The sequence below is a fragment of the Aurantimonas marianensis genome (assembly GCF_024195285.1).
Taxonomy (GTDB): domain Bacteria; phylum Pseudomonadota; class Alphaproteobacteria; order Rhizobiales; family Rhizobiaceae; genus Aurantimonas; species Aurantimonas marianensis.
In genome coordinates this window covers 1-81,635 of sequence record NZ_JALHBS010000053.1, presented here as the reverse complement: position 1 = coordinate 81,635, position 81,635 = coordinate 1, and the positions used below count along the sequence as shown (strand labels likewise).

At 65.4% G+C, this 81,635-nt stretch carries 75 protein-coding genes, 1 tRNA gene, 1 other RNA gene and 2 pseudogenes; 35 read left to right on the top strand and 44 right to left on the bottom strand.

What is annotated here, in order from left to right; genetic code table 11:
* The 4 genes from MJ956_RS10115 to MJ956_RS10100 form a co-directional block, all read right to left on the bottom strand.
* On the bottom strand, positions 1–303 hold a 303-nt coding region (locus MJ956_RS10115), incomplete at its 3' end, for a GntR family transcriptional regulator (RefSeq protein WP_423724830.1).
* Positions 304–365: 62 nt separating this feature from the next.
* Positions 366–1,916 (bottom strand): tripartite tricarboxylate transporter permease, encoded by a 1,551-nt coding sequence (locus tag MJ956_RS10110; protein ID WP_253964346.1) that lies wholly within the window; start codon positions 1,914–1,916, stop codon positions 366–368.
* A 10-nt stretch (positions 1,917–1,926) separates the two neighbouring features.
* Positions 1,927–2,373 (bottom strand): tripartite tricarboxylate transporter TctB family protein, encoded by a 447-nt coding sequence (locus MJ956_RS10105; RefSeq protein ID WP_253964345.1) that lies wholly within the window; start codon positions 2,371–2,373, stop codon positions 1,927–1,929.
* 55 nt (positions 2,374–2,428) lie between these two features.
* Complete coding sequence (locus MJ956_RS10100; RefSeq protein ID WP_253964344.1) at positions 2,429–3,403, bottom strand: tripartite tricarboxylate transporter substrate binding protein; 975 nt, start codon at positions 3,401–3,403, stop codon at positions 2,429–2,431.
* Between the two features lie 149 nt (positions 3,404–3,552).
* Here MJ956_RS10100 and MJ956_RS10095 point away from each other — a divergent pair, with 149 nt between their 5' ends.
* Together MJ956_RS10095 and MJ956_RS10090 are read left to right on the top strand one after the other, a co-directional pair.
* Positions 3,553–5,286: an IlvD/Edd family dehydratase gene (locus MJ956_RS10095; protein WP_253964343.1), complete on the top strand. Its 1,734-nt coding sequence runs from the start codon at positions 3,553–3,555 to the stop codon at positions 5,284–5,286.
* Positions 5,283–6,326 (top strand): Ldh family oxidoreductase, encoded by a 1,044-nt coding sequence (locus MJ956_RS10090; RefSeq protein ID WP_253964342.1) that lies wholly within the window; start codon positions 5,283–5,285, stop codon positions 6,324–6,326. Before MJ956_RS10095 ends, MJ956_RS10090 begins: the two co-directional genes overlap by 4 nt.
* 395 nt (positions 6,327–6,721) lie before the next feature.
* Here MJ956_RS10090 and MJ956_RS10085 read toward each other — a convergent pair whose 3' ends face one another.
* From MJ956_RS10085 to MJ956_RS10060, 6 genes are all read right to left on the bottom strand, one after another.
* Positions 6,722–7,348, bottom strand: coding sequence for a hypothetical protein (locus MJ956_RS10085; protein ID WP_253964341.1), 627 nt, complete (start codon positions 7,346–7,348; stop codon positions 6,722–6,724).
* Positions 7,349–7,878: 530 nt separating this feature from the next.
* Positions 7,879–7,953, bottom strand: a tRNA-Gly gene (locus tag MJ956_RS10080).
* 393 nt (positions 7,954–8,346) lie between these two features.
* Entirely contained in the window at positions 8,347–9,387 is a 1,041-nt protein-coding gene (gene choV / locus MJ956_RS10075) for a choline ABC transporter ATP-binding protein (protein WP_253964340.1), read from the bottom strand.
* Positions 9,384–10,226 carry a choline ABC transporter permease subunit gene (gene choW / locus MJ956_RS10070; RefSeq protein WP_253964339.1) on the bottom strand — a complete coding sequence of 281 codons (843 nt, stop codon included), beginning with the start codon at positions 10,224–10,226 and terminating at the stop codon, positions 9,384–9,386. Before choW ends, choV begins: the two co-directional genes overlap by 4 nt.
* Positions 10,227–10,322: 96 nt before the next feature.
* Positions 10,323–11,270: a choline ABC transporter substrate-binding protein gene (locus MJ956_RS10065; RefSeq protein WP_253964338.1), complete on the bottom strand. Its 948-nt coding sequence runs from the start codon at positions 11,268–11,270 to the stop codon at positions 10,323–10,325.
* Positions 11,271–11,429: 159 nt separating this feature from the next.
* A complete protein-coding gene (locus tag MJ956_RS10060) occupies positions 11,430–11,891 on the bottom strand; it encodes an Lrp/AsnC ligand binding domain-containing protein (RefSeq protein WP_253964337.1) in 462 nt (153 codons plus the stop codon).
* Between the two features lie 129 nt (positions 11,892–12,020).
* Between MJ956_RS10060 and putA the strand changes: the two genes are divergently transcribed.
* Complete coding sequence (putA, locus tag MJ956_RS10055) at positions 12,021–15,056, top strand: bifunctional proline dehydrogenase/L-glutamate gamma-semialdehyde dehydrogenase PutA (protein ID WP_423724831.1); 3,036 nt, start codon at positions 12,021–12,023, stop codon at positions 15,054–15,056.
* 224 nt (positions 15,057–15,280) lie between these two features.
* On the opposite strand, the gene MJ956_RS10050 is transcribed toward putA, so the two are convergent.
* Positions 15,281–16,885, bottom strand: a complete 1,605-nt coding sequence (locus MJ956_RS10050; RefSeq protein WP_253964335.1) for a GMC family oxidoreductase — start codon at positions 16,883–16,885, stop codon at positions 15,281–15,283.
* Positions 16,886–17,193: 308 nt separating this feature from the next.
* Between MJ956_RS10050 and MJ956_RS10045 the strand changes: the two are divergent.
* From MJ956_RS10045 to MJ956_RS10015, 7 genes and pseudogenes are all read left to right on the top strand, one after another.
* Positions 17,194–19,330: pseudogene (locus tag MJ956_RS10045) on the top strand (anthranilate synthase).
* Positions 19,331–19,480: 150 nt separating this feature from the next.
* Complete coding sequence (locus MJ956_RS10040) at positions 19,481–20,359, top strand: cation diffusion facilitator family transporter (RefSeq protein WP_479768637.1); 879 nt, start codon at positions 19,481–19,483, stop codon at positions 20,357–20,359.
* Positions 20,310–21,653, top strand: a complete 1,344-nt coding sequence (locus tag MJ956_RS10035; protein WP_256477816.1) for a sensor histidine kinase — start codon at positions 20,310–20,312, stop codon at positions 21,651–21,653. The genes MJ956_RS10040 and MJ956_RS10035 overlap by 50 nt, the downstream gene beginning before the upstream one ends.
* Positions 21,654–22,000: 347 nt before the next feature.
* On the top strand, positions 22,001–23,722 hold the full coding sequence (gene leuA, locus MJ956_RS10030; protein WP_253964332.1) for a 2-isopropylmalate synthase: 1,722 nt from the start codon (positions 22,001–22,003) through the stop codon (positions 23,720–23,722).
* Positions 23,719–25,386, top strand: coding sequence for a thiamine pyrophosphate-binding protein (locus MJ956_RS10025; RefSeq protein ID WP_253964331.1), 1,668 nt, complete (start codon positions 23,719–23,721; stop codon positions 25,384–25,386). The genes leuA and MJ956_RS10025 overlap by 4 nt, the downstream gene beginning before the upstream one ends.
* On the top strand, positions 25,386–26,180 hold the full coding sequence (locus MJ956_RS10020) for an alpha/beta fold hydrolase (protein WP_253964330.1): 795 nt from the start codon (positions 25,386–25,388) through the stop codon (positions 26,178–26,180). Before MJ956_RS10025 ends, MJ956_RS10020 begins: the two co-directional genes overlap by 1 nt.
* Positions 26,181–26,273: 93 nt before the next feature.
* Complete coding sequence (locus MJ956_RS10015; RefSeq protein WP_253964329.1) at positions 26,274–26,888, top strand: hypothetical protein; 615 nt, start codon at positions 26,274–26,276, stop codon at positions 26,886–26,888.
* A 42-nt stretch (positions 26,889–26,930) separates the two neighbouring features.
* Here MJ956_RS10015 and MJ956_RS10010 read toward each other — a convergent pair whose 3' ends face one another.
* Positions 26,931–27,881, bottom strand: coding sequence for a metallophosphoesterase family protein (locus MJ956_RS10010; protein WP_253964328.1), 951 nt, complete (start codon positions 27,879–27,881; stop codon positions 26,931–26,933).
* Between the two features lie 58 nt (positions 27,882–27,939).
* Between MJ956_RS10010 and MJ956_RS10005 the strand changes: the two genes are divergently transcribed.
* A complete protein-coding gene (locus MJ956_RS10005) occupies positions 27,940–28,401 on the top strand; it encodes an NUDIX domain-containing protein (RefSeq protein WP_253964327.1) in 462 nt (153 codons plus the stop codon).
* On the opposite strand, the gene MJ956_RS10000 is transcribed toward MJ956_RS10005, so the two are convergent.
* Positions 28,392–29,384, bottom strand: a complete 993-nt coding sequence (locus MJ956_RS10000) for a glutathione S-transferase family protein (RefSeq protein WP_253964326.1) — start codon at positions 29,382–29,384, stop codon at positions 28,392–28,394. The genes MJ956_RS10005 and MJ956_RS10000 overlap by 10 nt on opposite strands.
* A gap of 278 nt (positions 29,385–29,662) precedes the next feature.
* On the opposite strand from MJ956_RS10000, the gene MJ956_RS09995 reads away from it, so the two are divergent.
* On the top strand, positions 29,663–30,169 hold the full coding sequence (locus MJ956_RS09995; protein ID WP_253964325.1) for a GNAT family N-acetyltransferase: 507 nt from the start codon (positions 29,663–29,665) through the stop codon (positions 30,167–30,169).
* 40 nt (positions 30,170–30,209) lie between these two features.
* On the opposite strand, the gene MJ956_RS09990 is transcribed toward MJ956_RS09995, so the two are convergent.
* From MJ956_RS09990 to MJ956_RS09975, 4 genes are read right to left on the bottom strand one after another with little or no spacing between them, the layout of a single operon-like run.
* On the bottom strand, positions 30,210–32,291 hold the full coding sequence (locus tag MJ956_RS09990) for a hypothetical protein (RefSeq protein ID WP_253964324.1): 2,082 nt from the start codon (positions 32,289–32,291) through the stop codon (positions 30,210–30,212).
* On the bottom strand, positions 32,288–35,155 hold the full coding sequence (locus MJ956_RS09985) for a DUF4159 domain-containing protein (RefSeq protein WP_253964323.1): 2,868 nt from the start codon (positions 35,153–35,155) through the stop codon (positions 32,288–32,290). Before MJ956_RS09985 ends, MJ956_RS09990 begins: the two co-directional genes overlap by 4 nt.
* The gene (locus MJ956_RS09980; RefSeq protein WP_253964322.1) at positions 35,152–36,078 is read right to left on the bottom strand and encodes a DUF58 domain-containing protein; all 927 of its coding nucleotides are present in this window, start codon (positions 36,076–36,078) and stop codon (positions 35,152–35,154) included. The genes MJ956_RS09985 and MJ956_RS09980 overlap by 4 nt, the downstream gene beginning before the upstream one ends.
* A gap of 13 nt (positions 36,079–36,091) precedes the next feature.
* Positions 36,092–37,102 (bottom strand): AAA family ATPase, encoded by a 1,011-nt coding sequence (locus MJ956_RS09975; RefSeq protein WP_253964348.1) that lies wholly within the window; start codon positions 37,100–37,102, stop codon positions 36,092–36,094.
* A 194-nt stretch (positions 37,103–37,296) separates the two neighbouring features.
* Here MJ956_RS09975 and MJ956_RS09970 point away from each other — a divergent pair, with 194 nt between their 5' ends.
* Genes MJ956_RS09970 through MJ956_RS09960 form a run of 3 tightly spaced genes read left to right on the top strand, consistent with a single transcriptional unit; the run spans position 37,297 to position 39,766 of the window.
* On the top strand, positions 37,297–37,884 hold the full coding sequence (locus tag MJ956_RS09970; protein WP_253964321.1) for a DUF1285 domain-containing protein: 588 nt from the start codon (positions 37,297–37,299) through the stop codon (positions 37,882–37,884).
* An 8-nt stretch (positions 37,885–37,892) separates the two neighbouring features.
* Entirely contained in the window at positions 37,893–38,528 is a 636-nt protein-coding gene (locus tag MJ956_RS09965) for a CoA pyrophosphatase (RefSeq protein ID WP_253964320.1), read from the top strand.
* Entirely contained in the window at positions 38,525–39,766 is a 1,242-nt protein-coding gene (locus MJ956_RS09960) for a CCA tRNA nucleotidyltransferase (RefSeq protein WP_253964319.1), read from the top strand. The genes MJ956_RS09965 and MJ956_RS09960 overlap by 4 nt, the downstream gene beginning before the upstream one ends.
* Positions 39,767–39,858: 92 nt before the next feature.
* Here the strand turns inward: MJ956_RS09960 and MJ956_RS09955 are convergent, their stop codons facing one another.
* Together MJ956_RS09955 and hemF are read right to left on the bottom strand one after the other, a co-directional pair.
* Positions 39,859–40,035 (bottom strand): DUF1059 domain-containing protein, encoded by a 177-nt coding sequence (locus tag MJ956_RS09955; RefSeq protein ID WP_253964318.1) that lies wholly within the window; start codon positions 40,033–40,035, stop codon positions 39,859–39,861.
* A gap of 87 nt (positions 40,036–40,122) precedes the next feature.
* Positions 40,123–41,031 (bottom strand): oxygen-dependent coproporphyrinogen oxidase, encoded by a 909-nt coding sequence (hemF, locus tag MJ956_RS09950; RefSeq protein WP_253964317.1) that lies wholly within the window; start codon positions 41,029–41,031, stop codon positions 40,123–40,125.
* A 288-nt stretch (positions 41,032–41,319) separates the two neighbouring features.
* On the opposite strand from hemF, the gene MJ956_RS09945 reads away from it, so the two are divergent.
* Positions 41,320–41,592, top strand: a complete 273-nt coding sequence (locus MJ956_RS09945; protein WP_253964316.1) for a hypothetical protein — start codon at positions 41,320–41,322, stop codon at positions 41,590–41,592.
* Positions 41,593–41,615: 23 nt separating this feature from the next.
* Here MJ956_RS09945 and MJ956_RS09940 read toward each other — a convergent pair whose 3' ends face one another.
* Entirely contained in the window at positions 41,616–43,406 is a 1,791-nt protein-coding gene (locus MJ956_RS09940) for a mechanosensitive ion channel family protein (protein WP_253964315.1), read from the bottom strand.
* Between the two features lie 973 nt (positions 43,407–44,379).
* Between MJ956_RS09940 and MJ956_RS09935 the strand changes: the two are divergent.
* Positions 44,380–44,577, top strand: a pseudogene (locus tag MJ956_RS09935) (HNH endonuclease); the annotation flags it as partial.
* Between the two features lie 26 nt (positions 44,578–44,603).
* Here MJ956_RS09935 and MJ956_RS09930 read toward each other — a convergent pair.
* The 3 genes from MJ956_RS09930 to MJ956_RS09920 all read right to left on the bottom strand — a co-directional run bounded on the left by MJ956_RS09930 (position 44,604) and on the right by MJ956_RS09920 (position 45,708).
* Positions 44,604–44,864: a DUF2442 domain-containing protein gene (locus MJ956_RS09930; RefSeq protein WP_253964314.1), complete on the bottom strand. Its 261-nt coding sequence runs from the start codon at positions 44,862–44,864 to the stop codon at positions 44,604–44,606.
* Entirely contained in the window at positions 44,839–45,081 is a 243-nt protein-coding gene (locus tag MJ956_RS09925) for a DUF4160 domain-containing protein (protein ID WP_253964313.1), read from the bottom strand. Before MJ956_RS09925 ends, MJ956_RS09930 begins: the two co-directional genes overlap by 26 nt.
* Before the next feature lie 108 nt (positions 45,082–45,189).
* A complete protein-coding gene (locus MJ956_RS09920; RefSeq protein ID WP_253964312.1) occupies positions 45,190–45,708 on the bottom strand; it encodes a tRNA (cytidine(34)-2'-O)-methyltransferase in 519 nt (172 codons plus the stop codon).
* A 179-nt stretch (positions 45,709–45,887) separates the two neighbouring features.
* Between MJ956_RS09920 and MJ956_RS09915 the strand changes: the two genes are divergently transcribed.
* From MJ956_RS09915 to MJ956_RS09875, 9 genes are all read left to right on the top strand, one after another.
* Positions 45,888–47,765, top strand: coding sequence for an ABC transporter ATP-binding protein (locus MJ956_RS09915; RefSeq protein WP_253964311.1), 1,878 nt, complete (start codon positions 45,888–45,890; stop codon positions 47,763–47,765).
* Positions 47,762–49,639 (top strand): ABC transporter ATP-binding protein, encoded by a 1,878-nt coding sequence (locus MJ956_RS09910; RefSeq protein WP_253964310.1) that lies wholly within the window; start codon positions 47,762–47,764, stop codon positions 49,637–49,639. The genes MJ956_RS09915 and MJ956_RS09910 overlap by 4 nt, the downstream gene beginning before the upstream one ends.
* 81 nt (positions 49,640–49,720) lie before the next feature.
* On the top strand, positions 49,721–49,996 hold the full coding sequence (locus MJ956_RS09905; protein WP_253964309.1) for a ribbon-helix-helix domain-containing protein: 276 nt from the start codon (positions 49,721–49,723) through the stop codon (positions 49,994–49,996).
* Between the two features lie 87 nt (positions 49,997–50,083).
* Entirely contained in the window at positions 50,084–50,272 is a 189-nt protein-coding gene (locus MJ956_RS09900; protein WP_253964308.1) for a type II toxin-antitoxin system RelE/ParE family toxin, read from the top strand.
* Positions 50,273–50,540: 268 nt separating this feature from the next.
* On the top strand, positions 50,541–51,122 hold the full coding sequence (petA, locus tag MJ956_RS09895) for a ubiquinol-cytochrome c reductase iron-sulfur subunit (RefSeq protein ID WP_253964307.1): 582 nt from the start codon (positions 50,541–50,543) through the stop codon (positions 51,120–51,122).
* 19 nt (positions 51,123–51,141) lie between these two features.
* Complete coding sequence (locus MJ956_RS09890) at positions 51,142–52,458, top strand: cytochrome b (RefSeq protein WP_253964306.1); 1,317 nt, start codon at positions 51,142–51,144, stop codon at positions 52,456–52,458.
* 249 nt (positions 52,459–52,707) lie between these two features.
* A complete protein-coding gene (locus MJ956_RS09885) occupies positions 52,708–53,499 on the top strand; it encodes a cytochrome c1 (protein ID WP_253964347.1) in 792 nt (263 codons plus the stop codon).
* Positions 53,500–53,639: 140 nt separating this feature from the next.
* Positions 53,640–53,960, top strand: a complete 321-nt coding sequence (gene hmuQ / locus MJ956_RS09880; protein ID WP_253964305.1) for a heme-degrading protein HmuQ — start codon at positions 53,640–53,642, stop codon at positions 53,958–53,960.
* A 44-nt stretch (positions 53,961–54,004) separates the two neighbouring features.
* A complete protein-coding gene (locus tag MJ956_RS09875) occupies positions 54,005–54,535 on the top strand; it encodes an adenine phosphoribosyltransferase (RefSeq protein WP_253964304.1) in 531 nt (176 codons plus the stop codon).
* A gap of 147 nt (positions 54,536–54,682) precedes the next feature.
* On the opposite strand, the gene MJ956_RS09870 is transcribed toward MJ956_RS09875, so the two are convergent.
* From MJ956_RS09870 to lgt, 15 genes are all read right to left on the bottom strand, one after another.
* Positions 54,683–57,016 carry a putative bifunctional diguanylate cyclase/phosphodiesterase gene (locus tag MJ956_RS09870; RefSeq protein WP_253964303.1) on the bottom strand — a complete coding sequence of 778 codons (2,334 nt, stop codon included), beginning with the start codon at positions 57,014–57,016 and terminating at the stop codon, positions 54,683–54,685.
* A 318-nt stretch (positions 57,017–57,334) separates the two neighbouring features.
* A complete protein-coding gene (locus tag MJ956_RS09865; protein WP_253964302.1) occupies positions 57,335–57,805 on the bottom strand; it encodes a MaoC family dehydratase in 471 nt (156 codons plus the stop codon).
* Complete coding sequence (locus MJ956_RS09860) at positions 57,802–58,251, bottom strand: MaoC family dehydratase (protein WP_253964301.1); 450 nt, start codon at positions 58,249–58,251, stop codon at positions 57,802–57,804. Before MJ956_RS09860 ends, MJ956_RS09865 begins: the two co-directional genes overlap by 4 nt.
* Before the next feature lie 73 nt (positions 58,252–58,324).
* Entirely contained in the window at positions 58,325–59,428 is a 1,104-nt protein-coding gene (gene ychF, locus MJ956_RS09855) for a redox-regulated ATPase YchF (RefSeq protein ID WP_253964300.1), read from the bottom strand.
* A gap of 54 nt (positions 59,429–59,482) precedes the next feature.
* Positions 59,483–60,220, bottom strand: coding sequence for an aminoacyl-tRNA hydrolase (gene pth / locus MJ956_RS09850; RefSeq protein WP_253964299.1), 738 nt, complete (start codon positions 60,218–60,220; stop codon positions 59,483–59,485).
* 47 nt (positions 60,221–60,267) lie between these two features.
* Positions 60,268–60,942 carry a 50S ribosomal protein L25/general stress protein Ctc gene (locus tag MJ956_RS09845; protein WP_253964298.1) on the bottom strand — a complete coding sequence of 225 codons (675 nt, stop codon included), beginning with the start codon at positions 60,940–60,942 and terminating at the stop codon, positions 60,268–60,270.
* A 203-nt stretch (positions 60,943–61,145) separates the two neighbouring features.
* Positions 61,146–61,427: a CopG family antitoxin gene (locus tag MJ956_RS09840; RefSeq protein ID WP_253964297.1), complete on the bottom strand. Its 282-nt coding sequence runs from the start codon at positions 61,425–61,427 to the stop codon at positions 61,146–61,148.
* On the bottom strand, positions 61,424–61,744 hold the full coding sequence (locus tag MJ956_RS09835) for a BrnT family toxin (RefSeq protein ID WP_253964296.1): 321 nt from the start codon (positions 61,742–61,744) through the stop codon (positions 61,424–61,426). The genes MJ956_RS09840 and MJ956_RS09835 overlap by 4 nt, the downstream gene beginning before the upstream one ends.
* Before the next feature lie 48 nt (positions 61,745–61,792).
* Positions 61,793–62,326 (bottom strand): hypothetical protein, encoded by a 534-nt coding sequence (locus MJ956_RS09830; protein WP_253964295.1) that lies wholly within the window; start codon positions 62,324–62,326, stop codon positions 61,793–61,795.
* A 107-nt stretch (positions 62,327–62,433) separates the two neighbouring features.
* Positions 62,434–63,366: a ribose-phosphate pyrophosphokinase gene (locus MJ956_RS09825; RefSeq protein ID WP_253964294.1), complete on the bottom strand. Its 933-nt coding sequence runs from the start codon at positions 63,364–63,366 to the stop codon at positions 62,434–62,436.
* A 206-nt stretch (positions 63,367–63,572) separates the two neighbouring features.
* Positions 63,573–64,340: a hypothetical protein gene (locus MJ956_RS09820; protein ID WP_253964293.1), complete on the bottom strand. Its 768-nt coding sequence runs from the start codon at positions 64,338–64,340 to the stop codon at positions 63,573–63,575.
* Positions 64,341–64,448: 108 nt separating this feature from the next.
* The gene (locus MJ956_RS09815; RefSeq protein ID WP_253964292.1) at positions 64,449–65,597 is read right to left on the bottom strand and encodes a M24 family metallopeptidase; all 1,149 of its coding nucleotides are present in this window, start codon (positions 65,595–65,597) and stop codon (positions 64,449–64,451) included.
* A 3-nt stretch (positions 65,598–65,600) separates the two neighbouring features.
* Positions 65,601–66,410 (bottom strand): peptidoglycan editing factor PgeF, encoded by an 810-nt coding sequence (pgeF, locus tag MJ956_RS09810; RefSeq protein ID WP_253964291.1) that lies wholly within the window; start codon positions 66,408–66,410, stop codon positions 65,601–65,603.
* A gap of 44 nt (positions 66,411–66,454) precedes the next feature.
* Positions 66,455–67,564 carry a class I SAM-dependent methyltransferase gene (locus MJ956_RS09805; protein WP_253964290.1) on the bottom strand — a complete coding sequence of 370 codons (1,110 nt, stop codon included), beginning with the start codon at positions 67,562–67,564 and terminating at the stop codon, positions 66,455–66,457.
* Positions 67,561–68,442, bottom strand: a complete 882-nt coding sequence (gene lgt, locus MJ956_RS09800) for a prolipoprotein diacylglyceryl transferase (RefSeq protein ID WP_253964289.1) — start codon at positions 68,440–68,442, stop codon at positions 67,561–67,563. Before lgt ends, MJ956_RS09805 begins: the two co-directional genes overlap by 4 nt.
* A 286-nt stretch (positions 68,443–68,728) precedes the next feature.
* Between lgt and MJ956_RS09795 the strand changes: the two genes are divergently transcribed.
* On the top strand, positions 68,729–69,247 hold the full coding sequence (locus tag MJ956_RS09795) for an EF-hand domain-containing protein (protein ID WP_253964288.1): 519 nt from the start codon (positions 68,729–68,731) through the stop codon (positions 69,245–69,247).
* A 94-nt stretch (positions 69,248–69,341) separates the two neighbouring features.
* On the opposite strand, the gene MJ956_RS09790 is transcribed toward MJ956_RS09795, so the two are convergent.
* From MJ956_RS09790 to MJ956_RS09765, 6 genes are all read right to left on the bottom strand, one after another.
* The gene (locus MJ956_RS09790; RefSeq protein ID WP_253964287.1) at positions 69,342–70,571 is read right to left on the bottom strand and encodes an extracellular catalytic domain type 1 short-chain-length polyhydroxyalkanoate depolymerase; all 1,230 of its coding nucleotides are present in this window, start codon (positions 70,569–70,571) and stop codon (positions 69,342–69,344) included.
* A gap of 233 nt (positions 70,572–70,804) precedes the next feature.
* The gene (locus MJ956_RS09785) at positions 70,805–71,482 is read right to left on the bottom strand and encodes a type 1 glutamine amidotransferase domain-containing protein (protein WP_253964286.1); all 678 of its coding nucleotides are present in this window, start codon (positions 71,480–71,482) and stop codon (positions 70,805–70,807) included.
* A 20-nt stretch (positions 71,483–71,502) separates the two neighbouring features.
* Positions 71,503–72,513, bottom strand: coding sequence for an NADP-dependent oxidoreductase (locus MJ956_RS09780; protein ID WP_253964285.1), 1,011 nt, complete (start codon positions 72,511–72,513; stop codon positions 71,503–71,505).
* Positions 72,514–72,581: 68 nt separating this feature from the next.
* On the bottom strand, positions 72,582–73,160 hold the full coding sequence (locus MJ956_RS09775; RefSeq protein ID WP_253964284.1) for a TetR/AcrR family transcriptional regulator: 579 nt from the start codon (positions 73,158–73,160) through the stop codon (positions 72,582–72,584).
* A 129-nt stretch (positions 73,161–73,289) separates the two neighbouring features.
* A complete protein-coding gene (locus MJ956_RS09770; protein WP_253964283.1) occupies positions 73,290–74,477 on the bottom strand; it encodes a lytic murein transglycosylase in 1,188 nt (395 codons plus the stop codon).
* Between the two features lie 74 nt (positions 74,478–74,551).
* Complete coding sequence (locus MJ956_RS09765; protein ID WP_253964282.1) at positions 74,552–75,364, bottom strand: glycoside hydrolase family 25 protein; 813 nt, start codon at positions 75,362–75,364, stop codon at positions 74,552–74,554.
* Positions 75,365–75,687: 323 nt separating this feature from the next.
* Between MJ956_RS09765 and MJ956_RS09760 the strand changes: the two genes are divergently transcribed.
* From MJ956_RS09760 to MJ956_RS09725, 8 genes are all read left to right on the top strand, one after another.
* Positions 75,688–76,401, top strand: coding sequence for a J domain-containing protein (locus tag MJ956_RS09760; RefSeq protein WP_253964281.1), 714 nt, complete (start codon positions 75,688–75,690; stop codon positions 76,399–76,401).
* Positions 76,398–77,186: a peptidoglycan recognition protein family protein gene (locus MJ956_RS09755; protein ID WP_253964280.1), complete on the top strand. Its 789-nt coding sequence runs from the start codon at positions 76,398–76,400 to the stop codon at positions 77,184–77,186. Before MJ956_RS09760 ends, MJ956_RS09755 begins: the two co-directional genes overlap by 4 nt.
* 169 nt (positions 77,187–77,355) lie before the next feature.
* On the top strand, positions 77,356–77,865 hold the full coding sequence (locus MJ956_RS09750; protein ID WP_253964279.1) for a lytic transglycosylase domain-containing protein: 510 nt from the start codon (positions 77,356–77,358) through the stop codon (positions 77,863–77,865).
* A 174-nt stretch (positions 77,866–78,039) separates the two neighbouring features.
* An RNA gene (gene rnpB / locus MJ956_RS09745) (RNase P RNA component class A) lies at positions 78,040–78,486 on the top strand.
* Positions 78,487–78,994: 508 nt separating this feature from the next.
* Positions 78,995–79,456, top strand: a complete 462-nt coding sequence (gene mraZ, locus MJ956_RS09740) for a division/cell wall cluster transcriptional repressor MraZ (RefSeq protein WP_253964278.1) — start codon at positions 78,995–78,997, stop codon at positions 79,454–79,456.
* Positions 79,453–80,487, top strand: a complete 1,035-nt coding sequence (gene rsmH, locus MJ956_RS09735; protein ID WP_253964277.1) for a 16S rRNA (cytosine(1402)-N(4))-methyltransferase RsmH — start codon at positions 79,453–79,455, stop codon at positions 80,485–80,487. The genes mraZ and rsmH overlap by 4 nt, the downstream gene beginning before the upstream one ends.
* A 5-nt stretch (positions 80,488–80,492) precedes the next feature.
* On the top strand, positions 80,493–80,849 hold the full coding sequence (gene ftsL / locus MJ956_RS09730) for a cell division protein FtsL (protein ID WP_253964276.1): 357 nt from the start codon (positions 80,493–80,495) through the stop codon (positions 80,847–80,849).
* A partial coding sequence (locus tag MJ956_RS09725; RefSeq protein ID WP_479768636.1) for a penicillin-binding protein 2 occupies positions 80,849–81,635 on the top strand: 787 nt, incomplete at its 3' end. The genes ftsL and MJ956_RS09725, both read left to right, overlap by 1 nt.

Below are 81,635 nucleotides of genomic sequence, written 5' to 3'. Positions count from 1 at the left end.
GGTGAGGGGAATTTCGGCGCTGTAGAGGCGGACCACGGCACCGCGATTTCGGACCCGTTCGACCAGGCCGAGCCGCTCGAGCTCGACCAGCGCCTGGCGCACGATATGGCGCTTGGCTTCGAAACGGCTTGCGAGTTCCTCCTCGATCAGGCGTTCGCGCGGATGCAGCCTTCCGAAGACGATCTCCTCCTCGAGCGCGGCAGCGATCTCCATGGAGATGTCCTCACCGTTCAGGCGGCCGCTCCCGGTCGGCACGGACGCCGCCTCGCCTCGACGACTTTCGGAATCGGCAATACTGGACATGACTGCGGGCCTCATTTCGGGTCGTGGCCGACATTTCGACGCGGGATCGTTGCCCGGTGCTTCTACTCGCGACTTCCCGCCATGTCGCCCCCTGCGGATTCAGCGCCCTCGGCCCTGGGCTTGCGGAAGACCCGTGCGAGCGAACCGAAAAACGGGGTTGCCTGGAGCACGGAAAGGGCCGCGACGGCGAGAAGCGTAGCCGAGATCGGGTTTTCGAGGAAAATCCACCAGCTGCCCGCGCCAATCAACAGGGATTGCTGCAGCGTGGTGTCGAGAATCGGGCCGAGGATGAGCCCGATCACCAGCGGTGGCGTCGGAATCCGGAACTGGTCGAAGGCGAGACCGACAATGCCGAAGGCGATCATCAGACCGATGTCGAAAACCGAATTGTTGATCGCGAACGCCCCGATCACCGAAAGAACGACGATGACCGGCCCGACCACCCTGTTGGGAATCTTCGTGACCGCGACGCAGGCGCGCGTGAAGAGCAATCCCACCAGGAACAGCGCGATGTTGGCGAACATGACCGCCCACAACAGCGTGTAGGTGACATCGCCATATTCGGTCATGAGTGTCGGCCCGGGAAGAATGCCATGCACCATCAGGCCGCCAAGTAGCACGGCCGTCGCCGACGATCCGGGAATGCCCAGCGCGATCGTGGGGATCAGGGCCCCGCCCACGACGGCATTGTTGGCGGCCTCAGGAGCGACGATTCCGGCTGGGTAACCGGTTCCGAACTGCGCCTTGTGCCTGGAGAAGCGTTTGGCCTCGTTATAGGCGAACCAGGACGCCGTATCGCCTCCGGTTCCGGGGATCAGGCCGGTGAAGACTCCGATGACGCTGGAGCGCAGACTGTTCGGAAGCATCCGAAGAAACTGGCGACCTGTGGGCAGCATCCGGTCGCGAACGTTGGAGATGCGATCACCGGCGTTCGCCTGACCCATAACGATCAGCCGGACGGCCTGCGGGATCGAGAACAGCCCAATCAGAGCGACGGTGAAATTGACGCCGCCGAAAAGATCCAGAACCCCGAAGGTGAAACGCGGTGTGCCGGTCGTCAGGTCCATCCCGACCATGGAAATCAGAAGGCCGATCGCGCCGGACATCAGGCCGAGGATCGCCGAACCCTGCGAGAGCGAGCCGATGATCGTAATTCCGAGAACCGCGACCGCGAAAATCTCCACCGGCCCGAAGTTGAGGACGATGCGCCCGAGCAGCGGCGCGACGGTGAGAAGAACGACCGAGGAGATGACGCCGCCGATCAGCGAGGCCGTCAATGACAGGCCCAGGGCTCGTCCGGCTTCGCCTTTTTGCGCCATCGGATAACCGTCAAGCACGGTCGCGGCCGCCGCCGGCGTGCCGGGCGTACGAAGCAAAATTGCGGCGATCGAGCCGCCGTACATGGCCGCGAGATAGAGCGAAGCCAGCATCGCAAGGCCGGTCTCGGGTCGAAGCGAATAGGTGAGCGGAAGCAGAAGCGCGATCGCCATCGTCGCCGAAAGACCCGGCATCGCCCCGATGAACATGCCGATAAGCGTCCCGGCCAGGATCGCCAGAAGATTGATTGGCTCGATGACGTTGGCGAGCCCGACCCAGAGCAAAGGTTCGGTCATCACGGGGCTTTCAGATCGCCGGGGTGAGGGGAATGGACAAATTCAGGAAGTAGACGAAGACGCCCCAGATCGCGCCGGTGACAAGCACTGTCGTCAGCAATATCGCGATCCATCCGACTGGCCGCAGAGCCAGCAATGGAATCAGCAGGAAGGCCGGGGTTGCGATGAGGTAGCCGACATAGGCGATACTCCACGCATACACGATGATCAGACCCAGAAACCCGGCACCGATGGCAAGTTCCCGCCAGTTCGGTGCCGGCAACAGAACCAGCGTCCCCGCAAGCTTTTGCTTTCGCCAGTCCGCCGCAACCTGGATGATGGCGAGGACGGCCAGCGAAATGACCACCCAGCCCAGAAGGACGGGCAACCGCGCCGCCTGGCTTGGATAGCCGGAGGCCTCGTTCCAGAAGAACAGGACGAGCGCGATCGCGGAGAGGGCGACGAGAATGCGGCCCATGACGGGTTTCCGGCTGTTGGAGGAAGCGGGGCCGCGGCCCCGCGCCCGGGGGTTCTTATTTGGCCTGAACTTCGTCCTTGATGTCGTTCCAGATCACTTCGTATTCGCTTTCCTGCTTCTTCAGGTAGTCGCGATATGCGTCGCCGGGAATGAAATCGATGTTCATCGCCTGTGCCGCGGCCGCTTTCTGGAACTCCGGATTGTCGACGACCCTTTGCAGCCCGTCGATCAACTGCTGGCGAGCCGCCTCGGGGAATTCGCCGGGACCGCTGTAGCCGCGGGACGAACCTGCGACCAAATTGTAGCCCAGTTCCGTCGCGGTGGGTACGTCCGGCAACTCCGGCAAGCGCTCCTCGGTGAAGACCGCCAGCGCGCGCAGATTGCCTTCCTTGATCTGGGGATAGGAGACGCCGACATTGGTGAAGCTTGCATCGATCTTGCCACCCATCGCGGCCGTCCACGACGGACCGTCGCCCTGGAAGGGCACCTTCTGCAACTTGACGCCAGCCTCCTTCTCGAAAATCAGCGAGGTAAAGAAATCGTCGCCGCCGACTCCCGAGTTGCCAACCGTCACCGTCGACGGCTTCTCCTTCGCCGCGTTGACGAGATCCTCGAACGTCTTGAAGGGGCTATCCTTGGCGACCACGGCGATGCCCGGATCCGTGACGATGTTCGCGATCGGTGTGATCTCGTCGACGTTGTAGGTGATCGACGGATTCATGATGTAGTTGGTCGTCAGCATCGGAGTGTTGGTAATGCTGATGACCGAGCCGTCATTCGGCGCCTGTTTGGCCAGGCGGGTCCACGCGATGGCACCGGTCGCACCGGGAATGTATTCGTTGACGAAATTCACGCCGAGTTCCTTGGCGAGGAAGGGCTGCACCAGCTGGGCAAGCGCGTCGGAGCCTCCGCCCGCCTTGAACCCTTGCATGACGTTGATCTCATCGGACGCTTCGTAGGCCTGCTGGGCGTGGACGGAGCTGACGAATGCGGTGGTCGCGGCGAGGGCTGCGACAAGGGTCATTTTCATTTGGACGATCTCCCGGTTTGTGGCGCACTCCTCCAAGCGCGTGGCGGAACCATAACGACGGTCTCTCGAAGTTGTCAAATATATTGTTGACAATATAGCCGGTCTCTGGCTGCTTGCCCCGGCGAACCATGAAAACAGAAGGGCTCGGCATGTCTGAGGGCAACGGACGCGGACTGAAGAAAGGCTTGACGAGCTACGGGGACGCGGGATTCTCACTGTTCCTTCGCAAGGCTTTCATCAAGGGGATGGGTTACTCCGACGATGCCCTGGATCGCCCCATCGTCGGGATTATCGATACGTCGAGCGGCTACAACGCGTGCCACGCCAACGTTCCCGACCTGGTAAGGGCAGTCGAGCGCGGCGTCATGCTCGCGGGCGCGCTTCCGATTTCCTTTCCCACGATCTCGATCCACGAATCCTTCGCCTATCCGACCAGCATGTTCCTTCGCAATTTGATGTCGATGGATACCGAGGAGATGATCCGCGCGCAGCCCATGGACGCGGTGGTGATGGTCGGCGGGTGCGACAAGACCGTGCCGGCGCAACTCATGGGCGCGGCCAGCGCGGGGATTCCCGCCGTGCAACTGGTGACCGGCCCGATGTTGACCGGCAGTCATCGCGGCGCGCGAGTGGGGGCGTGTACCGACTGCCGCAGGTTCTGGGCACGGTATCGCGCCGGCGAAATCGAGGCGGATGAAATCGCCGAGGTCAATTCGCGGCTCGTCCCCGGGGCCGGCACCTGTGGCGTCATGGGTACGGCCTCGACGATGGCCCTGGTCGTCGAGGCGCTTGGCATGATGGTTCCCGGCGGCGCCACGGCGCCGGCTGTGTCCGCCGACCGCCGGCGGATCGCGGAAAGCACCGGTGCTGTCGCCGTCAAGCTGGCGGCGGATGGCCTGGTGCCGGAGAAGATCATGACAGCGAAGGCATTCGAGAATGCCTTGACGGTGCTTCTGGCCACGGGCGGCTCGACGAATGGAATCGTCCATCTCGCCGCTATGGCCGGGAGGACCGGTCTCCGCCTCGATCTCGACGCGTTCGACAGGATCGGTCGTGATGTTCCCGTCCTCGTCGACTTGAAGCCCTCCGGCCAACACTACATGGAGGACCTTCATGCCGCGGGAGGTCTGGCGACGATCCTGCGGGAACTGAAACCGCATCTTCATCTCGACTGCCTGACGGTGACAGGGCGCACGCTCGGCGAGGAGATCGATGCCGCGGGGGGAGGCTGGCCGCAGACGATCGTCGCGCCGTTATCCACGCCGCTTTATCCGGAAGGCGGGATGGCCGTTCTGAGGGGCAATCTGGCGCCCGGCGGCGCCATCGTGAAGCAATCCGCCGCGACCCCAGCCTTGATGTCGCACCGTGGCAGGGCAGTGGTCTTCTCATCGATCGCCGACATGGCCGAGCGGGTGGACAACCCGGATCTCGACGTGACTGCCGACGATATCCTTGTCCTGCAAAACGCTGGTCCGAAGGGCGCGCCCGGAATGCCGGAGGCGGGATATATGCCGATTCCACGCAAGCTCGCGAAGGCGGGCGTGAAGGACATGGTCCGGATATCCGACGCGCGAATGAGCGGGACGGCGTCCGGCACGATCGTGCTCCACGTGACACCGGAAGCCGCCGAAGGAGGCCCCTTGGCGCTGGTGCGCAGCGGCGACATGATCGAATTGGACGTGCCGACGCGGCGCCTCATGCTCCACGTCTCCGAGGTCGAAATCGAGAAGCGGCGAAAGGCATTCCAGATGCCCAGTCACCCCGGCTCGGGCAGGGGGTACAAGCGGCTGTTTCTGGAAACGGTGCAGCAGGCCGACAAGGGTTGCGATTTCGCCTTCCTGATTCCTCCCGCCAAAGGCGACGTTCCCGAGGGACGCAATTGAGCGGCCGCTACGATCACACGGGGCTCATCCGCTTCTGTCGCGACGCGCTCACTGCGGCAGGTCTCGACCCGAACCATGCCGGCGTTGTCGCCGAAACGCTCGTGGAGGGCGATCTCCTCGGCCATTCCACGCATGGCCTGGCGCTGCTGCCCCGCTATTTGGAGGAAATCGTCGCCGGCGGGATGACGAGAGCCGGCGAGCCGACGGTGATCAACGACAACGGGATATCGGTGGCATGGGACGGGCGTTACCTGCCGGGACCAGTGCTCGTCCGGCGGGCGCTCGAACTTTGCGCCGAACGCGCGCGCGAGCACGGTGTCGCCACCGCGGCGATCGGCCGGAGCCACCACGTGGCCTGTCTGGCCGCATATTTGATGGCCGCCACCGATCGGGGACTTGCCGCGATCGTTGCGTCCTCCTCGCCGAACAATGCGTCGGTTGCGCCCTTTGGCGCGGTCGAAGGAGCCTACTCTCCCAATCCCTTGGCGGCCGGCTGGCCGACCGGGGGCGACCCGGTGCTCATCGATGTGTCGACATCGATCACCACCAGCAGTCTCACCAGCGAGGTTGCGGCGGCGGGCGGCAGGCTTCCGGGGGCATGGGTGATCGGCGCTGATGGCGAACCGGTCGACGATCCCGCCGTTCTCACCGCCAGCCCACCTGGCGCTCTTCTCCCGCTCGGCGGCACCGATCATGGCCATAAGGGCTTTGCGCTCGGAATGCTGGTCGAGATGCTCACATCCGGCCTCGCCGGCCATGGTCGGGCCGAGCGGCCGAGCAGATGGGGCGCATCGGTCTTCATCATGGTCATCGATCCCGAGCATCACGGCGGCAAGGAAGCCTTTGAGCGACAGACGGGTAACTTGGCCGCCGCATGTCGGGCCGCGCGGCCATTGCCGGGAGGCCCGCCGGTGCGCTTGCCGGGGCAGCGGGCGCTGGAACTCCGACGGACGGCGTTGGTGGAGGGAGTCGCCCTGCCGCGCCCCTTGGTCGATCGCTTGCGCGAAAGGTCCACGGTCGTGTTTCCCGACCCACAATGAGGGGGACGCGGCTCGCAGGGCAAATGGGTCGTCGAGAACGTCAGAAGGGCGACGGCATCACGTCGAGCTCAAGTCGGCGAAACTTCCCTCCAGCGAAGGCGATGACCGCAAGTTCATCGTCGACGTCATCGCCACCACCTTCAAACCGACGGCCGCGCGGGACGCGGCCTGAAGCCAACAACCAGTGAGCGGCCCGTTCGAGATGCAAGACATTATCTGACCTGCGCGGTGGCGGACGCTGCTGAACCGCTTGAACCGGCCTGAAAACGTGTGCTTGTCACTGACGTGTAACCGCGACGCAGGCGGCAAGCGAAGTGGGCTGCGCGTCAAAGAACACGCCGTCCCTTTTAGGGCTCACCTCTATGCCGGGCGGATCCGTGGCGGCACGCCTCGTGTTATTCTGTTGCGAAACAATAAAAGAGCCCATCACCGCCGGTCCCTTGCAGGGCTTCTTGGCCGCAACCCCGCGACGGGTGGGACGAGTTCCACGATTTCGCCTCGGCTGTGTCGTTGAGTCCCGTTCGGTCATGATGGCCGACCATAGCGCTGCCCTCGCCACTTGAGGTCCAGTTCTCACAGGTCGCATCGTGAGCCGTGCCGTCCGGCAAGGATCCGGTGAGGATATCGTGACGGTTTGGCTCGTCACCTCTACCATTGACCAATTCGCCGTTCTCGTTGAGGGCGGTCTCCTTGTTCAAAGCGTTCTGATCGCTGTGCAACTCAGCGACACTCTCCGCGATGGTATCGCCCTTTGCATTGACCCAGGGCCCGGTCCCGATGCGGTCACGTGCATCGGTGTCGCTCGTGCTCAAATAAGCTGCCCAGGTCTTGCCGGAGACGCCGGCTGCTTCGGCGAGACTGGTGCAATGGGCATCGGCTCCTTCCAAACCACCGAGATTGGCGCCGTCCCCGAGACCCTGACTGGTGACGAAAAAGCTCATCGAATTCTCCTGAGCGGTGACCGGAAAAATTCCGACGCACGCAAGGAGAGAAGACACAAGCAGAACGGGAAAGCATTTCATCGTTTTCCTCCGTCGATCAAGCCATCGTCCCTCACCTTACGCTCGAGAGGGAAAGCGTGGGATCAAGTTGCGGTGTTCGCCCGCGTCACAGTCGGGATGTGCTGCCGGTCCAAGCCGTGGAAGGGTTCGTCGACGAGTGTTGGGAGGCGGTGGGTTCGGCCGATCTACTGGACACTGCCGATCGACCTCATGGGAAGAGCACGCATCACGACCGTGCCGCCCGCATACGAGAGCCGACTCGCAAGGCTTCCCGTGCACGCCGCCGCAACGCACAACTCCGCGAGGAAATCCGCTGCTTCGAGTGGAGGAAATCCGCCGCTTCGAGGCGAGCTTTGGGTCTATCGCGTTAGCAAGTTCCGGCGCTCATGGACGACGACATTTGGCTCGTCAGCTTCATGCGCCACGATCTGGGATACATCGACCTGGAGCAGAAACCTTGCGAACCATCGACGACCCGTTCGGCACGAGCTTGTCACCCATGTCTCAGGTACGATCTGTCACCCACGTCTCCGGGCTGTACCGAAGAAAATTGGAGCGGGCGATGGGATTCGAACCCACGACCCCAACCTTGGCAAGGTTGTGCTCTACCCCTGAGCTACGCCCGCCCGCTCCAGGCGGCCCCTCGGTGCCGCAGACGGGCGGTATATGGCGGAAAGCGCGATCGATTGCAACAGGGAATTGACGGGTCGCGCCGGATCGCGTGGAGCGTTCGCAGATGAGCCGGGCGCGAGGATCTTCGGCCCCCCGAACGACCTCCGGGAACGCGGCAATCGGCATTGGCGCCTCTTGCGACGGAATGCATGCAGGTGGCCAGACGCGCGCTGCTTGGATTGGCCTTGAACGGCGCACTGGCCCGGGCCGCCGGATGGCATTCGAGCCCGGCGCGCCGACGGTGTCGGCTTTTCGGTAAAGCGCGGAAAGACCGTGGCAATCGTTGGCAAGACCGGCTGCGGCATGCTCGCTGCAATAGGCTTTCGGCCGATGCTGCTGCCCGGATCTCAGTGACGCATCAGCGCATCGACGATCTCCTGCGGACCGATCTGTCCCACCACCCGTCCGTTGCGGGAGACGACCACCGCGCCATTGCCCCCGGAAATCGATTCCATCACCCGTCGCAAAGGTGTGTCGGGCTCGGCCATCGCCGCGACCCGCGCCGGAGCGGAGCCGCTGTCAGCGTCCACTGGCTTCATCACGTTCTCCGCGGTCAGAACGTTGAGCGGATTCATATGCGCGACGAAGTCGGCGACATAGGCGTCCGCCGGCCGTAGCACGATGTTCTGCGCGGTGCCGACCTGGACGATGCGGCCGCCCTCCATGATGGCGATGCGGTTGCCGATCTTGAAGGCCTCGTCGAGATCGTGGCTGACGAAGATGATGGTTTTCTTCAGCCGCTGCTGGATTTCCAGCAGCTCGTCCTGCAGCCGCGCCCGGATCAGCGGGTCGAGCGCCGAGAACGGCTCGTCCATCAACAGGATCGGCGCGTCGGTGGCGAAGGCGCGGGCGAGACCGACACGCTGCTGCATGCCGCCGGACAATTCGCCGACACGGCTGTCTGCCCAATCACCGAGCCCCACCAGCTCGAGCTGGGCCATGACCCGCTCGCGGCGCTTGGCCCGGGGCTCGCCAGCCAGTTCGAGACCGAGACCGACGTTCTCCGCGACGCTGCGCCAGGGCAGCAGCGCGAATTGCTGGAACACCATCGCCACTTCGTGACGGCGCAGTTCGCGCAGGCGTTTGGTCCCGCAATCCTTCGGATCGACCGTCCCATTGCCGGTATCGATCACCACGCGGCCGCGGGTGATCGGCGCGAGGCCGTTGACGGCGCGCAGCAGGGTCGATTTGCCCGACCCGGACAGACCCATCAGGACGGCGATCTCGCCTGAATTGATGTCGAGCGAGGCGTCGGCGACGCCCAGCGTCACGCCCGTCGCCTCGCGGATTTCGCTGCGGCTCTTGCCCGCGTCGACAAGCGGCAGCGCCTGTTCCGGCTTCCGCCCGAAGACGATCGAGACGTTCTGGAAGGAGACGATCGGACTCATCGGCGTCCCTTTTCGTCGATCCGGAAGAACCGGTCGAGGATGATGGCAAGGAGCACGATCGCCAGACCGGCCTCGAATCCCTGGCCGATATTGATCGTATTGAGCGCGCGCAGAACCGGCACGCCGAGACCGGGCGCGCCGACGAGGGCGGCGATGACCACCATCGACAGCGACAGCATGATGGTCTGGGTCAACCCGGCCATGATCTGCGGCAAGGCGTAGGGAATCTCGATCTTGATCAGCCTCTGCATCGGCGTGGCGCCGAAGGCGTCGCCGGCTTCCAGCAATTGCCGCGGCGTCGAGGCGATGCCAAGTCGGGTCAACCGGATCGGCGAAGGCAGGGCGAAGATGACGGTGGCGACGAGACCCGGTACCAGGCCGAGGCCGAAAAGGATCAGCGCGGGGATCAGATAGACGAAGGTCGGGATCGTCTGCATCAGGTCGAGGATCGGCCGAAGCCCCGCATAGAGCCAGTCGCGGCGGGCGGCCGCGACCCCCAGCGGCACCCCGATGATCATGCAGACCGCGGTCGAGGCAAGGACGAGACCGAGCGTTTCGGTGGTTTCTTCCCAGAAGCCCAGATTGATGATCAGCAGCAGCCCGAGAACCGTGAAGACGACGATCGGAATCGAGCGGCGGGCGGCATAGGCGATCGCCGCGAAGATCGCGACGACGACGAGCGGGTGCGGATATTGCAGCAGGAACAGGATGGCGTCGATGAAGGCACCCAGCCCGTCGCGGATGGCGTCGAAGAGAAACGTGAAATTGGCGGTCAGCCAATCGACGAAGGCTTCGGCATAGTCGCCGATCGGAAGCGGATTGTCTTCGAGCCACTGCACGGGCGGGATCGTCCTTCCGGGGTCAGGTCATGAAGGGAACTGTCAAAGAAGAGGGCCGGTCGATGCCGGCCCTCAAAAACTTGGCGCGAGGCCTTATCAGGACAGGCCGAGATAGGATTTGACCGCCGGCAATCCATCCTCGTCGTCCTTGGTCTTGACGCCCTCGAGCCATGTCGACAACGCATCCGGGTTGGCCTTGAGCCATTCCTTCGCCGCGGCCTCCGGCTTTTCGCCGTCGTCGAGGATCGCACCCATGATGGCGTTCTCCATGTCGAGCGAGAAGGTAAGGTTCTTCAGGAGTTTGCCGACGTTCGGGCACTCTTCGGTGTAGCCCTTTCGTACGGTGGTATGCACCGTGGCGCCGCCGAAATTCGGGCCGAAATACTCGTCGCCGCCGTCGAGATAGGCGAGCTCGAAGTTCTTGTTCATCGGATGCGGCGCCCATCCCAGGAACACGATCGGCTTGTCGGAGCGGGTTTCGCGGGCGACCTGGCTGAGCATGCCTTGCTCGGAAGATTCGACTAGTTCGAAGTCCTTCAGCCCGAACGCGTCCTTCTCGATCATGTCGAGGATCAGGCGGTTGCCGTCATTGCCCGGTTCGATGCCGTAGATCTTGCCGTCGAGCTGGTCGGAAAACTTGGCGATATCGTCGAAGGTCTTGAGACCCTCGTCGAAGGCGGTCTGCGGCACCGCCAGCGTGTATTTCGCGCCGGTCAGATTGGTGTTGATGTCCTCCACCGATCCGTCGGCCAGATATTTCTCGATATCGCCCTGCATCGACGGCATCCAGTTGCCGAGAAAGACGTCGATATCGCCATTCTTCATCGACGCGAAGGTCACCGGCACCGACAGCACCTTGGTATCGGTCTCGTAGCCGAGCCCTTGCAGGATCTCAGTCGTCGCGGCCGTCGTCGCCGTAATGTCCGTCCAGCCGACATCGGAAAAGCGCACCGTCGAGCAGCTTGCGGCCTCCTGGGCGAAAACCGGAGAGGCGATCAGCACGGTGCCGAGGGCTGCGCCCGCAAGCAGTCTGGAAAGGGTCATGTACTATCTCCTGTTGTCGCCCGTTCGAACGTCTGGACTTTGACCGGGCGGAAGCGTGTTTGGGTCGATCGCGCGACTATTGCGCATTGGAGGCGATCAACGCAACAAGCCGGCTTCCCCGCCCGGGCGCAGTGCTGCGAATGGCCGACGCATGAGGCTTCAGAACGCGATCGACGTGGTGTTCTTCACTTCCTCCATGACCGCATAGGTGTGTGTTTCGCGAACGCCGGGAAGGGCCAGCAGCGCATCGGACAGAAACGCTCGATAGGCGGTCATGTCCTTCACCCGCGCCTTGATGAGATAGTCGAAGCCGCCGGCCACCATGTGGCACTCCATGATGTCCGGCGTGGCTTCCGCGACGCGCTTGAATTCACTGAAGATCGCGTCGCTTGTCCGGTCCATCTTGACCTCGACGAAGACGATCATCCCGCGGCCGAGCTTATCCGGCGACAGTTTCGCCGCATATCCGAGGATATAACCGTCGCGGGTGAGGCGCTTCACCCGTTCGGCCGTCGCGGTCGGCGACAGGTGGACCCGCTCGGCGAGTTCCAGATTGGTGAGACGGCCATCACGCTGGAGCTCGCGGAGAATTTTCCGGTCTTTTTGGTCGAGATCGGTCATCTGAGCCAGGATACGGCAATTGTTTGAAGCATTCCACTGCAATCAGGCCACTCTTTGGCGAGAAACACGGACGCTGAATCTGTTAAATAGCGTCGTCGTCGATCGATCGCGGAGTGAACCATGTCGGCCATGCCAGAACCCTTTTCGGCTCCGTTCGCGCCGGACGATACGGCGGCGGTCGCCGCGCTGTTCGAGACCTCCGCGCGGTGGGCCCACGACGAGGAGGCGGTCGATCGGCGGGCGCGCCACCTGATCGAGGAGATTCGCGGCGCGGCCGGCGGCATCGGCGGGGTCGAGGACTTCCTGCGCGAGTTCGGCTTGTCGAGCCGCGAGGGGCTGGCGCTGATGATCCTGGCTGAGGCGCTGCTCAGGGTGCCCGACGCCAAGACGCAGGACCGGCTGATCGAAGACAAGATCGGCGCCGGCGACTGGGCCCATCACGATGGCGACGAGGACCGGATGCTGACCGCCGCCTCGGCCTGGGCGCTCGGCGTCTCGGCGCGGATCATCCGGCCGGGCGAAACGCCGCAAGGCGTCATCTCCTCTCTCGTCAAGCGCGTCGGCGGGCCGGCGGTCCGCACCGCGACGCGCCAGGCGATGCGCTTCCTAGGTCGCCATTTCGTTCTCGGCGAGACGATCGCGGACGCGCTCGATCGTGCCCGCGCCTTCGAGAAGAAAGGCTATCGCCATTCCTACGACATGCTGGGGGAGGGCGCGCGCACCAGGGCCGACGCGGAGCGCTACTTCCGCTCCTATGCCGACGCGATCGAGGCGATCGGCCGCAAAGCCGGCAACAAGCCATTGCCCGACCGCCCGGGGATTTCGGTGAAGCTCTCGGCGCTGCATCCGCGCTATCAGCCGACCCACCGCGACACCGTGCTGAAGGATCTGGTGCCCCGCGTCAACGAGCTGGCGCGTCGGGCGCAAAGCTACGATCTGAACCTGACGATCGACGCCGAGGAAGCCTCACGGCTGGAACTGTCGCTCGACGTCGTCGACGCCGTCGTCAAGGATTTCGACTTTGACGGCTGGAACGGCTTCGGCCTCGCCATCCAGGCCTATCAGAAGCGGACCCTGGCCGTGATCGAGCATGTCGACGCGCTCGCCAGGGCGGCGGGCGTCAAGATGATGGTCCGCCTCGTCAAGGGAGCGTACTGGGATACCGAGATCAAGCAGGCACAGGAAAAGGGCCTTTCCGGCTATCCGGTCTATTCGCGCAAGCCGGCGACGGATCTGTCCTATCTGGTCGCGGCGAAGGCGCTTCTGGATCGGCGCGAGCGGCTCTACCCGCAATTTGCGACCCACAATGCTCTGACCGTCGCGACCATCGTTGAAATGGCCGGCGCCGATGTCTCGGGGTTCGAGTTCCAGCGCCTGCATGGCATGGGCGAAGCGCTTTATGAGACCATGCGCCGCGACTCTGCGTCGGCAATTCCCTGCCGCATCTACGCGCCGGTCGGCGGTTATCGCGACCTGCTCGCTTATCTGGTGCGCCGTCTTCTGGAGAACGGCGCCAATTCGTCCTTCGTCGCGCAGGTCGGCGATGAGGACGTGCCGATCGACTCTTTGATCGAACGTCCGCGCGACGTCTTGAAGAACGGTCCCGCCCGCCATCCAAAAATTGGCTTGCCATCGGAGATTTTCGCGCCGCGCAAGAACTCCGCCGGTATCGAGTTCGGCGACCGGCGCGCGCTGGACCATTTCCTCGCCGCGCGCGACCGGACCGGGCGCGAACCGATCGCGGCCACCTGCGGCTTCAAGGGCGCCGACGCCAAAGGGCCGGTCGACATCCGCTCTCCCGTCGATGGAGTGCTCGTCGGGCGCAGCCATCATCTGAGCGCCAGCGGCGCGAAGGCCCTCGTCACCGAGGCGGCGCGCCATGTGCGGGCGGCCGAGGCGGTGCCGGCCGCGAGCCGCGCCACCTGGCTGCGCAAGACCGCTGATCTGATGGAGAGGCGGCAGGGCGCGTTCATGGGGCTTCTGGCCCGTGAGGCCGGCAAGACGGTCGACGACGGCATCGCGGAAATTCGCGAGGCGGTGGATTTCCTGCGCTTCTACGCCGCCGAGGCCGAACGGCTGTTCGCCGAGCCCACCCTGCTGCCCGGTCCGACCGGCGAGGAAAATCGCCTTCGCTATCGCTCGCGCGGCGTCGCCATCTGCATCTCGCCGTGGAATTTCCCGCTGGCGATCTTCACCGGCCAGGTCGCGGCGGCGCTGGCGGCCGGCAACGTCGTCATCGCCAAGCCGGCCGAGCAGACGCCGCTTGTCGCCTCGCTGGCGGTCGATCTCCTGCACGAGGCCGGGTTTCCGGCGCACGGTCTTTTCCTTGCGCCGGGCGACGGGGAGGCGGGCGCCGCGCTGGTCTCCCACGATGCCACGGCAGTCGTCGCCTTCACCGGCTCGACCGAGACCGCCTTTGCGATCAATCGCGCGCTGGCCGCCCGCAACGCGCCGATCGCGCCGCTGATTGCCGAAACCGGCGGCATCAACGGCCTGGTGGTCGACGCGACGGCGCTGCCGGAACAGGTCGCCGACGACGTCGTGATGTCGGCGTTCCGGTCCGCCGGCCAGCGCTGTTCGGCCTTGCGCGTCCTCTACGTCCAGGAGGATGTCGCCGATCGCATGATCGAGATGATCGCGGGCGCCGCGGCGGAACTGGTGGTCGGCGACCCGCATGACCTGTCGACCGACGTTGGCCCGGTGATCGATGCCGAACAGCATGCCATGCTGACATCCCACATCGAGCGCATGGAGCAGTCGCAGACGGTCCGATTCAGGGGCCGCCTCGGCGACGATCTGCCCTCAAAGGGGCACTGGTTCGCACCGCACATCGTCGAGCTCGACAAGCCCGAGGCGCTCGAACTCGACGAGGTTTGCGATTCGATCGAGCGGACCGGCTTCGGCCTGACGCTCGGCGTCCACAGCCGCATCGACGAGACCGTCAAGACGGTCGCCGAGCGGCTGACCGTCGGCAACATCTACGTCAATCGCAACATCATCGGGGCGATCGTCGGCTCCCAGCCCTTCGGCGGCTCGGGCCTGTCCGGCACCGGGCCGAAGGCGGGCGGGCCGAATTACGTGGCGCGGTTCGCCCGCGAACAGGTGACGTCGGTGAATACTGCGGCGGCCGGCGGCAATGCCAGCCTGATTGCCATGGAATCGTAGCAAACGGGTGACAGTCTATTGCCGCGACTTGATGTACAGTCATGTTGTTGCGGCAATGGACGATCGGAAAGCCCGCCGACCTCCTCCCAAGCGAACGGGCTTTCGCAGTCACCGCGCATGGGTCGTTTGGCGGCATTCCTCCTCCCGATGCCGCGAGCCGGCCATTCACAACGAAGAGCCCGGGGCGCGTGTCCTCCGGGCTCTTTCGTTGTCGCTTCTCCGCTCTAGGAGTTTGCGTCCGCCAGCATCATCCGCGCCGCCTTTTCCGCGATCATGATCGTCGGCGAGGTGGTGTTGCCCGAGGTGATCGACGGCATCACCGACGCGTCGGCGACGCGCAGCCCCCTGACGCCGCGCACGCGCAGCCGCTCGTCGAGCACCGCCATCGGATCGCCTTCGATTCCCATCTTGGCCGTTCCGACCGGGTGGAAGATCGTCGTGCCGAGATCGCCGGCGGCGACCAGCATGTCCGCGTCGGACGTCACATGCGCACCGGGCTTGTATTCCTCCGGCCGATACGGTGCGAGGGGCGACTGTTCCACGATCCGCCGGGCCCATTTCAGGCTGTCTATGGCGACTTGGCGATCCTCGTCGGTGGAAAGATAGTTCGGCGCGATGTCCGGCGCATCCTCCGGCCGCGCGCCGGTCAGGTGGATGCTGCCGCGGCTGGTCGGCCTGAGATTGCAGACGCTCGCCGTGAAGGCGGAGAAGGAATGCAGCCCCGCGCCCCAATCGTCGAGCGACAGCGGCTGGAAATGGAATTCCAGATTGGCCGTCGCCTGATCCGGCGAAGACTTGACGAAGGCGCCGACCTGGCTCGGCGCCATGGTCAACGGTCCCCGCCGTCTGAGCGCGTAATCGACGCCCATCATCGCCCGGCGGAACAGGTTCTTGTATTCGCTGTTCAGCGTCTTGATTCCGTCGACCTTGTAGATCGGGCGGATTTGCAAGTGGTCCTGCAAATTCTCGCCGACCCCCGGCAGGTGATGGAGGGGCGTAATGCCGTGGTCTTTCAGCCGGTCGGCGTCGCCGATGCCGGAGCGCTCCAGGATCACCGGCGAGCCGACGGCGCCGGCCGACAGCACGATCTCGCGCGCCGCCAACGCCTCGAAGCCCTTGCCGTCCTTGCGGTAGTCGAGCGACACCGCCCGCCCATCACGAAAGCGCACCCGGTCGACCATGACGCCAGTGACCACCTTCAGATTCGGCCGACCGAGCGCGGGTTTCAGAAAACCGCGCGCCGCGCTCCAGCGCCGGCCGCCCTTCTGGTTGACCTGGAAATAGGCAGAGCCTTCGTTGTCACCGGTGTTGAAATCGTCGATCTTGGCGACGCCCGCCGCCTCGGCCGCGTCGCGAACCCGGTCGAGAACGTCCCAACGGATGCGCGGGTGTTCCACCCGCCATTCGCCGCCGGTTCCGTGGAATTCGTTGGGTCCGTCGACGTGATCCTCGACCGCCTTGAACGCCTCCAGCACATCGTCCCATCCCCAGCCGGAAAGGCCGAGCTGGCGCCAGTGGTCGTAATCCGCCGCCTGGCCGCGCATGTAGATCATCGCGTTGATCGCCGACGAGCCGCCGAGCGTCTTGCCGCGCGGATAGTTCAGCGCCCGGCCATTGAGCCCCGCCTGGCTGGTGGTCTTGAACATCCAGTCGGCGCGCGGATTGCCGATGGCGAAGAGATAGCCGACCGGAATGTGGAACCAGATCCAGTTGTCCTTGCCGCCGCCTTCGAGCAGCAGCACCCTGTTCTTGGGGTCGGCGGACAGCCGGTTCGCGAGGACGCAACCTGCCGAGCCCGCGCCGGCGACGATGTAGTCGAACTCTTCCATGCCTTCGATCTAGCCGAATGCGCGCCGCTGGCAAATGGCTTTGAGCGCCATGGGATCGCGCCCGCCGTCGCGGCTCGGACCCGGTACCGGTGGCGCGGTATCCAGCATGACGGGTGACTTGCTCTCGTCGCCCGGCTCGGTTATCGGTTGCCCATGATGATGACGATCCTTTCGAAGAACTGGTGGTGGGCGCGCTGACAGCGGCCGGACCGTCACGCTTGTGATCGAACCCAAAGGCCGCCACGGATCATCCGGCGGCCTTTTTGCTATGTCGTCGGGGGTCCGGGCTCGAGACCCGGAGAGAGTTCATGGTGACCGAACAGACCGACGACGGCCGCGAGCGCCACGTCACGGCGGGCGGGGTGACGATAACGCGCAGCCGGCGGGCCGTCGCTTATGACGGCGCGATCGAGCCCTATTTCGATCGCCTGGACACCCGCCGCGGCGCCGTCCTGTTTTCCAATTACGAGTATCCGGGCCGCTACACGCGCCAGGATGTGGCATTCGTCGATCCGCCGCTGGTGATCTCGTCGACTGGGCGGGCCATGCGGATCGCGGCGCTCAATCCGCGCGGCGAAGTGCTGCTCGGCTTCATCGCGGATACGCTTGCCGGTCACGACGACATCGCCTCGCTCGATCGCGCGGTCAGCGCCATCGATCTCGTCATCAAGCAGCCGGCCGGCACGGTTACCGAGGAGGAGCGCTCGCGCATGCCGAGCGTCTTTTCGGTGCTGCGCGCGATCGTCTCGCTGTTCCGCTCCGAGGAGGATCGCGATCTCGGTCTCTACGGTGCCTTCGGCTACGATCTCGCTTATCAGTTCGATCCGGTCGAGGAAGTGCTGGAGCGCGATCCGGACCGCCGCGACCTCTTGCTCTATCTGCCGGACGACTTGCTCGAGGTCGATCACTACTCCGCCGCGGCCTTCCTGACCCGCTACGATTTCGCTAGGAACGGCGTTTCGACCGAGGGGCTCGCGGGCGGCGGCCCGGACGCGCCCTTTGCGCCCTCCGAACGCATCCCGCCGCGCGGCGATCACAAGCCCGGCGAATATGCCGAACTGGTGCGCGCCGCCAAGGCGAAGTTCATGCGCGGCGACCTCTTCGAGGTGGTTCCCGGCCAGGTGTTCTACGAGCGCGCCGAGCACAAGCCTTCGGAAATCTCGCGGCGGCTGAAGGCGGTGAATCCCTCGCCCTATTCGTTTCTGATCAATCTCGGCGAGAATGAATTTCTGATCGGCGCCTCGCCGGAGATGTTCGTGCGCGTCAACGGCCGGCGGGTCGAGACATGTCCGATTTCCGGCACCATCAAGCGCGGCGAGGACGCCATTTCCGATTCCGAGCAGATCCTGAAGCTGCTCAATTCCAAGAAGGACGAATCGGAGCTGACGATGTGCTCCGATGTCGACCGCAACGACAAGAGCCGGGTCTGCGATCCGGGCTCCGTGCGCGTCATCGGCCGGCGGCAGATCGAGATGTATTCGCGGCTGATCCATACGGTCGACCACATCGAGGGCCGGCTGCGCGACGGCATGGACGCCTTCGACGCCTTCCTGTCCCATGCCTGGGCGGTGACGGTGACCGGCGCGCCGAAGCTGTGGGCCATGCGCTTCATCGAGAACAGCGAGAAGAGCCCGCGCGCCTGGTATGGCGGCGCCGTCGGCATGGTGCATTTCAACGGCGACATGAACACCGGTCTGACGCTGCGCACGATCCGGCTGAAGGACGGCATCGCCGAGGTGCGGGCCGGCGCGACGCTGCTGTACGATTCCAATCCGGAGGAGGAAGAGGCCGAGACCGAGTTGAAGGCCTCGGCGCTGATCGGCGCGATCCGTGAGGCCGGCGCGTCCAATGCTGCTGGCGCCGAGCGCGACGCGGCCAGGGTGGGCGAGGGGTTGCGTGTCCTTTTGGTCGATCACGAGGATTCCTTCGTCCACACGCTGGCCAATTACTTCCGCCAGACCGGCGCGACCGTCTCGACCGTCCGCACGCCGGTTCCGGCCGAGATCTTCGACCGCGTCGATCCCGATCTCGTGGTGTTGTCGCCGGGGCCGGGCAATCCGTCCGACTTCGACTGCAAGGGCACGATCGCCGCCGCCCGTCAGCGCGGCTGCGCGATCTTCGGCGTCTGCCTCGGGCTGCAGGCGCTCGCCGAGGCCTATGGCGGAAGCTTGCGCACCCTGCATGTGCCGGTCCATGGCAAGCCGTCGCGCATTCGCGTCACCACGCCCGGCATCATCTTTTCCGGCCTGCCCGGCGAAGGAGTTCGAGGTGACGGCGGAGACCGACGACGGCATCGTCATGGCCTTCGAGCACCGGACCGAGCCGGTCGCGGCGGTGCAGTTCCATCCCGAAAGCATCATGAGCCTCGGCGGCGAGGCGGGCATGCGCATGATCGAGAATATCGTCGCGCACCTGCCCCGCCGCGCCCGCGAAAAGGCAGCTTGACATGCCTCACCTTCGTCGCACGCTCGTGATGGTATTCTGCCGCAGGAATCCAGCTTTGGGCTGCGCGGCTGAAGGCGTGTCCATGCGTAGTGATACCTCGCGGCCTCTGACCAGAGTCCGCTAGGTATGGCGCGAGTCTCTCCGGTATTGATGCAGCGGATCGCGGCAGCATCCATCGGCCTCGCCCTGGTGGTGATGGCGCTGAAATATGCGGCCTACTCTGTCACCGGGTCGGTTGCCTTTCTGTCGGACGCGCTGGAATCGATCGTCAATCTGATCACTGCTTTCATCGCCTGGTGGGCGATCCGCCTCAGCTTCAAGCCGGCGGACAAGGACCATCCCTTCGGGCACCATAAGGCGGAGTATTTCTCGGCCGTTTTCGAGGGGGTGCTGATTGTCGTCGCGGCCCTGTTGATCTTTCAAGAGGCCTGGCAGGCCTGGCAGGCTCCACGGGTTCTGGAGGAGCCTAGCCTTGGCATCGCGATCAACGCGGCGGCGACCTTCATCAACCTTGGCTGGGCCCTGTTCCTGATCCGGGTTGGTCGTCGGAATCGCTCGCCCGCGCTTGCCGCTGACGGTCGGCACATCATGTCGGACGTCGTCACTTCGGTGGGTGTCATCGTCGGGCTAGCGCTGGCGACCGCGACCGGCTGGCTGTTCCTTGATCCACTGATGGCGGCGTTGGTGGCATTGAACATCCTGCGCGAGGGCTACAAGGTTGTCACCAACTCGCTCTCCGGCCTGATGGATCAGGCGATCGACCCGGTCGAGGAAGCCAGGGTTCGCGACCTGATCTCGGCCCATGCCGACGGCGCTCTCGAGGTCCACGATTTGAAGACCCGGTTGGCCGGCCGGGCGATGTTCATCGAGTTCCACATGGTCGTGCCCGAGGCGATGACGGTCGGCGTCGCCCACGACATTTGCGACCGGATCGAGGACGCGCTTCTGGAGGCCTTCGAGGGCGCCCGCGTGTTGATCCATGTGGAGCCGGAAGGCGAGGCTAAACAGACGGGGGTGCCGGTTCTGTAGAGCGGGTGGTCGCGAAGCCGCCGGGCGTCGCGCCCTCCCGCGACCAGCGTGCTTTCTCGTGTCGCCGCGGCAACGCCCGACGCGAATCCCGCCATCGACCGGGCCTCCGCCCTTGATCTGCCACACTTATCGTTTGCGTCAGCATTCGTTGCGACATCCGACCGTCCGATTCGATCGAGCGGTGGGTTCCCCCGAACCGCGAGGGCCGATCATTGATGGTGGAGGGTTTCGCCGAACGACCGATGAGTTCCCCCTTGGTCAATCTGCGCGGCGTCCAGGCGCTCTTGTCGAATCGCTGCGGGATCAGCCGGTAACGCGTTGGCTGTTTGCCGCCGCCTTGCTCGCTCTGTCCTTCGCCGTTCGCTATCTCCTCGATGACCGGTTGCCCGTCGGCTTTCCCTATCTGACTTTCTTTCCCGCCGTCATTATCACGTCCTTCTTCGCGGGCGTCCTTCCCGGTATAGCGGTGGCGTTCGTGGCGGGTCTGTTCTCCTGGTACTTCTTCATTCCGCCGTTCGACTCCTTCGCCCTGACCGGTGGCTCGACATTGGCGCTGTCGTTCTACGTCTTTATCGTCGCGGTCGACATCCTATTGATTCACTGGATGCAGCTCGCGCTCGACCGGCTTGAAATCGAAAAGGAATCCGCCGCGCGCCATGCCGACGAACGCGACCTTTTGTTTCGCGAATTGCAACACCGGGTATCGAACAATCTGGCTGTTGTATCGTCGCTGTTGAACGCCCAGTCACGGGGAACCGACAGCTCGGAAGCATCGTCGGTTCTGCAACAGGCGTCGGCCCGCATCGCCTTGATCTCGAAGATCCAGCGGGAGCTCCACGATCCCGGCCGGCAGAGCCTCGACCTGGGGCCGTATCTGACCCAGCTCGGCCCGGACCTCCTCGAGGCGTCGGGTATGACCGACATCCGTTACGAGGTCGACGCGGAAGCGGTGGAAGTCTCGGCGGAGCTCGCCGTGCCGCTGGGCCTGATCGCCACGGAGCTGATTTCGAATTCGATCGAGCATGGCTGCGCGGACGGTCGGGCAGGGCGGATCGTCGTCGAACTCAGGCGCGAGTCTGGTGGGGCGGAAAAGCGGGAAACGCCGCTCTGCTTGACAGTGTCAGACGATGGCCCCGGCTGGCCCGAGGGTTTTTCGGTGTCCTCCTCGCGCAACCTCGGCATGCGCATTGTCGCGTCGCTCGCCGAACAGATCGGCGGCGTTTTCGAAATATCCAATGCCGGTGGTGCGGTCTCGACGCTGCGTTTTGTCACGCGCGGCGATTTGGCGGACTGAGCCTTGGGCGTCCTGGCGCGAAAATCGGCTTGCAATCGACCGCGTTCGCAATAGTGTGGCGGGCATGATCGCGACGCCATTCAGCATGTCGACACCTGTGCCCGCTCGGCGGCCGCATGCGCTGGCGCGTCCGGGTCTTCTCCTCGGTCTACTTAGCCGCGGCCGTCGGACCCGTTGATCGAAGGGGCGTCCGGCGGTCGAGCCGGCGCGCCAGAGGCCTGATGGCCTCCCCCGTTCTGCCCCTTTCGCTTTACAATCCGGTTTCAATTTCGGATGACCCGGTCAGATGCGCGCGCGTTGCCAGCGCCGCCCCCGGCATCCGCCCGAGCGATCAAGGTGCAACAGCCATGTCCGTCACGCCCGCAGTCCGTCCCGCCGCCGAGGCCGAGCCATACCGCACGATGCCCCTGGCCTCGGTAAAGTATCAGCCCTACGCTCAGATCGACCTGCCCGACAGGACGTGGCCGGGCAAGACCATCACCACGCCGCCGATCTGGTGCTCCGTCGATCTTCGCGACGGCAACCAGGCGCTGGTCGACCCGATGGGCCACGACCGCAAGGCCCGGTTTTTCGCGCTCCTGAAGGCCATGAATTTCAAGGAGATCGAGATCGGCTTTCCGTCGGCCTCGCAGACCGATTTCGACTTCACGCGTTGGTGCATCGAAGAAGGCGAGGTGGCCGACGACGTCTCCCTGCAGGTGCTGGTCCAATGCCGGCCGGAGCTGATCGCGCGAACCTTCGAGTCGCTCGAGGGCGCAAGGCGGCCGATCGTCCATTTCTATAACTCGACCAGCGAATTGCAGCGCCGCGTCGTCTTCCAGAAAGACCGCGCCGGCATCAGGGAGATCGCCACCGATGCCGCCAAGATGGTGGCCGACATGGCGGCCAAGGCGGGCGGCGGCTATCGGTTCCAATATTCACCCGAGAGCTTTACCGGCACCGAGCTCGATTTCGCGGCCGAGATCTGCAACGCGGTCGCCGAGATCATCCGGCCAACGCCGGACAACAAGCTGATCCTCAATCTGCCCGCGACCGTGGAGATGTCGACGCCGAACATCCATGCCGACCAGATCGAATGGATGTGCCGCAATCTCGACAACCGCGACAACGTCATCGTCTCGCTGCATCCGCACAATGATCGTGGCACGGCGGTCGCGGCGACCGAGCTCGGCCTGATGGCCGGCGCCGACCGGGTCGAGGGAACGCTGTTCGGCAATGGCGAGCGCACCGGCAATGTCGACCTGGTGACGTTGGCGCTGAACATGTTCACGCAGGGCGTCGACCCCGGCCTCGACATCACCGACATCAACCACATCAAGGACGTCTACGAATACTGCAACCAACTCGCGGTCGGTGAGCGGCACCCTTACGTCGGCGAGCTCGTCTACACGGCGTTTTCCGGCTCGCATCAGGACGCGATCAACAAGGGCATGAAGGCGCGGCGCACCGCCAACAAGGAATTGTGGGAGGTTCCTTATCTCCCGATCGATCCGAAGGACGTCGGTCGGTCCTACGAGGCGATCATCCGCATCAACTCCCAGTCCGGCAAGGGCGGCATCGCTTATGTGTTGCAGGCCGATTACGGGCTGAACCTGCCGCGCAACCTGCAGGTCGAGTTCCGTGAGGACATCCAGCGGATCACCGACGAGGAGGGCAGGGAACTCCCGGTGAAGCGCATCTACGACCGCTTTATCGAACGCTATGTTGAGCAGCCGGGAGCCCGCATCAAATTCGTCGACCACTTCACCCGGCCGAACCCGGACGCGAAGGGTGAGCGTATCCTGGAGGCGACCATCGTCGACGACGGTGTCGAGACGAAGATCGAGGGCCTCGGTACCGGGCCGATCGACGGCTTCGTCGACGCGCTGTGCCGCCATCTCGGCATCGAATTCTCGGTCTTCGACTACTCCGAGCACTCGCTCGGTGCCGGCTCCGACGCCCGCGCCATCTGCTACATGGAGGTCGAGCATGAGGGCGGCCGATTGTTCGGGGCGGGCATCAACAAGAACATCGTCACCGCCTCGCTCGAAGCCATCGTCGCCGCCGCCAACCGGCTGGTCGCCAAGTGAGGGCCGCGGGAGGCGAACTCCTCGTCGCCGCGCTCGCGGCGCAGGGCGCGACCCGAATCTTCTGCGTGCCCGGGGAAAGCTATCTTCCGGTGCTCGACGCGCTTCACGACAGCGCGATCGAGACGGTCGTCTGCCGCCAGGAGGGTGGCGCGGCGATGATGGCCGAGGCCGACGGCAAGCTCACCGGCCGACCCGGCGTCTGCTTCGTCACGCGCGCGCCGGGGGCGACGAATGCCGCGTCCGGCATCCATGTCGCCGCCCACGATCTGACGCCGATGATTCTCTTCGTCGGACAGGTGCCGACCAAATTCCGGGGTCGCGGCGCCTTTCAGGAGGTCAATTACGATCGTCTCTTCGGCGACATGGCCAAGGCCGTGTTCGAGGCGAAAACCGCCGCCGAATTGCCGGCCCTCGTGGCCGAAGCTTACCGCATCGCCATGGATGGCGCGCCCGGACCGGTCGTGGTCGCGCTGCCCGAGGACACGTTGTCGGGCAGCGCCGAGGCCGACATCCCGGCCCGCGTCGAAGCCGAGTCGGTGCTGCCGCAAGCCAACGACATGGAGGAACTGTGGGCGCTTCTCGGCGCCGCGTCCCGTCCGGTGCTGATCCTCGGCGGACCCCGCTGGACGGACGGCGCGATCGCCGACATTACCGCCTTCGCCGAACACTGGCACCTGCCGGTCGTCTGCTCCTTCCGCCGCCAGGGCCTTTATCCCAACGATCATCCGAACTATGCGGGCGATCTCGGCATCGGCCCGAACCCCGAGCTGAAGGCCCGCATCGCCGAGGCCGATCTCGTGATCGCCGTCGGCGCGCGACTGGGCGAAATGCCGAGCCAGGGCTACACGCTTTTCCAGGTTCCGGTTCCCAGGCAGCGCCTCGTCCATGTCGTGCCGGAGGCGGCCGAGATCGGCCGGCTCTATACGGCGGCGCTCGGCATTCACGCCGACCCGGCGTCCTTCGCACGCAAGGCGATGCAACTGCAGGCACCGGCCACCGTCGCCTGGGCCGGACAGGCGGAGGCGGCGCATCAGGATTATCTTTGCTGGTCGACCCCCGTGGCGGAATCCGAGCCGCGCGCCGACTGCGTCGATCCCTTTACGGTGATGAGCGAACTCCGCGCGCTGCTGCCGCGTGACGCGATCATGACCAACGGGGCCGGCAATTACGCCGGCTGGCTGCACCGCTACCATCGCTTTTCAGGCCGGACCACGCAGGTCGCTCCCACCTCCGGCTCGATGGGCTATGGCTTGCCGGCCGCTGTCGCCGCGAAGCTGAGGTTCCCCGAGCGCGCGGTCGTGTGCTTTGCCGGCGACGGCTGCTTCCAGATGACCGGACAGGAATTTTCGACCGCCGTGCAGGCCGGGGCGAACATCGTCGTTCTCGTCTTCGACAATGGGCAGTACGGCACCATCCGGATGCATCAGGAAAAGGCCTATCCCGGCCGCCAGTCGGCCACCGCGCTGGTCAATCCCGATTTCGCCGCTCTGGCCCGGAGCCTTGGCGGCGACGGCTTCAGCGTATCGCGCACCGACGATTTCGCCGGGGCGATGACGACCGCGCTGAAATCCGGTCGTCCGGCGCTCGTCCATCTGAGGATCGATCCGGACCGCATCTCGACGTCGGCGCGGCTGCCGTTCGCCGCCGTAAGCAAGGGAAAGTGATGGACGACCAGCGGCTGTTCGCGATCGAACAGGGCGGCGACGAGAGCGGCGAGGGTGCCGTGACGCCGATCGTCTTCCTACATGGGTTTGATGGCCGGGCCGAGATCTGGGCATCCTTGCAGGACGCTTTGGCCTCGCCGAAACGCCGGACCATCGCCTTCGATCTGCCGGGCCATGGCCGTTCGCGCGACTTTCCGGGATTCGGGCCGCCGAAGATCGCCGCGCGGGCGGTTATCGCCCAACTCGATGCCCGCGGTATCGGGTCGGCGCACATCGTCGGCCACTCTATGGGCGGGGCGATCGCATCGCTGATCGGCCTGTTCGCGCCCGAGCGGGTTGCCTCGCTGACGCTGTTGGCGCCGGGCGGCTTTGGCAAGGAGATCGGCGCGGCGCGGATACGGGCGGTTATGGACGCGGAAGGGGCGGAGGCGATCGGCAAGGCGCTGGCCGGAATGGGTGCGCCCGGCTGGGTGCCGGATCCGGACGCCGTGGCAGCGATCGCGGCGGCGCGCGACCCGGCGGGCCGGGCCGCGATGCGCCAGATCTTCGAGCATCTGTTCGCAACCGGCGAGCAGGGCGTCTTGCCGCTCGACGCCATCGCCGCCACCGGCTGCCCCCTGCATGTGATCTGGGGCGAGGAGGATCGCGTGACCCCGGCCGGGCAGTCGGATGGCCTGCCTCCGGACTTCACCGTCTCGCGGCTACCCGGTGTTGGTCACATGCTGATGCTGGAGGCGCCGGGGACTTGCGTTGCGGCGGTGAGGGCAGCGGTCGATCGGGCAGAAAAGCGTTGAGAAAAGCGGTTCGGCCTGGCTGGCGGTTTCTTCCAACCGAACGGCGCCGTATGTTAAGACCTCGTTAACGAATTGGATTCGAGGCATCGGCTGATGGGCGAAGGCAAGGATAACGTGGCGTCCCTGATGGGAACGAAGCGTCTGGCCGATGCCGTGCGGCAGGCCAAGATCGCCGCGGCGCAACGCGCCGATGTCGTGGTCGATATCCGCGAGGCAGACCGCGCCCGGCTCGAGATTCTGGCGGAGGAACTCCAGCCATTGATCGACGAATTGCCGCCTGGCGACGATCTGTTCGATTTTACCATCTCGGGGGGAATGCATCCGCGGCTTTGGATCGACGGGACCGCCAATGTCATCATGGCGCGCGACCGCCGGACCTATCGTCTGGTGCGAGAAACGCGGCTGGGACGTGTGACGCTGGTCGAATCGGCCGACACGCGGGTCACGGCCCGGCACGTCACCGACTATGTCGCCGAGCGGATCGTCGAGCGCGACAAGATCTTCGCCCTGAGCGACGGGCTGAACGAGCGTGTCGCTGAGAATGCCGGCCGGCAGGTTCGCAACGGCGAGGACGCACCGCTTCAGCCGGAAAAACGCACACGCGGCGCCGATTTCGTCATCGCCGCCACCTGGATGGCCATCGGCATCGTCATCGGGGCGGCACTGCTTCTGGCGATCGCATCCTATCAGGGCATGTCGATCGGCTGAGTGTCGACGGAGATCCGCGTCGCCTCGGCTGTATGACGGGGACTACGCCGCCGGTTTGGCGTCCTCGCGCGGCCTTGCATTGATCGCGTGCCCCTCCGCCAGGAGTTCGCGCTCACGGATCCAGCCTATGCCGTCCCCGTGCGCTCGGGCGCCTCTCTCTCGCTGGATCAGCGACCAGGCGCCCGGCTCGCCGTCGATCTCGAAAAGATTGTAGCGGGCGGCTGGCTTGTCGCTGCCGGGCGCCTGACTCGCGGAGGGGACGCCGACCACCGGCACCTTGCATTCGGGCCCGCGCAGCCAATGCAGCGTGTCGAGATGGGTATGGCCGTGCAGTACCAGTTCGGCCCCGGCATCGCGGATGACCTTGGAGAAGAACTGCTTTCCGATCAGGCGTTTATGCCAGGACGTTGAACCGGAAATGGGAGGGTGGTGAATCATCACGACCCGAAAATGGCCGGTCGCCCGACAGTTTTCGAGCAGGCGGGCAAGGGCCAGAGCCTGCCCCCTTCGAAACGTGCCTGTGGCGAAGAACGGCGCGGTCGCCTCGGCGGTGGAGACGCCGAAGATCGCCACCTTGCCCCTGACCCGCAGATAGGGAAACGAATTGCCGATGGCGTTCAGCGGATTGTCGCCGATCATATATTCGTGCCACTCGCGATACGAACGTTTCAGCGCGCCCGGAACGTAGGCGTCGTGATTGCCGGGAACCACCGAGACGTCATAGGGGGCGCCGAGTTCTTCCAGCCACAGCCGGGCCGCCAAGGTTTCCTTCTTGGTCGCCAGATTGACGAGATCGCCCGTCACGGCGACATGATCGGGCGCTTCCTCCTTCATGTCCTGGATAAGATTTACCAAAGTATCGCCGAACATCGCCCGCCGGCGATTGCGGTGCCAGTTGACATAGCCGGTGACCCGCTTGGAGGCGAGTTCGCGAATAGACAATTCCGGGAGTGGACCCAGATGCACGTCGGAGAGATGGGCAAGGCGAAACATCTGCTCCATCTTAGGCGACACGGCGGCGTTTGGTAGGGTCGTGTTCTTTCGAGGGACCATGTTCTTAGAGAAATATCTTCTCAAGGCGCTGCACGGCGTTCACCTCGTCGCGCGCCCCATGACGCTCGGCGTGCGGGGCGCTGCCTTCGACGAGGCGGGGCGGGTCTTTCTCGTGCGCCACACCTATGTATCGGGCTGGCACATGCCGGGCGGCGGCGTCGATCCGGGCGAGACCGCCGTCGATGCGCTCAAGCGCGAATTTCGCGAGGAAGGTAATCTCGAACCCCTCGATGTGCCGCGGCTTGTCGCGGTCTATTTCAATCGCAGCGCGTCCAACCGCGACCACGTCCTGTTCTACCATTGCGGAGCCTGCCGCCAGACGGCGCCGAAGACGCGGGACGCCGAAATCTCCGAGACGGGATTCTTTGCGCTGGACGCGCTCCCCGACGGTGTCACGCCGGGCACGCGGCGCAGGCTATCGGAACTTCGTGGCGACAGCGCCATCGCCCTTCACTGGTGAGGTCGCAGCCGCTCGCGCCCGTGCGGAACCGTCAGATCCTGATCCGGCCCGAGCGGGACGACACCGGTCGGATTGATCGTCTTGTGGCTGGCGTAGTAGTGGCCCTTGATGTGGCCGAAATCGACCGTCTCGGCGATCCCCGGTGTCTGGTAGAGTTCCAGCATGTGACCGAAGAGGTTCGGATAGTCGGCGATCCGCCGCTCGTTGCACTTGAAATGCCCGTGATAGACGGCGTCAAACCGGATCAGCGTGGTGAACAGCCGCCAGTCGGCCTCGGTCGGCGCGGCGCTGGCGACGAGATAGCGCTGTTTGGATAGCCGCGCCTCGAGCTCATCCAGCGCCGCGAACAGCCTGTGGAATGGAGCCTCGTAAGCCTCCTGGGTGGTGGCGAAGCCGCATTTGTAGACGCCGTTGTTGATGGCGTCGTAGATTGTGGCGTTGATCGCGTCGATTTCGTCGAGCAACGCTTCCGGCGAGAGATCGACGCCGGAATCGCCCCAGGCGTCGAAGGCGCGGTTGAATATCCGGATGATCTCGGCGGACTCGTTGTTGACGATGGTCCCGGTCTGCTTGTCCCACAGCACCGGCACCGTAACGCGGCCCGTATAGTACGGATCGGCTTCAAGATAGACCTCGTAGAGCCGCGATTTGCCAAGCACCGTGTCCGGCATGGCGCCGCGCCGTTCGGAGAACACCCAGCCCTCTTCGCCCATGTGATAGTCGACCACCGACAGCGAGATGACGTCTTCCAGCTGCTTCAGCTTGCGGGCGATCAGCGTGCGGTGCGCCCAGGGGCAGGCGAGAGAGACGTAGAGATGGTAGCGGCCCGTCTCGGCCTTGAACGCTGTCCGGCCGTCCGGTCCCGGCGAACCATCGGCGGTGATCCAGTCACGGAAGGTCGTCGTCGTCCGTTCGAAACGGCCGCCGGTCGAATCCGTATCGTACCATTTGTCCTGCCATTTTCCGTCGACCAGTAATCCCATTGACCTTGCCCTTTTCCCTTGCCGTGGCTGCAAGGTAGGGCATGGCGCCGCGCCGCCGAGTGCGACGCAGCGTCAATGGAGACAGGACGGACGCTGGACCTTGCGGTTTGCCGGTGCTAAGCGGTCGCCTTCTTCAGGAGTGAACCCGATGATCCTTCGCCGACGACGAGTAATGGTCCGCGCCCCAGCGCATTGACCGCCGTCGTCCGCCGGATTTCCCGATCGCATCGAGAGTCTCGTGTGCGGCGCCATCGTCCGCCCGAACTGGTTCCTTTTCGATGTTTCACCTCTCCGATGTCCGGTATCTGCCGGAGCACCCCGACCACGACCCGACCATCGACGCGATTGCCGACGAGGCGTTCGGACCCGGCCGCTTCGCGCGGGCCGCCGAGCGCGTCCGCGAAATGGCGCCGCATGATCGCTCGCTCTCCTTCGTCGCGCTTTTCGAGGACGAGATTATCGGATCGGTGCGGCTGACGCCGATCGCGATCGGCGAAACGCCGTCGTTGATGCTGGGGCCGCTCGCCGTGCGTCCGACCTTCAAGAACCGGGGCGCGGGCAGGGCGCTGATGCGCCTCGCCGCCGACGCCGCGCGGGAGAAGGGCGAGGGCTCGATCATCCTGGTCGGCGATCCGCCCTATTACGCGCCGCTCGGCTACCGGCCGCTGCCGCGCGGATCGGTGATCATGCCGGGTCCGGTCGATCCGGCGCGCCTGCTGGGTTTGGAATTGGTCGAGGGAGCGCTCGATGGCGTTTCGGGACGGGTGGGTGCGCGGCAGAATTAAGCGGGCGGGTCGGCGCGCGGCGGAGCTTAATCAGTAAGCTTTACCGCCCCTCGCGATACCAGGTCGCCGAGAGCGCCAGCAGCAGCACCGCCAGGCCGAGGAAGCCGGCAAAGAGCGGCGTGCGGTCGACGCCCCGGAGCACCGTCTCCTCGGTTTTCCGCAGGCCGATCCAGTCGCGCCCGTCGGCGCTCGCCCGGCCGCTGACCGGCACGATGCGCGGCACATCGATGTCGCCCGACGACCCGGCCAGCCGGCGGACGCTGCCGCGCGTCGCGTCCGCGATCGGTTCCAGCTTCTCGACCGTGGAAATCGCCTCGCGATATTCGCGCGGATTGACCGGCCCGACATTGGCCAGAGCGCGCAGGTCGCCATTCGCCGCCTGGAACAGCCCCAATTCGTCGGTCTCCAGGACGCCCTCGTAGCGGCCGGCGCCGACTTCCTCCATCGGCACGCTGACCGCCTCGCCGGACGGCGTCAGCACCGTCGCGGGACCTGGTTCCTCGCCGATCGTCTGGCGGGTGACGAGAAGGTCGGAGCCGCGCGCCTCGGCGTCCAACGCCTCTTCCTCCAGCTCCGGCTCCTTCATCAGCCAGTGGGCAAGGCGCCGGAACAGCGCCACATGCGGGCCGCCACCCTCGAAGCCGCGCGACCACAGCCACTCGTGATCGGACAGAAGCAGCGCGATGCGGCCTTCCTCGACCCGGTTCAGGACGAGGAGCGGCTTGCCGTCCGGCCCATTCATCACCGTCTCGCCCTCGGGTTCGCCGACGTCGATCGAGCGGAACCACGGGCTCCAGTCCGGCGGTTCGCTGTTCGAGCCAGGCAGGTTCCGAGTGACCGGATGCTTGCGGCCGAGTTCGGAGACCTCTGGATAAAACGCCCGCTTTTCGACCCCGCCGGTCGGCATCGCCGGCAGCACCGCCTGCAGCGGCGTGCTCGCGACGCTGTCGTTGCCGGCATATTCCGGCCCGGCGGCGATCAGCATCGCCCCGCCGTTTTCGACATATTGGGCGATGTAATCGAAATACAGCGCTGGCAGCACGCCGCGCTCCTGATAGCGATCGAAGATGATCAGGTCGAAATCGTCGATCTTCTCCACGAAGAGTTCGCGGGTCGGAAAGGCGATCAGCGACAACTGGTCGATCGGCGTGCCGTCCTGCTTCTCGGGCGGGCGCAGGATGGTGAAATGGACGAGATCGACGGCGGCGTCCGACTTCAGGAGGTTGCGCCAGGTGCGCTCGCCCGCGTGCGGCTCGCCGGAAACCAGCAGCACCCGCAAATTCTCGCGAATGCCGTCGACCACGGCGATCGCCCGGTTGTTAACCGGGGTGATCTCGCCCGGATCGCGGGCGGCGGAGAGTTCCAGGATGTTCTTGCCGGAGCGCGGCAGCTGGAAGGTGAATTCGGCCTCGCTGCCGGGGCGGGCCTGTTCGCGCGCGATCAGGTCGCCATTGAGGAAGATCTGCACCTCGACCGGCGCATCCGAGGCTTTCGGGCCTTCCTCGATGACCCGGTAGCGCAGCCTCTGGTCCTCGTCGACGAGACCGAAGCGCGGGCTGGTCGTCACCTCGAGGCGGCGGTCGAACTCGTCCGGCCGGCCGGTGACGAGGCCGTGGACCGGCGCGTCGAAGCCGAGCGCCTGCGCGTCAGCGGGAATGTCGTGGATCTGGCCGTCGGTGACCATGATCGCGCCGGCCACCCGCGCCGGCGCGACGTCCTTGAGCGCGCCCGCGAGCGCGCCGAACAGGGCGGTGGTCGCGTCGCTGGAGGGCGCATTGCCCGAGCGTGCTTCGACCGTGCGGACCTCAAACTCCGGATAGCGGGCGAGGCTCTCCTTCAGCGCCGCCTCGGCCGCGTCGGTCTGGGCCGCGCGCTCGCCGATCGTCTGGCTCTGGCTGCGGTCGAGGACGAGCGCGACGACGCTCTTCAAGGGGTCGCGCTCCTCGCGAAGCACGACCGGGTTGAGCAGCGCCAGCAGCAGCGCGGCGATGGCCAGGATACGGACGACCGCGCCGCGCATCCGGGCAAGGATCAGCGCCAGCGCCAGAATAACCGTCGGCACCGCCAGGATGGCGATCACCGTCCAGGAGAAGAACGGCGCGAAGTCGATCGACCAGGTCATTGGCCGAGCCTTTCCAGGAGCGCCGGCACATGCACCTGATCGGCCTTGTAGTTGCCGGTGAGCACATACATCACGATGTTGACCCCCGCCCGGTAGGCGTATTCGCGCTGCGAGGGGTCGGACGAATCCGTCGGAAACAGGAACAGACCCTGTTCGTCGACCGCCCAGGCGCTGGCGAGATCGTTGGCGGTGATCATGATCGAGGATACGCCGTCACCGCCGCGCGCCGGCCGCGAGGCCCCGTCCGCGTCGCGCACCAACGATTCCACCCAGAGGTCGGACCCGGTGTGCCGGCCCGGAAAGTCGCCCATGATGTAGAACGCCTTGGTCAATACGTGATCCGACGGCACCGGCTCCAGCGGCGGGATGTCGAGATCGGCGAGGATATCGCGCAGCCGCCGCTGGCCGGCCGAGACGCCGCCGCCGGATAGGCCCGACAGCGTATCGTCGGCGACGTCGAAAAGGACCGTGCCGCCCTGTTTCATGTAAGCGTCGATCCGGCTCACCGCTCTCTGGTCGGGCATCGGCGCGGCGGGGTCGATCGGCCAGTAGATGATCGGATAGAAGGCGAGTTCGTCGGCGGCGATGTCGACTCCGATCGGCTCGCCCGGCTCCAGCGCGGTCTTGGCCGCGATGTATTGCGTCAGGCCCGAGAGGCCGGCGCGGGAGATGTCGTCGGTCGCCGGATCGCCGGTTTCGACATAGGCGAGATGGGTGGTTTCGGTGGCCGCGATCGCCTTTTCGACGTCGAAGGTGAAGTCAGGGACACCCCTCGTGGCGGCGGCTTCGGGCGCTTGTGCGAAGCCAGGGCTCGCCGACGCGGCGAGCGCCACGGCCGCCACAAGGGCGACCACCGGCAGCGCGGCCGACCGGCGGTTGGCGAGAGCCGACCCGATCCGCGAGAAAGCCCCGTTCAGCCAGAGAAGCGCCAGCGCATCGAGCGCGAACAACACCAGCGCGGCGGCGAACAGCCAGGGCGTCAGATCGACCGCGTCCTCGCCGCCATAGCCGCGCGACTGCAAAGGCGCGCCGAGATCGAGCGCAGGCAGGGGCTTCAGTTCGGTGGCCGCCGGCAAGAGATTGTGGGCGATATAGCCGTCCTCGGTGCCGTAAAGACCCGGCGGGTTTTGCAGCGTCACCGGCTGCGGCCCCTCCGCGACGAGTTGCAGCGGCTGCACGTCGGCGCCCGGACCCACCAGACGGCCCTGGCCGTCGAGAACGCGATAGGGCGGCAGGCTGTCGGCCGCCGTGCGTCCGTCGGTTGTATTCGCGCTCGCCCGCGACAGGGTGACGATCCGGCGCAGCATGTCGACGAAGGCGCCCGAGATCGGCAAGTTCGACCAGGTTGCTTCGGCGGTGACGTGGAAGAGGACGATCGTCCCGGCGCCGAGGGACTCGGCGGTCACGAGCGGCGTGCCGTCGACAAGGCTCGCCCAGGTCTTGCCGGCGAGATCGACGGAGGGCTCGGCGAGGATCTGCCGCGTGACGGTGACGTCCTCGGGAACCGTGATCCCCGCGAACGGGCTTTCGGCCGCCAGCGGCGCGATCTTCTGCGGCTCCGACCAGGACATGGCGCCGCCGAGCTGGCGCTCGCCGGTGCGCAACCGCACCGGCGCCAGCCGGTCTTCGCCGGTGGTTGCCGCCAGCCGCGGCCCGGCGAAGCGCACCAGGTAGCCGCCGTCCTCGACGAATTTTTGCAGGGCGGTTTCGGCCGTCTCGGGCAGGACGCCGATGTCGGCGAGGACCACCACCGAGGGGCGACGCTCCAGAAGCGATGGAATGGCCTCGGCGAGATCGGCACTGTCGGGCCGCGCGAGATCGGCGAAGGGCTCCAGCGCCCGGGTGATGTAGTAGAGCGGCGACAGGAGTGGCTGCGCGAGGTCGGCGGATTCCCCCGACACCAGCGCGACCCGGCGGCGCCGGAAGCTGTCATCGACCAGCCGCACGGCGCCTGCGTCGCTCGCGCCATCGACTTCCAGCCGGGCGATGTCGTTGCGCAGTTCCACCGGGATCGCGAAGCGTGCTTCGGCGGTGCCGTCACCGGCGCCGAATTCCAGCCGGGCGCGGCCGATCTCGCGGCCCTGTCCATCCACGGCGCGCAGGGTGAAAGTTCTGGATTCCGCGCCACCGGTCGGCCGCACGGCTTTGACGACCAGCGCTTCGGTCGAATTGTCGGCGCTGGTCAGCCCGACCAGCCCCTCGGTGCTTGGCGCGTAGACGATCGCCTGGGATGGCGCGAGCGCGGCCAGGGTCCGCGCCGCTGTCGCCGTCTCCTCGCTGTCCAGGCCGTCGGTGAGGAAGGCCAGCGAGCCCAGCCCGTTGCCCGCGAGCGCCGTCGCCATCCTTTCGGCCGCCGCCGCCCGGTCGGTCGGGACCGGGTGCGGTGCAGTGGCGGCCAGCCGTTCGAGCGCCGTTGCCGCCTCGACCGGCGTCGCGTCGTCGCTCGGGCCTTCCGCCGTGAAGGCGAGCGAAATCGGCCGGCCGGCCTCGCCCGCCTCGCGGATCAGGCCTTCGGCCGCCGCGCGGCGCTCGTCCCAGTCGCCGCCGCTCGCCCAGCCATTGTCGATCAGCAGCGCCAACAGGCCATCGCCCGACAGCTGGTTTTCGCGCGGATTCAGCGTTGGCGCGGCGAGCGCGAAAATGATCAGCGCAGCCAGCAGCAGCCGAAGCAGCGTCAGCCACCACGGGCTCTTCGACGGCGTCTCCTCGCTTTTCAGGATATCCTGCAGGATTCGCAGCGGCGGGAAGGTCTCCGTCTGCGGACGCGGTGGTGTCAGCTTCAGCAGCCACCAGATCACCGGCAGCGCCAGAAGGCCGAACAGCACCAGCGGTGCGCCGAAGGACAAAGCGAGGCCGCCAATCATGCCGCGGGCTCCTTCGATCGCGGTCCCATGACCTGCGGCGCACCGCTCAGCCGGCCGTGGACGGCGACGAGCGCTTCCGAAGCCAGACGGTCGGTGCGGTGGGCGATGAAGCTCCAGCCCAGCCGTCGGCAATGTTCGGCGATGTGCTCGCGCCGGGCCTTGTAAAGCGTCGTGTAGTCCTCGCGCAGGGTCTCGGCCCGGCCGGCGGTCAGCTTCATCCCGGTCTCCGGATCGCGGAACTCGGTGCGCCCGGCATAGGGAAAGACTTCCTCGGCGGGATCCGCGACCATGATCACGTGGCCCTTGACGCCGTGCCGGCCGAGGCGATCGATACGGGCGATGATGTCGTCGACCGGATCGAGCAGATCGCTGACGATGACGAGTTCGGTAAAGCGCTTCAGCCGATCGTCCGGTGGGAACGGGTCGTCCGGCCGGCTGTTGAGCAGCGCCGCGGCGATCCGCTCGGCGGCGTTGCGCGCCGAAATCGGATCGATGACACCCGGATAGCCGATCCGCTCGCCGGAGCGCGCCAGGATTTCGGCCAGCGCAAGGACGATCACCAGGGCGCGGGATTCCTTCGAGACCGGCGCGTCCTTCGACTGGTAGCGCATCGACGGCGACGGGTCCGCCCACAGCCAGACGGTCTGGGCCGCCTCCCATTCGCGGTCGCGCAGATAGACATGGTCGTCGCGGGCCGAGCGCCGCCAGTCGATGCGCGAGACCTGTTCGCCATCGACGAAGGGGCGGAACTGCCAGAAATTCTCGCCGACGCCGCGCCGGCGCCGTCCGTGCCATCCGGCAATCACGGTCGCGACCACGCGCCGTGCCTCGACCAGAAGGTCGGGCATCAGCGCTGCGCGCTGGCGCGCTCGCACGAGGGCTTCCGGCGCGTTGGTGAGGTCGACGCTCGAGCCGATCGGCATCGCGGCGGCCGCCCTAGGCCGCGTCGCGCTTCAGCGCGCCGATGACGTCGCGCACGCTCATACCCTCGGCCCGAGCCGCGAAATTAAGTGCCATGCGGTGCTGTAGAATCGGCTCGGCCAGCGCCATGACGTCGTCGATCGAGGGGGCGAGGCGGCCGTCATAGAGCGCTCGCGCCCTGACGCAGGTCATCAGCGCCTGCGACGCGCGCGGGCCAGGACCCCAGGCGACATGGGTGTCGGCGTGGCTGCTGCCATTGCCCGGACGCGCCGAACGCACCAGTTGGAGAATCGCCTCGACGACGCTCTCGGCGACCGGCATGCGGCGGATGAGCGACTGGATTTCGCGCAGGCGCTCGGCGGTCATCACCGGCTCGGCCGACTGGTCGGCGTTGCCGGTCGTCTCCACGAGGATGCGGCGCTCGGCCGCGATGTCGGGATAATACACGTCGACCTGCATCAGGAAGCGGTCGAGTTGGGCTTCCGGCAGCGGATAGGTGCCTTCCTGCTCAAGCGGGTTTTGCGTGGCGAGCACGTGGAACGGCGCCGGAAGGTCGTGGCGCTCGCCGGCGACCGTGACGTGATACTCCTGCATCGCCTGCAGCAACGCCGACTGGGTGCGCGGCGAGGCGCGGTTGATCTCGTCGGCCATCAGGAGCTGGGCGAAGACCGGCCCCTTCACATAGCGGAAGGACCGACGTCCGGTTTCGTCCTGGTCCATCACCTCGGTGCCGACGATGTCCGACGGCATCAGGTCCGGCGTGAACTGGATGCGTCGCGCGTCGAGGCCGAGGGCGACGCCGAGCGTGTCGACGAGCTTGGTCTTGGCAAGGCCCGGCACGCCGACGAGTAGCGCGTGGCCGCCGGCGAGGATGGCGATGAGGCTTTGTTCGACGACGCTTTCCTGGCCGAAGATGACCCGACCGACCGAATCGCGCACCTTGGCGATATCGGCGAGCGCGGTTTCCGCCATCGCGATGACCGCGTCGTTGCTGAGGGGCGCCTCCTGGGGCTGCATCATCGTCATCAGGAGTTCTCCGTCGAGGAATTGTCGCTGGGCGCCGCGTCGGGAGGGCACGAAGCCGAAGCGGAATCGTAACATGGAAACGGCTCCCGCCGCTCCTGGCAAGCAAGGGTCCGACAACTATTTCGTGACTGCGAAGCCCGGCCAAAATAAGACCGGCCCCTATATGGGACCGATTGCCGCGTAAGGGGAGAAACATGCAAGAGGCGACATCGAATGCCGGCGGCATCAGCCTTGCGGCGCTCATCTCCCGCGCTGAGCGTGCCGGCAAGGGGGCACCACCCGTCGAGCGTTGGAATCCGGCCCATTGCGGCGACATCGACATGGTGATCCGCGCCGACGGCAGCTGGACCTATATGGGGTCGCCGATCGGCCGGCCTGCCCTGGTGCGGCTGTTCTCCACGGTGCTGCGCAAGGACGAGGATGGCCGGACCTATCTCGTCACCCCGGTGGAAAAGCTGGGGATTACGGTCGAGGACGCGCATTTCCAGGCGGTCGAGATGAGCCGCGGATTGAAGGAGGGCGAGCCGGTGCTGACCTTTCGCACCGATGTCGGCGACGTCGTCGAAGCCGGTCCGGAACACCCGCTGCGCTTTGCGATCGGCGAGAACGGCGAATTTCGTCCCTATGTGACGGTGCGCGGGCGGCTCGAGGCGCGGCTGACCCGGGCTCTGGCCTTCGATCTCGCCGATTTCGTCGAGCCGTTGAGCAAAGCCGATGGCGAGCGGCAGGTTGTCCGCTCCGGTGGCGGAGTCTTCGAGATTCCAGCTGAAGGTGCCGCATGAGGACGGCGATGCCAGGCGATATGTTGCATCACGCGGGTTTTACCGCAGCCGACCTGCGCGCCCGGATGGGGACGCGCGGTGGGGGCGGAGGAGAAACGCGCGAATATGGCGACCATCTGCTCAATCCCGATCTCGTCCAGCTGATGGAGCGGGCCGAGGCGCGCGAGGCCGCGGTTCTGGTTCCCGTCGTCGAGCATGCAGACGGCGCGACGCTCATTCTGACCAAGCGGGCCGACCATTTGCGCAAACATTCCGGCCAGATCGCCTTTCCCGGCGGCTCCGTCGATCCGGACGACGCTTCCCCGGAAGCGGCGGCAATCCGCGAAAGTACCGAGGAGATCGCCCTCGATCCGGACCACATCGAGCCGATCGGCCGATTGCCGCGCTACCTGACGACCACCGGCTTTCGCATCACCCCGGTCGTCGCCGTCGTCCGGCCGGGCTTTCGAATCACCGCCAATCCGGCCGAGGACGTGTTCGAGGTGCCGCTCGGATTCTTGATGACGGAAGCCAATCACAGCCAGGAAAGTCGCATCTGGCAGGGCACCGAGCGGCGCTACTATGTGATGCCCTTCGGCGAGCGCTTCATCTGGGGTGTCACCGCCGGCATCATCCGCACCCTCTACGAAAGGCTCTATGCATGACCGTGACGACGATCGATGCGCCTTGGCTGAAATCCGCGTCGCTGCAATCGCTGTTGTCGGCGCTGTCGCATGACGGCGAAGAAGCGCGTGTCGTCGGCGGCGCGGTGCGCAACTCAATCCTCGATCAACCGGTCACCGACGTCGATGTGGCGACGACCACGATCCCCGAGGAGACCGTGCGGCGGGTCGAGGCCGCGGGCTTTCGCGCCGTGCCCACGGGCATCGAGCACGGGACGGTAACGGTGGTCACGCCAAAGCGGGCCTACGAGGTGACGACGCTCAGGCAGGACGTCGAAACCGATGGGCGCCGCGCCACCGTTCGCTTCGGCCGCGACTGGCAGGCCGACGCCGAGCGCCGGGACTTCACGATCAACGCGCTGTATTGCCGGGCGGACGGAACGGTGATCGACCTCGTCGGCGGCATTCCCGATATCGCCAGCCAGACCCTGCGCTTCATCGGCGATGCGGAGATGCGGATTCGCGAGGACTATCTGCGCATCTTGCGGTTCTTCCGGTTCTTCGCCTTCTACGGAAAAGGCCGGCCGGATACCGAGGGAATCCGGGCGGCGACGCGGCTGAAGGATGGATTGGCGGGTCTTTCGCCGGAGCGGGTCTGGTCGGAACTGCGCAAGCTCCTGTCCGCGCCCGATCCGTCGCGCGCGCTCTTGTGGATGCGCCAGACCGGGGTGCTGACGGCCGTCTTGCCGGAGACCGAGCGATGGGGGATCGACGCCATTCATCCGCTGGTCGACGCCGAGCGGGCCCTCGGTTGGGCTGCCGATCCGATGCTGCGGCTGGCGGCGATCGTGCCGCCCGATGCCGCGCGGCTGACCGAAATGGCCAGGCGGCTGCGCTTTTCCAACGCCGAGCGCGACCGTATCGTTGCCTTCGCGCACGCCGAGCCGGCGCGGCCGGACGAGAGCGAGGCGGCATTGCGCACGCGGCTTTATTTTGGCGATCGATCGTCGATCGTCGATCGGCTGCGCCTAGGTCTAGCGGCGGCGCGAGCCAAGGCGGAAGGCACGCAACAATCGCTGACGGCGGTGGCGACGCTAGCCCGCCAGCTGGACGCCGCGGAACGTTTCGACCCGCCCGAATTTCCGGTCAATGGCGAGGATCTGAAACGGGCGGGCATCGCGCCGGGACCCGACATGGGCGAGGCGCTGAACCGGCTTCGTCGGCTCTGGGCCGAGAGCGGCTTCGTGCTCGACGGCAAGACCTTGATGTCCCGCCTTTGAAAGAGCGGCGGTCGGTACAATCGCTGCAACAAAAAAGCGGGCCGCCGGCCCGCTTCGCAGTTTCACATCGCCCCAATTCGAACGGCTGAAGCCTAGTTCAACAGCTCGTGGGTCTTCGTCCGGAACGAATCCAGCATCATCGGCGAAATCCGGTCGACGCCGAGCTGCTTGGCCTGAACGACGGCCCGCCGAACCACCTCGGCCTGGCTCTCCGCTCGGATGACCCGTTGGCAGCCGGGAATGATGCCGGCACAATCTAGTTCGTACATGAATGATCCTCCCTGATCAGCTACACATACGATTCGTGAAACGCCGAATCAATTAAACAGATTTACATTTCGTTAAAAAATTACAAGTCAGGGCCACTTCACGATCGGCGGCATCGACGACAGGATCGAGGCGACGTTGCCGCCGGTCTTGAGGCCGAACAGCGTGCCGCGGTCGTAAAGGAGATTATACTCGACATAGCGGCCGCGGCGGATCAGCTGCTCTTCACGGTCCGCCTCTGTATAGGGCTGAAGAACGTTCTGGCGCACGATGTGCGGATAGACCACCAGAAACGCCTTGCCGACGTCGCGGGTAAAGGCAAAGTCCGCGTCCCAGCCGCCTTGCTCCTCTGACGAGTGCAGCCAATCATAGAAGATGCCGCCGACGCCGCGCGCCTCGCCGCGGTGCGGAAGGTAGAAATATTCGTCGCACCATTCCTTGAAGCGGCTGTAGTCGGCGACACCGGCGTGCCGGTCGCAGACGAATTTCAGCGCCTTGTGGAAGGCGAGGGTATCGCGATCGTCGTCGGTGCGGCGCCGGTCGAGCGTCGGGGTGAGGTCGGCGCCGCCGCCGAACCACTGACGCGTGGTCACGACCATGCGGGTGTTCATGTGGACCGCCGGAACGTTGGGATTGCGCATATGGGCGATCAGCGAGATGCCGGACGCCCAGAAGGTCGGGTCCTCCTCGGCGCCGGGGATCTGCTTGCGGAACTCCGGCGAGAATTCGCCATGGACGGTCGAGGTATGGACGCCGACTTTCTCGAACACCCGGCCGTGCATCATCGACATCAGGCCGCCGCCGCCATCGCCCTCCCGCGACCACGCGGTGCGCTCGAACTTCCCGGCCGCGAGCCCGGTCTCTTCGCCGAATCCTTCCTCGAGTTCTTCGAACACGGCGCAGAGGCGGTCGCGCAGCACCTCGAACCAGGCCTGCGCTGTCGCCTTCTTGGCGTCGATATCATCCGGCAGCCCCTCGGGCAGGTTCGGCTTTTCCATGCGGCGGTCACTCTCATATGCCGGGAACTGCCCGGCGATTTGTTCGTTCGGCGCGGCGGGCAAGGCGTCGGCGCCGCCGCCCTATTTCGCGGCAATCGCATCTGGAGACGGTGAGCGCAATGCCAAGTTCCACACGCGGCAAACGGGTTCGCGAACATGGCAGCCAAGCCGGGGGCCTCGCCGCGGTGATGAATGCCCCGCTCGTCATTGGCGGGTGGCGATTCGCAAAAGTCGTTCCGGACGGCTATCGTTTTTTCGGCCGCCCGATCGCGATCTCAGAGAAAGTCCATGTCCCGGCTCACCCGCCCGCCGCTCGACGGTCTTGCCAGACGACTGCACGAAACCCGCCACGACCGCGCGGCCGGGCGCATCCGCGGACAGGGGAGCGACAGTTTCGTGCGGGAGACCTTTACCCTGCCGCGCGAGGCGGCGCGCATCAAGGCGCGCGAATGGTTCGACCGCTACCCCAAGGCCGCCTACTGGACCTCGGTGGAGAGCTGGCGGCAATTGCCTGAAGGCGAGATCGAATTCACCATGCGGCGGCTGCCCAGCGCCGATTGAGGCGGCGGCGAAGCGCGGCGCCGTCATGCCTCGACCGAAGCCGCTTCAGCGCCGATCTGCGTGGCGGCACCCGCTTTTGCCGCATCCGTGCCGTCGCCGACGCTGGCGACCCGCTGGCGTGGCAGGAACCAGTCCGATTGCGTGCCGATATGGTGGATCAGCTTTTCGCGGATGCGACAGTGAAGGTTCCAGGCGGCCGAGGAATCCTTGGCGCTCAAGTAGAAGCGGACCGTCATCGCTTCCGCGTCCTGAGCGATCACCAGAATCTTGGGCTCCTGTTCCTCGTCCCAATCCTCGTCGTCGCGCAGCATCGCCTCGAAGACCTGACGCAACTCGGCAATGTCGGCGCGATAGTCGAGCTGCAATTCGACCGGCTTGACGATACCGGGATTGCGGATCGACCAGTTCTCGAACGGGTTGGAAACGAAATACCGCACCGGCACGACGAAACGCCGTTCGTCCCAGATGCGGATCAGCACATAGGTGTAGTTGATCTCCTCGACGTAACCCCAAGCCCCCTCGTAGAAGACCGCGTCGCCGATGCGGATCGGCTTGGCGATCGCGATCTGGATCGAGGCGAGAATGTTGCCGAGTACGGTCTGAGCGGCGAAGCCGAGGATCAGCGTCAGTATGCCGGCCGACGCGAGCAGCGAGACGCCCAGCGTTTGCGACAGATTGAGCTGGATGATCAGCGCGCCGGCGCCGACCAGGAAGGCGACCAGGATGATCACCCGGCGCAGCACCGAAAGATTGGTCAGCAGCCGGCGCGCCTCGGAATTCTCCTCTTCGCTGACGTCCTCGATATAGCGAGAGGCGAAGACGTCGAGCAGAATATCGAGGACGCGCAGTATGCCGAGGGTCACCGCGATCACGATCAGTCCCAGAAGCAGGGGGGCGAGCAGCGTGTTGAGCGGTCCGGTGAACGACAGCAGCGACGATGTCAGCCACCAGATCAATCCGGCGCTGGCCAAAAGCGCGACTGGCAGCCGGGCCCGCTCGACGACCCGGTTGAGCCATTGTCGATTGCGCACCGGACGCTGTGCGGAACCCACCAGGCGGAAAGCGATCCAGCCGACGGCAAGCCCGCCGACCAGGATCAGCGGAAAGCCGACGATCTGCCACAGCGGCAGGCCGAAGGCCGAGGGCTGCAGCAACCACTCGGGCAGACGGCGCTCGAAATCCTTGGGGCCGTGGCGCAGATATAGCGCTTCGGTTCGCGCGACGCTTTCGCCGGCGATCAGCCAGACCGGTTCGCCATTCCTCGGTTTCAGGCGCTCGATCCAGATCGACACGGGCCGGCCCTCGAGATCGATGATGCCCAGTCTGATTGCCCGGCGCGGTTCGCCGGCAAAGGGTGAACTGCTCGCGGCGACGACATCGACGCCGTCCGGCCGGTCGGGCAGGGCGGCCCAGTCGATCCACAGCTTGCGATTGAGGACCTCGTACAGCATCCGGGCGAGTTCGGCCGCGCGTTCCGGCGTCGGCTGCTCGGGCAGCAGCGCGAAATTCAGCAGCTGCGACGCGGTGGCGAAGTCCTTTCGCTCGGCCGCGTCGATGAAGCCTTCGAGAGCGATGCGCGGCGTGTCGCGCCGCAGGGTCGCGGGCGGGGCGGGCAGAGAGGGGTTCAGTGCGTCGATACGCCACCAGTAGCGGCTCGGCTCGTCGGAGCCCGAACCCGGTTCGGAACTGCCGCCGTTATCCGCGGCCGATCCGCCGCCGGGCAGCAATTGCGCCGCGGCTTCCGGCGGGATGAGGCTGGTGAGCAGCATCACCAGCAGCGCCATAAACGCTATCGTCAGGCGGCGTGTTCTCATCCTGTCGGTCGGTCGGGTCATATCCCTCGGCCTCGCTTTTCGTTGCGTCAACGGTGGGAGCGGGACCGCGAAGATCAAGGGCGCGCGTCATCGCCCGCACCGCGTTCACGGCCGGCGTCAGCATTCCCCGGCGATGGCTCCTCCTTCTTCCGCTTCGCTTCGATTCTCTGTCCCCTCCTTAAGCTTCGCCTTGCGGCTCGCTGAGGGGCCAGCATTTCTTGTCCCGCCCTTAGCTCCTCGCGAAGCTCGTCGCTGGCGGGCCAGCATTTCTTGTCCCGCCCTTAAGCTCCTCGCGGAACTCGTCGCTGGCGGGTCCCTGGTCGCCGCCTTCCCTCGCGATGCTCGGGAGAGGCGGCGGGACGCCGGAGGCGAACCCTCCGACTGGTTTAAAGTCATGCGGTCCGCCTCCGGCATCCCGCGCGGCGTTTGTGCGACCCTTCGACACGGCGCCCCCCGCACTTTCATGGGGCGCCATGCGCTGCCGGCTCTTCGGCCCTTGCGGGGCCTCAAGCGGACCGATCCGCGGACCCCTCGTTAGTGGGGGACGGTCCGGCGGAGCAAAGGGTCGTCCGGGCCGGGTCTTCTCCGGAAGAAGCCCCGTCGCGGACACCGCACCGCCAGGGATTGCTCCCCTTGGCCCAACGAACGATCCCGGTGATCATTCGCGCCCGTTTCGTGGGCCGGCGGTCAGGGGAGTATGCGGGAGGGGAAAAGGGTGGGGAGAAAGATTTCGACGGGGTGGCGCGGTTTTGAGAAAGCGCACGGACCTTCCATCGCCCGTAGAAGAAAGGGGCGCCGGCATCCAAACCCCGTCATTCCGGCCTTGAGCCGGGACCCATGCCGCGAGTTTTATTCCCATACTGTCCGGGTGACGAATTGGCGGCTCATGCGGCTTGGCATGGATCCCGGCTCAAGGCCGGGATGACGACAATGTTGGACGGTTTCGCCAATCGACGGGCCCACTCGCGTCACCGGGATGGAGGAGGAGCAGACGCCTTTCCAGTACGAGCAGGAGCGCGCCCGCGTCAGCTATGTGGGTTCACGGACCGTTCGAGATCGCGTTTTTCGCCAGGTGGTGCTGCGGGCTTATGACGCACGTTGCGCCGTCACAGGGCTGAAATTGATCAACGGAGGGGGCAGGGCGGAAGTCGAAGCCGCCCATATCCGCCCTGGCGACGTCGCTCCGCGACCTCCCGATTACGAAGCCTGTGCGTCCCGCGCGCCGCGCAGCAACCCTTCGGTGCTCAAATCCTCGTCGATCTGCGGCCAGTGGATGCCGTAGCCACCCCCGGCAATCTCCCAATCGGCCCGTTGTTCCGGGGGCGCGTCGGCAAGACGGGGATACCACGCCAAGGGTACAGATATCGTTCGCCCGTCCATCAGTTGGACGGACAACGTGTCTGCATCGAGAAAAACCGCTTTCACCCGAATATCAGCGGCTGCCGCCAAAGAACCCATGCCACGCCTCCAAAAACGCGTCGCGATGCTCGCGCACCAATCGTTGGACTTCGCCGAGATCCTTGGCCGAAAATCCCATATTTCGGGCAAGAGAGACGTTCTCGAGCCAGAATTTCGCCGACGAACCACTCCGGTCGACATGGACATGCGGCGGCTCGTCGGGTTCGTGGCTGTAAAAATACACCCGGAACCCCTTGATGCGAAGGATCGTCGGCATCGGACAGGTTGCTAAATTCGATCACGCCATTGATATCCAACGGCCGTGGCAACGCAACCCTTGGACGGTGGGCTGGTCTGATAGCAGTCCGAGCCCCACGGCGAGCCATCACCCGCCCCACCTGACCTGCCTGAGCGCTTCGCCTGCCGCCATGCCGGCGGCGACGGCAAGGTTCAGCGAGCGGCCGCCGCCGTCCATCGGGATGGTCACGGCGGCATCGGCGAGCGCATGGACGTTCTCCGGAACCCCCGCGCTCTCGCGGCCCAACAGGAGGACGTCGCCGGGCCGGAAGGCGAAATCGGTATAGCGCGTCGGGGCTTTGGTGGTGAACAGCACCAACCTTCGACCGGCCGCCCGGCGCGCCGCGTCGAAGCCGGCAAAATCGACATGCCGGACCAGGCTGGACATGACGAGATAATCCATGCCGGCGCGCTTCAGGGCGCGGTCGGAGAGGTCGAAGCCGGCCGGCTCGATGATCTCGACGGCAAGGCCAAGGCAGGCGCCGAGCCGCAGGATCGTGCCGGTGTTGCCGGCGATGTCCGGCTGATAGAGGGCGAGCGCGATCGCCCCGGCCCCGGTCGAAGCGGCTGTCTTGCCGGGCTCGTGGTCGTCGCGATCCTGGATCATCGGTAGCCTTGCCTGTCGTCATGGGAGCGGCAAGCCGCGCCCGGCGTCGCGGAAGCCGTGAATTGGCCTGGGTTCGTCCTATATCGAGGGGACCGCCTCGCCACAGCCGGTTGCCGTCCGAAAATGCTCGGACCTGCCATGATTCATGGAACGGGCGTCCGACCCGATGGAAGATCTTGATGTTTTCATTGTTCGAGCGGATGGTCGATCCGTTTCCCGACCAGGAGCTTGAGACCCCGCCGGGTGGCGGGCTCGCCCGCTTCGTCTGGTTCCATGCCAAGCCGATCTGGCCCTTGCTCCTGGCGATGGCGGTGCTGACCGCGATGATCTCGATCGTCGCGGTGTCGCTGTTCGGCTTCCTCGGCCAGCTCGTCGACTGGTTCTCCGGCGTCTCGCGTGAGACGTTTGTCGCCGAGCGCGGTTGGGCGCTGGCCCTGATGGGCTTCGTCGTGCTCGTCGTGCTGCCGGGGCTGGTGTTCCTGTCGGGCCTCGTCACCTTCCAGGCGCTCGCCGGCAATTTTCCGATGCGGTTTCGCTGGATGGTGCATCGCTGGCTGCTCGGCCATTCGATGAGCTTCTTCAGCGACGAATTCGCCGGGCGGATCTCGACCAAGCTGATGCAGACCGCGCTGGCGGTGCGCGAGACGGTGATGAAGGCGCTCGATGTCCTGCTTTATGTCGCGGTGTATTTCACCGGCGTCGTGGTGCTGGTGGCGGCGGCCGACTGGCGGCTGGCGCTGCCCTTTCTCGGCTGGCTGGCGCTCTACGCGCTGATGTTGTGGTATTTCATCCCGCGCCTCGGCGCCGTCGCCGAGCGGCAGGCCGGCGCCCGCGCCGAGATGACCGGGCGGGTAGTGGATGCCTACAGCAACATCGCGACGGTGAAGCTGTTCGCCCATACGCGGCGGGAGGCCGACTATGCCCGCGACTCCATGAGCGGCTTCCTGACGACGGTGCATGGCCAGATGCGGTTGGTGAACCTGTTCCAGCTGTCGCTCTACCTCCTGAACTCGATGCTGCTGACCGGTGTCGGTGCCCTTGGCATTTCGCTTTGGCTGTCCGAACTGGTCACGGTCGGTGCGCTCGCGGCGGCGATCGGCCTGGTGCTTCGCATCAACGGCATGTCGCAATGGATCATGTGGGAAGTGGCGGCGCTGTTCGAGAATATCGGCACCATCCGCGACGGGATGGCGACGTTTTCGACGCCACGGACGATCGCCGATCGACCGGAAGCGCCGAAGCTTGTGGTGCCGACGGGCGAGATCGTCTTCGAGCGGGTGTCCTTCGATTACGGCAAGGGTGGCGGCGTCTTGCGCGATTTCGACCTCAATGTGCGGCCGGGCGAAAAGATCGGCCTGGTCGGGCGCTCCGGCGCCGGCAAGTCGACGATCCTCAACCTCCTGCTGCGCTTCCACGACGTTGAGGCGGGGCGCATCCTGATCGACGGGCAGGATATTTCCGGCGTCACGCAGGCTTCGCTGAGAGAACAGATCGGCATGGTGACGCAGGACACCGCGCTGCTGCACCGCTCGATCCGCGACAACATCCGCTATGGCCGGCCGCAGGCGAGCGAGGCCGAGCTGACGCGCGCCGTCGAGCGGGCGGAGGTCGCCGGCTTCCTCGCGGAGCTCGCCGACGCCGAGGGGCGGCATGGCCTCGACGCGGAAGTCGGCGAACGCGGCGTCAAGCTCTCGGGCGGCCAGCGCCAGCGCATCGCGATTGCCCGGGTCATGCTGAAGGACGCGCCGATCCTGTTGCTTGACGAGGCGACCTCGGCGCTCGATTCGGAAGTGGAGGCGGCGATCGCGGCCAATCTCTACCGGCTGATGGCGGGCAAGACCGTGATCGCCGTCGCCCACCGCTTGTCGACCATCGCCGCGCTCGACCGGCTGGTCGTGTTGGACAGGGGCCGCATCGTCGAGGAGGGCACCCATGCAGAGCTGGTCGGCAGGGGCGGGCTTTATGCCCAGCTCTGGGCGCGTCAGGCCGGCGGGTTTCTCTATTGCGACCCGCCGGAGGATTCGGCGGGTGAGAGCGGCCTGAGGGCGGCGGAATGATGGACCGGTTTCTCCAGCGTTTCGAGGCGCTGCTCGATCCGTTCGACGACGAGGGGGAGGGCGCCGGCCATCTGGCGCCGCTGCCCAAGGAGACCAACCGCTTCATCTGGCACTTCGCCAAGCAGGCCAAGTGGCCGCTGCTCGGATTGCTGGCCACCGGCGGCCTGACCGGCGGCATCGAGGCGGTCATGTATACCGGCGTCGGCTGGCTGATCGACGCGCTGGAGCGCTCGTCGCCGGCAACGCTGTTCGCCGAGCATTTCTGGCTGATTGCCGGGCTCGCCTTGCTGACGCTGGTCGGCCGGGCGGCGATCCTGCTCGTGTCCTCCATCCTCGAGGAACAGGTGATCTCGCCGAGCTTCTACAACCGCATCCGCTGGCAAAGCTATCGCCGGCTGATGGAGCAGCCCTACACCTTCTTCCAGAACGATTTCGCCGGCCGGCTGGCCCAGAAGGTGCAGCAGGTGGGCGCGGCGACCGGCGACTTCGTCACCACGATCCTGCAGACCTTCTGGTCGTTCGTCACCTTCATCATCCTGACCGTGACGATTCTCGGCGCGCTCGACTGGCGCATGGCAGTGGTGCTGGGCGCCTGGGCGCTCGGCTATGTCTGGATCGTCCGCAACCTTTTGCCGAAGATCCGCAGACATGGGCGGGCGGCGGCCGACGCGCGCTCGATCGTCTCGGGCCGGGTCGTCGACAGCTTCACCAACATTCTCTCGGTGAAGCTGTTCGATTCGGCGCGCAGCGAGGACGGCTTCGTCAAGGCGGGTTTTTCTCATCTGGTCGATGCGACGCGGCGGATGACGCGTGCGCTGACCGAGGTGCGAACCGCCGTCGCCGTCCTCAACGGCGTCATGATGACCGGCGTCGGCACGGTGGCGATCCTCGGCTGGCAGGCCGGCGGCATCACCACCGGCGGGGTCGCCATCGCCCTCGGACTGGTGCTCAGGCTCAACCAGATGTCCGGCTGGATGATGTTCAACATCAATGGCTTGGTGCGCAATTACGGCACCATCCAGGACGCCGTCGCGACCGTGGGGCAGCTGCCGACGCTGGTCGACGAGCCGGATGCCAGACCGCTCGAGGCGTCACGCGGCGCCATCCGCTACGAGAATGTCAGCTTCCACTATGGCAAGGGCGGCGGGGTCGTCGAGGATCTGTCGCTGGCGATCCGGCCGGGCGAGAAGATCGGTCTCGTCGGGCGTTCGGGCGCCGGCAAGACGACGCTGGTCAATCTGCTCCTGCGCCTCTACGACCTCGAGGGCGGACGCATCCTCATCGACGGCCAGGATATTTCCGGCGTGACCCAGGCCTCGCTGCGCGGCGCTATCGGCGTCGTCACCCAGGACACATCGCTTCTGCACCGCTCGATCCGCGACAACATCGCCTATGGAAGGCCGGGTGCCGACGAGGGCGACATATTGTCGGCGGCCGAACGGGCCAACGCCGAGGATTTCATCCCCACCCTGCGCGACCCGAAGGGCCGCACCGGCTACGACGCCCATGTCGGCGAGCGCGGCATCAAGCTGTCGGGCGGCCAGCGCCAGCGCATCGCGATCGCCCGTGTGCTTTTGAAGGACGCGCCGATCCTGGTGCTGGACGAGGCGACTTCGGCGCTGGATTCAGAGGTCGAGGCGGCCATCCAGGAGAATCTGACGAAGATGATGGAGGGCAAGACCGTCATCGCCATCGCCCACCGTCTTTCGACCATCGCCGCGATGGACCGGCTGATCGTGCTCGACGAAGGCCGGATCGTCGAGGAGGGCAGTCATGCGGAGCTGGTGGCGCGGGACGGACTCTATGCCAGCCTCTGGGCCAGGCAGTCGGGCGGCTTCCTGTATGGGCAGCGGGAAGAAGAAGCGGCGGAGTAGGGGGGGGCATGAGGGGGTTCGGAAAAAGGCAGGCGCCTCAAAAGTATGCTAAAATAAGATAATCTGTTTTCGGGAGTTGTCATGTCCTCGGTCGAACGCCTGACGATCACCATGCCGGCCGAAACGGCCGCAATGCTGCGACGCACCGTCGAGGGGGGCGAATATGCGTCCACCAGCGAAATCGTCCGGGAGGCGCTGCGGGATTGGTCGCGCCGGCGCGAAGAGGAAAGCCGTGACTTGCAAACCCTCCGTGAGGCGATCAGGATCGGGGACGAGAGCGGGCCGAGCATTCCCGCCGGCGAGTTTTTCGCGGAGCTTCGCCAGATGATCGCGGAGCGCCGCGCCACCAAGGGATGAAGCGGCTCGGCTTCACGCACGAAGCGCGCGCCGATCTCTTGGCGATTGGCCTTTATATCGCCGAGGACGATCCCGACCGCGCGGAAAGTGGAGGCCAAGGCGTGGCAAGCGGCGCACGGACCGCGCAGCTTCCGGGCGCGAGACGATATCAGTCCTGGCCTGAGAGCTGCCGTGCATGGCCGGTATCTGCTGTTCTTCCGCGAATTGGACGATGAGGTCCGGATCGTGCGCGTGCTGCACGGCGCGCGCGATCAGACGCAGGCGTTTGGGGAATGAGGGCGGCAGAGACTACGATCTCCTCTACAGTCGAGATGCCCCGGCGGAACAAGGCAACCCGTGATCTCCGCGCCCCCCCACGCGACACGTTGCCGTCACACCCCCTTTCGTCTGGACAACCGGCCGGCTTCCCGCCTAAAACGCGCCCGAAATCGCGATCTTTTCGGGAGTGCGGCGAAAATGCGTCGCCTCTCCCCTTGCCGCGCGGGCTTAAATCCGCAAGAAGCGGTGCGATCCGCGCGAGACCAGTCAAGGAGTGGCAGCCGCCGTGAGCGTCAACGAAAACGCCGACCCGAACCGGGAGCATTCCGACCCGAACCGCCGGGATTTTCTCTACATCGCCACCGGCGCGATCGGCGCGGTCGGCGCTGCCGCCTTCGCCTGGCCGTTCATCGATCAGATGAACCCGGACGCCGCGACGCTGGCCCTGGCCGAGATCGAAGTCGATGTCAGCCAGGTGGCCGAAGGGCAGTCGATCACCGCCAAATGGCGCGGCAAGCCGATCTTCATCCGCCAGCGCACGGCGGCGGAGATCGAGGAGGGCAAGGCCGTTGATCTGTCCGAGCTGAAGGATCCGCTGGCGCGCAACGCCAATATCCCCGGTGACGCGCCGGCGACCGACGAGAACCGCTCCGCCGAAAGCAAGGAGGCCTGGCTCGTCATGGTCGGCGTCTGCACCCATCTCGGCTGCATTCCGCTCGGGCAGGCCGGCGATTACGACGGCTGGTTCTGCCCGTGCCATGGCTCGCATTACGACACGGCCGGACGCATCCGCACCGGACCGGCGCCGGAAAACATGGCGATTCCGCCCTTCGCATTCACGTCCGACACGACCGTGCGCATCGGCTGACAGGGAGAAAGTTCGAGCTATGAGTGGTCATTCTTCCTATGTTCCGACGAGCGGCTTCATGCGCTGGCTGGACGCGCGGCTGCCGCTGCCGCGTCTCATGTATGATTCCTTCGTCGCCTATCCGGTGCCGCGCAACCTGAATTACGCCTACACCTTCGGTGGCATTCTCTCGATCTTCCTGGTGCTTCAGATCCTGACCGGCATCGTGCTGGCCATGCACTACGCCGCCTCTTCGGCGATCGCCTTCGAATCCGTCGAGAGGATCATGCGCGACGTCAACTGGGGCTGGCTGTTGCGCTACATGCACGCCACCGGCGCGTCGTTCTTCTTCATCGCCGTCTATATCCATATCTTCCGCGGCCTTTACTACGGCTCCTACAAGCAGCCCCGCGAGGTCTTGTGGATTCTCGGCGTGATCATCTTCCTCCTGATGATGGCGACGGCGTTCATGGGCTACGTGCTGCCCTGGGGCCAGATGTCGTTCTGGGGCGCCACGGTCATCACCGGCTTCTTCACCGCCTTCCCGCTGATCGGCGAGCCGATCCAGCAGCTGCTGCTCGGCGGCTTCGCGGTCGACAACGCCACGCTGAACCGCTTCTTCTCGCTGCACTATCTCTTGCCGTTCATGATCGCCGGCGTGGTGATCCTGCACGTTTGGGCGCTGCACGTCACCGGACAGACCAACCCGACCGGCGTCGAGGTCAAGTCGTCGAAGGATACCGTGCCGTTCACGCCGCACGCGACGATCAAGGACGGCTTCGCCATGATCGTCTTCCTGGCGATCTTCGCGTATTTCGTCTTCTACCTGCCGAACTTCCTCGGCCACCCCGACAACTATATCGAGGCGAACCCGCTGAAGACGCCGGCGCACATCGTGCCCGAATGGTACTTCCTGCCGTTCTACGCCATGCTGCGCGCCATCACCTTCAATATCGGCCCGATCGATTCCAAACTCGGCGGCGTGCTGGTGATGTTCGGCTCGATCCTGGTGCTGTTCTTCGTGCCATGGCTCGATACGTCGCGGGTAAAGTCGACGGCGTTTCGGCCGCTTTACAAGATATTCTTCTGGATCCTCGTCGCCGATTGCATTTTCCTCGGCTGGCTCGGTGCCAAGCCGGCGGAAGGCATCTACCCGATCCTGGCCCTGTTCGGGACGATCTACTATTTCGGGCATTTCCTGATCGTGATGCCGGTTCTTGGACTGATCGAGACGCCCAGGAAGCTGCCCAACTCGATCAGCGAGGCGGTGCTCGGACCCGATCGCGGTGTCGGCACGGGCACCGGCGGCGGGGCGGCCCCCGCACCGACGGCCTCGGCGCCGGAAACCAGAGGCTGAGCTGAGGCTTCGGAGAAAGAAGACATGCCAATGACCAGACTGTTGTCAGCCCTTCTCGCCGCGGGCGTCGTCTTCGCGCCGATGTCGGTCGCGATCGCACAAGACTCGGCCCCGCCCGCCGGGACCGTCGAAGCCGCGCCTGCCGCCACCGCCGAAGGCGGGCAGCCGGCGGCTGAAAATACCGAGGCCGTACAGCCGGCCGAAGCCGCCGCAGGGGAACAGCCGGCCGAGGCCGTCGCCTCCGAGAAAATGCCCGAGGAGGAGCATGCCGAGTCCGAAACGCCGCATTATCCGATCAAGAAGCCCGACGAACTGTCCTGGAGCTTCGCCGGCCCGTTCGGCAGTTGGGACATCGGGCAGTTGCAGCGCGGCCTCAAGGTCTACAAGGAGGTCTGTGCCGCCTGCCATTCGATGAACCTCGTCGCGATGCGCAATCTCGAGGCGCTCGGTTACAGCGAAGACCAGGTGAAAGCTTTCGCCGCCGAGTATCTGGTGCAGGACGGCCCGAATGGCGACGGCGATATGTTCGAGCGGCCGGGCATTCCGTCCGACCGCTTCCCGGCGCCGTTCCCCAACCCCGAGGCCGCTGCCGCTGCCAACAATGGCGCGGTGCCGCCGGACTTGTCGCTGATCGCCAAGGCGCGGGCCGCCGAACGCGGCTTCCCGACCTTCGTCTTCGACATCTTCACCCAGTATGCGGAGTCGGGGCCCGACTACATCCATGCGCTGCTGACGGGCTATGAAGAGGCACCAGCGGGGTTGGAGCTGCAGCCGGGCACATACTACAACCCGTATTATCTTTACGGCCCGGCGCTGGCGATGGCAGAGCCGATCTCGGACGGCTTCGTGGAATACGGCGACGGTGCGCCCGAGACGACGGACCAGTACGCCCGCGATGTGTCGGCGTTCCTGATGTGGGCCGCCGAGCCGCACCTCGCCGAGCGCAAGGCGACCGGCCTGATCGTCATGCTGTTCCTCGTCGTGTTCGCCGCGCTGATGTTCCTGATCAAACGGCGGGTCTGGGCGGGCACGCCGCACTGACAGCGGTCATTGTCGGGGGCAAGAACGATCGGAAAAGGGGGCTTTTCAAGCTCCCTTTTTTCTTGGTGAAGGGGCCTCTTGTGGGGCGGTCCCGCTTGGGCGATCAAGGTGCCGAGCAACTGCGGATGGAGGAACCAGCGATGTATATCGCCATGAACCGCTTCAAGGTGCTGCCCGGCGCGGAAGCCGAATTCGAGGCGCTGTGGCTGAACCGTGATTCGAAACTGGGGGACGTCCCCGGCTTCGTCGAGTTCCATATGCTGCGCGGGCCGGCGCGTGAGGGCCACACGCTCTATTCTTCCCATACGATCTGGCAAAGCCTCGCCGCGTTTCAGGCTTGGACCAAATCGGAGGCGTTCCGCGCCGCCCACGGCAGCGCCGGCGGCACGCGGCCGCTTTATGAAGGTCATCCGGAAATCGAGGGCTTCGAGGTCATCCAGACCATCGGCGCGGCGGATTGAACCTCACCTGATGATTTTCGTTCTTCCGAGAGGCCGGTAACCGCATGCACGATTTCGCTGCCGCCATCCGCACCATTGCCGATTATCCCAAACCGGGTATCCGGTTTCGCGACATCACGACGCTGCTGGCCGACCCGGCGATCTTTCGCGCCGCCGTCGACACGCTGGTCGCTCCCTACAAGAACGAGGACGTCGACCATGTCGCCGGGATCGAGGCGCGCGGCTTCATCCTCGGCGGGGCGCTTGCCCATCAGTTGTCGGCCGGTTTCGTGCCGATCCGCAAGAAGGGCAAGCTGCCGCATGACACGGTCCGGGTCGCCTATAGCCTCGAATACGGCGTCGACGAGATGGAGATGCACCGCGATGCCGTCAGCCCTGGCCAGCGCGTGCTCCTCACCGACGATCTGATCGCCACCGGCGGTACCGCCGAGGGCGCGGTGAAGCTGTTGCGCGAGCTCGGCGCCGAGATCGTCGCCGCCTGCTTCGTCATCGATCTGCCGGATCTTGGGGGGCGCAAGAAGCTCGAGGCGTTGGGCGTGGACGTCCGGACCCTCGTGGCGTTTGCCGGTCACTGACGCCTAGAGCGCCGCGCGTCCGTTCGGACGCGCAAGGGACACTCTAACATTTTTGATTGGGCCTCGGATCATCCAAAAACCGGATTCCGGTTTTCGGTCCGATGCTCTAGCAGGACCGCCGCCGGCGGGCGGGAACCGGCAGCGGCGTCAGTCGCGCGCCGCCGACAACGATTTCGCCAGACGGGGGACGTCGGCGCTGGCCGCGACTGCCGAGCGCCGGAATTCGTTGAGGAGGTAGCCGCCCACATCGGTTTCGGCCATCGGCGGACTGAAGTAGTAACCCTGCAACTGGCTGCAGTTCAGCTTGCTGAGAATGGCGAGTTGCGCATCATCCTCGACGCCCTCGGCGGTTACGCAAAGGTCGAGGACACGGCCAAGGATCATGATCGTCTCGAGGATGCCGCGGGCGACGGGGTCGTCCTTGATGGCGCTGACGAAGGAGCGGTCGATCTTCAGCTTGTCGAAGGCGAAGCGGCGCAGATAGGACAGGCTGGAATAGCCGGTGCCGAAATCGTCGAGGGCGATCTTGACGCCGATGTTCCGCAATTTGTGGAGTATCTCGACGACCTGTTGCGCGTCGTCGATCAGGACGCTTTCGGTGATCTCCAGTTCCAACCGATCGGGGCGCAGACCGGTTCGCGCCAGCGCGTCCCGCACCGCTTCGACGATGCCGCCATCCTTGAACTGGTGGGCCGAGACATTGACCGCGACCGAGAGCTCTTCCGGCCAGGACGCCGCGGTTCCGCAGGCCTGATGGATGACCCACGCGCCAATCTCCGTGATGGCGCCGATCTCCTCCGCCAGAGGGATGAACCGGTCGGGCGTTACCCGGCCGTGCTCGGGATGCTGCCAGCGCAGCAGCGCCTCGAAGCCGACCGTCCTGCGCGTGCCGTTGTGGATGAGCGGCTGATACTGAAGGAACAGTTCCCCGTTGCCGATGGCATCGCGAAGATCCTGTTCCAGGCGGTGGCGTTCGAGGCGCTGACGGGCCATCGCGAGGGTAAAGAATCGATAGGTCCGCTTGCCTTCCTCCTTGGCGTGATAAAGGGCGAGATCGGCGCTCTTGAGAAGATGTTCGGCGGTCTTGCCGTCCTTGCCCGGAAAGGCGATGCCGACGGACGATCCGACGCACGCCGTTTCCGATCCCAGATCGAACGGCCGGGCGAAGCTCTCCAGGATCGCCGTCGCCAAGCGGCCGGCCGCGTTCTCATCCCGGGCGCTTCGCGCGATGATGGCATATTCGTCGCCGCCGATGCGCGACACCGTGTCCTCGGGGCCGACCACATCCTTCAAGCGGGCGCCGACCGCTTTCAGCAGCCGGTCGCCCATCGTATGGCCACGTGTGTCGTTGATGGCTTTGAAGTTGTCGAGATCGAGATAGAAGATACTGCCGACCGGTCCCTCGCAATCGTCCTCGCGCAAAATCGCTTCGATCTGCTCGGCGAAATGGGCCCGATTGGCCAAGCCCGTCAGGCTGTCGTGATGAGCCAGATAGTGGATGCGGATTTCAGCCTCGCGAGCGGCGGTGATATCCGACGCCACGCCGCGAAAGCCGATAAACTCGCCGCTGCAATCGAAGATCGGTTTGCCCGAAATGGACATCCATCGCGACGCTTGCCGCGCGCCGACTTCGATGACCTGATCGCGAAACGGTGTCCGGGCCGCCAGATGGTCTGAAATCGGGCTGTGGCCTTGGAACATCCCGCCGGAGCAGGAAAGGATGGATTGCAGCGTCGTGCTACCGTCGGGCGGCATATCGTTCGCGGCCTGGGCCTTACAGCGGAACTGCGAGAAGCGTTCGATGCCGCGGGTGAGCGTTCCGCCGGCATCGGTTTCCCATAGCCAGTCGCTGGTTCCTTCCTCGAAATCGCGCAGCAGGAGTTCGATAATGGCCGACTGTTCGGCCAGTTTCTGCTGATCCTCGAAACTTGCCTTGATCAGTTGAGCGCGACCGAGGCCGCTCTGGATGACGATGAAGGAGAAAGCGCAGAGCAGGATCGTGAAAAGAATGTCATGCGGGTTGCCGGAAAGAAGCAGGGCCGTAGCCCCCCCTGCGATGACGGGGAGCATGTAGTTGAGCATGGCGGCGGGGAGCGCGCAGAGGGCGAAGGCGCTGCCGGAAATCAGCCCCACGACGATCGTCGCGGCGATCGCCTTTCCACCGCTGTCAGCCGCCGGGTAGATGACGAGGATGGTGATCGACCACCAGGACCCGAGCAGCAAGGCGGAAAGCTTGGCGCGTTCTATGGCGCGCCGCGATGCGGTCTGGAGGTATCCCGACTTCACGATGCGGTCCCGTGATCGGGCGGCGGCGAAGACGAAGTAGAGAAGCGGGGCGCACCAGATTAAAAATGCCGAGGCCAGACCGGCCTCATGGGCGACAGGAAATATGACCGTCGCGCTGACCATGTTGCCGAGCATCATGATCGGCGTGAATTTCAAGATGTTGTTGATCTGGACGCCGCGAAAGCGGGACGACAATTCGGTTTCGATAGAAACGGATCGGGGGTTCTTTCTGAGAAAAGGAATTGTAAGCATTACGAAGTGCCGCGAGCCCCTGATTGTCCCAAGGGCATCCAATACCAAACGCACTAAGAAGTGGTGAACTGGAGCTGTTGCATGTAACCGTAGATGCGCCTTGTGCTCGCGCCGCGCGCTGCGCGCTCCGGCAGCGGAACCGTGCGCACAGGGATCTTCGGATCGATTCGCCATTCACGTCAGTCGGAAAGACGGAGACCGGCAAGGGCCGGCGACACGAGAATGTGATCGTCGACAGCCTTGGCGGGCCGCCTCGTGCGGTCAGTCGGTGCCGCTGAATGCCGCCCCGTCGAAGGAAAATACCGGCTCGCCGTTCTGGTTGACGCCAAGCGTGGTGAACTCCAGGACGCCCCAGCCTGGGCGGCTGGCGGATTTCCGCTTCGCCGTCACGGTTTGACGGAAGGTCACGGTGTCGCCGGCATAGACCGGTTTCAGCCAGCGCAGATTGGTGACGCCGGGGGAGGGCCCCATTTTCGGTGCCGGGTTGCCTGCGGCGATCCATTCGCGAGCATGGGCCGCCCGGGTGTCGACATTGAGCCGCATGCAGACAGCGGCGGTGTGCCAGCCCGAGGCGCAGAGCCCGCCGAACATCGACGCCTTGGCGGTCTCCTCATCGAGATGAAAGCCTTGCGGGTCGTATTTCGCCGCGAAACGCTTGATCGCTTCGGCCTCGAAAGTGTGCGAGCCGAGTTCGATCGTTTCGCCGACGGTGATCGTCTCCCAGTAACTCATGCCGCCGCCTCGCGGGTCAGGAGGAACAGCGTGTGTTCGCTTTCGAGAACCGTTTCACCGCGTCCATTGCGCAGGGTGGTGGAAATCCGCGCGAGGCCGATCGTCGGGCGTTTGGCCGACAGTCGAGCGGAGAGCACGCATGCCGTACCGTAAAGGGTATCGCCGGGTCTGACAGGACGCATCCATTTGACGAAATCGACGCCTGGTCCGCCCTGCGACGTGGAGTCGAGCACATAGGCGTCGGCCATCATCCGCATCATCATCGCGCAGGTGTGCCAGCCCGACGCCGACAGACCGCCGAGCATGCTTGCCTTCGCCGCTTCTTCGTCCAGGTGGAACGGCTGCGGATCGAACTCGGCCGCGAATTCGATCACCTCCTGTTTCGTAACCTCGTAGGGGCCGAGGGCAATCTCCAGCCCTTCGGTGAAATCCTCGAATGCGCGCACTGTCGTTCTTCCCTTCAACAGCCTCTGGCGGCCACAGCGGAGACGATCACGAATCGAAACCAGTCAGTTAGGTTCAATTGTTGAATTTGAACATCAGAACGTCACCGTCCTGCACGACATACTCCTTGCCCTCGTCGCGGGCCTTGCCGGCTTCCTTGGCGGCACTCTCGCCGCCGAGCTCGACGAAATCGGCAAAGCCGATGGTCTGGGCGCGGATAAAGCCTTTCTCGAAGTCGGTATGGATGACGCCCGCCGCCTGCGGCGCCTTGGCGCCGCGTTTGACGGTCCAGGCGCGCGCTTCCTTCGGTCCCGCGGTAAAATAGGTGATCAGGTCGAGGAGTTCGTAGCCGGCCTGGATCAGCCGGTCGAGGCCGGGTTCGCTGAGCCCCATCGCCTCCAGATAATCGCCGACTTCCTCGGCCGGAAGCTGGGCGATTTCCGATTCGATTTCCGCCGAGATCACCACGGTACGGGCGCCCTGACGTTCCGCCATTGCCGCCACGGCCTCGGAATGCGCGTTGCCGGTGGCCGCGTCGTCCTCGGCGACGTTGCAGACGTAGAGGACGGGCTTGGAGGTCAAGAGATTGAGGTTCCGCAGCTCGCGCCGCTCTTCCGGGTCCATGCCGGCGAGCAGCACGCGCACCGGCTCGCCGGCCTGCAGCTTCGCCAGCGCCGCTTCCATGACCGGCAGCGCCTGCTGCGCTTCCTTGTCCTTGCCGGCCGCCTTCTTGCGCGTGGCGACGGTGCGTCGCTCGAGACTCTCGAGGTCCGACAGCATCAGCTCGGTTTCGACCGTCTCGGCGTCGGCGACGGGGTCGATCTTGCCCTCGACATGAACGATGTCGTCATTCTCGAAGCAGCGCAGCACGTGGACGATCGCGTCGACCTCGCGGATGTTCGCGAGAAACTGGTTGCCGAGCCCTTCCCCCTTGGACGCGCCGCGCACCAGGCCGGCGATGTCGACGAAGGTGATCCGCGTGGCGATGATCGCCGCCGACTTGGCGATACGGGCGATGTCCTTCAGCCGCGCGTCCGGCACCGGCACGTCGCCGGTATTCGGCTCGATGGTGCAGAACGGGTAATTCGCGGCCTGGGCGGCGGCGGTCTTGGTCAGGGCGTTGAACAGCGTCGATTTGCCGACATTCGGCAGGCCGACGATACCGCATCTGAAACCCATGGGGTGTGGTCCTTGTCTTCGAGCGGGGCGATCCCGGCGGAGCTTTGGCCCCGCTCAGTCCTTCGACCCGAAAATTCGTTTCAGCATCTCGGCCATCGGGCCTTTATCCGGCACCTTTACCGTCGGGCCGCTGCCGCGCGCCTGACGGACATGGCTTTGGCCCTTGCCATTGCTCTTGGCCGGCTGCGTCACCGTGGAGCCCCTGGCGCCCGCCGGCTCGCTCGACCCGGTGGCAACGCTCACCTTGTTCATGAACAGGGCGTCATTGCCGGCGACCAGACTGTCGACGTGACGGGCGATGGCCTCCAGCAAGGGATCGAGCCAATCCCGGTCGACCTTGGCGAAATCGCCTAGGACATGCCGCGTCACCGCCTCTTTCACGCCGGGATGGCCGATGCCGAGGCGCACGCGCTTGTAATCCTTGGTACCGAGATGGGCGTCGATCGATCGAAGCCCGTTATGGCCGCCATTGCCGCCGCCGGTCTTTACCCGCAGCTTGCCAGGCGCCAGATCGAGTTCGTCATGGATGACAACGATGTTCTTCGGCTCGATCTTGAAGAACCGCGCCGCCTCGCCGACCGACCGGCCGGACTCGTTCATGAAGGTCTGGGGCTTGACGAGAAGCACCTTCTCCGTCCCGATCTTGCCTTCGGCAATCTCGGCGGAAAACTTCTTCGACCAGGCAGAGAAGGAGGGGTTCCTGGCGATCTCGTCCACCGCCATGAACCCGATATTGTGGCGATTGCCGGCGTAACGGGAGCCGGGATTGCCCAATCCTGCGATCAGCAACATCGCCCGGCTCCTTTTTCTCGTATAAGTCGGTCGGCGGGGCCGCTCGCTTACTTGTCCTCGTCGGACTCACCCTCGTCAGTCGACTCCGCGACCTCGGTCGCCTCGACCGCGTCAGCCGCCGCGGCTTCCGCCGCCTCGTCTTCCTCGGAACGCAGCGCGGCCGGAGCCGCGATCGTCGCGATGGTGAAATCGCGGTCGGTGATCGTCAGATCGACGCCCTTCGGCAGCGTCAGCGCCGAGGCATGGATGGAATCGCCGATATCGAGACCGGTGAGATCCAGGGTGAACGCCTCGGGAATGGCGCTTGCCGGGGCGACAACCTCGACCGCATAGCGCACGACGTTGAGAACGCCGCCGCGCTTCAGGCCCGGGGCATCGTCCTCGTTCTCGAAGTGAACCGGGATTTCGACGGTCACGCGGGTCTTTGCGGAAACGCGCAGAAAGTCGACATGCATCAGAAAGTCGCGGACCGGCTCCAGCTGATAGTCTTTCGGCAGCACCTGGATCTTCTTGCCGTCCAGCTCGATCGTCGCGACATGGGTCATGAAACCGCCGGCGTGCAATGCCAGAAAGGTTTCCTTGTATGGGATGGCGATCGGCTGGGGATCTTGCTTGTCGCCGTAGATGACGGCGGGAATCATTCCGGAGCGGCGAAGATGTCTGGCGGCCCCCTTGCCGACCTTGTCGCGCGCCTCGGCTTTGACCGTGAAGGTCTCGCTCATGGCTATATCCTGTTGTTTGCGAGGTGGTCGCGCGGACGTCTTGTCCGAAACGACGAAAAGCGGACCCGTCGGCAAAAGCCGACCAGACCGCTCAACTCCGCGCTGCCTCCAAGGGTGTCCGCGCGGACGGCGTGGCTATAGCGCAAGGCGCGGGGAGGAGCAAGGCGCGCGAGGTTACTGGTGCGCACGTCGCGCCTCGCCGTTCACAGCACCTTCAGATCGTGCAGGCCGCGATCGATGAGCTCGCGGATGAAGCGCTGATAGGGCAGGCCGCGCTTCTTCGCCTCGGCCTTGACCAGCGCGAGCTGCGATTCGGGCAGGCGCATGTTCACCCGCGCGGTCTTGTTCTCGAACTCGAACTTGACGCGTTTGAAGCCAGAAAAATCGTATTCGGAGAGATCGGCGGTATCGATGAAATGCTCGGCTTCCTCGTCCGTCCTGAAAACGGGAAATTGCTTCAGCGGCTTACCCTCTGGTCTGCTCATATCGAAGCACCTCCTTCCGGTGCATGTATCTTGCGCTGATCGGTCTGATTTTTCATGCCGTCCCAGTGCCGACGGAGCGTGAAGACAATGAAGACAGAACGGCCCCCGGCAGCCCTGCCGACGGCGTTGTATCGACTTTCGACCGGACCACGCCCCCGGTCCGGGTAAACGTCTGGTCCAGTGGTCAGCGCCGCTTCGATCTCGTCACGCGAAACGCCGTGCTTGCCGCATTTCGGCCAGTTGCCGTCGTCCCAGTCGAAACCCGCGATCCGTTCCAGCACGACCGTCTCCGTCGATGTGTATGAATGTACACACATCGCCCGTCCTCGGCAATGCCGATCCTGTTGTGGATTCGGGACGGTGGTTCAGTCCCGCCCGGCCGCAGGCGCCTTCCACCCGTCCGGCAGGTCAGGATTGCGGGCATAGCCGGGACCGATGGTCAGCGGGGCGGGCGGCACGACGGCGCCGGAGATTTGCGAGGCGACGGTGAAGGCATCCTCGAACAGCACCGCGCCGTCGCCATTTTGAACGAGGCGTACCGTCACGCGGTAGGGCTTGTCCTTTTCGATGCCGCTGAGGGGCGGAGAGCGCAGGCCGTATCGCTTGCTGCGCGGCGTCAGCTTGGCGCTGACGAGAAACGGCGGTCCGCCGGCGGGGTCTTCGAACGACGCCTCGATGCGCGAATAGTTCCGCACCGGCTTCTCGACGATGGCGGTGAAGCCGTAATAGGCGTCCGCGACACGGTAATTGAAGATGAAGCCGGAGCCGGCGATGGTCAGATACGGCTTGTCGGCGACGTTCTCGCGGGTCGCCAGGCCAATGGCGAGCAGGATCGCGACAAGGCCGATGCCGGTAAGCAGCACCTGCCGGACGCTGATCTGGTCGAGGCGGCGAAACATGGCCGTACTCCCGATTCTCGGGGGCAGGCCATGGATGTTACGCCGCAAATCGGTGCTCGGCCAGACGCGATTGGGCGCGCAGCGATCGCGCCGACGCTGTCAGTCCGTCAGTCGAACAGGCTGGAGACCGATTCCTCCGAGGCGGTGCGGGCGATCGCCTCGCCGAGAAGGTTGGCCGTGGTTACCACTCGGATATTGGGAGCATTGAGGATCGCCTTGGTCGGCTGGATCGAGTCGGTGATCACCAGCTCCTTGAGGCTCGACGCGGTGATGCGGGCGGCGGCCCCGCCCGACAGGACGCCGTGGGTGATGTAGGCGGAGGCGCTGTTGGCGCCGGCCTTCACCAGCGCGTCGGCGGCGTTGCACAGGGTGCCGCCGGAATCGATGATGTCGTCGATCAGGATGCAATTGCGGCCGGTGACGTCGCCGATGATGTTCATCACCTCCGAATCGCCCGGCCGGTCGCGGCGCTTGTCGACGATGGCCAGCGGCGCGTCGAGGCGCTTGGCCAGCGCGCGCGCGCGCACGACGCCGCCGACGTCCGGCGAGACCACCATCAGATTCGAAAGATCCTGGTGCGCCTTCACGTCGCGCGCGATGAGCGGCACGGCGAACAGATTGTCGGTGGGAATGTCGAAGAAGCCCTGGATCTGCCCGGCGTGAAGATCCAGCGTCATGACCCTGTCGGCGCCGGCCTCGGTGATCAGATTGGCGACCAGCTTGGCCGAAATCGGCGTGCGGCCGCCGGCCTTTCGGTCCTGCCGGGCATAACCGAAATAGGGTATCACGGCCGTGATGCGGCGCGCCGAGGCGCGGCGCAGGGCATCGATCATGATCAGCAGTTCCATGAGATGATCGTTGGCCGGATAGGCCGTCGACTGGACGATGAAGACATCCTCGCCGCGCACATTCTCCTGGATTTCGACGAAAATCTCCTGATCGGCAAACCGCCGGACCATGGCGTCGCCGAGAGGCAATTCCAGGTAGCGTCCGATGGCTTCCGCAAGAACGCGATTGGAATTGCCGCTGAACAGTTTCATCGCGTTCTTTCCGGTAGTCGGGCCACCGATGGGGCAAGCGCTATCGCATGCCGTTTTGGGCGGTGTCCTTAGCGAGGCCGATCAATGGAGGGGCTCATAACAACATCGCGCGAATCGTCAACCCGCGCGGTTTCGCAGTGCGGCAAGAATCACCGAAGCGGCATAGAAGGGGGAGACGGTGCTCAGCCGGCGCGGGGCGCCAATCCTCAGACCTCGCTAAAGGTCCGCCTGGCGACGGCTTCGAAGGTCGTCAGATCGACCGCCGCCCACGGATCGTCCGTCTTGCCCGGAATGGTTTCCTGGCCCTGGATACGCTTGATGCGCTGGTCGTTGGCGTCGAGCACGTCCCAGACATAGACGAGCGTCGTCGTGGAGCCGTCGTTGAATGCCGAGAAATAGCCCTTGAGCCGGACATTCGCCACCGCTTCGGAAGCGGGCCGGATGCGCAGGCCCTGCGCAGCCGCCGTCTCGGAGAGCGCTCGGGCGAGCAGTTCGGCCTTGTCCTGCGGCGTCCCGACCAGCGGCAGGAACTGAATTTCGCCGGTGGTCCGGACGGTGGCGGTGGCCGGCGTCGCCGCCGGTGGCGGAGCGGCGGCCATCTGGGCAGGCGGCGGGGCGAGTGGCTCGGATGCGAGCGGGGCGGGAGGGGGAGCGAGCGGCTCGGCGGCGACCGCGGCACGCCGAGGCGCAAGCGGCTCGGATGCGGGAGGTGGATAGGCCGCGGCCGGAGACGTGGCGGCGGGATAGGCCGCGACGGGATACTGGGCCTGCGGCGAGGCTCCTATGTTGTCGCCGGCTGCCGCGGACATGGAGCCCACCGGGGCGCCGAGCATGCTGGATGAGCCGATGTCGACGCTCGGCATCGGACCGTTCGGCCCCATGCCGATCGTCCCGTCGACGCCGGTACAGGCGGTGAGGACCGTGCTGAAGGTGACGGCAATGACCGGCGCGCGGCGGGCGGTGCGGGTTTTCACGGGAGCTGTTCCCCTGCCGTTTGCGATTCTGGCGTTCAGCCAGGCGAGCGTCAGCAATCTCTTGCAGGGAAACGTTAAAAAACCCTCGAAATCGGCGGATTCGCGAGATTACGCTAGAGTGAGATCGAGCGGCAGCCGCGACAGCGGCTCAGGCTCTGCCGTGGTCGTCAGATAGGTGCGGCCGAGCGTCATCGCGGTCTCGCTGTCGGAATCCATGATGATCATGTGGGCGAACAGCGTCATGCCCGGCTCGATCAGCACCGGATTGCCGGAATAAAACATTGGCATGTCCATCCAGGACGGCGCGTAGCGCGCGCCGAGCGAATAGCCGCAGGCGCTGAGCCGGTGTCGCGCCAGCTCGTGCGCCTCCATGACGGCGGCATGGGCGTCGAAGACATCGCCGAAGCTATTGCCGGGCTGCATGGTCGCCTCTACCGCTTGCAGCGCCTCGCGCGCGGCGGCGTGAAGTTCCAGGTGCCGGTCGGAAGGCCGGCCGACGATGACCGTCCGCATCAGCGCCGCGTGATACTGCGCCTTGACGCCGGCCCATTCGAGCGTGAGTTGGTCGTTCTCGTCGAGTTCGCGGCGGCCGGACTTGTAGCGGCACAGCAGCGCGTCGCGTCCCGACCCGATGATGAAGGGATTGGCCGGATAGTCGCCTCCCTCTCGAAGGATCTCGCCTTGCATCGCCGCGAGGATATCGGCCTCGTCGGCGCCCGGCCGGATCAGCGGCAGGGCCGCGTCAAATGCATCGTCGGCGAGGCGCGCGGCCTCACGCACCATGTCTATCTCCGCGGGGCTCTTCACGGCCCGCAGCAGGGGGATCAGCGACGAGGCGTCCTTCAGCGTCGCGAACGAGCCGAGCCGTTCCTCGACCTGCTGGCCATTGGCGGCCGTCAGCCCGTGCGTGGCCCATTCGACGCCGATGCGCGCGCCCAGCAGACCCATCTCGTCCAGCATGTCGCGCAGCTCGATGACGGGCTCGGCGCTGCCTCGGTCACGCCAGACCGCGATCGCATCGAGAATCGAGGTATGGCGAGCCTGGCGCAGATCGGCCGAGCGGGTCAACAGGCGCATCTCGCCGTCCGCCTTCACCACAAGGCACTGGAAGAAGCAGAAGCCGAAGGAATCGTAGCCGGTCAGCCAATACATCGAATCCTGGGCGAACAGCAGCATCGCGTCCAGCTTTTGCTCGCCCATTTCAAGGATCAGCCGGTCGCGCCGCGCCTCGAATTCGTCCCGTCCGAAATGCAGCATCTGTCAGCCTCTCAGAGCGATGGCGGATAGCTGGCGCCCGTAGTCGGGTTCGCCGCGATGGGTGGTGCGCCGGTAGGAGAAGAATCGGTCGGGGTCGCCATAGGTGCAGGTGCCGACGAAACTCGCCGCGACGCCGCTCGCCCGCAATTGCGCGAGGATGAAGCCCGGCAGGTCGAATTGGCGTTTGTCGGGCGACGCCCCGCCGAGGAAGAAGCGCTCGCGTGCCGCATCGCCGTCGAGGAACTCGGCCATCATGCTGACGCCCACCTCGTAATTGGCCGGCGTGATCGTCGGTCCCAGCACGGCCGTGATCGAATCCCGGTGCGCGCCGGCGCTCTCCATGGCGACGATCGTCGCTTCGAGAACGCCGCCCAGCGCTCCGCGCCACCCGGCATGGGCCGCGCCGACCACACCATTCCGAGGGTCGGCGAACAGCACCGGGCCGCAGTCGGCGGTCACGACGCCGATGGCAAGTCCTGGCCGGTTGGTGACGATACCATCGACGCGCGGTCGGTCCCCCGTGAATGGTCCGTCGACCACCACGGCTTCCCCGGAATGGACTTGCCAAGGCGTCGCGAGATCGTCCGGCGTCGCGCCCAGCGTGACCGCCGCCCGGGCGCGATTCTCCGCAACGTCCTCGGGCCGGTCGTTCGATCCGGCACCGACGTTCAGCCCCTCATAGAGACCGCCCGACACGCCGCCGAGGCGTGTGAAAAAGGCATGGCTGATGCCCCCGGAACCGGTCAGGCGGTCCGAGCGGATGAGCGCCGTATCGGCAATGGGAGTGGCGGGGAGCGTTCGGCTATCGGACATGGCGCGGGATGGTGGTGGAGGGGTCGGGCGAAGTCAATGCGGCGTCAGCCGAAGCCGGACAGTCCGAACGGTGGAAGAGATAATGGTCGAGAAGACACCGCCAAAACCTTGAAAAGAATCCCCATTTTTTTCTCGCCTGTGCCTGCCAGCCGCGCCACCGCGGCCCGGATTTCCTCCTGCCCGGCTTCGTCCATTTCGTTGCCAAGACGGCCGGCGCGTTCCAGCAGCCCGAGCGCGAGCAGAAAGTCTCCTTGTGGAGCCACAGGAGAGACGGCGAGTCCGGCTTGTCGAAACGGCGCCCCGATCCTCTCGAAATCGACATGGCTGGTCAGGTCGGCTTCACCCGGCCGGTCGAGCGGATCCGCGAAGGCATGGCCGTGGATCGCCTGCAGCGTGTCCCCGAAGCCGGTCGCGGCATGGCCGTAGTCGATGAAGAGCCCTGCGCCGCCGTCCTTGGCCAGACGCTGGGCGACGGTCGTCGCCAGGGTCTCGCGCGCCGGCGACAATTCCACGACGGCGCCGGCCATCGGCGACCGCGGCAAAGTCGCGGCGATTGTGCCGGGCAGGTCCGGCCGTGCCTGGCACAGCACGAACTCCAGACGTCCGCTATCGGCGACCGAGACGCAGCGCTCGCGCCACGTCGCGCCGTCGAAGACGAACTGGCGGATGGCGAGTGCATCGAAGAGTTCGTTGGCGACGAGAAACAGCGGCTCCCTTTCCATATCCTCGATCCGTCTGACGCGGCGGATCGGCAGATCGAAACGGCCGAGTACGGCCATCTGCTCGGCGGCGAGCCGATCGCTGGTCTCCACCAACCGCACCTTGGCTGCTTTGAGGCAGTCCGGGGTGACGGATCGCAGTGTCCGCAACATATCGGCCATCAGCGTGCCGCGCCCCGGCCCGATCTCGGCCAGCAGGAACGGCGAGGGGCAGCCGTGTTCGCGCCAGGCGGCAGCGATCCAGGCTCCAATCAACTCGCCGAACATCTGGCTGATATCCGGCGCCGTGATGAAATCACCAGTGCGGCCGAATGGCTCCCGCGCCGAGTAGTAGCCATGGTCCCGGTCGAACAGTGCCAGGTTCCAGTAGCGATCGAGGCCGATCGGTCCGTCGGCGCGAATTTGCTCCGCGATCTTGCGGGCGAGGGGTGTCAAGATTGTGCGGCGCCGGTTCCCGCGTCCTGCACGGGACGCGGCTCGTATGCGCGCGGCTTGGCGGTCGCCATGCCCCAGATGCCAATCAGCAGCATCGGGATCGACAGCACCATGCCCATGGTCAGCCAGCCACCATACAGATAGCCGAGCTGCACGTCCGGCATGCGGAACAGCTCCACGAAGATGCGGGCGCAGCCATAGCCGAACAGGAACAGTCCCCCGACGAAGCGGGGACGGCCGAGCATCTTGAAGTGATGCGTGGCGATCCAGAGAATCAGCCATAGAAGAATGCCTTCGAGCGCTGCCTCGTAGAGCTGGCTCGGGTGCCGGGGCAGCGCATCCGGGGCATCGGGAAACACCATCGCCCAGGAGACGCTCGTCGGCGCGCCCCACAGCTCGCCATTGATGAAGTTCGCAATGCGTCCGAAGAACAGCCCGAACGGCACTGATGCGGCGACCACGTCGATGAGGCTCCATACCGGAACCTTGTAGACCCGGCAGAAGATCAGCATGGCCACGACGACCCCCAACAGCCCGCCATGGAAGGCCATGCCGCCCTCCCAGACCTTGAAGATGGCCAACGGTTCGGCGGCATATCGCTCGAAATCGTAGAAGAACACGGAGCCCAATCGTCCGCCGATGACGATGCCAAGGGTGAGATACAGGATCAAATCGTCGATATGGGTCTTGGTGATCGGCGAGACGCCGTTCGGCCAGAGCCTTGGATTGCCGACGAGATAGCGCCCGTAGAGCCAGCCGCAGAGAATGCCGGCGACATAGGACAGGCCGTACCAGCGCAGTTGAACCGGTCCGAGATCGAGAAAGACTGGATCGATCTGCGGATAGGTCAGAACGCCGAGGGTGGGGAGGGTGAGCATCGAACCGCCGTTGCGAGATTGTCGACGCCGGGCGCCGCTTTGAATGCGGTGGGACATAGACCTTGTCCCCACTGGAGGGTCAAGGGTGGCGCTGGATGATTGAAGCATCGCGCGAAGCGTTGATTTGCGTCAATGCCGCGACCGGCCGTGAGGCCGATAACCCAGCTATCGCCTATGTCGCCGAACACAGCCGCGGACGAATCTAGGAAGCAGTTTCGCGCGTGACAGTGCAAGGCAACGAGGCTCGATGCCGGGCCATGCCCGGACGATCAAAAGGAGACCACCGATGATCAAGTCCATACTGACGCTGGCGACATCCGCGTTGATCCTGGCGGGAAGCGCCATGGCGGCCAACGGCCAGCAGACCGAGGGAGCCGCCGGACAGCAGGATCGACCAGGCGAGATGATGCAGCAGCGGGACGACGACATGATGCGTCCGGGCCGGCAGCGATCGGAGCGCGCGCGGGACGACGACGACATGATGCGATCGGGTCGGCAACGCTCGGAGCGTGATGACGACGATGACGACCGGTGGGGAATGCCGGGCCAGTTCTACGGGCAAGGTGGGCCCGATTGGAGGCGGGGCGGCATGATGGGACCGCGCATGGGCGGCCCCCACATGATGCGGATGATGATGATCCTGCTCGATACCAACGGTGATGGTGCCTTGTCGCTGGATGAGGTCCAGGCCGTGCATGCGCGGTTCTTCAAGGCGATCGACGCCGACGCGGATGGCAAGGTCACGATCGAGGAAATGCAGGGCTTCATGTCGCCGATGGGCGGCCGGGCAATGCCGCGCCGGTAGGCTCCTGGGGCAATGGGACGCCCGGGCGCGGTCGGTTGCGCCCGGCCTTCCGCGCGGTTTTCGCGCGTCCCGTGCCGCCGTGCCGCCGTGCCGTTCAGCCGCGCATTGCCCCGGTTTGCTCGCGGAAGAATCGGAGCATTTCGCGGCTGGCATCCGGTCCCTTCGGCTCCGTATAAGTCCCGGCGGGACTGCCGCCGGACCATGCGTGGCCGGCTCCATGCAGGACCCAATGTTCCAGCGTCGCCCCTCGCTGTTCGGCGGCGTGGACGGTCTGGGTATACCGTATCCCGCCCGGAGCTTCGCCCCGGCGAATTTCGGTCTGGAGACCGGCGGCGGCCTTCGCCTGTTCAATCACATGCTCGCCATTGACCGGATGGACGGTCGTATCGCCGTCGCCATGAAAGACGATGGTCGGGACCAAGCCGCCTGACGCCGACGTCTGTGAGTTGGGGGCGGCGCCGTTGCGCATCGCGGCGAAGGCCGAGCCCATGTCGCGCGCGGCCCCCCGGGCGAGGCCCGAATGAACGCCGACGGCGGTGAAAAGCTCGGGATAGGTCGCCCCCATGATCGCCGCCGCAGCGCCACCGGCGGACAGGCCGGCGACGTAGACGCATTCCGGCTCGACGGAAAATTCGTCGGTGATCTGGCGGGTGATGCCGGCGATCAGCGACGGCTCGCCGCGATCGCGCTCCTGATCGCCCGCATTGAACCAGTTCCAGCATTTGGACGTGTTGGCCGAGCGGGACTGGGCGGGATAGGCCACCAGGAAGGTCTGCTCCTCGGCCAGATCGTTCATCCGTGTGCCGGCGGCGAAATCATCGGGCGACTGGGTACAGCCATGCAGCATGACGACGAGTGGCACGGCCTGCCCGGCGTAGCCGCTCGGAACATAGAGCTTGTAGTCACGGCTTCCCGCCGCGTTGGCGTAGCTGCGGGCGAAAAACCGGGCGCCGTCGGGCAAGGGGTTCGTGTTGGTGGCAACCGGTGAACCGGCAAGCCCCTCGACCCCTTGCGTCCCGATCCGGTCGAGAAATCCCCGCAGCGCCTGCGGGATCGAGGATTTCTTCGGCTCGCTCCGCGGGTCTCTTTGCGGGGAAGGTGATGCGGTCCGGGTTTTTGAAGTCGCGGCGGGTGGGGTAATGTCGATGACGGAAGCGGCGCCGCCCGCAGGCCGGCGATCATTGTCGTGCTGTGCGTCGAAACCCGCGGCCGACGAGGCCTGGTCCGAACTCGACCCTTGCAGAAGGGCCATCGCTTCCTGGAGCTGCCCGTTTCGGGTCAGACGGGTCGCCTCCATCATGGTGGCCTTGGAAAGTGGTTTCATGGATTGAAATCCTGTGAGGAAGAGCCCCCGGCCGAATACCACGCTCTGCTTGGGTCAAGAATGCGAGCGCGCGATGAATGCCGGGGAGGAATGCTGCGTTGCAGCATTTGGTTCCCGGTGACGGTGACAATCGTCGATTTCCCGAAGCAGGCCAACCGAAGCGCAACAGGCCATGTCAGCCGGATGCCGCCCTCCAACGGCCGGGAGGGGCCGATGGAGGGCAGCGGTTCGATTTATTTCAGGAGCTTCAACAGCTCTTTCGCGGCCTCTTCCGACGACGCCGGGTTCTGGCCGGTCACCAGCTTGCCGTCGACGACAACATAAGAGCCCCAGTCAGCGCCCTTTTCGTAAAGGCCGCCGTTCGCCTTGAGCATGTCTTCGACCAGGAACGGCACGACGTCCGTGAGCCCGACGGCTTCTTCCTCGCCGTTGGTGAAACCCGCCACGCGGCGACCGGAAACCAGTGGCTTGCCGTCGGCGGCTTTGGTGTGGCGGAAGATCGCCGGTGCATGGCAGACGGCACCGATCGGGCGGTCGCTGGCGGCGAAGGTCTCGATCAGGCGCTGGCTGTCGGCGCTCTCGGCGAGATCCCAGAGGGGGCCGTGGCCGCCCGGATAAAAGACGGCGTCGAACTCCGTCGCGTCGATGTCGGCGAGCCTGGCGGTCGAGGCCAGCGCCTGTTGGGCGGCGTCGTCCTTCTTGAAACGTTCGGTCGCCTCGGTCTGGGCATCCGGGGCATCGCTTTTCGGGTCGAGCGGCGGCTGGCCGCCCTTCGGCGAAGCAAGTGTGACCTTGGCGCCGGCATCGCGCAGCACGTAATAGGGCGCGGCGAATTCCTCGAGCCAGAAGCCGGTCTTTTCGCCGGTGTCGCCGAGGGTGTCGTGGGAGGTGAGGACCATCAGAATGTTCATGTGTGTCTCCTTGGGACTGATTATTTCGTGTTGCCGACGCGGATCACCCGCTTGCCGAAATTCTCGCCCTTGAGCAGGCCGATGAGGGCTCGCGGGGCGTTTTCGAGGCCGTCGATGATCTCTTCGCGGTAGTGGATCTTTCCCGCCTCGATCCACGAGCTCATGGCTTTGGCGAATTCGGGATAGAGGTGGACGAAGTCGTTGAAGATGATGAAGCCGCGCACGGTCAGCTGCTTGCGCAGAATCTGCCCCATCAGCCAGTTCATCCGGTCCGGCCCGTCGGGCAGGCTGGTGGCGTTGTATTGCGAGACCAGGCCGCAGACCGGGACGCGGGCGCCGATATTGAGTAGCGGCACGACCGCGTCGAGGACCTTGCCGCCGACATTCTCGAAATAGATGTCGATGCCGTCAGGCGTCGCGGCTTTCAGCTGTTCGGCGAAGTCATCGGACTTGTGATCGATGCAGGCGTCGAAGCCGAGCGTGTCGACGGCGTAGGCGCACTTTTCCGCGCCGCCCGCGACGCCGACGACGCGGCAGCCCATGAGCTTGCCGATCTGGCCGACCGTGGTGCCCACCGGGCCGGTGGCGGCGGCGACGACGAGGGTCTCACCTTCTTTCGGCGTGCCGATCTGGGTCAGTCCGGCCCAGGCGGTGAAGCCGGGTATGCCCATGATGCCGAGCGCCCAGGAGGGGTGCTTGGGGTGGCGGCCCAGCGCCGTCACGCCGCTGCCGTCCGACAGCGCGTAGTCCTGCCAGCCGTTGAAGCTGAGCACCCAGTCGCCCTTGTCGAAATCCTCCCGCTTGGACTCGACGACCTCGCCGACCGCGACCGGCGGGGCATAGGACGGTGCGTCGCTCATCCGTCCGCGCATATAGGGGTCGAGCGACAGGAATTCGGTGCGCAACAGCATCTGGCCGTCCGTCGGGGAGGGGATGTCGGTGCTTTCGAGCTTGAGCGTGCTGTCGGTCGGCTCGCCCTTGGGGCGTTCGGCGAGAACGATACGGCGGTTGGCGTTGTCGGTTTGGGACATGATCAGCTTTCGATTGTGTTGTTTGAGGAAAAGGGCGCGCGTTTGCTGGTCCGGCGCGCGGGATATTCTCAGGGCCGAGGGATCAACCTCTCGGTCGTCGTCATGGCGACCGTGAAGGGTCCGTCGTCCCGCGCCAGGCTGGCCATGAGGCTCGCGCCGAGCCAGATCTGGTAGAATGTCGTGGCGAGGGCTTCCGGATCGTCCGTCGGACCGATCGAGCCATCGGCGGCGCCCTGGCGCAGAACCGACGCCAATCTGGCCACGATCGCATCGATTCCGTCCCGCAGGACCGCGCTCATGCCGGGCGACAGGTCGGCGACCTCGGCGGAGAGCTTGACCACAAGGCACCGATCCTCCGCCCGGGGGCTGCATTGTTTCAGCCGCCAATCCGAGAAGTAGGCCAAGAGGCGGTCCCTCGCCGAAAGGGCGCCGTTGTCGAGCGTCTGGGTGAGATCGGCCTTGTAGCCTTTCACGAAGCTCTCCAGCAGCGCGCAGCCATACGCCTCCTTCGACGGGAAATAGTGATAGAAGGACCCCTTCGGCACCTCGGCCGCCTTCAGAAGCTCCTGGAGTCCCACGGCGGTAAAGCCGCGCTGGGCGGCGAGCCCTCGTCCAACGGTCAGAAGATGCGTGCGGGTATCGGTCATGGCCGACATATTGGGCCGATTAGACTGGTCGTCTAGTGGGCGGGCCAAAAAAGAACCATCGAGATCATCGGCTGAAAAAAGAAGAAGCCGGGTCGCTGGGAATAAGGAGACCCGCGACCCGGACGGTTCTCAGAGCGCCGAGAGCAGATCCCGCGTCGGCCAGCCGTCTGCCGGCAGACCAAGCCGCTGTTGCTCGCGGCGCACGGCCGAGCGGGTTTTCTCGCCAAGGATGCCGTCGACCCCACCGACATCGTGGCCGAGTTCGACGAGCCGCTGCTGCAGGCGCTTGGTCTGATCGAGATCGAGGCCGGGCTGCGGATTTCCCATGTCGATGGGCGGGGCACCGGCAAGGCGCGTCGAGAAATAGGCCGCGGTCAGCGAATAGACCAACGACTTGTTCCACTTCAGATAGATGTCGAAGTTCGGATAGGCGAGAAAGGCAGGGCCGCCGCGCCCCATCGGCAGGATCAGCGCCGCCGGCAGTCCGTCTGCGGGAAGCGGCGAACCATCGGCCTTGGCAACGCCGAGCGAAGCGAAGCTCGAGCGCGGCTCCTTGTTGACGAGGGCGGCGCGATCCCAGGGGAAATCGGCTGGCACGCGTACCGCTTCCAGCCAGGGCTCGCCGCCGCGCCAGCCGAGCGACTGGATGTATTTGCCGGTGGTGACGAGGACGTCGGCGGCGTCCTTGCGCAGGTCGACGCGGCCATTGCCGTCGCCGTCGGTGCCGAAGGCGATGTATTCCGCGGGCAGAAGCTGGGTCTGGCCGATTTCGCCGGCCCACGCGCCCTTCATCTCCGACGGGGTCAGGTAGCCCCGATCGACGATCTCGATCGCGCCGATGAGATGCGGGCGGAACAGCTCCGGCCGCCGACAATCATGGGAGAGCGTCGCCAGCGCCGCCAGCGTGTCGAAATTGCCCAGCACCGCGCCGTAGTCGGTCTCCAGCCCCCAGAAGGCGGCGATCACCGGACCCGGCACACCTGTCTCGGCCTCGACCCTGGCAAGGACATCGGCGTATTTCTGAAGGTTCGCCTTGCCCTGGGTCAGCCGGTAGCTGTTGACCATGCGGGTGGCGAATTGCTGCCAATCCTGAGCGAAAACGCCTTGCGCGCGGTCGGCGGCGAGGACCTTCGGATCGAGCCGCATGCTGGCGAGCGCCGTATCGACGGCAGCCGGCGACAGGCCCTTGGCGAGCGCCTCGGCCCGGACCCCGTCGAGGAATTGCGAAAAGTCGCCACCGCATTGCTGGGCCGCCGCGAGGCTGGTGCCGGACAGGAGCAAGGTCAGGGTCAGGGCAAGACGGCGGGCTCGAAGCATCGCGGTGATCCTTTTCTTTAAAGACGGCGAGAGCGCCCGCCGCCTAGCCGCTCAAGATGGCGGATTGAAGAAGGTCAGCGCGCAAGATTGGCTTCCAGCCACTTTTTCCAGTCCTCGCGGGTTCCGGCGAAGGCGTTGCGGTCGACATCGCCCTTCACGCCCGGCACGGTGCCGGTCCCGGTATACTGCCAGAACCGGAATTTGCGGTTCTCATAGACGTTGTCGGGATGATCCGCGACCGCTCGCAGCCAGACCTCATGGCGCGGGAAGGCGCCGACAAGCCGGTCGCGATGCACGTCGATCGGAATGTAGAGAAGCGGCCGCTGGCCATAGTGGCGTTCGAGCGCGTTCGACATCGCCATCACTTCGCGAACGAGTTCCTCGCGCGGCGGTCGCTTGGTGCAGGTCGGCGAGAACGGCGTCCATTCGATATCGATCACCGGCGGCAACGCCAGGCGGTCCTTCGGAACAGCATTGATGAAGGCCTGGGCTTGCTCGATTCCGGGCCGGCAATGATACCAGAAATGATAGGCGCCGCGCGGCACGCCCGCAGCCCTGGTCTTCTTCCAGTTCTCCAAGAACCGTTCGTCGACCCGGTCGCCGCCCTCGGTCGCCTTCAGCCAGGCAAAAGCGACGCCTCCGTCGCGGGCGGCGTCCCAATCGACCGTGCCTTGGTATTTCGAGATGTCGATGCCGTGGACCGGGTATTGATGGGCCGATTCCGCGGCCATGTTCGACAGGCCGAGTTCGTTGACGTCGAGAGTGGTGGAACGGCAGCCGCCAACCAGCAGCGCCGCCGCGACCCCGGCCAAGACAAGCGCCCGCCCGCGCAGGCCGCGGCGCGATCGGGTCGATGGGGCCGGATGGCGCGGAAGGAAAGGCTTCATCGTCGGGCTCGGCACGGTTCGGGTGGGCCATCATGATGGCGGAAAGGGGCAAATCGCAAGTGGCGCCGACATGGGTTATGACGGGCCAGGAACGGATGCGAATGCCGACCGGGCCGATCGGGGCGATCCGACGCAAACCGGGACGACAGCCGCGCGATCCCGCTTCGATCAGATCAAGGCGAGCTTGACCGAAGCTTGCCGTCGCCATTTAGAGGGGCACGCGCGATCGCCGCCTTGATGCCGGCAGGGCGCGGTGTGGCATTTGCCTCGCCGGGAGCGATCGCCGATAATTGCGAATCGATAAAGGGCGGCGAGCCTCCGCAATGCAGATTCTGTCCAATCTCAATACCGTTCTTCAGGCGATCCCGGCGGGCGGCCGAGCAAGCCTCGAGGCAATTCTGGAAAGCATCCGGACATTGTTCGGCGGCGATCGGGAGACGCGCAGGCGGGTCGCCTTCGGCGTCGCGGTGATCGCGCTGTCGGCCAAGATGGCAAAAGCCGACGGCATCGTTTCCCAGCCTGAAATCACCGCGTTTCGGCAGATTCTGGAAATTCCGCCCGAGGAAATGCGCAACGTCTTTCGCCTTTATGACATTGCCAAGGAGGACATCGCCGGTTTCGAGATCTATGCGGCGCGGCTGCGCGGCCTGTGCCGGGACGAGGACGAGGATTGCCAGTTGCTGGCCGATGTCCTCGACGGCCTGTTCCACATCGCCAAGGCGGATGGACTGGTCCATGAGCGCGAACTCGCATTCCTTGCCGAGATCGGACGCATCTTCGGTCTGACCGATCAGGAATTCGCCCGAATCAAGAACCGCCATATCCTGGGCGCCGAGAATCCCTACGCGGTGCTCGGGCTCGATCCCGGCGCCCCCTTGGCGGAGACGCGCGCGCGTTATCTGGCGCTGGTGCGCGAGAACCACCCCGACCGACTGGCCGCTCGCGGCGTGCCGGACGAGTTCATGTTTATCGCCACGGAGCGGATGAAGGCGATCAACGCCGCCTATCACTCCATCTCCGGAAAGACCGCGGCTTGAAACCCGACGCCGCGCGAATCGACGAGGTCCGGCCGTCGCCCAATCACACCGAGCGACGTGGGGCGGACGGGCCGGACATGCTGATTCTCCACTACACCGGCATGGGCTCGGGCGAGGGAGCGGTGCGTTGGCTGTGCGATCCGCAAAGCGGGGTGTCCTGCCATTATCTCGTGCATGAAGACGGCAGAGTCGTGCAGATGGTCCCCGAGACACGGCGTGCCTGGCACGCGGGCGTGGGCGGATGGCGTGGTCGCGACGACATCAATTCCCGGTCGATCGGCATCGAGATCGTCAATGTCGGACACGAGCATGGCTACCCGGATTTTCCCGCCGCGCAGATCGAAGCGGTGATCGAATTGTGCAGGGATTGTGTCGGCCGCTGGCCGATCCGGCCCGAATTCGTGCTCGCCCATTCCGATATAGCGCCCGCGCGCAAATCCGATCCGGGCGAAAAGTTCCCGTGGAATCAACTTTTTTCTGCCGACATCGGGCACTTCGTCCCGCCAGCGCCGTTACGGGGCGGGCGCTTTTTCGGCCGGGGTGATCAGGGTGAGCCGGTGGCCGCCTACCAATCGCTGCTGGCCGCCTACGGTTACGACCTGCGGATCGACGGCGTGTTCGAGGAAACCACGCGTTTCGCGACGATCGCTTTCCAGCGGCATTTTCGTCCGGAACGGGTCGATGGTGTCGCCGACATCTCGACGATCGAGACCCTCCACCGGCTGCTGACGACATTGCCCTGCTCGCCCTTCGCAGGCGACGCAAGCAGCGTGAGCGTCAGCTGATATCGGCCCTAAATATTTCAGCTTGAAATCTTGCGTGATTGACGCGCCACATTCCCGGTCGTTTTGCGCTGCACACAACGCCTCGCCGAAGCCGTGAAACATTCGCGGTGAGGGGTAAAAAGCTGCCTTTACAAGGGGTTGGGCGGCCTTCGATCAATTTGGGGTATTCATGCACAGACTGACTGCCGCGGCGCTCGCCGCGACGATTTTCCTCGGCCAGACCACTGCCATCTTCGCTCATCAGACCGAGTCCGAACACGCCGAGACCGCCGGGGTTCAGGTGGCCTCGCTGGAGCGCCTTTCCGAGCGGCCCTATGCCGCGATCATCGCCAAACATGCCAAGGCCAATGGCGTGCCGATCGCTCTCGCGCATGCCGTGGTGAGTGTCGAGAGTCGTTATCGCGCCAAGGTGACCGGCGCGGCCGGCGAGGTGGGCCTGATGCAGATCAAGCCGGCGACGGCGCGCGGTATGGGCTACAAGGGTAGCACCAAGGCGCTCTACAATCCCGACACCAACATCAAATGGGGCATGCGCTATCTCGCCGGCGCGGTGAAGCGGGGCGGTGGCACCACCTGCGGAACGATCCTCAAATACAATGCCGGCCATTATGCCAAGCGGATGAACCCGATCTCGGCGCGCTATTGCTCGAAGGTGAAGGTCGAGATGGCGCGGGCGTAGGCGCGCTTCACCATCATCACGAAATGGACACCCGGCGTGGCGGCGCCGGGTGTTTTTTTGTCCGGCGGTGTCGTCGTCCGGCCTTTTTCCGGCGTGAACGCGCCGCCCCTTGCCCTTGCCGGCTCGTCGCATTTGTCATTGACATCCGTTTCCCGCTTGGACACCTACGGGGGGCCAGTCGGCTGGGCGACCGCTCCCGTCATACGTCGAAAGACGGCGGGGGAGGAAAGTCCGGGCTCCACGGAGAAGCGGTGCCGGATAACGTCCGGCGGGGGCGACCCCAGGGAAAGTGCCACAGAAAACAGACCGCCCCGCCTATAGTGCGGCTCGACCGGCGCGAGTGCCTCGGCAGCGGAGCCGCACTATTGGCGGGGTAAGGGTGAAACGGTGGGGTAAGAGCCCACCGCGCTTCTGGCAACAGCGGCGGCACGGCAAACCCCACCGGGAGCAAGACCGAATAGGGACGACGCGGCGGTTCGCCTTCGGGTGACATCGCCAGCCCTTCTCCGGGCCGGTCGTCCGGGTGGGTTGCTCGAGGCGGTTCGCAAGGACCGTCCCAGAGGAATGGTCGCCGAGCGGCTTTGCCGCTTACAGAACCCGGCTTACAGGCCGACTGGCTCTTTTTCTCCCGCCTCCCGGCAGATTTCAGCGTCATACCCGTCAGCCGCGACCGCACTTCTCCGATCGGATTTTGGGACGCGCCCACACGGCGCGCGAATTTGTCTGCAATCCTTTGTTTTCGTTACCGCGAGGGTGCTCTGTTGCCGCCCCGTGGGCCGGCTGTCCGCGCGGACGCGATGCTGCCGGGTAAAGTGGGTAATTTTGGAAAATATCAACGTTAATAGGGTGTTAAGACTGTCCGTCTAGAAATTTTACCAGTCCTTGCAGCGGCGTTGTGTCAGGCTATCCCATTGACGCCCAAGAGTGCCCATGCTATCCGGTAGATCATCATCGGGGGCTCGGTCAGTGCCCCATTTCGAACATCGCAGGTCGGGCCCGGGACGAGTCGAGGCCGGCGAAGGGCGCCCTGCGGCGCGCTCCGCCGTTGCGGAACTGTGTCGGCGGGCCGGCGGACGAGCGGGGGTTTTGATGGAATGCGAACCGATCGCTTCAAAGCCTTCGCGAACTGATGGACCGGTTTCTCTCCAACTGGGTGAACAATGTCGACGCCAAGGGCCGCGTGTCGGTTCCGGCCGCGTTTCGGCAGGTGATCGCGGCGCGCGGCATTCGCGAGCTGTTTGCCATGCGCAGTCTTGGTCAGCCGGTGATGGATGTCGGCGGTCCCGATCTTTTGGAGCGCTTCGAGCGGCAGATGGATGCGACCAGTCCGTTCAGCGAGGCGTTTCAGGATTTGTCGGTCTTCGCTTTCGGCGACGGAACGTATCTGAAGTTCGACAGCGAGGGACGGATCACCATGACCGACTTCGTTCGATCGCATACGGGGATCACCGATCAGGTGGCCTTCGTGGGTGCCCGCGATTTCTTCCAGCTCTGGGAGCCGTCGCGGTTCGAGGCGTACCGGGCCGAAGCGAGGGCGCGTCTTTTGGCGGCGCGCGGTTCGGTCGGCGCGTCAGCGGGGTCACCGGAATGATGGCGGGTCACGGCGGGGTTGAGGATCCCGCCGTTGGCGGACCGGCTCGTCACGTTCCGGTGCTTCTCGACGAGGTTCTGGCGGCGCTTGCCCCGCAGCCGGGCGAGATGATCGTCGACGGCACTTTCGGCGCGGGCGGCTATACGCGTGCCATCCTGGATCGCGGCGCCAGTGTCGCGGCCATCGACCGCGACCCCTCGGCGGTGGCGGCCGGGCGCGGGCTGGCCGAAAGCTACAATGGCCGGATGACGATGGTCGAGGGCCGCTTTGGCGAACTCGAGGCAATCGTCCGCGATCACGGCGGCGCCGTTGATGGCGTCGTCCTCGATATAGGCGTTTCGTCGATGCAGATCGACGCGGCGGAGCGCGGCTTTTCCTTCCAGAAGGACGGCCCCCTGGATATGCGTATGGGCGCGTCGGGGCCGACCGCCGCCGATGTCGTCAACCGGCTGAAGCCGGGCGATCTGGCGCGCGTTCTCGGTTTCCTGGGCGAAGAGAAGCAGGCCGGGCGCGTCGCGCGGGCGATCGAGGCGCGCCGGGCGGAAAAGCCGTTCATGCGAACCCTTGATCTTGCCGGCGTCATCGGCCGGGTGGTAGGGCGCTCGCCCAAGGATCGGATCGACCCCGCGACCCGCAGTTTTCAAGGGCTGCGCATCTTCGTCAATGACGAACTCGGCGAACTTGCCCGGGCACTGGTCGCGGCAGAGCGGGTGCTGAAGCCTGGCGGCCGCCTCGTCGTCGTGACCTTCCATTCGCTCGAGGACCGCATCGTCAAGCGCTTCTTGCGTGACCGTTCGTCGCCGCCGTCGGGATCGCGGCACCTGCCGGACATCGCCCCCGCGACGCAGACCTTCGAGGCCCGCAACAAGGCGTTGGCCGCCTCCGACGCGGAAGCGGCACGCAACCCGCGCGCCCGCTCGGCCAAACTGCGCTCGGGCGTGCGAACCAGCGAGGCGCCGCGCGGCGAGGCCGACGCGCTCGCTTTCGCGGCCCTGCCATCGCTCGCCGACCTGCCTCAGACCGGAGACTGACAGCCATGTTGAAGACCCTCGACATCGTTCTCATCGCCGTCATGATCTCCGCGGCTGCCTGGACCTACAAGATCAAGCACGAGGCCGAGCTGCTCGAGGAGGAGGTCGCCAGGGTCGAGCGCCGGATCGCGATGGAGCGTGAAACTGTCGCGTTGCTCGAGGCCGACTGGAGCCTGCTCGATCAGCCGGGCCGGCTGCAGCGTCTGGTCGATGCCTTCGCGTCGGACCTCAAGCTCCAGCCAATGCGCCCGGATCAGATCGTGGAGCCTGACCAATTGCCCGCGCGGCCGGTGAACTTCCTTCCCGACCAGACCAATACGCTCGGCGGGTATGCCGACAGCTCGGAAACGGTGGTCCGGTGATGCGTATCGCAAACCCCTTCAGACGCGCCACCCCGACGGCATCGGTGTCGACGGCCCGCGAACCCGATGTCTCCGGTCGGCGACGCCGCAATATCGCGCCGAAAAACCGCAGCCGCTTCACCATCGCCATCGGCCTCTTCGTGGCCGTCTATGGCGTCATCGGCGGCCGCCTCGTCATGTGGGGCGTCGCGCCGGCCGAAACGGCATCGTCCAGAGGCGCCAGCGACCTGATCATGGCCGCCCGGCCGGACCTCGTCGACCGCAACGGCGAAGTGCTCGCCACCGACATCAAGACCGCTTCGCTCTTCGCCGAGCCTCGCCGCATCATCGATCCGGACGAGGCGAGCGAGCTGTTGCTCTCGGTCCTGCCCGACCTCGATCCCAACTGGCTCTATCGCCGGCTGGCCAGCGAGGCCGGCTTCATCTGGCTGCGGCGCGAGCTGACACCGGGCCAGCAGCAGGCGATCCTCGATCTGGGCATTCCCGGCATCGGATTTCGCACCGAGACGCGCCGCTTCTATCCGGGCGGCAGCACCGCCGGCTTCATCGTCGGGACGGTCAATGTCGACAATCAGGGCATCGCCGGCATGGAGAAGTATGTCGACGATCAGGGCTATCGGGCGCTGCAGAACACCGGGCTTGCCGTCGACACGGAACTGGAGCCGGTGCGCATGTCGATCGACCTGCGGGTTCAACACATCGTGCGCGACGAGGTGGCGGCGGCGATGAAACGCTACCGGGCGATCGCTGCCGGTGGTGTCGTGCTGGACGTCGAGACCGGCGAGG

Coding starts and splice junctions, on each gene's coding strand:
- MJ956_RS09915 (WP_253964311.1), top strand. CDS start 45,888: ATGTTTTCATTGTTCGAGCGGATGGTCGATCCGTTTCCCGACCAGGAG.
- MJ956_RS09845 (WP_253964298.1), bottom strand. CDS start 60,942: ATGAGCGAGACCTTCACGGTCAAAGCCGAGGCGCGCGACAAGGTCGGC.
- MJ956_RS10110 (WP_253964346.1), bottom strand. CDS start 1,916: ATGACCGAACCTTTGCTCTGGGTCGGGCTCGCCAACGTCATCGAGCCA.
- lgt (WP_253964289.1), bottom strand. CDS start 68,442: ATGCTCACCCTCCCCACCCTCGGCGTTCTGACCTATCCGCAGATCGAT.
- MJ956_RS09970 (WP_253964321.1), top strand. CDS start 37,297: ATGCAAGAGGCGACATCGAATGCCGGCGGCATCAGCCTTGCGGCGCTC.
- hmuQ (WP_253964305.1), top strand. CDS start 53,640: ATGTATATCGCCATGAACCGCTTCAAGGTGCTGCCCGGCGCGGAAGCC.
- MJ956_RS09940 (WP_253964315.1), bottom strand. CDS start 43,406: ATGAGAACACGCCGCCTGACGATAGCGTTTATGGCGCTGCTGGTGATG.
- MJ956_RS10105 (WP_253964345.1), bottom strand. CDS start 2,373: ATGGGCCGCATTCTCGTCGCCCTCTCCGCGATCGCGCTCGTCCTGTTC.
- MJ956_RS09790 (WP_253964287.1), bottom strand. CDS start 70,571: ATGAAACCACTTTCCAAGGCCACCATGATGGAGGCGACCCGTCTGACC.
- ychF (WP_253964300.1), bottom strand. CDS start 59,428: ATGGGTTTCAGATGCGGTATCGTCGGCCTGCCGAATGTCGGCAAATCG.
- MJ956_RS10020 (WP_253964330.1), top strand. CDS start 25,386: ATGGACGACCAGCGGCTGTTCGCGATCGAACAGGGCGGCGACGAGAGC.
- MJ956_RS09775 (WP_253964284.1), bottom strand. CDS start 73,160: ATGACCGATACCCGCACGCATCTTCTGACCGTTGGACGAGGGCTCGCC.
- MJ956_RS09990 (WP_253964324.1), bottom strand. CDS start 32,291: ATGACCTGGTCGATCGACTTCGCGCCGTTCTTCTCCTGGACGGTGATC.
- MJ956_RS09865 (WP_253964302.1), bottom strand. CDS start 57,805: ATGAGTTACTGGGAGACGATCACCGTCGGCGAAACGATCGAACTCGGC.
- MJ956_RS10065 (WP_253964338.1), bottom strand. CDS start 11,270: ATGACCCTTTCCAGACTGCTTGCGGGCGCAGCCCTCGGCACCGTGCTG.
- MJ956_RS09955 (WP_253964318.1), bottom strand. CDS start 40,035: ATGTACGAACTAGATTGTGCCGGCATCATTCCCGGCTGCCAACGGGTC.
- MJ956_RS09750 (WP_253964279.1), top strand. CDS start 77,356: ATGCACAGACTGACTGCCGCGGCGCTCGCCGCGACGATTTTCCTCGGC.
- MJ956_RS09760 (WP_253964281.1), top strand. CDS start 75,688: ATGCAGATTCTGTCCAATCTCAATACCGTTCTTCAGGCGATCCCGGCG.
- MJ956_RS09890 (WP_253964306.1), top strand. CDS start 51,142: ATGAGTGGTCATTCTTCCTATGTTCCGACGAGCGGCTTCATGCGCTGG.
- pgeF (WP_253964291.1), bottom strand. CDS start 66,410: ATGTCCGATAGCCGAACGCTCCCCGCCACTCCCATTGCCGATACGGCG.
- MJ956_RS10095 (WP_253964343.1), top strand. CDS start 3,553: ATGTCTGAGGGCAACGGACGCGGACTGAAGAAAGGCTTGACGAGCTAC.
- MJ956_RS10060 (WP_253964337.1), bottom strand. CDS start 11,891: ATGACCGATCTCGACCAAAAAGACCGGAAAATTCTCCGCGAGCTCCAG.
- MJ956_RS09925 (WP_253964313.1), bottom strand. CDS start 45,081: ATGCCGACGATCCTTCGCATCAAGGGGTTCCGGGTGTATTTTTACAGC.
- MJ956_RS09770 (WP_253964283.1), bottom strand. CDS start 74,477: ATGCTTCGAGCCCGCCGTCTTGCCCTGACCCTGACCTTGCTCCTGTCC.
- MJ956_RS10010 (WP_253964328.1), bottom strand. CDS start 27,881: ATGTTTCGCCTTGCCCATCTCTCCGACGTGCATCTGGGTCCACTCCCG.
- pth (WP_253964299.1), bottom strand. CDS start 60,220: ATGTTGCTGATCGCAGGATTGGGCAATCCCGGCTCCCGTTACGCCGGC.
- putA (WP_423724831.1), top strand. CDS start 12,021: ATGCCAGAACCCTTTTCGGCTCCGTTCGCGCCGGACGATACGGCGGCG.
- MJ956_RS09945 (WP_253964316.1), top strand. CDS start 41,320: ATGTCCCGGCTCACCCGCCCGCCGCTCGACGGTCTTGCCAGACGACTG.
- MJ956_RS09930 (WP_253964314.1), bottom strand. CDS start 44,864: ATGGGTTCTTTGGCGGCAGCCGCTGATATTCGGGTGAAAGCGGTTTTT.
- rsmH (WP_253964277.1), top strand. CDS start 79,453: ATGATGGCGGGTCACGGCGGGGTTGAGGATCCCGCCGTTGGCGGACCG.
- MJ956_RS09830 (WP_253964295.1), bottom strand. CDS start 62,326: ATGTTTCGCCGCCTCGACCAGATCAGCGTCCGGCAGGTGCTGCTTACC.
- MJ956_RS10085 (WP_253964341.1), bottom strand. CDS start 7,348: ATGAAATGCTTTCCCGTTCTGCTTGTGTCTTCTCTCCTTGCGTGCGTC.
- MJ956_RS09985 (WP_253964323.1), bottom strand. CDS start 35,155: ATGATTGGCGGCCTCGCTTTGTCCTTCGGCGCACCGCTGGTGCTGTTC.
- MJ956_RS10000 (WP_253964326.1), bottom strand. CDS start 29,384: ATGGGATTACTGGTCGACGGAAAATGGCAGGACAAATGGTACGATACG.
- MJ956_RS09885 (WP_253964347.1), top strand. CDS start 52,708: ATGCCCGAGGAGGAGCATGCCGAGTCCGAAACGCCGCATTATCCGATC.
- MJ956_RS09920 (WP_253964312.1), bottom strand. CDS start 45,708: ATGATCCAGGATCGCGACGACCACGAGCCCGGCAAGACAGCCGCTTCG.
- MJ956_RS09980 (WP_253964322.1), bottom strand. CDS start 36,078: ATGCCGATCGGCTCGAGCGTCGACCTCACCAACGCGCCGGAAGCCCTC.
- MJ956_RS09825 (WP_253964294.1), bottom strand. CDS start 63,366: ATGAAACTGTTCAGCGGCAATTCCAATCGCGTTCTTGCGGAAGCCATC.
- MJ956_RS09785 (WP_253964286.1), bottom strand. CDS start 71,482: ATGAACATTCTGATGGTCCTCACCTCCCACGACACCCTCGGCGACACC.
- MJ956_RS10035 (WP_256477816.1), top strand. CDS start 20,310: ATGTGGAGCCGGAAGGCGAGGCTAAACAGACGGGGGTGCCGGTTCTGT.
- MJ956_RS09815 (WP_253964292.1), bottom strand. CDS start 65,597: ATGCTGCATTTCGGACGGGACGAATTCGAGGCGCGGCGCGACCGGCTG.
- MJ956_RS09905 (WP_253964309.1), top strand. CDS start 49,721: ATGTCCTCGGTCGAACGCCTGACGATCACCATGCCGGCCGAAACGGCC.
- MJ956_RS09960 (WP_253964319.1), top strand. CDS start 38,525: ATGACCGTGACGACGATCGATGCGCCTTGGCTGAAATCCGCGTCGCTG.
- choV (WP_253964340.1), bottom strand. CDS start 9,387: ATGAGTCCGATCGTCTCCTTCCAGAACGTCTCGATCGTCTTCGGGCGG.
- leuA (WP_253964332.1), top strand. CDS start 22,001: ATGTCCGTCACGCCCGCAGTCCGTCCCGCCGCCGAGGCCGAGCCATAC.
- MJ956_RS09795 (WP_253964288.1), top strand. CDS start 68,729: ATGATCAAGTCCATACTGACGCTGGCGACATCCGCGTTGATCCTGGCG.
- MJ956_RS09840 (WP_253964297.1), bottom strand. CDS start 61,427: ATGAGCAGACCAGAGGGTAAGCCGCTGAAGCAATTTCCCGTTTTCAGG.
- MJ956_RS10050 (WP_253964335.1), bottom strand. CDS start 16,885: ATGGAAGAGTTCGACTACATCGTCGCCGGCGCGGGCTCGGCAGGTTGC.
- mraZ (WP_253964278.1), top strand. CDS start 78,995: ATGGACCGGTTTCTCTCCAACTGGGTGAACAATGTCGACGCCAAGGGC.
- MJ956_RS09995 (WP_253964325.1), top strand. CDS start 29,663: ATGTTTCACCTCTCCGATGTCCGGTATCTGCCGGAGCACCCCGACCAC.
- MJ956_RS09965 (WP_253964320.1), top strand. CDS start 37,893: ATGCCAGGCGATATGTTGCATCACGCGGGTTTTACCGCAGCCGACCTG.
- MJ956_RS09765 (WP_253964282.1), bottom strand. CDS start 75,364: ATGAAGCCTTTCCTTCCGCGCCATCCGGCCCCATCGACCCGATCGCGC.
- MJ956_RS09975 (WP_253964348.1), bottom strand. CDS start 37,102: ATGACGATGATGCAGCCCCAGGAGGCGCCCCTCAGCAACGACGCGGTC.
- ftsL (WP_253964276.1), top strand. CDS start 80,493: ATGTTGAAGACCCTCGACATCGTTCTCATCGCCGTCATGATCTCCGCG.
- MJ956_RS09835 (WP_253964296.1), bottom strand. CDS start 61,744: ATGTGTGTACATTCATACACATCGACGGAGACGGTCGTGCTGGAACGG.
- MJ956_RS10015 (WP_253964329.1), top strand. CDS start 26,274: ATGGGCGAAGGCAAGGATAACGTGGCGTCCCTGATGGGAACGAAGCGT.
- MJ956_RS09780 (WP_253964285.1), bottom strand. CDS start 72,513: ATGTCCCAAACCGACAACGCCAACCGCCGTATCGTTCTCGCCGAACGC.
- MJ956_RS10005 (WP_253964327.1), top strand. CDS start 27,940: ATGTTCTTAGAGAAATATCTTCTCAAGGCGCTGCACGGCGTTCACCTC.
- hemF (WP_253964317.1), bottom strand. CDS start 41,031: ATGGAAAAGCCGAACCTGCCCGAGGGGCTGCCGGATGATATCGACGCC.
- MJ956_RS09875 (WP_253964304.1), top strand. CDS start 54,005: ATGCACGATTTCGCTGCCGCCATCCGCACCATTGCCGATTATCCCAAA.
- MJ956_RS09910 (WP_253964310.1), top strand. CDS start 47,762: ATGATGGACCGGTTTCTCCAGCGTTTCGAGGCGCTGCTCGATCCGTTC.
- MJ956_RS10100 (WP_253964344.1), bottom strand. CDS start 3,403: ATGAAAATGACCCTTGTCGCAGCCCTCGCCGCGACCACCGCATTCGTC.
- MJ956_RS10040 (WP_479768637.1), top strand. CDS start 19,481: ATGCAGCGGATCGCGGCAGCATCCATCGGCCTCGCCCTGGTGGTGATG.